This is a genomic window from Terrisporobacter petrolearius, from assembly GCF_020748185.1.
GTDB lineage: Bacteria > Bacillota > Clostridia > Peptostreptococcales > Peptostreptococcaceae > Terrisporobacter > Terrisporobacter petrolearius.
The window spans coordinates 1-98,519 of record NZ_JAHZMO010000012.1; the positions used below are offsets into that span (position 1 = coordinate 1).

The following is a 98,519-nucleotide window of genomic DNA, read 5'->3' on the forward strand; positions in this document are numbered from 1 at the left end:
GGTGTACTTGACATGCAATTAAATTGGAATTACATTCAAATTAAGGCATGGATACATAATTTTCATATCCATGCCTTAATAAACTTATCATAGAAAGCTATTTACAGAAAAAACTTCACAGTCTCGAATTATTCCTCTATACCATTAATATATTCTATGAAATAATGTACTAAAGTAGGATCAAATTGTGTTTCAGCACACCTTTGCAGTTCTTTTATAGCCTCATTTTTACTCCTTGTATTTTTATAAGGTCTATTGTTAGTCATCACATCAAAAGAATCAGCAATATTAATTATTCTAAATACTAAAGGTATTTCATCACCTTTAGACCGAGAGGATACCCCTTGCATCCCATCTTTCATGATGTGTAAGAATACACTTTGCAACAGTATAAAGTTCGCTAGAGGCATTTATAATGCGATATCCTTTTTCCGTATGAGTTTTCATTATTTCGAATTCTTCATTAGTAAGGGAACTTGGTTTTGGTAATATATCTTCAGAAATCCCTATTTTACCAATATCATGTAGTCTAGCTACGAGAATTAGTTCATCTAATTCTGAAATTTTAAAGTTTAACTTTTGTCCTAAAACTAAAGCATATTTAGTTACTCTTTTAGCATGTTCATTAGTTTCTAAGTTTTTTTCTTCTAAGTTTTTTAGTAAAGAATCCATAATAGAGCTTTCAATGCTTTTATTATCTAATAATTTATGACGATAAACCTTTTCTTCAGCCTTATTTATGCAATCATAGATATTATCATCAACCTCATGCTTAACTACAGCTGCCAAAGAAATGCTAAGTTGCATATATTTGTAATCATTTAAAATTTGTTTTATTAATTTATCACATTTTAATCCATCAGCATTAGGAACAAGAATTATAAACTCATCTCCACCCTATCTAAAAACATATCCGCTTTCGCTACAAGAGGATTTTAAAATATTACATAAGCCCCTTTTGAGTATGTTTTGGAAAATTATAACAATGAATATTTTACAATTATTTTATAGTTATGTCTACAAATACTATATAAAAAGGAACTACTAAAATTTATATAGAGTAGTTCCTTTTAAAATTATCTTTCTTCTAGTATGAATTTATTTATAACATGAGCAACCCCATCTTCATCATTTGAAAGAGTAATATAATCTGCTAAGTCTTTTATTTCTTCTGTAGCATTTCCCATGGCAACTCCAAGTCCTGCATATTCTATCATATGTTTATCATTTTCTGCATCTCCAACACAGATGATTTCATCTTTCTTTATACCAAGCTCTTGGGCAAGAAGTGAAATACCATTACCTTTATTGGCATTTGGATTTAAGAATTCTAAAAATGAAGGGGTGCTTCTTACTATAGTATATTTTTCGTAATATTCTTTAGGAATTTTTTTTATACATTCATCTAATATTTCTGGATGATCTATCATCATAAACTTAGACATGGCAATATCTTTTGGAACTTCATCTAATGTAGCAACATTTAAATGAACTCCAGTAAGATGGCATTCAAGTACCGTATAATCACTGATATCTTTATTAAAAGTATAAATAGTTTTAGTGTCATAAAAATGGCTTCTAGACCCAACTCCAAGGCTTAGATTGTATAAATCTATTAAGTCTTCATATTTTAGTGTTAAGTGAGATACTGGATTTTCAGTAAAAGTATCTTGAACTAAAGCCCCATTGAAAGTAGTAACATAATCGCCCTCATCCTTAAGGCTTAATTCATCTATGAATTTTTCAACACCTTTTAGCGGTCTGCCAGTGCATAAAACTACTTTAACGCCTTTTTCTTTTGCTTTTTTTATAGACTTTTTTACACCTTCTGTAAGTTGGTGTGAACTATTGATTAAAGTTCCATCAATATCTAATGCAATTAATTTGTAATTCATAAATCCTCCTGTTGCATATTAAAAATGTAAATTATTTTTAAATACCTATATTAATAAACTTACATATTAATAATTTTTGATAATATTAATTATTGAAATTTATTAGTAGTAATTTTCAAGTACAATATATAGTTTAAAAGTTTTTATAAGTAAATTCAATAAAAATTCATTGGAATAAAATTGATTGTTAAAAAATAAACTATATAAAAGATTAATCTTGTAATATGATTTATTTTTGCTTATAAAAAAGATTAATTAAAAAATTAGTATATAAGCCATTTTAAAGGGCGTTATATGTATGGATTTAATTATATATATTAATTTGATAAAAATTTAACAAATATATTGACAGATGAAACGAGATGATTTAATATAAATAGTATAAAAAATTGTTAAAAATATAACGAGCATTATTAACATTATAATTATACAGGGGGAGTTTTCAAATGAGTAAAGAAACAAAAAAAGTTAAAGTTGTAAACCAAGAGGTAAATGTTGAAAGTATGATTAATCAATTAGTGGAAAAAGCAACTATAGCTAAAGAAGCTATGTTAAAATTAGATCAAGAAGCAGTAGATAAGATAGTAGCAGCTATGGCAAAAGCTGGACTTGATAAACATATAGAACTTGCTCAATTTGCAGTAAACGAAACAGGAAGAGGAATATTTGAAGATAAGGTAACAAAAAATATTTTTGCTACAGAATATATATATAACAGTATAAAATACAAAAAAACAGTTGGAGTAATAGAAGAAAATGATGAAGAAGGATATATGATGGTGGCTGAACCAATAGGTGTAGTAGCTGGGGTAACTCCTGTTACAAATCCAACTTCAACAACAATGTTTAAAACTTTAATATCTATGAAAGGGAGAAATCCAATAATATTTAGTTTTCATCCGTCAGCTCAAAAATGTTCTGCTGAAGCAGCTAGAATATTAAGAGATGCAGCTATAGAAGCAGGAGCTCCAGAAAACTGCGTGCAATGGATAGAGGTACCATCATTAGAAGCATCAAGTGCATTAATGAAGCATAATGGAGTATCATTAATACTTGCAACAGGTGGACCTGGAATGGTTAAGTCTGCTTACTCTGCAGGAAAACCAGCACTTGGAGTTGGAGCCGGAAACGTACCTTGTTTCATAGAAAAATCTGCTGATATAAAACAAGCAGTAAATGATTTAATACTATCTAAATCATTTGATAACGGAATGATATGTGCTTCTGAGCAAGCAGTTATAATAGAAGAATGTATATACGATGAAGTAGTTGCTTTACTTAAGCATTACAACTGTCACTTCGTATATGGAAAAGAAAAAGAATTATTAGAAAAAACAGTTATAAACCCAGAAACTAAAACATTAAATCCAAATATAGTTGGACAAAGTCCATATGCAATAGCTAATATGGCAGGGTTTGAAGTTCCAAAAGATGCTAAAATATTAGTTGCTGAAATAGAAGGTGTTGGAATGGATTATCCATTATCAAAAGAAAAATTATCTCCAGTTTTAGCTTGTATAAAAGTAAAAAATGCTGAAGAAGGTGTACAAAAATGTGTTGAAATGACAGAGTTTGGTGGACTTGGACACTCAGCAGTTATTCACTCAAACAACGATGATGTAATATTAGAATTCTCAAATAGAGTAAGAACAGGAAGACTTTTAGTAAATGCACCATCTACTCATGGAGCAATAGGAGATATATATAATGTAAATACTCCATCATTAACTTTAGGATGCGGATCAATGGGTAATAACTCAACTACAGATAACGTATCTGCTGTAAACTTAATAAATGTTAAGAAAGTTACTAAAAGGAGAGTTAATATGCAATGGTTTAAAGTTCCTGAAAGAATATATCATGAAGTAGGTTCAATACAATATTTAGAAAAACTACCAAATGTTGAAAGAGTAATGATTGTAACTGATAGAATGATGGTTCAACTTGGATATGCTGATAAATTAGAATATCAATTAAGAAAAAGAAGAAATCCAGTAATGGTAGAGGTATTCGCTGACGTAGAACCAGATCCATCAGTAGACACTGTACTAAATGGTGCTGAAGCAATGAGAAAGTTCCAGCCAGACACAATAATAGCTTTAGGTGGAGGATCTGCAATGGATGCTGCTAAAGGTATGTGGTTATTCTATGAAAATCCTGAAGCAGACTTTGAAGATTTAAGACTTAAATTTGCGGATATAAGAAAAAGAGTTTATAAGTTCCCTAAATTAGGAAGAAAAGCTAAAATGGTGGCTATACCAACTACTTCAGGAACAGGTTCAGAAGTAACTTCATTTGCAGTTATAACTGATAAAGTAAATAATATTAAATATCCATTAGCTGATTATGAGTTAACTCCAGATGTAGCTATAATAGACCCACAATTTGTAATGTCTGTACCAGCTGCTGTTACTGCAGACACAGGACTTGACGTATTGACTCATGCTATAGAAGCATATGTATCTATAATGGCAACTGATTATACAGATGCTCTTGCAATGAAAGCTATACAAATGGTATTTGAATATTTACCATTATCATATAAAGGTGGACATACTGCTGAAGGTAGAGAAGCTAGAGAAAAAATGCATAATGCTTCTTGTATGGCAGGTATGGCATTTGCCAATGCTTTCTTAGGTGTAAACCACTCATTAGCTCATAAGTTAGGATCTGAGTTCCATATACCACATGGTAGAGCTAATGCAATATTATTACCACATGTAATAGAGTACAATGCACAAATGCCGACTAAATTTGCTGCATTCCCTAAATATAAATCTTTCGTAGCAGATAAGAAATATGTGGAAATAGCAAAAGTTCTTGGATTAAAAGCTAATACAACTGAAGAAGGTGTTAAGAGCTTAGCTGAGTCTATTAGAAATTTAATGAAAGAATTAAATATGCCAATGTCTATAGAAGAATGTGGTATAGAGAAAGAAACTTACTTTGGTTCAATTGAAAAATTAGCTTTAGATGCATTTGACGATCAATGTACTCCAGCTAATCCAAGATTACCATTAGTAACTGAACTACATGAGATATATAAGAATATATATCCAGCTAAAAAAGTATTAAAAGAATCTAAAAAAGAAGAAAAACATTAGTATAAAAATGGTTAATTAGTGATTCCTTAAAAATATAATCTTAAAATTGATATTTTGTGCAAAACAAGAGACCTTCTATAAAAAATAGAGGGTTTTTTGTATATAAAATTACGAAAGTTGACAATAAAAGATATTTAAAGTTAAAATTAAGTTAAAACTAAGTTAAAAATAAGTTAAAGTTAAATTGATAAACTATTAACTTATAATTTTTATATTATAATTGTGTATAATAATATAAAAAAATTATATGTAAAGGAGTGATAAGATGATAAATTTGATGGTTATAAGTGCCCTTGTAATATTAATATGCATTACATCTAGTAAAGCATTGTATAAATTCGGGGTGCCCACACTTTTGATCTTTATAGTACTTGGAATGTTATTTGGAGCAGATGGAATAGTTGGAATTGATTATAATGATCTTGAATTAACAAAGAGTATCTGCACCTTAGCTCTTATTTTTATAATGTTCTTTGGTGGTTTTGGTACAAATTGGGGAATGGCAAAGCCAGTTGCAATCCCGTCTATATTAATGGCAACTTTAGGAGTAGGTATTACAGCAGGACTTACAGGGATATTTTGTCATTTAATCTTAAAGACCACATTGTTAGAAGGTCTTCTTATAGGTTCTGTGGTTGCATCTACAGATGCAGCATCAGTATTTTCTATACTTCGTTCACGAAAATTAAATTTAAAAGGTTCAATTGCATCTCTATTAGAAGTTGAAAGTGGAAGTAATGACCCTTTTGCCTATATGCTAACTATAATTGTACTTTCGTTAATGTCTAATCAAGGAACTTCAGGTATACTGCCAATGTTATTTACTCAAATTGTAGTAGCAATTATATCTGCTGCCATATTATCTAAATTAACTGTATATTTATTAAGACACATAGATTTTGAAATAGAAGGGTTTTATCCTGTACTTGTAACAGCTATTGCAGTTTTATCTTATGGATTAAGTGAATTACTTGGTGGAAATGGTTACTTAAGTGTATATATAACGGGAATAGTAATTGGGAATAGTAAGATTCCTCATAAAAAAAGTTTATTTGAATTTTTTGACAGTATATCATGGCTTATGCAAATAATATTATTCTTCTTATTAGGATTACTTTCTTATCCATCTAAAATGTCTGATGTAATTTTAAATGGAACTTTAGTATCTATATTCATGATATTTATAGCAAGACCTCTAGCAACATTTAGTATTTTAAGTTGGTTTAAAATACCTTTTAAACAGCAAGTTTTTATATCCTGGGTAGGACTTAGAGGAGCTGCATCCATTGTTTTTGCCATATTTGCTCTAACTTATGGAGTTCCAATTTATAGTGATATATATCATATTATATTTTTTATAGCACTATTCTCAGTTGCCATTCAAGGGACTCTTATACCAAAAGTTGCATCAAAATTAGATTTAATAGATGATGAATCTTCAGTTTTCAAAACTTTTAATGACTATAAAGAAAACAAAAGCACAAAGCTAATTGAAATATCAATTACGGAAGATAGTAATTTGGCAAACAAAACTATTATGGATAGTAATATACCAGAAGATATTCTTATAGTAATGATAAAACGAGAAGGTGATGTATTTGTTCCAAATGGTTCTACAAAAATACTTTCTGGAGATATACTAGTTGTAACAGGAAACAATTTTGATAATTTGAGAATGTATCAAGAAGGAAAGAGTACAAAACTTATGGAAATATGTGTGGTAGCTAAAAGTAATTTTGCAAATAAAACAATTGGAGAGGCGGATATACCAGATGAAATTCTTGTAGTAATGATAAAGAGAAAAGGAGAAATAATTATTCCAAATGGTTCTACAGAAATACTTCCTAATGATATATTAGTAATAACAGGAACTGATATTAGTGATATAGATAAACTAGATATGGTCAATCATTAAGTATAAATTGATAAGTCTGAAAATTAAAATTAATGAATAAATGAGGAAATTTTAAACTATGACAAAAAATATAAACATACAAGAAGAACTTGAAGAAGTGCTATTAACATATGAAAAACCATCTATATATTTTATAAGTTTAAAAGAAGATAATAATTTGGATATAAAATTTCCTGAAATAGGTGAATTGGTAGGGGTAATTCAATCTCCTGTACATCATCCAGAAGGTGATGTATTTAATCACACTATGATGGTTGTAGATGAGGCTGCAAAGTTAAAGAATAAAGCTAAGAATCCAATTGAATTTATGTATTCAGCTTTATGTCATGATTTTGGAAAAGTGATTACAACTACAACTAAAGAAGATGGAAAAATAATTTCTTATAATCATGAAAGAGCCGGCTTAAAATTAGTTAGGAAATTTTTAAATAGAACAATTAGAAAAGAAGATAATGAATTTAAGGATTATGTACTAAACATGGTAGAACTTCACATGCAACCCAATCAATTAGCAAATCAAAATAGCAGGTTGAAAAGTACTCGAAAGTTATTTAATAAGTCAGTTTGTCCACAAGATTTGATACTATTGGCAAAGGCAGACGCCCTTGGAAGGTCAGTAAATGAAGATTACTCACTTAAAGAAGCTTATCTAAAAAATGCATTAAAAGATTTTCAGGAACTAGAATAATTATAATATTAAAAAAGAAAAAAATTACAAATTAATATAAATTTATCTTAAAAGTCTGTTTTATAAAAAATATAACAGACTTTTTTGTTTATAGAAAATTGTAAACTCAAAAAATACGTCAAAAGTGTTTAACCAGATTTAAAATATTAAAATATAATTGACAAAATTGAAATGAGACACTACTATTTAATTAATACAATTTAACTAATTAAAAATAATTAAACATGGTTGGATATACTTAGAATAAAAATAGTTTAATTGCTTTTTCAGATATTAAAAATATTTTAAGGGGGAAATGATTATGTTAAAAACAACAAAAGTAACTGACCCACAATTATATTCAATAGTAGAAAAAGAATTAGAAAGACAAAAATACAATATAGAAATGATAGCGTCTGAAAGTTCTGCACCAACAGAAATATTGGAGCTTATGGGAAGTGTATTTGTGAATAAAACAGAAGAAGGCCTTCCAGGTAAAAGATATCAAGCGGGATCACAATATGCTGATGAAGTAGAAAACTTATGTATTGAGAGGGCTAAAGAAGCCTTTGGTTGTGAATACGTAAATGTTCAAGCTTATTCAGGAGCAACTGCAAACTATACAGTATTTAATGCTGTACTTGACCCAGGAGACAAAATACTTGCCATGAGGTTAGATCATGGTGGACATTTAACTCATGGTTCACCAGCAAACTTTGTAAGCAAAATATTTAACTATGAGCACTATGGTGTAGACTTAGAAAGCGAAACAATAAATTATGAAGAAGTTGAAGAGAAGGCATTAGCATTTAAACCTAAAATGATAATAGCCGGAGCTAGTGCTTATCCAAGACTTATAGATTACAAAAGAATGAGGGAAATTGCTGATAAAGTTGGCGCATACTTAATGGTAGACATGGCTCATATATCAGGACTTATAGGAGCTGGCGTAATTCCTTCACCCATACCTTATGCAGATTTCTGTACATCTTCTTGCTCAAAAACAATTTGTGGCCCTAGAGGCGGATTTGTAATGTGTAAAGAAAAGTATGCAAAAGCGTTAAATAGATCAACTTTCCCTGGAACACTTGGTTCTATACAAATAAATGGTATTGCAGCAAAAGCAAATATGTTTAAGAGAGTAAGAGAACCAGAGTTTATTGCTACAATGAAAAGAGTTTTAGATAATGCTAAATATTTAGCAAAAGAATTGGAAGGAAGGGGATTTAGAATAGTAAGTGGCGGAACTGATAACCATACAGTACTTGTCGACTTAAGAGGTAAAAAAATAACGGGTAAACAGTTCGACCAAGCACTAGAATCTATAGGTATAACAGTAAATAAAAATACTATTCCAAATGACCAAGAAAGTCCATTTGTTACAAGTGGTGTACGTATAGGACTTACAGCAGTATCAGAACGTGGGTTTGGCCATATTGAAATCGCTGAAATTGCCGAGATAATGGAAAAAGTTGCGAATAATATAGATAATGAAGATGTTTTAAGAGAATGTAGAGTTCAAGCAAGAAACTTGATTTCAAAATTTCCTCTATATCCAGAAGGGTATTTTGAAGATTAAAAAAAGCCTCTCACAGTGAAGGTATATTTTTGCAAATAGACTTCTTACTTAAATTATTAATATATAACATAAAAAAGGTGAGCTTAATGTATATGCTCACCTTTTTACATTTAAAGCAATGTTTAATAAATTAAAAATATTGCTTTAAAATAAGACTGAGTTAAATTTGATTTAATAAAATGAATTGTATTTTATGAGAAGCTAGGAGGTTATAGAATTATGGTATAATAAAAAAAAAATAAAATTAAGAAATTATCATATAAATTTTTAAGGAGAATATAAATGAGTGATTTAAATATAGGGGAAAAAATAGCGCAATACAGAAAAAGTAAAGATTTAAGTATAAGAGAGTTAGCAAAAATGGCAGAAGTCACACCGTCACTACTAAGCCAGATAGAAAGAGGTTTGGCAAATCCATCAGTTAACTCTCTAAAGTCCATAGCAAATGCATTGAATGCACCTTTGTTTACATTTTTTACTTCAGAGGTAATAAAAGAAGATTTAATTGTGAGAGGTAATAATAGAAAAAAAGTAATACTACCTGGAGCTGAAAACGTCGTATATGAAATGTTAGCACCTGGTGTAAACGATAATTTAGAATTTGCCATTATGGATTTATCTCCGAAATCATCATCTTGTACTGATTATATTCATCATAATGGATATGAAATTGCATATATATTAGAAGGAGAGGTTACTTTACATTTAGATGGTGAAAAATTTGAACTAAGGAAAGAAGATAGTGTGAAAATTCCTGTTGGAATGAAACATAGATGGGAAAATAATATTGATTTAGAATCAAAAATTATATTTGCTGTTTTATTATAAAAATAAAAAATTAAGGAATTAAAAGGCCTGGTTATCATTAATAGTGATATTAGGCCTTAAACTATTTATAGACTTTATACTTATATTAAAAGAGTATGCGTGTCAATTTTTAATTATAAATTAGATTTGAAAGATGTGGAAGTGAATATAAGGTATAAATATGCCAATAATCATCAAAATATAACAAGATTAAATAAAATAATTATATTTGGTGAGGATTAACATAATGAATAAAGAGATAAAAAATACTGAAAATCCAAAAGAAAAAAAGAACATAGAAAATATGATTGATGAATTAGTTAAAAGAGCTAATGTAGCCATGGAAGAAATGTTAAATTTGGACCAAGAAAAAATAGATAAAATAGTTCAAGCTATGGCAAAAGCAGGACTTGATAAGCATATTGAATTGGCTAAAATGGCTGTGGATGAAACTAAAATGGGAATTTTTGAAGATAAAGTAATAAAAAATATTTTTGCGACAGAATATATTTATAACAGTATAAAATATAAAAAGACTGTTGGAATTGTAGAAGAAAATGATGAAGAAGGATATATGATGGTAGCAGAACCTATAGGAGTAGTTGCTGGGGTAACGCCCGTTACTAATCCTACATCAACAACTATGTTTAAAGCATTAATATCTATAAAATCAAGAAATCCAATAATATTTAGTTTTCATCCATCTGCACAAAAATGCTCATCTGAAGCAGCTAGAATATTAAGAGATGCAGCCATAAAAGAAGGAGCACCAAAAGACTGCATACAATGGATAGAGAAACCATCATTAGAGGCATCTAGTGAACTTATGAAACATAAGGGTACATCAATAATTTTAGCAACTGGTGGACCTGGAATGGTTAAATCAGCATATTCTTCTGGCAAGCCAGCTCTAGGAGTTGGAGCAGGAAACGTCCCTTGTTTTATTGAAAAATCTGCAGATATTAATCAAGCAGTTAATGATTTAATAATGTCTAAATCCTTTGATAATGGTGTTATATGTGCTTCTGAACAGGCTGCAATAATAGAAGATGAAATATACAAAGATGTTGTTTCTTTAATGAAAAATAATAAATGTTATTTCGTTAATGATGAAGAAAAACAATTGCTAGAAAATACTGTTATAATTAGTGAAACTAAATCATTAAATCCTAAAATAGTAGGTCAAAGTGCTTATACAATAGCACAGATGTCAGGATTTGAAGTTCCTAAAGACACTAAAATATTGGTGGCAGAAATTAGTGGAGTAGGAGAAAATTATCTTTTATCAAGAGAAAAGCTTAGTCCAGTATTGGCTTGTATAAAAGTGAAAGATGCAGATGAAGGTATAGATAAGTGTGTTGAAATGACCATATTTGGTGGTCTTGGACACTCGGCATGTATACATTCAAATGATGATAATATAATTTTGAAGTTTAGTAATAAAGTAAAAACAGGAAGGCTTTTAATAAACACTCCATCAAGTCAAGGTGCTATAGGTGGTATATATAATTCAAATATACCATCATTAACTTTAGGTTGTGGATCTATGGGTAATAACTCTACTACAGACAATATATCTGCACTTAATTTAATCAACCTTAAAAAAGTGGCAAAAAGAACTACAAATATGCAGTGGTTTAAAGTTCCAGATAGAATTTATCATGAAATGGGATCTATTCAATATTTGGAAAAATTACCAAATGCAGAAAGAATCATAATAATTACGGATAGAACTATGGAAGATATAGGATATGTAAAGAAGATAGAATATCAATTGAGAAAAAGAAAAAATCCAGTTATGATAGAAAAATTTACAGCAGTTGAAGTAGACCCATCAGTAGATACAGTATTAAATGGAGCTAAGGAAATGGTTAAATTTAAACCGGATACAATTATAGCATTAGGTGGAGGTTCAGTAATAGATGCAGCAAAAGGAATGTGGCTATTTTATGAAAATCCACATGTGAATTTTGAAGATTTAAGACTTAAATTTATGGATATAAGAAAAAGAGTTTATAAGTTCCCTAAATTAGGGAAAAAGGCACAATTAGTGGCAGTACCAACTACATCAGGAACTGGGTCAGAAGTTACTTCTTTTGCAGTTATAACAGACAAAGAAAATAATATAAAATATCCTCTAGCTGACTATGAATTAACACCAGATGTAGCCATAGTGGACCCTCAATTTGTTATGAGCTTACCAAAATCAGTTATTGCAGATACAGGACTAGATGTATTAACTCATGCAATAGAAGCATATGTTTCTGTAATGGCAACAGACTACACAGATGCACTGGCTTTAAAAGCTATACAAATGGTATTTAAATATTTACCAATATCATATAAAGGTGAAGACACATGTGAATGTAGAGAAGCTAGAGAAAAAATGCACAATGCTTCTTGTATTGCTGGAATGGCATTTGCAAACGCTTTTTTAGGTATAAATCACTCCTTAGCTCATAAACTTGGAGCACAGTTTCATATACCTCATGGAAAAGCAAATGCAATTTTATTGCCTTATGTAATAGAATATAATTCGCAAGTGCCAAATAAATTTACCACATTTTCTAAATATAAATATTTTATAGCTAATAAAAAATATTGTGAAATTTCAAAAACACTAGGGCTAAAAGCAGATAGTATTGAAGAGGGTGTTAAAAATTTAATCGAAGAAATAAGAACATTAATGAGTAAATTAAATGAACCAACGAGTATTAAAGAGTGTGGTATAGGAAAAGATGAGTACTTTTCTGTTATAGAAAAATTATCTTTAGAGGCTTTTGATGACCAATGTACCTCTGCCAATCCAAGATCCCCATTAGTTAGTGAATTAAAAGAAATATACAATAAAATATATTAGAAATAAGAATAATTTTTTTATAATGAGATATAATATTTTTAAAAATATTTATTGACAAATACTATTTATTAGTATAAGATTACTATTAATTAGTTAAAAAAAGAATAAAAGCAATGAAGGGAAGAGTAATTATAATGCTGAGTTAAAGCGAGCTGGTTATGGTGTGAGTCCAGTACAAAGTATATAATGAAGAACCTCCCAGAGCCACTAACCGAAATCTAATAGAGAGTAGACTTAGTCGGAACCAAGCCGTTATCTACTTGGCAATGTATTATTTAGTACGTTGAATAAGTTGAACTTTTATTAAAGTTAAATTAGGTGGTACCGCGGAAGTCTAGCCTTTCGTCCTATTTATTATAGGATGAAAGGCTTTTTTTATTGGAAAAATCACAATAATAAATCAAAAGGAGTGAAGTAATATGTGTTTAGTAATACCAGAAAGATATGAAACAAATTTAGGGGTTATAGAAACTCAACAGGCAATAAAGGATTTAAAGGATTTTTTTGAAAATAGATTAGGAGAAATGCTAAAATTGACAAGAGTATCTTCTCCATTGTTTGTTTTACCAGAAACAGGTACAAACGATAACTTAAATGGTGTGGAAAAACCAGTGAGTTTCCAAGTCCCTTACTTAAGAAAAGATGCAGAAATAGTACATTCTTTAGCTAAGTGGAAGAGAATGGCTCTTAAAAAATATGGATTCCCTGTAGGTAGAGGTTTATATACTGATATGAACGCTATTAGAAAAGATGAAGAACTAGATAACTTACATTCTTTATATGTTGACCAATGGGATTGGGAACTTATAATAAATAAAGAAGATAGAACTATGGAAACACTAAAAAAAGTTGTAAGAGATTTATATGAGGTTTTTAAGGAAACTGAGGAACATGTTCATAGTATATATCCTGAGGTAGAATGTATATTACCAGAGGAAATAACTTTCATAACTTCCCAGGAACTACTAGATATGTACCCTGACTTAAGTCCAAAAGAAAGAGAAAATGCTATTGCAAAAGATAAAAAAGCAGTTTTCTTAATGCAAATAGGAAAAGTATTAAGCAGTGGACAAAAGCATGATGGAAGAAGTCCTGACTATGATGACTGGGATTTAAATGGAGACATATTATTCTATAACCCAGTACTAGATAGTGCTATAGAACTTTCTTCTATGGGAATAAGAGTAGATGAAGAGGCATTAGAAAGACAATTAAAAGCAGCTAAATGTGAAGATAGAAAAGAATTAGATTATCATAAAGAATTGTTAGATGGAAAATTACCATATACAATAGGTGGAGGTATAGGTCAATCTAGAATATGCATGTTCTTTTTAAATAAAGCTCATATAGGTGAAGTGCAAGTAGGAATATGGCCTCAAGAAATGATTGAAGAATGTAGTCAAGCGGGAATAACTTTACTATAATTTATAAATTTTTAATAAAAAATATTACTAAATTTTAATAAAAACTCATATTATACAGCAAAAGCTTTGCTTACATTAAAATGTGAAAATATGATGAGATAAGCTCAAAACAAGTAGTTTTGATAACGTAAAATCAGTTGTCAAAACTACTTTTTTGTAGGTAAAATATTAAATTTAATTTGAAATATGAGAAAGGATATAATGTTTAAAACTGATGATTGTTTAATATATAGAACTGCAGGAGAATGTAAGGTGATAGATATATCAAAAAATATAATAAATAAAGTAGTCAACTATATTGAAAATCATATTTAATAAATTTTGTAATACATTTTTCTATACATTTGTATATAATTTAGATAAGAAAGTAATATAAAAGTAGTAAATTCTTACTACTGAGGGGGAGAAATGTATAAAAAAATTTTACCAATTATAGATTTAGATATAATTGTGGTTATTTTTTTGGTAGTTATGCTGCATAAATATAAAACAAAATTTAAAATGAATGAAAAAATAAATAAAACTTATGTTTATATAATAACTACCACTATAATAATTATAATATTAGAAATATTAGATAAAATTTTATTATTACATCATAATACTATTCTTGTGCCTATTACAAAAACAATTAATATTATTGGGTTTGGATTATCTCCCATGGTATCATTTTTATGGATGATATATTTATTGCAATATTTTAACGTGGAGCTAAGGTCAAAACTTACGATGATACCATTAATAATAAATTTTTCAATAAGTATATTGAGCTATAAATATGGTTTAATATTTGAAGTTAACAATATAAACGTATATAGCAGAGGTACTTTTTTTATTACATCCATTCTTATAACATATTTTTACTTTATGATAAGTTTAATAATTATATTTATGAATAAAGAAAAAACAGAAGATAAAGAATATATAAATTTGATTATGTTTGAAGCTATACCTTTTATTGCAGCTATTATTCAAATATTTTTAAATAATCTATTACTTATTTGGGGATCTGTAGGAATCTCTTTAGTAATACATTACATATATCTTCAAGAAAAACTTTTAAGATATGATAATTTAACAGGTGTATGGAATAGGATGACGAGTGAACTATATATATATAATAATTTTATGAATAAAAATAGACCATTTTCACTTGTTTATGTGGATGTTAATGACTTTAAGCTTATTAATGACACTTATGGTCATAATGAAGGGGATAAAGCTTTAATTAATATTGCTAATTTTCTAAAGGATTATTTTAAAGGTATAGGTAAGATAGGTAGAATGGGTGGAGATGAGTTTATTATAATTATTTACAAAGAAAATGAAATTCAAATAAATAATATAATTAAAGATGTGAATCTTCAGCTGTTTAAATACAATGTTAAATTAAATAAATCATACAACTTAACTATAAGTACGGGCTATAAAAAATTTTATAATAATTATTCGCAAATTGATGATTATATTAAAGATATTGATGAATTAATGTATATAAACAAAGAAAAAATAAAGAAAAAATTACATTAGTCGATTGTTAGAAATACAGAGGGGGAGAATATGTATGAAGGAATGTATAAAAAAAAATAAAATATTATTATTTATTACAATAATATTTAGTGTTATATCATCCATAACAATGGTAGGTGTATCATTATTACTACAATCAACCATAGACAAGGTAATGAATGGAGATATGGAAGGATTTAAAAAAATCTTAATTTTTACTTTAGTATATTGTGCAATTATGGGATTATTATATTTTATCTATGATATCCTTAGCAAAATGTTCATTAGGAATGTAACGAGAGAACTTAGAAGTAAAATTTTTTCAGGTATAATAAATCACAATTATAAAGATTTTAATTCTAAAAATACAGCAGACTATATATCAGCACTGACTAATGACATTAAATTAGTGGAAGAAAACTACATTACATCTTTATTATTGGTTTTACAGTTTTCAGTGGCGTTTATAGCAACGATAGGTATATTGCTATACTTAAGCCCCTTGGTGACAGGTTGCTTATTTGTAAGCATGTTATTAATTTTTATAGTACCAAGTATTTTTGGGAAAAAACTAGAAAGTAAACAGATGAACCTTTCTAATAAACTTACATCATTTACTACTGTAATTAAAGATATGCTTAGTGGGTATGATGTTATAAAATCTTATAATTTAAAGAAAGATGCATTTGAAGAATTTGAAAGAGAAAATAAAGATTTAGCTAAGACGAAGTTTGAAGCAGATAAATTACTAGTAATAAACGAAACTTTATCTCAGTTACTTGGTATGGGAACTCAATTTGTTGCAGTATTTTTATCAGCATACCTGGTTTTAAAAGGCAATATTACAATGGGGACATTGATAGCAATTGTTCAATTGTCAGGAAGCTTTATTCAACCTGTTATTATGATAATGAGCTATGCTCCAAAGATTACGTCTATGACTTCTGTAATAAAAAGGCTAGATGATATGTCTAATTATAAAGATAGTAGCTTTACAGGAAGTGAAAACCCTTCATTTGACAGATCTATAGAAATAAGTAATGTAAATTTTGCATATGAAGAGAATAAAAGTATTCTTGAAAATGTAGATTTAAAAATAAAGAAAAATAAAAAATATGCTATTGTAGGTCCTAGTGGCTGTGGAAAGTCAACTTTAGCAAAGTTAATTCTTGGATATTATGCAGACTACAATGGAGAAATCAAATATGATGACAAAGAAATTAGAAATGTAAACATAGAAAAAATTAATAAGATGATTTCTGTTATTCATCAAAATGTATATATGTTTGATAAAAACATAAAAGATAATATTTGTTTATATAAGGAATTTTCAAATGAGAATATAAGCAATATATTAGAATTAAGTGGTGCAGATAAATTTATTAATGAATTGGAAGAGGGATTGGATTATTTTGTAGGTGAGAATGGAAATAACTTATCTGGAGGACAAAGACAAAGAATAGCCATAGCAAGAGCTTTAATTCAGCAGACGCCAATCCTTGTATTAGATGAAGGGACTTCAGCAATAGATATGCAAACTGGATATGATATTGAAAGCAGATTATTAAATTTAGACAATCTTACACTAATAACGATTACGCACAAAATGAGTCAGGAATTATTGAGTTTATATGACGAGATAATTTTTATGGAAGGTGGCAAAATAATTGAGCAAGGTAGTTTTAATGATTTAATAAAAAAAGAAGAAAAATTCTATGATTTTTATAAGCTGGAAACAGCATAATTAATTGTAAATAAAAAGTGATGAATTATAAGATAATTCATCACTTTTGTTTTTAAGATAGTCCATTTACTGCTTTTAAGGTTTTTGTTGGGCAACAAGTTTCATATATAATACTTCCATCTTCTCCAATGTAAGAATTATAAACTGTTAAATTTTTAATCAATTCACTGTAATGATATGCAAGTAAGCCTGCGTTATTAGGGGTTGATATTCTTACTACTTTTGTTTCATCAAATTTAAATCTATTTTGTTTTAATATACTTCTTGTAATATTTACATCCCTTGAAGACTGAACATCATTTTCGCCTACTATAAATACAAATTTTAGTTGTTTGTTATTTTCTGATATATAATATGCAGAAATATTTAAGTTATTTTCTCCAAGATCATTTAACAAGGCAGATAGGTATTCTTCGCTAGTATAAACAGTAAATTGAACTATAATAGAAGCATTAGAATTATTTACGCTTGAAGGGTTAACTTTATTTATTAAATTTTTATCTTTATTCATAATTCACTGTCCTCCCTTGTAATAATATTAAGACATATTTCTTTAATGTCTATATCCTATAATATGACACAATGGACTTGGATGTTACATAAAATTACATTTATTAATAAGTTAATAAATTTGTGCTAGTTTTAAATTTATAGTAAATTTGTATATAATAAGATAAAACATAGGTATTTATAAAAATAGGAATAAGGAAGTTGTTATGAAAAAGATAAAAATATCAGTTAGAAGCTTAGTTGAGTTTATTATGAAAAAGGGAAGCATAGACAATAGATTTGTAGGAAATATTAAAGCGATTGAAGGAATTAGAGGTCATCAAAGAGTACAAAAATCCTATGGAGATGAATATACCTCAGAAGTATCTATAAAACATAAATTTGCTTTTGATGAAGTAGAGATAGAAGTAGAAGGAAGAATAGATGGACTCTTAATTGAAAATGATAAAATTATAATTGATGAAATAAAAACTACCACAAAAGATCTGCTATTAATAGATGAAGATAGCAATCCCCTTCATTGGGCTCAGGTAAAATGCTATGGATATATGTATTGTATTCAAAATAATTTGGATAATATAGATTTGCAAGTAACTTACTATAATATAGAAAATAAATCTACAAGAATATTGAGAAAAAACTTTCAACTAAGTGAATTAAAAGAGTTTTTCTTTAAGTTAATTAATGAATATAAATTATGGGCGAATATGGAGAAACAATGGATGGAAACAAGAAATGAATCTATTAAAAATTTAGAGTTTCCATTTTCAAAATATAGACCAGGACAACGAGAATTCGCAGTGCGAGTTTATAAAAGTATAGCAGATAGCAAAAAATGTTTTGCCATGGCACCAACAGGTACTGGAAAAACTATATCAACACTTTTTCCAGCTATAAAAGCAATGGGAGAAGAGAAAACTTCAAAAATTTTTTATCTTACATCAAAAAACATAACACGAGAAGTAGCTAATGACACTATAAGCTTGATGAAAAAACAAAATTTAATTTTGAGAAGTGTGACAATAACTGCCAAGGAAAAAATATGTAAGATGGAAGAGACTAATTGTAATCCAGATTATTGTCCTTATGCCAGTGGGTATTATGATAAAATAAACAGAGTTCTTAAGGAAATTTTAAGTAAATATAATGATTTTAGCAGAAAAAATATTGATGAAATAAGTGAAATTTATAAATTGTGTCCCTTTGAATTATGTCTTGATTTAACAATGTTTAGTGATGTAATTATTTGTGACTATAATTATATATTTGATCCTAGAGTTTATTTAAAAAGGTATTTTGATGTGAAAAAAACAGATTTTACATTTCTTGTAGATGAGGCACATAATTTATTAGACAGAAGTAGAAGTATGTACTCTGGAGAAATAAATCAAAATATTTTTATAAAAATGAAAAAAATAATAGGGAAAAAAGATAAAAGAATATTAAATACAACAAAAGAAATAGAAAAATATTTTATAGATAAATCAAAGGTATTAAATTTAATAAAAGAAAAACATGTTATTGAAGAGGAACTGCCTAAATCTCTTATAGGGCTACTTAATATCTTAATGAAATTTATGGATGAATATTTATCAAGAAGCAATGAAGAAAACTCTGAACTACTGGATTTGTATTTTGAAGTTAATAAATTTTTATTTATTTCAATTTTTTACAATAATAATTATAAAACTATATATAGTGATGAATTGCTTGGTACTAATGTGAAATTATTTTGCGCGAATCCTTCAGACTTAATTATTGAAAAAATGAATAAATCCAAATCTACAACAATTTTTTCTGCAACTTTAACACCTTTAAATTATTATAAGGATATTTACGGCAGTGAAGAGGGAGATTTTGTAATAAGTTTAAAAAGTCCTTTTGATGTAAAAAATAGGCTGATAATAATAGGAGATGACATTTCTACTAAATATAATAAAAGAGAAGATACAATAGAAGATTTAGTAGAATATATTAAAGTTTGTGTGGAAAGCAAAATTGGAAATTATATGGTGTTCTTTCCATCCTATAAATATATGGAATTGGCTTATGAAAAAATTAAAGATAAATATAGAAAACTGAATGTAATCATACAAAAAAATAATATGAGTGAGGAAGAAAAAGAAGAGTTTTTAAATTTATTCAATAATAATAAAGAGACTCATGTGGGATTTTGTGTCCTAGGGGGACATTTTTCAGAAGGTATAGATTTAACAGAAGATAAGCTTATAGGAGTTATTGTTGTTGGGGTTGGAATGCCACAAATAAACATTGAAAGAGATATAATAAAGAACCAGTTAAATGAAAATAATAAAGGATTTGATTATGCATATGTTTATCCTGGAATGGCAAAAGTACTTCAAGCTGTGGGTAGATGCATAAGGACTGATAAGGATAGAGGGGTAATTTTACTCCTAGATAATAGATATTCAAATTATAGATATAAAAGCCTTTTTCCACAAGAATGGAGTCCTTATATGAGGATAAAAAGGCCTAATGATATTAAGGGTTTATGTAAGAAATTTTGGAGTGATGAGTAAAGTAGCATAAGAAAAACACTACAGATTAGTAGTGTTTTTCTTATATAAAAAATTAAAATTGTAGTTTGTTTAATATGCCATTAGTTATAATTTTTTTATTTTCACTAAAGTAAACAATCAATCCAGTATAGAACTTATTAGAAATATTTAACATATCTTTCATTTCTATTAAATTACCTAAAAATTCTTCTTTATCCATAGTACCTATAATATATCCTATAAAACACTCTAAGTAAGAAGTTGCTTTTTCTTGCCAGTTAGCTTCTTTTGATAAAGTAGATTGGATAAAAGGTGTTATACACATATATGTAGCTAATTCTCCAAGATCTCTTTCGTCATAGCTCATGAGATTTTCTTTTGACTTTATTTTAAAATCGTCACCTAAAAATACTCCATTTAACAAATCAGATGTAACATTAATTATGTAAGTTAGTATCTCATCATCAGTACTTTTTGTTAAAGAGTGAAATATAATATTATCAGAATCAAAATCTTTATAATGAATTAAATTTTTTAATTTCATTTCATACCTCCAAGTTATTATAGTAATAATTATATAATGATTACCATATTTTGAGTATAAATATTATTGGTAATTTTTATTCAATTGCAAAAAATTATTTATCATATAAACACAATGAATTAATCTAATTATAGAATATATACAAAGCCTCTATTAATAAATTTATATAATGTATGTTTAAGTATTATATTTATGATATAATCCATAAATATAATACTTAGTAAAACAGAAAGGATTGAAGTTTAATGGAATTTATACCAACAAAAACAATTATATCATCTTATAATGAAAATCCACATTGGTTTGGAATTAATTACAATATGAATATATATAAAGGTTGTTGTCATGGATGTATTTATTGTGATTCTAGGAGCAACTGTTATCAAATTTTAGATTTTGATAGAGTAAGAATAAAAGAAAACTCAATAGAAACAATAAAAAAAGAACTTCAATCTAAAAGAAAAAAAGGAGTGGTTGGAACGGGAGCAATGAGCGATCCTTATAATCCATTTGAAAAAGAATATAAACTTACTAGAGAAGCTTTAAGAATAATCGATGAATACAGGTTTGGAATAGGAATTGCTACAAAGAGCAATTTGATAACCAGAGATATAGATATACTGAAAAAAATACAAAGCCATTCTCCGGTTATAATTAAAATGACAATCACAACCTTTGATAATGAACTATGCAAAAAAATTGAAAGAAAAGTATGTACGTCAGAGGAAAGATTTAAGGCTATAAAAGAGTTAAGTGATAATAACATATATACGGGTGTATTGCTTATGCCATTATTACCTTTCATTAATGATAATGAGGATAATATAAAAAATATTATAAAAAAAGTACATGAATGTGGTGGAAAATTTATTTTTACATATGGCATGGGAGTAACACTTAGAAATAATCAAAGAGAATACTACTTTCAACAATTGAGAAAAATATTCCCAGGAGAAAACTTAGATAAAATATATATGAATACATTTGGAGATGTATATGAAAATACCTCACCAAATGCAACTTATTTATGGAAAATTTTTAAATCAGAATGTGAAAAATATAATATTTTATATAAAATGGAAGATATTATAAAGGACTATAAGCATAATTATGAAAGAACTCAGATAACTTGGTTTTAATTATTGTTATATATATTTTTTATGATATATTACAAATACAAATCTAGAAGGGAAGAAATATTAATGACAAACATAAAAGAATTTAATATAAGTGAAGAAGAACTTGCTGAAATAGAAGAGATTAAAGATTTAGCACAAGGGTGCACAAATTATTTATTAGAATCTATAATAAATAGGGAAACAGGAGAGCAAATTGAATTAGAAGAAGAGAATAAAAAAACTATTTTTAAGTTAGTTTTAAATAAAACAATGGAGTTTATAGAAGAATACTCTTTTCCAAGTAATGAAGAAGATTTTGCAAAATATGTTGAAACTATGGTTACATATATGCAAGAAAAATTATAGGTACAAAAGGAATGGTTGAAAACCATTCCTTTTATTTTGTATAAAATTAAAATAGAAATGGAATAAGGTTTTTACAAGGAGTTGCATGAAATAATAAAATGATTTAAAAAATACTATTTAAAATGAAGATTGAACTAGTTATAATATTGGTATACTAAGTGCTTAATTAATTATTGTTTGATAATGTATCTTTAAATAAAATTTAAAATACTTGTATAATTATATGCTTGTAAAATTTTTTTTACAAGAAATAAGCTTTTTTCTTGAAAACGTTGTCGAATGATGGTATTATAAATTCAAGAAAAAAACTTGGGGGAGAAAAAATGAAAAAACTAGTCAACAAATGGAATAACATTAGCTTAGTAAAAAGGATCATTATTGGTTTAATAGTTGGGATAACGTTTGCCTTAACTATGCCAACACAATTAGCACCCGTAGGAATTTTAGGATCATTATTCGTAGGAGCTTTAAAAGCTGTGGCTCCAATATTAGTATTTTTTTTAGTTATGGCGGCCATATGTCAGCATAAAGAAGGACAAAAAACAAATATAAAATCTATAATAACTTTATATCTTGTGGGCACATTAATAGCCGGTATAGTAGCTGTTGTGGGAAGTTTCTTATTCCCGGTAACATTAACACTTACTGCAGGAGCTGAAGGAGTGACACCTCCAGGAGGTGTAGGCGAAGTACTAAAAGCTTTATTAATGAATGTTGTTGACAATCCAGTAAATGCAATAGCAAATGCAAACTATATAGGGGTGTTAACTTGGGCTGTTGTTCTTGGACTTGCACTTAAAAATTCATCAGATTCAACTAAGCAAGTAATTGTAAATGTATCTGACGCCATATCTCAAGCTGTTAGATGGGTAATTAATTTAGCACCATTTGGTATAATGGGATTAGTATTTGATACAATAGCAACATCGGGAATAGAATCATTATTAAGTTATGGGCAATTAATAGCTGTATTATTAGGAAGTATGGCAGTCTTTGCTTTAATAGTTAACCCAATAATAACTTTTATATCAATAAGAAAAAATCCATATCCATTAGTATTAAGATGTTTAAGAGAATCTGGAATTACGGCATTCTTTACAAGAAGTTCAGCTGCAAATATACCAGTAAACATGAAACTTTGTAAAGATTTAGGATTAGATAGTGATACTTATTCAGTATCAATACCTTTAGGAGCGACTATAAACATGGGTGGCGCTGCAATAACAATATCCGTTCTTGCTTTAGCAGCGGCTCATACTTTAGGAATAAAAGTTGATATAGGAACAGCGATAATATTATCAGTATTATCAGCAGTGTCTGCTTGTGGGGCATCAGGAGTAGCTGGAGGATCATTGCTTTTAGTACCGCTGGCTTGTTCATTATTTGGAATACCAAATGAAATAGCAATGCAAGTAGTTGGTGTTGGATTTATAGTTGGAGTTATACAAGACTCTGCTGAAACTGCATTAAACTCTTCAACTGATGTTCTTTACACTGCAGTGGCAGAGTTTGGCAAGAGAAGGAAAGAATCTGAAAATAAAGCTGCTTAATAATTTTAAGTTTAGATTAATATAAATAATAGGAAATATACTTAAAACCATATTGATATTTAAATCAATATGGTTTTGTTTTTACAATAAGGTTATTGCGTTTTTATCTGACCATAATTAGATAAAATTATTATTATCATACAAATATGAAGAAATATATCTAAATATTTTATTGAAGAGGTTAATAAAAAATATTTAAATATCTATATAAAAAAATCTATAATGTTGAAGTAAATATAGTATAGTGTTAGAATGAAATTAAAATAAAATATCTAGGGGAGCTATTGCTGAGATTGAATTTTTAAATTCTAAACCCGTTGAACCTGTTTGGATAATGCCGACGTAGGGAGATTAAATATTGTATATATTTTGTTTTAACATTTTATTGTTAATTACATTATTTATTAATTTTGATTAGAGGTCGTACATTTATTGTATGACTTTTTATATTAAGAAAATCTTTCTTATTTGGTGCAATTTTTGCCAAGTTAAGAAAGATTTTTTTATTAAAAATTTTATAAAGATAAAATGAAAGGGGAAATGAAATGAGTTATACAACACAGATGGATGCAGCAAGAAAGGGAATAATAACACAAGAGTTAAAAAAAGTAGCAACATATGAAAATATGGATGTTAAAGAATTACTCAATTTAGTAGGAGAAGGTAAGGTTGTAATCCCAGCTAATAAAAACCATACCTCTTTAAAGCCTTATGGTATAGGTAAAAAATTAAAAACAAAAATTAATGTAAACTTGGGTACTTCTAAAGATTGTCTCGATACGAATGTAGAAATGGAAAAGGTTATGAACGCAGTAAACTTAGGTGCAGAAGCTATAATGGATTTAAGTTCTTTTGGAGATACTCAAACATTTAGAAAAAAATTAATAGATGAGTGTCCTGCCATAATAGGTACGGTGCCTATATATGATGCAGTAGTATATTATAATAAGCCATTAAAGAAAATAACTGCAAAAGAATGGTTAGATATTGTTAGAATGCATGCAGAAGATGGTGTGGATTTTTTAACTCTTCATTGTGGAGTTAACAAACATACAGCGAAAAGATTTAAAAAATCTAATAGACTTACTAATATAGTTTCTAGGGGAGGATCTATTATATTTGCATGGATGGAGTTAACAGGCAATGAAAATCCTTTCTATGAACATTATGATGAAATATTAGATATTTGTGCAAAACATGATGTTACTATAAGTTTAGGAGATGCTTGTAGACCTGGAAGTATTGCAGATGCAGGTGATGTATCTCAAATTGAGGAGTTAGTTACACTTGGAGAATTGACTACTCGAGCTTGGGAGAAAAATGTTCAGGTTATGATAGAAGGTCCTGGTCACATGCCATTAAATCAAATAAAAGCTAATATGGAAATAGAAGAAACTGTTTGTAAAGGAGCGCCTTTTTATGTTTTAGGTCCACTAGTTACTGACGTGGCACCAGGTTATGATCATATAACAGCTGCTATAGGCGGAGCTATTGCAGCTACTTATGGAGCGTCATTCTTATGTTATGTAACTCCGGCGGAACATTTAAGATTACCAACTGTAGAAGATGTAAAAGAAGGAATAATTGCATCTAAAATAGCAGCTCATGCAGCGGATATAGCAAAAGGGGTTAAAGGTGCAACTGATTGGGATGACGAAATAAGCGAAGCTAGAAGAAATTTAGATTGGGAGAAAATGTTTGATTTAGCTATAGATAGTGAAAAAGCAAGAAGATACAGAACAGATTCTAAACCAGAAAATGAAGACACTTGTACAATGTGCGGGAAGATGTGCGCAGTTAGAAATATAAATAAGATATTAAAAGGTGAAGATGTAGACATTATGGACTAATTAAAAAACACCTTAGAATAGGTTATAAAAGTCTATTCTAAGGTATTTTCATTTTTTATGTTGTTAGTTTTGTATAATATTGCTTAAAGATTCTTCTTGTTTGTTGTAAATATATCTTTTAAAGTAAATTAAAAGAACTCCAGTGACTGGTACGGCTAATAAAATACCTAAAAATCCTGTATATTTTCCAGCAAATGTTACAGCGAATATTGTTAATATTGGTGGTACACCAACTTGTTTTCCAACAAAATGAGGTTCTAATATGGCACTTTCTAATTGTTGAACTACTATCATAACTACTAAAACTAAAATAGCTTTATTGATAGAGAAGAATAAGTTGGTAACAACAGCTATTATAGTACCTAAAATAGGACCAAAGAAAGGAATCATATTAGTTACACCGGTAATTATTCCTATAAATAATGCATATTTAGAACCTGTTAATGCAAGTACTACAGTACAAATAATACCATAAATTGTAGAATCCATAGCTTTTTCTACTATATATACACCAACATTATTATCTAAAATATTAAGAAATTCTTTTACTTTAAAATAATGTTGTTTTAATATTTTTGGGAAAAATAAACTTACAACTTTAATATATTTCTCCTTTGATAAAAGTAGATAAACTGAGATAACTAATCCCAGTACAATGTTTATAGTATAAGATACAATGGTACTCATTAAATTAATAATAAAGCTACTAACAGTAGATGCTGTAAAACTTGATATTGGAATTAGAACCTTAGTAATAAAATCACTAATTTGAGATTTTATATATTGGTTAGTAATATCAAATTTAAATTGTGATGAAATATTGTTAATCAAATCTTGTACCTGATATATACCGCTTGGAACAGAAAGAGCAAGCTAATTAATATTAGATTTTATGACTGGCACAATAAATAACCATGAAAAGATTAATATAACCAAAGTTATTCCATAAATTATTAAAACGGAAACTCCTCTCTTTAATTTAAACTTATCCTCTAATTTTTTCATAGGTTGGTTAAGCATATATGCTATTATAAAACCTATATTAACTTTTCAAACTAGAATACAAGAAAAGATATTATAAGGGAAAAACTACAATTTTACAACTTTGAAACAAAAATAAAACCTTAGTTTAATTAATATTAGGAAGTCGAAAGTTATTAGTAGTGAACATGGATCATTCTTATAGTAATTGCTGTCATAAATTACACCCTGAAATGTATTTGGAAATAGATGATTTCAAAGTTGATTATGAAAATAGCAACAAATTATTAAAGTCTATATTAGGGGGATAGTTTCTCAACAATAGTTATAATATATACGAGTAGATATAAGCCACGGAAAGGTATGAGGTAATTAGATAAATAAATAGATAAAAATATTAGTTGTTGAAGATGAAGCAACAAGTATTGCGCTACGCATTGTAAATGCAGAATACAACACTAATATGAATGATGCGCTTGAAATTACTACTTTAATAAGTGATATTGCGAAGATAATAAATGATTTTTATGGAATTAAATTAGATGAAGAAAGCTTACATTATTCAAGATTAATAACGCATTTAAAATTTTTATCTCAAAGATTATTTTTGAATGAAACAATAAAAGATACAGATGATATTTTAGTAGATATGAAAAAAATAAATATTAAAGATATTTAAAAAATTAGTTAAAGAAGAAAAAAGTGTTACTGTTGTAACGCATTCGTCAATTGTATGTGAAAAAGCAGATTTGATTTACCAATTTAATTTTGGTAAAAAAGAAGCTATATAAATGTATATTAAACCATAGAATAATCTTTTCATTGGAAATTCTATGGTTATTTTTGATTTTGAAGAAAAAATAGAAAATGAATTCAAATTAAAAAGAAAATTGAATATTTGAATAATTGAAATTAAAAGTTCGTAAGTTGATTTATATGAATAAAATGAATCTGGATATGCAAAAAAATACTTATTAAATATAAAACATAATAAATAAACAATAAAAATGCTTTAAAAATTAAGGTTTTAGTAGGTTTGAAAATATTACAAATATTATTAATTAAAAATAATTGCAAGGGTTAAAAAAAATATTGCAAAAATAAAAACTTTAATATACAATTTATATTAAAATGAATAGGGTTGATATAAACTTATTTTGAAAGTAGAATTTGGAATTTAATCATGATGGAGGTGTATTAATGAAATGTTTACCAGTTGGAGACTCAGCTCTAACTTTAGAATTTGGCGATGAAATTAATTATGAAATTAATAATATAATTAGAGTTTTTAATAAAAAAATTAAGTCATTAAATATAGATGGAATAGTAGAAGCAGTACCATCTTTTAAAGCGCTATTAATTTATTATAATCCGGAAACATTATTTTTTAGTGAAGCAAAAGAGATTGTAACTGATTTATTAGAAACCATAGATGTTAAGGATAACAAAGTAAGAAAAGTTATAGAAATTCCAGTTTGTTATGATGAAGAATTTGGAAAAGATTTAGACTTTGTGAGTCAATATACAAAATTGTCTAAAGAAGAAATTATAAAACTACACAGTTCAAAAGAATATTTAATATATATGCTAGGTTTTTTACCAGGTTTTGCATACTTAGGAGGGATGGATGAAAAGTTAGTCACACCAAGATTAAAAAATCCAAGATTAAAATTAGAAGCAGGAGCAGTAGGAATTGGTGGGGAGCAGACAGGAATTTATCCTTTAGCATCTCCTGGTGGGTGGAGGATCATAGGAAGAACACCTATTAAGCCATATGACTCAAATAGAAACAGAGCAATTTTATATGAAGCTGGAGATTATATAAAATTTAAGCCCATAAGCAAAAAAGATTATTATAAAATAAAAGACTTAGTAGAAAATGGAATTTATGAATGTAATGTGGTTGAAGGGAGTGCATAGGGTTGGGAATTGAAATACTACAATCTGGACTATATACCTCTGTACAGGATTTTGGGAGAATTGGTTATCAAGATTCGGGTTTTTCTGTATGTGGAGCAATGGATAAAAAATCTTTAGCAATTGGAAATATTCTAGTTGATAATCGAGAAGATGAAGCGGGTCTAGAAATAACTTTGATTGGACCTAAAATAAAATTTACAGAAGAAAACTTTATAGCTATAACTGGTGGTGATTTAAAACCAAAAATAAATGGAGAAAATATCCCTATGTATAAAGCTTTGTTTATTAAAAAAGATGATATTTTATCTTTTGAAAACGCTCAAACAGGAGCTAGGGCATATATAGCTTTTTGTGGAGGATTAAAAATTGATAAAGTAATGGGGAGTAAATCAACAAATGTAAAATGTTCTTTAGGTGGATATAAAGGAAGAACGTTGAAAGAGGGAGATTTTATTAAATTTTCTTCGCCAAAGGTATATTTAGAAAATTACTTATCTAGAAAATTAGTTTTTAAGTTAGAAGAAGAAAAAGAAGTTGTGGTGAGAGTAATATTAGGACCTCAAGACGATGCTTTCACACAAAAAGGAATTTATACATTTTTAAATGAAAAATATGAGGTAACAAAGGAGTTTGATAGGATGGGATGTAGATTAGATGGACCTATTATAGAACATGAAACATGTGCAGATATTATATCTGATGGAATTGTCCTAGGATCAATACAAGTACCCTCCCATGGCAAACCAATTATAATGTTAAGCGATAGACAGACAACAGGCGGGTATACAAAAATTGCAACCGTTATCTCTGTAGATATTGGAAAACTAGCTCAAAGAAAAACTGGAGACAAAATAAAATTTGAAAAAATATCTGTAGAAAAAGCACAAAAGCTTTATAGAGATGAAATAAAAAAAATTAAAGAACTTAAGAAACAAATTAATAAGCCGTGTATTGAAGTACTAAATCCAAGAAATACATCTAAGAAAATTGAAATATTGTTAAATAATAAATAGCAAGTTTGCAAAAGGGGGGCACTAACATGGACTTCAAAGAAATATTAAAATTAATTGAAGCAATAGATAAATCTGCACTTACTAAATTTTCTTTTAAAGAGGGAGATACAAAAATAAAAATAGAAAAGAATGTGGAAGGTACTATATGTACAAAACCAGTCACACAAAATGAAGTTTTGCAAATAAAAGAAGAAGTTGAAAAAGTAGAGTCGGATAATTTTGAGTATATCAAATCTCCACTTATAGGTACTTTTTACAATTCGCCATCGCCTGAGGAAGAACCTTATATTGCTGTAGGAGATAAAGTATCTAAAGATCAAGTAGTAGGTATAATTGAAGTTATGAAAGTAATGAATGAAGTGAAATGTAATTACGATGGAATAGTTGAAGACATTTTAATTAATAACAATGATACAGTTGAATATGGTCAGAGTCTAATAAAAATAAAGGTACTTTAATTATGGGAGATTAGTTATGTTTAATAAAATATTAATTGCAAATAGGGGAGAGATAGCAGTTCGTATAATTAGAGCTTGTAAAACTTTAGGGATAAAAACAGTGGCAGTATATTCTAAAGTAGATGAAAATTCACTTCATACGGTTTTGGCAGATGAAAAGATTTGTATTGGAGAGGCAAATCCAAAGGAAAGCTATTTAGATATGAGTAAAATTGTAAGTGCAGCTATAGTAACAAAATCAGATGCAATTCACCCAGGATTTGGTTTTTTGTCAGAAAAAAGCGAGTTTGTAGAGTTATGTAAATCACAAAACATTAAATTTATAGGTCCAGATAGTAAAATAATTGATGCTATGGGAAATAAATCAAAAGCAAGAAACACAATGATTCAAGCCGGCGTTCCTGTTGTTCTAGGAAGTAAGGCGCCTATATATACAAGTGAAGAAGGTAAAAAAATTGCAGATGAAATAGGATACCCTGTAATAGTTAAGGCATCTTCTGGTGGTGGAGGAAAGGGCATGAGAATAGTAGAAAGTGAAGAAGATTTTCAAACACTATTTAATTTGGCTCAGGTAGAATCAGTAAATGCATTTAATGACAATACTATGTATGTTGAAAAATACATTAAAAATCCTAAACATATAGAAGTTCAAATCTTAGGGGATGGTTATGGAAATGTAATTCATCTAGGTGAAAGAGATTGCTCTATACAAAGAAACCATCAAAAAATGATAGAAGAGTCACCTTCTCCTGTTATTGATCAAGTAACTAGAAAAAAAATAGGAAGTATGGCTGTTAAAGCTGCAAAGGCAGTAAATTATAAAAATGCAGGTACGATTGAATTTTTAATGGATGAGAATTTTAATTTTTATTTTATTGAAATGAATACAAGAATTCAAGTGGAACATGCAGTAACGGAAATGGTCACAGGTTTGGATTTAATTAAAGAACAAATAAAAATTGCTTATGGTGAAAAATTATCTTTGAAACAAGAGGATGTTAATATAAAGGGACATGCCATAGAGTGTAGAATAAATGCAGAAAATCCAGCAAATAACTTTTTGCCATGTCCAGGGAAAATAACCTCATTAAATCTTCCAGGAGGAAATGGAGTTAGAGTTGATACCTTTGTATATTGTGGATATAACATACCAATTAATTATGATTCTATGATAGGAAAAATAATCGTTCATGGTTGTGATAGAAAAGAAGCCATTGAAAAGATGAAAATTGCTCTAGATGAATTAGTAGTAGGTGGGATTGAAACTAATGCAAATTTTCAATATTCTCTTATGAATAACCCAGTTTATGTGAATGGGAAAGTAGATACAGGATTTATAGAAGAATTACTACGATAAAAATGGGGGTGTAAAAATGGATTACTCAAAAGAGTCACCAGTTAAAGTTAGAAAAATGATTAGAGAAGGCAAGTACTTAAAACCAACTTCTGGTATATGTAGTGGTTATGCTCAGGCTAATTTAGTAATTTTACCTAAAGATTTAGCTTATGACTTTCTTTTATTTACACAAAGAAATCCGAAATCATGCCCTATTTTAGAAGTGTCAGATGAGGGGAGTAGAAGTTTAAAATATATTGCAAAAGACGTGGATATTGCAAAAGATATTCCAAAGTATCGAGTATATGAAAATGGAATATTAAGGGGAGAATATGAGGACGTAGAAGAATTTTGGCAAAAAGATTTTGTTAGTTTTTTAATAGGATGTAGCTTTTCTTTTGAATCAGAACTAATAAAAAATCATATTGAAGTAAGGCATATTGCTGAAGGGTGTAATGTGCCAATGTATAAAACTAACATTGAATGTATAGAAGCAGGCATATTTAAAGGGAATATGGTAGTAAGTATGAGGCCTATTCCTTATAATCAGGTAATAAAAGCAGTTACAGTAACTGAACAGTTTCCAAAGGTTCATGGTACACCCATTCATATTGGAGATCCTAAAATAATTGGAATTGAAGATATTAATAGTCCTGAATTTGGAGATAGTGTAACAATTAAAAAAGGGGAAGTCCCAATATTTTGGCCTTGCGGGGTAACACCTCAATCGGTAGTTATGAATGTAAAACCTAGTATAGTAATAACTCATTCACCAGGTCATATGCTAATTACTGACATTAAAAATGAAGAATTAAAAGACTAAATAAGTTTTGGGGGAAGAAGTTATGTATAGAGTAGACTTAAATTGTGATTTAGGGGAAAGTTTTGGAAGATATAAATTAGGATTAGATGAGGAAGTCATTAAATATGTTTCTTCTGTTAATATAGCTTGTGGCTTTCATGCTTCAGATCCAGTTGTAATGGAAAAAACTGTTAAATTAGCTAAAGATAATAATATATCTATAGGAGCTCATCCGGGATTTTTAGATTTGATGGGATTTGGAAGAAGGAATATGGATATTTCTTTGGAGGAAGCTAAAGCATATATAAAATATCAAATAGGAGCATTATATGGATTTTGTAAAAGTGAAAATGTGAAACTTAATCATGTAAAACCTCATGGAGCACTGTATAATATGGCAGCAAAAGATTATAACTTATCAAAAGCCATATGTGAAGCTATATGTGAATTTGATGAAGAAATTATACTTGTAGGATTAAGTAAAAGTGAGTTAATTCGCGCAGGAGAAGATGTTGGACTTAAATGCGCCAATGAAGTTTTTGCAGACAGAGCTTATGAAGAAGATGGAACTTTAGTAAGCAGAAAAAAAGATGGAGCAATAATAACTAATGAGGACGAGGCAATAGACAGAGTAATAGGTATGATAGTAAATGAAAAAGTAGAATCCATAAATGGAAAGTATATAGATATAAAAGCTGACTCTATTTGTGTCCATGGTGATGGAATAAAAGCTTTGGAGTTTGTAAAAAAAATAAATAAAAAGTTAAAAGAAGATAATATAGAAATAAAACCATTATTTTAGAGATTGTAATCATATTTAGAAAATTTAAAGGGGGAATGGGTATGGAAGTTTTAAAGGAGAATTCAATTGAAGAAATAGTAAAAAAAGAAAATAAATTTAAAGAAAAATTAAAAAATATAGGTCCGGGAGCCTTAATAGCAGCTGGATTTATAGGTCCGGGGACAATAACAACTTGTACAAAATCAGGAGCAAGCAGTGGATATACTCTTCTTTGGGCAATGTTATTTTCAACAGTTGCAACAATAATATTTCAAGAAATGGCGGCAAGGTTAGGTATAGTTACTCAAAAAGGTTTAGGTGAAAACATTAGAGAAAAAATTTCTAATAAAATATTAAAAGGCATAGCAGTAGGAATAGTAATAGTTGCCATATTTATAGGAAATATAGCTTATGAAACAGGCAATTTAGTTGGTGGTTCTATGGGACTTTCAATATTAATACCACAAGTTCCGAATACTATATGGGCACCATTGTTAGGCGTAGTGGCATTTGCGTTACTTTGGTCAGGAAATTATAAAAAAATAGAAAAAATATTAATAGGATTAGTTTTAGTTATGAGTGTTACATTTTTTACTACTGCCATAGTCTCAAAACCGGATTTTGGAGCAATTATAAAAGGAATGTTTATACCAAGAGCGGGAGCAAATGATTGGTTAACTATAGTAGGATTAATAGGAACAACAGTAGTTCCTTATAACTTATTTTTACATGCATCTTCAGTATCTGAGAGATGGACTAGTAAAGAAGATTTAAAAAATGCAAGAATAGATACAGTTATATCTATAGGACTTGGAGGTCTTATTTCTATGGCTGTAATTATTTCAGCATCAGCATCTTTTCATGGAGGCCAAACAGTTATAGATAGTGGAGCAGTAATGGCTGAGCAATTAGAACCATTACTTGGGTCATGGGCAAAATGGTTCTTTGGTATAGGATTATTTGCTGCAGGTTTTACTTCTGCAATAACAGCACCACTTTCAGCAGCATTTGCTACAACAGGTGCTCTTGGATATAAAAAGGATATGAAAAGTATGAAGTTTAAAATAATTTGGATGATAGTTTTAGGAGTAGGTATAGTGCTTAGCGCTCTTGGAATGTCATCAAGCCCAACAGAACTCATACTCGTAGCTCAAGCAGCAAATGCTATAATATTACCAATTATTGCAATATTCTTAATATATGTGCTTAATCATAAGGATTTGGGTGAGCATAAAAATAAGCTTTGGAATAATGTATTGGGTCTATGTATATTAAGTGTAACTTTAGTTATAAGTTATCGTTCATTATTATCATTTGCTGAAGCTGTAAAGGGATTGTTTATGTAAATTTAATATAATTATATAAAGGATAAGGTTTTATAATAAAACCTTATCCTTTATATTTTACTATGACTTTTTTAACTAAACAAATATATAGTTGTGCTATAATTTATTCTAAATATAGAAAAAGGGGGAAAATAAATGCCTATAAAAATACCATCACAGTTACCTGCATACAATGTACTATCAAGTGAAAATATCTTTGTAATGAATATAGAAAGAGCAAATCATCAAGATATTAGATCGCTTAAGATAGGGATATTAAATTTAATGCCTATAAAAATACAAGCTGAAAATCAACTGCTTAGATATCTTTCAAATACACCACTTCAGGTTGAAATTACATTACTTCAAACTAAATCATATAGGGGAAACCATACACCGCTTGAACATTTGGAAAAATTCTATAGATATGTGGATGACGTTAAAGATGAAAAGTTTGATGGACTTATTATTACTGGGGCACCAGTAGAACAAATGGAATTTGAGGATGTGGCTTATTGGGATGAATTGAAAAATATAATGGATTGGACTAAAAATCATGTTTATTCAACAGTTCATATATGTTGGGGAGCACAAGCAGCTCTTTATCATCATTACAATGTGCCTAAATATCAATTAGATAAAAAATTATTTGGCGTATTTAAACATAGGAATAATTTTGAACATGACAATTTAACGAGAGGTCTGAATGACTTGTTCTATGCTCCTCATTCTAGGCATACAGAAGTAAGAAAAGAAGATATAGAGAAAGTTGATGACTTAGAAATTTTATCACAATCAGATGAAGCAGGGATATTTATTGTAGCTAATAAAAGTAGAAGACAAATATTTATAACTGGTCACTTAGAATATGATAGAGATACTTTAAAAGGAGAATACTTAAGAGATTTAAGTAAGGGATTATCTATAGAAATACCTAAACATTATTTTGAAAATGATGATGACAAAACTACTCCTTTCGTTACTTGGAGAGAAAGTGCCAATATAGTTTTTGGAAATTGGTTAAACTACTGTGTATACCAAAATACACCTTATAATATAGAAGAAATAAATTGATTGATATAATCAGGGATATATTTATTTAGCAAATAGAATTATTAATAAATTTTCCTGGGAAATAATTGATATAAATTCAATATGAAAATATAGAGAGGAATAAGGTTATTCCTCTCCTAATAATGTTAAATTATAAGAAAATAAGAGGTCATTAATACGAAGGATATTTAAGTTTTTATTTAGACCGAAGATTATAATACTATCTTTTGTAATTTTGGGATAAAGTTCACCGCAATTACCTATTTTTAAAGCCTTATTAGTTTCATCTAAAGTGAAATTACTACCTATACATAGTTGTAATATTTTGTCTCTGCTAGGTTTTTTATCTCCTCTTAAAATTTCATATGCATAAGTTCTATCTAAGTCTGCATTTTTAATAACGGCGCTTTTACTCATGCCTTTTTCTTTGAATATTTTTTCGAAATATTCACAAAGTTTTATATTTCTTGAGTTATCTAAAGTGTTTGATATAAAATCATCTAAATTAGATTCATCATCTATATTATTTAATAAACTCATAAGCTTTATTGTTTCTAGATTTTTCATATATTTCACCTCTTTATGTAATATGATATAATTTTAGCGTTAGAAAATCAATAATATGAGGTGCTAAATTTGAATATAAATATGGAATTTAAATTATCATTGTATGAGGAACTGAAATCTATTCATAAAAGTAGAAAAGTTGAAATTTTTATAGTTCAAAATATACAAGATGAAAAAATATATATAAAGAAAGTAATAAAAGAGTATACAAAGGAAATATATGAAGTTATAAAAAATATAAATTGTAAAAATATACCTAAAATATATGAAATATTAGAAAAAGAGGATCAACTTATAATAATTGAAGAGTTTATAAATGGAAATACTTTGCAGGAGATTCTAGAAAAAGAAAATAAGCTAAGAGAGAAAGAAGTAATTGAATATATGATTTCTTTGTGTGATGCTTTATATGAAATTCATAGTTTAAATCCTCCTATAATTCATAGAGATATCAAACCAGCTAATATAATTATAAGTAATGATAATATATTAAAATTAATTGATTTTGATATTTCAAGAATTTATAAAGAAGGTGAAAGTTTAGATACAACACTTCTTGGAACAAAAGGATATGCCTCTCCAGAACAGTTTGGATTTGATCAAACAGACTGTAGAAGTGATATATATGCAATGGGTATTATGATGAATGTATTAACTACGGGAAAACATATAAAAGAAGAATTTAATAATACTTTGCTAAAAGACATAATAAAAAAATGTACTAATATATCTGCAGAAAAAAGATATGCTAATGTCCTTGATTTAAAAGAAGAATTAAAAAGTAAACTTTATGATAAAAAATATACTAACATGGATAAAAAAGCAGATAGTAAATATCATATTAAAGAAGATATAAAAACAGAACATTATTATTCAAAAGCCTTGCCAGGTTTTAGAACTAAAAATCCAATATATATGATTGGTGCTAGTCTTTGGTACTTGTTTTTAACAATGGGTCTATTTATTGCAAAAAGTTTTAATGAATTTTTAGAGAATATTATACTTGTTATAGTGATGTTATCAACTTATTTCATATTTACAAATTATTTAGGAATAAAAAACAAGTTACCATTGATAAAAAGCAAAAAAGTAGCAATCAGGTTGGTAGGATATTTTATTTATGTTACATGTATCTTTTTAATTGGCGGTGTATTATTAAGTTTAACTATGAATTAAAAATTCAATTTTGTATGCTGACAGCGTACCAACACCCATGAGTAAATTTATATAATTAATTTATAATTAGACAATTACTTATGGAGGTAAAATATGAAGAAGATATTATTAGGTATTATTATTGGATTTGTAGTTATTGTTGGAGGTTGTGTAGCATTAGTTGGAGCAGGAATGTCTAGTGTAGATAATGCAGTAAAAGAAGTGGAAAAAGAAACAGTTAAAAATGATAATAAGCTACAAGAAATGGCTAAAGATATAAAATGGAAAGTAAAAAGAGGTGATTATAGTACTGAGATAGTTGGTATCTTTGAAAATACCAGCAAAAAAGTCATAGACTATGTTGAATTTGAATATAAATTAATGAACTCTGACGGAACAGTTATAGAAAAATCATTTACTAATGAAACAGAAATTGAGCCTGGAGAAAAGAGAAAAATTGAAATATTCTGCTCAGAAAATGATTTTGATAAATATGATATTAAAGTAAAATCCAGTGCTTTTTAAATAATTAAAAAAGTTTAAATAGGGGTATTTAAATTATATATATTAAGTGTGCATTTTGGGGGAAATGCATACTTTTTTTGTTATGAAATTTGTGAAATTTCTCATAAATATAAAAGGTGTAATGTGAGATAATCTGTTTTTATTCACACTACACCTTGTTAATTTATTTTATCTAGTGCAAATTTTTGCAGAAATATTTGTGCATGTAATTTTTAGCAAAAAAATTTTATTTAAAGCTTCATTTTTAAACTCACTGGTACTATTTTTAGAAGTATAATTTCCTGTTATTTTATTTAGACCATGGATTTTATCATAAATATTATGGACAAATCCAACCCTACCTGCAGACATTATACTATAGTATTCAAAATCATGGTCGCAAGAAGTATCATTTTCGATAATATGTTTTTTATTGTCAATTTCTATGAATACATTTGGGTTTTCCTCTAAAATATCAAGTTTTTTACCTATGGTAGAACAGTTACAGTAGAGAATAAGCTCCCCTTTGTCACTAAATTCATAACCATAATTTAAAGGAACTAAATAAGGTACATTATTTTTACACATGGCGACTCTAACCACTTGACATTTAGAAACAATCTCTTTGATTGTATTAATATCCTTAATAGTTCTATCTTTTCTTCTCAAAATCCCCATCCCCTTAGTATATAATATATAATTGTAATAATTATAGCACTATTATATGTAAAAAAATGTATTTGAAAAATATACAGAATATTAAAATTTTTATTTATATAAAGAAAACAAAAAGCCAATAAAGACATTTGTCTATAATTGGCTTAATTATTTATATTTGTTTTATACGTTGAATCTCCAGTTAACTACGTCGCCATCTTGCATTACGTATTCTTTACCTTCAAGTCTAACTTTACCTTTTTCTCTTGCATTAGCTATAGAACCACATTCAACTAAATCTTTATAGTTTACTATTTCACCTCTAATGAATCCTTTTTCCATATCAGAGTGTATTTTACCAGCAGCTTGTGGAGCTTTAGTTCCTATTGTTATAGTCCAAGCCCTGACTTCTTGAACACCAGCAGTTAAGTAAGACATAAGCCCAAGTAAAGAGTAAGAAGATTTTATTAATTTATCAAGACCTGATTGCTCAAGACCTAAAGATTCTAAGAATTCTTGTTTTTCTTCTTCAGATTCTAATTCTGCTATTTCTGCTTCTATTTGAGCGCAAACAACAACAACTTCAGCGCTTTCATCAGCAGCAAATTCTCTAACTTTGTGAACATATTCATTATTTTCGCCTTCATCAGCTAAATCATCTTCACAAACATTTGTAGCATATATTACTGGTTTAGAAGTTAATAAATTTAAAGTTTCAACAAATTCTCTTTGATCATCGTTTAAATCCATAGTTCTAACTGATTTATTTTCTTCTAGAACAGCTAGTATCTCTTTTAAGAATTGTACTTCAGCAGCGATAGATTTATCAGCTTTAGCAGCTTTGCCACTTTTTAATATTCTTCTTTCTAATATTTCTATATCAGAGAATATTAATTCTAAGTTTATAGTTTCTATATCTCTAAGTGGATCAACACTTCCATCAACGTGAACGACGTTTGGATCATCAAAACATCTAACAACGTGAACTATAGCATCAACTTCTCTTATGTGAGATAAGAATTTATTTCCTAAACCTTCACCTTTTGAAGCGCCTCTAACTAAACCTGCTATATCACAGAATTCTATAGCTGTTGGAACAACTTTTTTACAATCATACATTTCTCTAAGTACTTCTAATCTTTCATCTGGAACAGAAACAACACCAACGTTTGGTTCTATTGTACAGAAAGGGTAGTTTGCAGATTCAGCTCCTGCTTGAGTTATAGCATTAAATAGTGTACTTTTACCAACGTTTGGTAATCCTACTATACCTAATTTCATATTAATAATCTTCCTTTCTTATATGAATTTACATATTTGTCAATTTTATTTATACATAAATTATAAACACTTCTTAGTATTTTCTAGACATACATATTGATTATACATCATAATCTTAATATGTGTAAACACGTTTGAAATAAGTTATTATTTGTAAAATACATTATTTTTGTAAGAATTTATATTATTAATAGGATTTTAACTTGAAATTTGGCATATCCTAATAAAAATGTGCAAACGAAATAAAAATAAGTATTTTAGAAAATAATAAAAGATATATAATTAAGTAGAAGGAAAAATTTTGAATATATAAATCATTTATTGTATATACAAGTTAATACTCATAAGAGGAGGTAAAAATGAAAAATAATAAAACAATAAATCTAGGTAAAGGAATTAATTTAACTTTAATACCAGAAGAAAAATTCAAAACTAATTTAGTAAGTATTTATATCCAAAGATTATTAAATAGAGATGAAGTAACTATGAATGCACTACTTCCTTCTATAATAAAAAGTGGGAGTGAAAAATATCCAAGCGCTAGAGAAATGTCCAAGCATCAGGATGATTTATATGGAGTTTCTATAGGCGCTGATAGTAGTAAAAGAGGAGAAACTCAAGTAATTACTTTTAAAATTATTAGTACAGATGAAAAATACTTAGACGAAAAAATATTTAAACCTGTTGTGGAATTTTTAGACGAAGTAGTAAATCATCCATTAGTTATAGATGGGGGATTTAAAGAAGAATATGTAAAAATAGAAAAAGAAAACCTTAAAAATAGAATAGAGTCAGTTATAAATGATAAAGGTAGATATGCTATTGAGCGTGCACGTGAAGAAATGTTTAAAGATGAAAAATATGGAATTAGTGATTTGGGTTACTTAGAAGACATAGATAAAATAACTTCAAAAGGGCTTTATGAACATTATATGGAAATTATGAGGACTTCACCAATTGATATAGTAGTAGAAGGAAATTTTGATGAAGAAGAAATAGTAAAGATTATATCTAGCGGATTTAACTTCCATAGAGAGAACATAGTAGAAATACCTAGAGCAGATTTCAAAAAAAATGTGGATGAAGTTAAGATAATAAAAGAAAAGATGGATATAACACAAGGAAAGCTTGTTATGGGATTTAGATGCAATATTGACTATAAAGACGAATATAAATACTATTCTTTATTTGTAGGTTCTAATGTTCTTGGTGGAGGACCTCATTCAAAGTTATTCGTAAATGTTAGAGAAAAAGAAAGTTTATGCTATTATATATACTCTTCACTAGAAAAATATAAAACATCCATGTTTATAGCTTCTGGAATAGAAGATGTAAATTACGATAAAACAATTAAGCTAATAAAAGAACAATTAGGATGCTTAAAAGAAGGCCAAATTTCTAAGGAAGAATTATTAAATAGTAAAAGTGCTTTAGTAAGTTCATTAAAAACAATAAAAGACTCTATAGGAGGAGCATCAGATTTTTACTTCTCTCAAACAATGGGCCAAACAAACTCAACTGTGGAAAAAATTATAGAAATTATAGAAAAGGTTACAGTGAAAGATATAGTTGATGCATTTAAAAATATTCAGTTAGATACTATATACTTCTTAAGTAATAACATGGAGGCATAAAAATGGAAAAAATAGTTAATGAATTATTAAAAGAAGAATTATGTTATGAAAAATTAGAAAATGGTTTAGATGTTTATTTTATGCCTAAAAAAGGGTTTACTAAAAAATATGCTGTTCTTGCAACTAATTATGGTTCAAATGATTTAGAATTTATTCCTATAAATGAAAAAAATAAAATGATTGTAAATGCTGGAATTGCCCATTTCTTAGAGCATAAAATGTTTGAGCAACCAGATGGAGGAAATGCATTTGATAAGTTTTCAAAATATGGAGCAAATGCCAACGCGTTTACTAATTTTACTATGACAGCTTATTTATTCTCAGCTACAGAATATTTTTATGAATGTTTAGAGCACTTAATAGATTATGTCCAAACACCTTATTTTACAGATGAAAATGTGGAAAAAGAAAAGGGAATAATTGAACAAGAAATAAAAATGTACAATGATGATCCAGAGTGGAACGTATTTTTTAATGCATTAAAAGCTATGTATGTAGATCATCCAACTAGAATAGATATTGCAGGTACTGTGGACAGTATATATAAGATAACTAAAGAAGAATTATATAAATGCTATAATACATTCTACAATCCAGGAAATATGATTTTATTTGTTGTAGGCGATTTGGATAAAGAAGAAGTATTTGAACATGTAAAAAAAGCTAATCATAAAGATATACAAAAACTTCAAGAAGAGATTGTGAGATTTTATCCACAAGAACCTAAGGAAGTTAAGAAAAAAGAGATTGTTGCCAAATTTCCTATATCTATGCCAATGTTTTCAATTTGCTTTAAAGATGACAAAGTAGGAATGAAAGGTGAAGAATTACTAAGATATGAGGTAATGACAGATATCATTACAGATATGTTATTCAAAAAAGGTAGTATTATATATGAAGATTTATACATGCAAGGCCTTATAACGCCAAACTTTGGTGCGGGGTTCTCTTCACAAGTAGATTATGCATATACATCTATAGGAGGAGAATCAAAAGATCCTCATAAAGTAAAAGAAGTTATAATGTCTTATATTGAAAAATTTAAATTAGAAGGTTTAGACAAAGAAGGCTTTGAAAGAACAAAGAAAAAAAATATAGGTAACTTTATTAAATATTTTGACTCAGTTACTTTTATTGCTAATAATTTTATAACTTACAAATTTAAAGGTATAAACTTACTTGATTATGTTGAAGTAATGAAGGAAGTCACATTTGAAGAGGTAAGTGAAAGACTAAATAATCATTTTAAAGAAGAAAATTGTGTTATATCTATTGCAGAGCCTAGATAATGCTTATATAAAAATAAAAATGCAATAAAATAAAGGATAGTTAGTTGATTTTGATTAAAGAAATAATTTTAGTTAAAATTAAGGATAATTATCCTTTTTTCATTGTAAAATATTTATTAATTAATTATAATTAAGGCATTCTGTTTTTTTATTATTAAGAAACTGATATAATAAAAAATGAAAAGGATAATTGTTTAGGGTAGAAGGAGGCTATGTTTTATGATTGATATACATTGCCACATTTTGCCTGAAGTAGATGATGGTTCTAGAAGCTTAAATGAGTCTATAGAAATGGCTTTAATAGCTAGAGAACAAGGTATAAAAAAAATTGTTAATACATCACATTATCATCCAGATTTCAGGTACAAAAAAGGCGAAGAACTATTAAAAGAGCTAAAAGATTTTAATAATGTTTTAAGAGAAAATATGATAGATATTGAAGTGTTAATTGGGAATGAAATTTACTATACTAATGATTTAATAAAACAAATTGATGAATTAGATTTTTATACTTTAAATAATAGTAGATACATACTTATCGAACTTCCTCCTACAAATTTTCCAAATGACTTATGCAATATAGTATATGAATTAAAAGAAAAAAACTACATACCAGTTTTTGCACATGTGGAAAGATATAGAGAAGTTCAAGAAAATCCTGAGTTAATATATGAGGTTATTGAAGCTGGAGCTATAATACAAATAAACTCTCATAGTATTTTAGGCAAAAGTGGAAAAGAATTACAAAGGACTTGTAATACACTAATAAGCCGAAATATGGTTCATATTGTAGGAACAGATGCTCATCGTAGCAAAAGAAGAACACCAATATTTTTAGATGCATACAAATACGTGTGTGAAAAATATTCAAAAGAAATGGCAGATAATTTATTTATTAAAAATAATAATGCAATAATAAATAATGAAGATTTATATTTGTCAAAACCTTATAAAGAAGAAGTAAAGAAAAAAGGATTTTTTAAAAGACTATTTAAATTATAAGAGGTGAAATAATGGATAGAGTGGCATTCACAATATTTGGTTTAGATGTAATGTGGTATGGGGTATTAATGGCAATAGCTATGATAATATGTGTATTTATAGCGCTAAAGGAAGGAAAAAGAGTAAACATAAGTGAAGATGATTTGCTAAACTTAGCCATAATAGCAATACCTTGTGGTTTAATTGGTGCTAGACTTTATTATGTTGCTTTTAATTGGTCTTGGTATTCTAATAACTTATCTGAAATATTAAATTTCAGAGGTGGAGGGATGGCCATACATGGAGCTTTAATTGGTGGTATATTAGCTGGATTCATATATACTAAAATTAAAAAAATTAATTTCTTTAAGATGGCTGATACTGTAATGATTGGTATACCTTTAGGGCAAGCTATAGGAAGATGGGGGAACTTTATAAATGGAGAAGCACATGGAGAACCAACGTCTTTACCTTGGGGAATAATTGTTGATGGCATTAGAGTTCATCCTACGTTTTTATATGAATCTATCTGGGATTTAGGTATATTCATATTTTTGTGGTGCTTTAGAAAGAAGAAAAAATATGAGGGTCAATTAGCTATATTCTATTTAATTTTATATTCATTAGGAAGATTTTTTATAGAAGGACTTAGAACAGATTCACTTATGATTGGTCCGCTTAGAATGGCTCAAGTAATAAGTTTAGGAACGATTATAGTTTGTGTTATTTTACATAAAATATTATCAAAGAAGAAAAAATAGAGGCTAACTAGTAACTCTTAAGGAGAAGAAAAAATGGAATTTAATCATGTATCAGTACTACTAGATGAATGTATTGAAAATTTAGACATAAAAGAAGATGGAGTTTATGTGGACTGTACCATGGGTGGAGCAGGTCATTCAAAAGAAATAGTAAAGAGATTATCTGATAAAGGTTTATTTATTGGGTTTGATCAAGATAAAAATGCCATAGCAACGGCAAAAGAAAGACTATCTGAGTATTCAGATAGAGTGAAGTTTGTACACAGTAATTTTGAAAATATTAAATCAGAATTAGAAAAAATAGGTGTTTATAAAATAGATGGAGTACTTGCTGACTTAGGCGTATCTTCTCATCAACTTGATGAGGCTGATAGAGGTTTTTCTTATATGCATGATGCACCACTAGATATGAGAATGGACGTTAGAAAAGATTTTTCTGCTTATGATGTGGTAAACACTTATAGTGAAGAACAATTAGCTAAGATAATCAGAGATTATGGCGAGGATAATTGGGCCAAGAGAATTGCTAAATTTATAGTGGAAGAAAGAGAAGCAAATGGCCCAATAGAAAAAACAGGTGAGCTTGTTGATGTTATCAAAAAAGCAATACCTAAAAAAGCTAGAATAGATGGACCACATCCAGCAAAGAGAACTTTCCAAGCTATAAGAATTGAAGTAAATAACGAACTTGGTGTAATAAACAAAATGATTGAAGATGCTGTTTCTATAATGAATAAAGGAGGAAGGGTTTGTATAATTACCTTCCATTCATTAGAAGATAGGATAGTAAAAAATGAATTTAAAGATTTAGCTTTAAGTTGTGTCTGTCCACCAGAGCTTCCAATTTGTCAATGTGATAAAAAGTCAGAAGTTAAGATTATAACAAGAAAACCAATAATTCCTAGTGATGAAGAAATTGAAAGAAATCCAAGGTCGAGAAGTGCAAAACTTAGAGTAGCCCAAAAAAAATAATTTTCTTGTTGCATATGAATAAAAACATATATACAATTAACTTATTAAATTAATAATAAAAAATCTTATCAAGAGCGATGGAGGGAATAGGCCCGAAGAAGTCCAGCAACCTATATTAGATAGGTGCTAAATCCTACTTATGGAAACATAAGAAAGATAAGAGAGAAATCTTAGATTATTAAGGTTCTTTTATCTTCAAGATAAAAGAACCTTTTTTATTTGATAAGATACAATTTGTAAGGTTTTTTATATATTGTTTAATATTATTTATATTAAATAACAAGGGGGATATAAACAATGAGTGAAAGAAAGTTAGGTTTTTCCACACTACAAATTCATGGAGGACAACAAGTGGATTCTACAACAGGAGCTAGAGCAGTTCCAATTTATCAAACAACTTCTTATTGCTTTCAAAGTGTGGAACATGGAGCAGATTTATTTGCACTAAAAACAAAAGGACATATTTATTCAAGGATATCAAATCCAACTGTGGCAGTATTTGAGGAGAGAATGGCTTTACTTGAGGGGGGAGTAGGCGCTGTAGCCTTTGCTTCTGGAATGGGAGCTATTAATGCTGCTATATTAAATATACTTCAAGCTGGTGATGAAATAGTTGCTGCACCAACAATATATGGTGGAACATTTAATTTATTAGCGAATATGCTACCTAAATTAGGTATTAAAACTCGTTTTGTAAATCCTGATGATCCAGAAAGTTTTAAAGGTGCAATAAATGATAAAACAAGATTAGTTTATGCAGAAACTATAGGCAACCCAGGTATAAATATTATTGATATAGAAAAAATTGCACAAATATCTCATGAGGCCAAAATTCCATTTATGTTAGATAATACTTTTGGAACACCTTACTTAATAAACGTATTTGATTATGGAGTTGATATTGTTGTTCATTCAGCTACAAAATTTATTGGGGGACATGGGACGACTTTAGGTGGAGTAGTTGTTGATAGTGGGAATTTTGATTGGATAAAAAGTGGGAAATTCCCATGTTTAACAGAACCAGATTTATCTTATAATGCTAAAGATTGTGGAAAAGTAGCTTATACTACAAAGCTTCTGGCTCAATATTTAAGAGATACAGGAGCTTGTCTAAGTGCACAAAGTGCATTCCAATTATTATTGGGGCTGGAAACTTTATCCTTAAGAGTTGAAAAACATGTGGAAAATACTAAGAAAATCACAGAATTTTTAAATGATCATCCTCAAGTAGCATGGGTAAACTATCCAGGTTTAAAAGAAAATAAATATTATGATTTAGGTCAAAAGTATTTACCAAAAGGGCCAGGATCTATATTTACTTTTGGAATAAAAGGAGGACTAGATGCAGGCATTAAGTTTATAGAATCTCTTCAAATTTTTTCTCATCTTGCTAATGTAGCAGATGCCAAATCACTTGTAATTCATCCAGCTAGTACAACTCATGCTCAATTAAATGAAGAAGAACAAAAACTTGCGGGAGTTACGCCAGATATGATAAGAGTTTCTGTAGGAATTGAAGATATAGATGACTTAATTTGGGATTTAAATCAAGCTTTAGAAAAAGCATCAAAATAGAAAAATAAAAAAGAAAGATGACCAACATCATCTTTCTTTTTTATAATGTAAAATCATTATTTTCAACTTCTGAATATAAATTAAATATCTGTTATAATTATTGATGAATGTCATAAGGGGGGACTTACATGGAAATTACTCAAAAAACACGGGAATATTTATTCTCAGATAAAAATTTATATAAACTTATTTTTCCCTTGATAATAGAGCAATTTTTACTAGTAACTGTAGGGTTAGTAGATTCAATAATGATAGCCAGTATAGGGGAAGCTGCAGTATCGGCAGTATCTTTAGTGGATAGTATAAATATCCTTATAATAAATATATTTACAGCTCTTGCTACAGGAGGTGCAGTTGTAGCAGGCCAATATTTAGGACAGAAAAATGAAGACAATGCATGCAAGAGTGCTGATCAACTCATTCTTTTTCTTTTTTTAAGCTCTATAACTACAATGGTAATCGGGTATTTATGCAAGTATTTTATTCTTAATATAGTATTTGGAAATATAGAACAAGATGTTATGAACTACTCTAATACTTATTTGACTATAGTATTTATGTCAATTCCTTTCATAGCAATATACAATGGTGGGGCAGCTTTATTTCGAACTATGGGAAATTCAAAAATCACAATGAAAATATCAATTATGATGAATTTGATAAACTTAATAGGGAACTATTTTCTAATTTATGTTTTTAAAATGGGAATTGCGGGTGCAGCCATACCTACAGTGTTTTCTAGGGCTGTATCAGCTGTAGTAATTTTTATATTAATAAAAAATGATAATTTGCAAATTCATTTATCAAAAAAAATGTGTATGAAATTTGATAGAATATTAATTAGAAAAATACTTCATATTGGTATTCCAAATGGTTTGGAAAATGGAATGTTTCAACTTGGAAAAATTATTGTATTAAATTTAATTGCAACTTTTGGAACAGCAGCTATTGCAGCAAATGCTGTGGCAAATGCTGTTGGACTTTTTCAGATAATACCTGGTATGGCAATTAGCCAAGCTACTCTTTCTGTAACATCTCAATGTATAGGTGCAGGAGATTACAATCAAACAAAACATTATACAAAAAAATTAGTTAAGATAAGCACTTTATGCATATCCTTAGCTGTAATGCTTACATTTATAAGCATGCCATTAATTCTAAATGCATATAATTTATCTGATTATACAGCAACAATTTCAAAAGATATTATTTTATATCATGGAATAATATCAATTATAATATGGACAATTTCTTTTGTTCTTCCAAATACTCTTCGTGCAGCAAATGATGTTAAATTCTGTATGACAGTATCTATTTTATCCATGTGGATTTTTAGAATTGGCTTTAGTTATGTATTGGGAAGATATATGAATATGGGAGTTTTTGGTGTATGGGTAGCCATGAGTATAGATTGGATATTTAGAGTGGTGTGCTTTATTACTAGATATAAGGGAAACAAGTGGAAATTACATGAAATATAAAAAGCTCATTATATAATGAGCTTTTTTAGATAATAGAAATTCATAATTAATCACTTTCATTATAAAAGATATACCGAATTAAATGGAATTTCTTTATTATTTATTTTTAGCATTATTGTATCGAAAAATATATTCTTATCTCTTGATGAAGTTGAACCTTTTTCTTTTATAACATACAGTTTTCTTGTTTCTTCTGAAGAGGAAGTAGTATTACAATTTATTATAAGCATTTTATCTTCAAGGTGTAATCCTACATCAATATATTCATTTTCGACACCTTTAAAAAATATATAACTATTATTTTTTGTTGTTATCTGATAAACGCCCTCCTCTAAATTACTGCCATATATTACATCTAATATTTCTTTATTATTCAATGAATTTATATCTACAGAAGGCAAAGAAATAGGGATGTCTTCATTTGAATTTTTATTACAACCATAAAAAATAATAGCAGTTGATATTAGTATTATCAATAATAATATCTTTTTCATATATTCCTCCCTTTATTAAAGCATAAAAAAATTTATTTATATATTTCTTATCTTATAATTCTTTAACCTGTTCTTAGAATTTTTATATGAAAACTAAGAACTTAATTCTTCTCAGGCTTTAATTAATTTAAGTATAGATTAATTTATTAAAAATATAAAGGAAATGAACATATTTAATTCTATTTAATACTTCAAAAAAATAAAAGAAAGTATAAATTTTTTGAAAAAATGTTCTACATATAAAAATTCATAATATTTTATGTATGAATTTTTGTATAAGTCATTAAAGGAAGGCAGACACAAAAAAACTAAATATGTATATACAACACAAGGCGGAGGTGATTTTTTGAATAAAAAGGAAAGAGTAAAGAACATAAATGAATATAAAAAGAGAAAAAAGAATAGATATAGAAAGAGAAAAATAAAAAGAGTAGCTAAGCCTATTTTGTTTGCATTTCCTGTAGTGTCAATAATCATCATAAACTTATGTGGTAATGCTATTGTATCGAATTACAAGTATGAAATTAATACATTGAAAAAACAATTAAGAAAAGAAGAGATAGCTTTAGATGGATTAAAAATGGATAAATTAGAGAATTCTAGCATTACTAATATAGAAGAAAATGCAAAAGAAAAGTTAAAAATGGATTACCCTAATGAAAGTCAAATGAGATATATTGACTTAAAGGATTAGAAAGGGAGGTTGTTAATGAAAATAAAAATAAACAGCAGAAAAAGATTAGTTATAGTAATGGTGTTGGCTTGTTCTCTATTTTTAGCATTGGTATTTAGAATAGGATATTTACAACTAATTAAAGGAGAGTGGCTTAGTACAAAGGCATCAGAACAGCAAACAAGGGAGATACCTATAGAGGCTAAAAGGGGAACCATATATGATACAAATATGAAAGAATTGGCAGTAAGTGTTACAAAATATACAGTGTGGTGTAAGCCGGTTGAAGTAAAAGATGCAAAAAAAACCTCTGAAGAATTGGCAAAAATATTGGATGAAAAATATGATGATGTATACAAAAAAGTTAGCAAGAAAAACATGGCTCTAGTCAAAGTAAAAAGATGGATAGATGATGATATAGCAGATAAAATTACTAAAGCAGGATTATCGGGGATATGGGTTGCTGAAGACAATCAAAGATACTATCCATATGGAAACTTTGCATCTTACGTTCTTGGTCATACCTCTTCAGATTCATCAGGTGTAGCAGGAATAGAATTAAAGTATGATAATGTGCTTAAAGGAACAGCAGGAAAGCTAATCGTAAGCACTGATGCAGCGGGAAAAGAAATACCTCAAGGTTCTGAACAATATTATGAGCCAACAACAGGAAATGGATTAGTGCTAACTGTGGATGAAGTAATACAACATTATTGTGAAAAAGCGGCTCAAAAGGCTTATGAAGAAAACAACGCAAGTAAAGTAACTATAATTGCTATGGATCCTAAAACAGGAGAGTTAAAAGCAATGGTAAAAAAACCAGATTATGATCCGAACACTCCTACAAAAGCAATTTACCCTGCATATGAAGAGCTACTAGAACAATGTAAAAATGATAATGAAAAAATAAAAGCATATTCAACTATGTGGAGAAATACAGCTATAAGTGATACATATGAACCAGGCTCAACATTTAAACTTATAACTTCTTCTGCAGGACTAGAAGAAGGTGTCGTTAAGCAAGATGATAAATTTACTTGTAGCGGAAATGTCATGGTTGAAGGACAAAAAATAAAATGTTGGAGATCTTATAGGCCTCATGGCTCAGAAACCTTTAAACAAGGTGTTCAAAACTCTTGTAACCCAGTTTTTGTTGAAGTGGGTAGAAGACTTGGCGTTTCAAAAATGTATAATTACATAGACGCATTTGGTTTAAATAAAAAAACAGGAATAGACTTACCGGGTGAAGCAGGAAGTATAATGTACAATGAAAAGGATGTTGGGCCTGTTGAACTGGCAACTATATCATTTGGTCAGTCTATATCTTTAACACCTATACAACTTATTACAGCAGTATGTTCTATAGTAAATGATGGAAATAGAATGGAACCAAGATTAGTAAAGGCATATACAGATAATAAAGGAAATATAACGAAGAAAGTAGATCCAGTACAAGTAAAACAAGTTATTTCAAAAGAAACATCTGAACAAATGAGAGAAATAATGGAATCTGTTGTAACAGAAGGTGGTGGTAAAATAGCGTATTTACCAGGATATAGATTAGGTGGAAAAACTGGAACTGCACAAAAGGTTATAGATGGGTCTTACGCTCAAGGGCATTATGTATGTTCTTTTATTGGAATGGCACCAGCTGACGATCCGCAAATTGTAGTACTTGCTATAGTTGACGAACCTACAAATGTTATGCAATTTGGATCAACAACAGCAGGACCAATTATAAAAGAAGTAATGGGCAATACACTAAAATATCTTGGTGTAGAGCCAAAGTATACTGAAGAAGAAAAAAACGAAAATATAAAAAATAAAGTGAAAGTGCCTGATGTTAGAGGTCTAAGTATAGAAGATGCTACAAAAGCCTTAGAAGAGTCTAAATTAGAAGCTAATATTGATAATGATATAGATATAAAGGAAGGAACTATTATTAAAGATATGTTCCCAAAACCTGGAGTTAGTGTAAATGAAGGCTCTTTGATATCCATTTATTTTGATAATTAATATTACAGAAACTTATAAATATCTTCAAAAAAAAGTTAATATGGTATATAATTATTAAGATAAATATATAAAAGGCAATGTATGTAATGCATTGCCTTTTATAAAGATAAGTATTAAATTAAAAATGAATAAGGAGGTTAAAATGGAATATTTAACTATAAAAGAGTTAATACTTGCTAGTGAAGGACAGCTAGTTTCTAAGTGTAGCGAAGAAATTTTAGTAAATGATATAGTAATAGACAGTAGAAAAGCAAGTAAAGAAAATGCTTTTGTTGCTATAGTTGGAGAAAACTTAGATGGGCATGATTTCATTAATTTAGCTATAAATCAAGGCTGTAAAACTATTATAAAAAATAAAGATAACAACGTTGACATAGAGAATAAAGAAATTAATGTAATAGAAGTAAACAACACGGAAGTAGCTTTTGGTGATATTGCTAGACTTTATAAGAAAAAATTTGAAATACCGTTCATAGCCGTTACGGGTAGTGTGGGAAAAACAACTACTAGAGATATGGTATATTCTACTATTAGTGCAAAATATAACTCACTAAAAAATGTAGGAAACTTAAACAACCAATTTGGAGTGCCTTTAACTTTATTTAATTTAAATAAAGAACATGAATGTGCAGTAATAGAAATGGGAATGAGTGGGTTTAATGAAATTGAATACCTGGTAAATATCGTTAATCCGCAAATAGGTATAATTTCTAATATTGGATATTCTCATGTGGAACATCTAGGAAGTAGAGATGGTATTTTTAAAGCAAAAATGGAAATAACAACAAACTTTGATAAGGATTCTTTATTAATAGTTAATGGAGATGATGATTGTTTAAAAACTTTAAAGGATAAACATTTATTTTATAAACTAAAAACTTTTGGATTTGAAAAAGATAACGATATATACTGTGAATCTTTTGAAATGGATGAAGACAACATAAATTTCGTAGCAGTTATTGATGGGAAAAGAGAAGAGTTTTTCATTCCAACAGTTGGAAAACATAATATATATAATGCTATGGCAGCAATATTAGTAGGAATTAATCTGAATATGACATTAGAGGAAATAAAAGATGGTTTAAAAAATTTCCAATGCACAAAAAATAGGTTAGACATAATAAAAAGTAATAATTTAACTATAATTGACTCAGTTTATAATGCAAGCATAGATTCTATGACGGCTGCATTAAATATTCTTGGAAGATATAAAAGCAGAAGAGTAGCAATACTTGGAGATATGTTTGAAATGGGTGAATTTGCAGAATTTGGGCATAGACAAGTAGGAAAAGCAGCTTTAAACAATGTGGATATATTAATATCAATAGGAAAGGATTCAGAGTTTATAGTAAAAGAATTAAAAGAAAATAATATGAACCCTGACAATCTTTATCATTTTGAAACAAAAGAAGAAGCAATTAAAAAGCTAGATGATATCATAAAAGAAAATGACACTATTTTAGTTAAGGCATCAAGAGGAATGCATCTAGAAAAGGTTGTTGAACATCTTAATAAATAGACAAAATAATTAGCGAACTAGGGAGAGGAGTTTTATATTATGTTAGGAATAACACAGCTTACGTATACAGCGATAATCGCATTTTTAATAGTAGTTATATTAGGACCAATATTTATACCAATGTTAGCAAAATTTAAATTTGGTCAAACGGTTAGGGATGATGGACCACAAACTCATTTACTAAAAAATGGAACACCAACTATGGGTGGAGTAATAATGATAATAGCTATTCTTATTACTGGACTAACAAGAGCAAAAATAGATAGGGACTTATTAGTAGGACTAATATGTATAACAGGATTTGGATTTGTAGGATTCTTAGACGATTTTATTAAAATTAAAATGAAAAGATCTTTAGGACTAAAAGCATATCAAAAAATTGTATTACAATTTGCTCTTGCATTATTTGTTGCTTATTATCAATACAGTGCATCACCAAGTGCAACTCAAATAATGGTTCCATTTACTGATTATGTAATAAACTTAGGACCTTTGTATGTACCAATAATGATGTTTATTATAATAGGAACAGTAAATGCTGTAAACTTAACTGATGGTTTAGATGGTCTAGCATCAGGAGTGACTTTAATAGTATCAGCATTCTTTATGATGTTGGCAACAACAATAGGTAACAGTGATGTTGCAATACTTGCAGCAGCTACTGGGGGAGCTTGTTTAGGGTTCTTAGGATTCAATTCATATCCTGCTAAAGTATTTATGGGGGATACTGGTTCTATGGCCTTAGGAGGAGCGGTAGTAGCTTTTGCAGTATTAACAAACTCAGTACTTTTAATACCAATAGTAGGAGGTATTTATTTTGCAGAGGCTATATCAGTAATATTACAAGTTGTATCATTTAAATTAACTGGTAAAAGAATATTTAAAATGGCGCCAATACATCACCATTTTGAACAATGTGGATGGCCAGAAACTAGAGTTGTATTTATATTTTGGATAACTACAGTAGTATTAGCATGGATAGGAATAATTGCAGTATTCTAATCACTAGGGGGGAAAACAATGAACCTAAAAAATAAAAATATTTTACTTGTTGGGTTAGCTAAAACAGGTGTTTCAACAATTAAATTATTAAACAAACTAGAAGCAAATATAATAGTTAATGATATAAAAGATGAAGAAAAATTAAAAGATATTTTACTAGAATTAAAAGATATAAAAAATGCTCAGTATATTCTTGGATATCATCCAGAAAACGTAGACCATATAGACTTAGCAGTTGTGTCTCCTGGAGTACCTTTAGACTTGCCTTTTATATTAAAACTAAAAGAAAATAATATAGAGATAATAGGAGAAGTAGAGCTTGCTTATAGACTCTCTAAAAATCCTGTATTTGTAGGTATAACTGGAACAAATGGAAAAACGACTACAACATCTTTAGTAGGGGAAATATTTAAATCAGACAATAAGGACACATATATAGTGGGAAACATTGGAAATCCTGTTGTAGACACAGTAGAAACTACAACTGAAGATTCATATTTAATAACAGAGCTAAGCTCATTCCAGTTGGAAAGTATTGTTGACTTTAAACCTAAAGTTGCATCAATATTGAATTTTTCTCCAGATCACTTAAATAGACATCATACTATGGAAAATTATATAGCTGCTAAAGCTAATATATTTAAAAACCAAGATAAAAGTGATTTCGCAATATTAAATTATGACGATAAAGAAGTTAGAAGTCTAGAGTCTAATTGTAATGGCCAAGTAATATTTTTCTCAAGAAAAGAAAAACTTGATAAAGGTGTATATTTAGACGAAAACAACAATATAGTTATTCATATAGATAAAAAAATTGTTTTATTAAATAAAAAAGAGCTTAGTTTACCAGGAGGACATAACCTAGAAAATTGCATGGCTGCTATTGCTATGTCTTACGTATGCAATGTGGATTTAGAAACTTTAAAGCATGTATTAAAAACATTTAAAGCTGTAGAACATAGATTAGAATATGTTAGAACATTAAATGATATTATATTTGTAAATGACTCTAAGGGAACTAATCCAGATTCAACTGTTAAGGCAATAACTTCTTATGAAAATCCAATCATACTAATAGCTGGTGGATACAATAAAGAAAGTGATTTTAGTGAGCTTTTAGAAGTAGGAAAAGAAAATATTAAAGCCCTAGTCTTAATGGGTGAAACTTCTAGTACAATTGAAAAATGTGCTAAAGAAAAAGATTATAAAACTATAATTAAAGTTAATAATATGAAAGAAGCTGTAGAAGCTTCTTATAACCTAGCTGAAAGTGGAGATGTTGTTCTTTTATCTCCTGCTTGTGCAAGTTGGGATATGTACAAAAGTTTTGAAGTGAGAGGACGCGACTTCAAAGATAATGTTAACAACTTAAAATAACTCCTTCAAAGCAATTTACTGCGAAATGGAGGGTAGTCTATCAGATGCCTAGTAAAATTTTAAAAAAGCAAATTGACAGGGGGATGAAGACTGATTTTGATTCAGTAGTATTTTATACTACCATGATTTTAGTATTTTTTGGGATCATCATGGTGTTTAGTGCAAGTTATATTCAATCTTCATTTAAACATAATGATCCCTATTTCTTTTTAAAAAGAGATTTAATTTATGCAACACTGGGATTTATAGGAATGATGGTTCTTTCCAATGTTGATTATAAACTTTGGAAAAAATATGCAACACCTATTTGTATAGTTGCCATTATATTTTTACTTTTAGTTTTAACACCTCTTGGTATTGAAGCTAATGGTGCTAAGAGATGGCTAGGTGTTGGAGGAGCAACTTTCCAGCCATCAGATATAGCTAAATTTGCTTGTGTTGTGTTTACAGCAAAACTAATAGAAAAACGATACGATAAAATAAAATCTTTGACAAAAGGTGTTTTACCGCTTTTGTTTATGCCTATGCTAATATTTGTATTAATAATGCTTGAACCTAACATGTCTACAGCTGGTACAGTAATACTTGTAACCTTTGTTATGCTGTTTGTAGCAGGAATGAATATGAAATTTGTTGGCGTTATGGGCTTATCAGGAGTGGCGCTATTTGGTCTTCTAGTAATGATAGAACCTTATAGATTAAAACGTATTACTTCCTTTTTAGATCCGTTTCAAGATCCACTAGGAGCTGGGTATCAGGTCATACAAAGCTTATATGCATTAGGATCAGGAGGATTATTTGGCCTAGGTCTAGGGAAAAGTAAACAAAAATATTTTTACATACCAGAACCACAAAATGATTTTATATTTGCCATAATAGGTGAAGAATTGGGCTTAATAGGATGTATCTTAGTAATTATGTTATTTATATTACTAGTTTATAGATGTGTTCGTATAGCTCTAAAATGTGAAGACATATTTGCTTGTATGTTAGTAATAGGTATAGGAGCTTTAATAGGTATTCAAGCAGCATTGAATATTGCTGTTGCCACATCTACTATGCCAAACACAGGGGTAGCCCTGCCATTTATAAGTTATGGAGGAACCTCGCTGACCATGCTTATGGGGGAAATAGGAATAGTGTTAAACATCTCAAAACATGTCAAGATTAAATAACAGGAGATGATACAATGAAGGTATTACTATCAGGCGGAGGAACGGGAGGACACGTTTATCCAGCAATAGCAATCGCTAACAAAATAAAAGAAGAAAATCCTGATTGTGAGATATTATTTGTAGGAACAGAAAAAGGTATAGAATCAGAAATAGTTCCAAAATACGGATATGAGTTAAAAACTGTAACAGTACAAGGATTTAGAAGAAAAATAGATTTTGAAAATGTAAAACGAGTATTTAAACTATGTAAGGGGTTAGAACAATCTAGAAGAATAGTTAAAAAATATAAACCAGATATAGTAATAGGAACTGGTGGATATGTTAGTGGACCAGTTTTATTTAACTCAGCTTTAAATAAAACTGTAACAATAGTTCATGAGCAAAACTCATTCCCTGGAGTAACAAATAAAATACTTTCTAAAGTAGTTACAAGAGTTCTTACAAGTTTTGAAGATTCTCATGAAAGATTTCCAGAAGAAAGTAGAAATAAGCTAGTTCTTACAGGAAATCCAGTAAGAAAAGAAATATTACAATCAAGAAAATCAACTTCAAGAAAAAAACTTGGAATAAGTGAAGATAAAAAAATGGTTCTTTGCTATGGTGGTAGTGGTGGATCAGAAGAAATTAATGATGCAATGAGACTTGTAATAAAAAATATGGTAAAAGAAGACATTGCATTTATATTTGCAACTGGAAAACTATATTATGATGAATTTATGGAGTCTTTAGGAGACGTTTCTTTAAAACCTTATCAAAGAGTAATGCCTTATTTGGATAATATGGCAGATGGACTATCTGCAAGTGATATTGTAATAGGAAGTGCTGGTGCAATATCTTTAGCAGAGATAACGGCCCTTGGAAAACCATCTATTATAATACCGAAGGCTTATACTGCTGAAAATCATCAAGAATATAATGCTAAGAGTATAGAATCTCAAGGTGCAGGAATTGCTATATTAGAAAAAGATTTAACTCCTGAAAAATTAAATGAAGTAGTATTTAAATTACTAGGAGATAGAGAATTACTTATAGATATGGCAAATGCAAGTAAATCTATTGGTAAACCTCAAGCAATAGATTTAATATATGATGAAATTATGAAAGCATATAATGAAAAGCAACAAAATAATATTTCAAAAAAAGAAAAGAAAGAATCAAAAGAAGTAGCTAAAGAAATAAAGGCTAGTGAGGAAGTAAAGGAAATAAAAACAATAGGAATAAAGAAAAAGTAACATATACCCCCTCTAACTCATAATATTTAATAATAAGGGATTTAATATTATGATTAGGGGGGTTCATTTTGTCTAAATATCTAATAACTGGTGGAAACAAAATACACGGAACCTTAAGTATAAAAGGGGCGAAAAACTCCATTTTACCATTAATGGCTGCATCCTTATTGAATGGAAATGTTAATATTATTCATAACGCTCCATTGATAGCTGACGTATATACAATGATAGATATATTGAAAAGCATAGGGTGTAAAATTGATTTTAATGACCATGTATTAGTAATAGATAGCTCTAATCTGACATCCAACGAAATAGATGAGGCATATGTCAAGAAAATGAGATCATCTATTATTGTACTTGGAGCTATGATTAGTAGATTAGAACATGTTAAAATATATGAGCCAGGGGGTTGCGCAATAGGGAAAAGACCCATAGACTTACATCTAAACTCTTTGAGAAAATTAGGAGTGAAAATAGAAGAAGGCTCTATTATAAACTGTGAAAGAAAAGAAATTATAGGACACGATATAATACTTGAAAGTCCTAGCGTTGGTGCTACTGAGAATATTATTTTGGCAGCGGTTAAAGCAAAAGGAACAACTAGAATATATAATGCAGCAAAGGAACCGGAGATAGAAGACCTTCAAGATTACGTGAATAAAATGGGAGGCAAGGTTAGTGGAGCAGGAAGTGATTTCATAGAAATACAAGGCGTGGATAAATTAGGTAAAGTTGAACATTCTGTTATTCCTGATAGGATTGCCATAGGGACTTATATGGTAGCGAGTGCAATTACGGGAGGTTGTTTAGAAGTAGACAAAATAGTAAGAAGACATATGGAACCTATAAATAATACGCTAATAAAGGCAGGATGTAATATTGAATATACTAAGGAAGGCCTCATTTTAACTTCACCAAAGAAAATTAAAGCTATAAACTTTTTAAAAACAGATATCCATCCTAATTTCCCAACGGATATGCAAGCACAAATGATGGCTCTTATGACATTGAGTGATAAAAATAATATTTTTTATGAGACGATTTTTGAAAATCGTTTTATGCATTGCAGTGAACTTAATAAAATGGGGGCAAACACTGAGATAATAAGTACTCATTTATGCAAAGTAAATGGAGTCAATAAATTATATGGTGCTAAAACTAAATCGCCGGATTTAAGAGGTGGAGCAGCTTTAATTTTAGCAGCACTTGCTGCTGAGGGAGAAAGCGAAATTAGTAATATATATCATGTGGAAAGAGGATATGAAAATATAGAAGGCATATTAAACAACTTAGGAGGAGAAATTAGGAAAATATAAAGGGTCTTTTGGACCTTTTATATTTTTTTGTAATAATTTGCTAATTAAAATGAAAAACTTTTGTAGGAGTTTTAAGAGCAAAAGAAGTATTTTATATATAATAAAAAATTAAGGAGGGATGTGTTTGAGAAAAAGAAGAAAGATAAATACTAATAAACTTATGGGAATTTTATTTTTTTCTTTGCTATTAACATTAGGAACATGTTTCTTCTTAAAGAGTGACTTCTTTTTTTTAAAACAAGTGGTGATAAATAACAATAAGTATTTATCAAAAGAGGATGTTAATAACCTATTAAATTTAGAGGAAAATAAGAATATTTTTTTCTATGATTTAAAAAATTTAGAGAATCGAGTTAAAAAAAGTACCTATGTTAAAGATTGTGAGATTAAAAGAAAGATACCGAACAAGCTTATAGTGAATGTAAAAGAAAAGAATATTATTGGGCCCTTGTATAACGGCAAGTCTTATTGTTATATAGATGATCAGGGAAAACTTGTAGATGAATTAAAAGAAATAAAAAATGATGACTTAATTTTTACTATTTCTTATACATTAAATAACAAAATGTTGAAATTTGACAATGAAAATGATAAGAATAAACTTATAAGACTGTATAAAAATCTAGATGAAGAAAACATATTATTACAAATTAAAACCGTTAATTTTACAAAAGGAAAAGAAATTATTATGAAGGGTAAAACAGGGCTCACTATATGCCTTAATAAGGATAATAATATAGAAAAAAACATAGTAAAGCTTAGTAAAGTAATGATAGATTTGCAAAATAGAAAAGAACTTTATGGCAAGGTGGATTTTACTTATGACAATTATTTACTGTATAGTCCCTATTCAAATTAATAAAATTATTAAAAAAATAGAAAAAAAGCATTAATATTATGAAAAATCACTTGAATATTAATGCAGTTTCACAGTAAAATTTAAAGTAGATAAATGTTGCAAACTAACGACAAAAAATGTTTTCACAGTCATAATAGATAAATATTTGAAATTTTTCATAAAATTAGGAAATATCTATTTTCAAATCATTGCTATTAAGAGTATAATAATATAGAGAATAAGACGCTTTTATATTATATTATTTTAAAGAATATTTATACATATTATTTGACAATATACAGAAATACAGAACATATTGTTAAAAATCTATTATACACGTTTAATAAAAAGAGTAAAAATTGGTATTTTTATGGAATAAGATAGTAATTTAACAAAAAATACAAGTAAAATGGTATAATCATAATACATGACTGTTTAATTCAGAAGATAGGGAGGTTAAAAAATAATGAATAATAATAGAATTGATATAGAAACTGACAACAATGATGCTGTTATAAAAGTTATTGGTGTTGGTGGCGGTGGAAACAACGCTGTTAACCGAATGATAAGAGAAGAAGTAAAAGGAGTAGAATTTATTTCTATAAATACAGATAAGCAAGCACTATTATCGTCTATGGCAGAAAACCAAATTCAAATCGGAGAAAAATTGACTAGAGGATTAGGTGCGGGGGCTAAGCCAGAAGTAGGAAAAAAAGCTGCTGAAGAAAGCAGAGAACAAATAGTAGGATTACTTGACGGAACAGATATGGTATTTGTTACTGCAGGTATGGGTGGAGGAACTGGAACAGGTGCCGCGCCAATAGTTGCAAAATTAGCTAAGGAAATGGGGATACTTACTGTAGGTGTTGTAACGAAGCCTTTTGGATTTGAAGGTAAAATAAGAATGAAAAATGCTGAAGAAGGTATAAAAGATTTAAAAGCTAATGTTGACACATTAATAACTATACCTAATGATAGACTTTTACAAATAGTACAAAAGAATACATCAATGGTAGATGCGTTTTCTATAGCAGATAACGTATTAAAGCAAGGTATACAATCTATATCTGACTTAATAAAAATGCCAGGACTTATAAACTTAGACTTTGCCGATGTCACTTCTATAATGAAGGACAAAGGATTAGCTCACATGGGTATAGGAACTGCTAGTGGGGAAAATAGAGCTATAGACGCAGCAAAAGAAGCTATTCAATCTCCATTACTAGAAACTTCTATAAAAGGCGCTAAAGGGGTATTACTTAATGTTGCTGGTGGTGCAAACTTAACATTATTTGAAGCTAATGCAGCATCGAGTTTAGTTACTGAATCATGTGATGCAGAAGCAAATATAATATTTGGTACATCTATAAGAGAAGATTTAGGAGAAGATATTACTATAACTGTAATAGCTACAGGATTTGAAACTAATCCATCTCAAGGGTTTGAGGATTCATTTAAAAATAGAGGTACTAATAGACCTTCAGAAATAGCAACTAAGAAAGTTGCAGTAGAGGAAGTTGCAGCAACAAAAGAAGAAAAAGTAGAGGAAAAAGTGGAAGCTAAAAAGCCAACTCATGATATGGATGATGATTTACCACCAATTCCAGTTTTCTTAAGAAGAAATAGAAAATAATTTATATACATAATCAAATAAGGAGCCTAGGCTTCTTATTTTTGTTATAATATTTATTCATGTTGCATATTATTAACTATAAAGAAAGTTATTAATTATAACAAATTATGAACAATATATGTTTTTTTATACTAATTAAAAAGAAGTAAAATATTATTTTAAAAAGGAAAAAGAAGAATTTTTCCTTTTTTTGTGTTTTTTTATATTAAAGTAATTGAGTTTCGACTGTTAAAAGTGACATATTATTTTTTTATACTAGCTTATAATATAAACATAAAAAGGGGGAGTAATTAATGTATTTAGATATTTACATTATTGAAAACCTATTAATAAATTATATTATTATAAGTTGTACTTCTATACTTACAAAAAATACAAATTCCTATAAAAGAAAAATAATAGGAGCAATAGTTGGAGCTATTTATTCTGTAATTTATTTACTTCCAAGGTTTTATTTATTATATATATTACCCTCAAAAGCAGTATTTATTGTAATTATAGGATTAATTTCATTTGTTTATACAGATAAAAATGAATTTTTAAGAGTATTTACTATATTTTTTTTAGTGAATTTTTTTATCTGTGGAAGTACATATTTTATAATTTATTTTACAGGTATAGAACATATAAAAATTTCATTTGTAATAGCCTCAGTATATATTAGTTGTCTTATATTAAAAAAAATATATTCGGATATTACGTTAATAAATCATATTAAAGAATTTACTAAAGAAGTAACAATTTCGCTTCTTGGAGAAGAACTTAAGTGTATTGCCCTACTAGATAGTGGAAATTTGCTAAAAGATCCTTTAAGTAAAAGTGATGTAATTATGGTGAATTCTTCTTTGTTAGAAAAGTATTTGCCTGAAGATTATAATTATGAATATGTTGATGTGTTTTTGGCAGAAGAGATCATCAATAATTTAAGTGAAGATATATCATCTAGGATAAGGCTAATTCCTTATAACCACGCTACTAGCAATAAGACTAGCATGATACTAGGATTTAAAGCTGACTATTTACGAATTGATAATAAAAAGATAGGGAATATTGTACTTGGTATATCTAATTTTAAAGACGACAATTATAATGCCATACTAAATCCAAGTATACTTTCTTAGATCTAAAAATGGGGAGGGTTATAATTGAAATTAACATTAATGAAAATGAAGTGGAAAATAAACTCTTGGGTAGTAAAGATAGGATCTAAATTAGGTATAATTAAACCTAATGGCATGTATTACATGGGCGGTGTAAATATATTGCCTCCACCTTTAAAACCAGATGAAGAAAGATTACTAATAGACAGACTTGAAAATGATGATAATGTAAAAACTATCTTAATAGAAAGAAATCTTCGATTAGTAGTTTATATCTCTAGAAAATTTGAAAATACTGGTATAGATGTTGAGGATTTAATATCAATAGGAACTATTGGGCTTATAAAAGCTGTTAATACATTTAAATCTAATAAAAATATTAAATTAGCAACTTATGCATCTAGATGTATAGAAAATGAAATATTAATGTATCTTAGAAAAAATAATAAGAAAAAGGCTGAAGTTTCATTTGATGAACCTTTAAATACTGACTTAGATGGTAATGAATTATTGCTATCAGATGTACTTGGAACAGAAAATGATGAAATATATAAAATTATTGAAGAGGAAATAGATAAGAACTTATTATTTATGGCTTTGGATAAATTATCAGATAGAGAAAAGCAAATTATGGAATTAAGATTTGGTCTAAGTACAAGAGGAAATGAAAAAACTCAAAAAGAAGTAGCTAATATCCTTGGTATATCTCAATCCTATATTTCTAGACTTGAAAAGAAAATTATCAGTAGGTTAAAAAAGGAAATGAAAAAATTTGTATAAATTAAATAAAATCTCGATAAAAGTATAAAAATATATGATATGTAAATAATTTCATATAAAGAATCTTTTAAGAGAGGACTGAAACTTATGCAAATAAATAAGGTTGAAATCTGTGGTGTGAATACATCTGAATTGCCAGTTCTTAAAAATGCTCAAATGATGGACCTTCTAGTTAAAATTAAGGCAGGCGATGAAGAAGCTAGACAACAGTTTGTTAGGGGTAATTTAAGGCTAGTTCTAAGTATCATTCAAAAGTTTAACAATAGAGGAGAAAATATTGACGACTTATTTCAAATTGGTTGTATCGGTCTCATAAAAGCTATAGATAATTTTGATTTAAGTCAAAATGTTAGGTTTTCAACTTATGCGGTTCCAATGATAATAGGTGAAATAAGAAGATATTTAAGAGATAACAATCCTATAAGAGTTAGTAGGTCATTAAAGGATATTGCTTATAAAGCCCTTCAAGTTAGAGAAAAATTGATTAGAAGTAACTCAAAGGAACCAACAGTTTCAGAGATAGCAAAGGAGCTAGAGTTAGATGTTGAATCTGTTGTTATGGCATTAGATGCTATACAAGATCCAATATCTTTATTTGACCCTGTATACCAAGACAATGGTGATGCCATATTCGTAATGGATCAAGTTCAGGATAAAAAAGATACTGATGAGCACTGGCTTCAAGAAATAGCACTGAAAGAAGCAATAAAAAAACTTAATAACAGAGAAAAACTTGTATTGGATTTGAGATTTTATAAAGGCCGTACTCAAATTGAAGTGGCAGATGAAATAGGAATATCTCAGGCACAAGTTTCAAGAATTGAAAAAAATGCACTGAAAAATATGAGAAAGTACATTTAATTATAATTAATAAGAACAAAAAATCCTTAGTAGAAGAATACTAAGGATTTTTTTGCATAAAAATTATTTAAGAGAGAAATATATTTTTTTTGTATTTTTAAGGAGGATGTTATAATATGTTAAGAGTATCTGATATAATGGATAAAGAAATTATCAATGTAAAAAATGGAAAGAAGATGGGATTTATTACAGACATAGATGTAGATGTTAATGAAGGAAAAGTTGTATCTTTTTCAACTACAGGAGAAGGTAGTGGAGGATTTTTTTCTAGAGGAATGGATGTAGATGTAATATTTTGGAATGATATATTAAAAATAGGATGTGACACAATAATAGTAAATATAGGATCAGAAAGAAAATTAGACATTGATGAAATAAAAATTTAAACTAACTTGATTAAGGAGGAAGATTATGCAATGTCCTTATTGTAACTATAAGGAGTCTAAAGTTGTAGACTCAAGACATACAGATAGTAATTCTATTAGAAGAAGAAGAGAGTGTGAATCTTGTAAAAAAAGATACACAACTTACGAGACTATTGAAACAACACCTGTTATGGTGGTAAAAAAAGATAATACAAGAGAATATTTTGATAGAGAAAAAATAAAAAATGGTCTGATAAAATCCTGTGAAAAAAGACCAGTTTCAATTGATCAAATTGAAGGTGTAGTATCTTACATAGAAAATGAAATAAATAAAAATTATATGACTGAAATAGAAACAAAAATAATTGGAGAAATGATTATGGACAAACTAAAAGACATAGATGAAGTATCTTACGTTAGATTTGCGTCTGTGTATAGACAATTTAAAGATATAAACACTTTTGTTAATGAATTAAAAACCATATTAATGGAGAAGGATAAATAATATGAAAAACTATATAACTGTAGATAGAATAGAAAAAGAACTGGATTTTGTTAACTTAGTTATAACAACTACTAATATAGACGCAAAAAACGAAGCTGATTTGTTTAAGACATTTTCACAAGACGAGTTTAAGTTAATAAATTTAACGAGAAATTCTCAGATTCATTCTAGCATAGTTAATAAAATTGATGAAAATAATATAGGACAGAAAATAGATGGAGATGCTTTAATTACCAATGTTCCTAAAGTTCCATTATTAATATTAACAGCGGATTGTGTGCCCGTTGTGATTGTTGATCCAGTTAACAAAGCTATAGGGTTAGCCCATGCAGGATGGAGAGGTACTTATGATAATATAAGTGAAAATACCATAAAAGCAATGAGTAAGAATTATAATTCTAATCCAAAAGACTTAATATGTGTAATAGGGCCATCAATAGGGCCATGCTGTTATGAAGTTTCAAAAGATTTAGTTGAAAAATTTAACACAAATTTAGCAAATTATGCGGGAAAATTCGATATAATAAAAGATGATAAATATTATTTGGATTTATGGAAAATTAATGAACTTATGTTAAGAGATTGTAAGGTTCAAGAAGAAAATATAATAAATCTTCAAATATGTACTAATTGTAATCATGACAAATTCTATTCTTACAGAAAACATAATAAAACACCAAAGAGAATAGGAACAATGATTCAAATTAGATAGGGAGGAATAATAATGAGTACTAAGATTCTTGTAATTGATGATGAAGAGCATATAGTAGAGCTATTACAATTTAATTTGGAGACCTCAGATTATACTGTAGATTATTCTTATGATGGGTTTGATGGTTTTTTAAAAGCAAAAGAAAATAAACCAGACTTAATACTACTAGATTGGATGTTACCAAATATAAATGGTATAGACGTATTGAAGAAAATAAGAGGGGATAAGGATCTTAAGAATATACCTGTTATTATGCTTACAGCCAAAAACATGGAAAGTGATAAAGTTGAGGGCTTAGTAGGTGGTGCAGATGATTATATTACAAAACCTTTTAGCATTAAAGAATTACTTGCTAGAATAAGTTCTGTTTTAAGAAGATATAATATGCATTCGCCAAGAGAAGAAGAGATATTAACAGTAAAAGATATAAAGCTAGATTTAATTAAACATGAAGCAACTAAAAATGGAGAAAAACTTGATTTAACTCTTAAGGAATTTGATTTATTAAAAATTTTACTTCAAAACAAAGGAAAAGTTTTATCTAGAAACTTTTTATTAGATAAAATTTGGGGTTATGAGTTTTACGGTGAAACTAGAACAGTAGATGTTCATATTAGATATTTAAGAAAAAAAATAGAGAGCTCAGATTGTAATGAAAAATATATTGAAACTATTAGAGGAATAGGATATAAAATAGAGTAAGAAATGGAGAAAATATATGGAACCTATTAGCGGTATTTACTTTTTTATTATGTTACTAGCTTGTAGTGTGGCAATACTTTTATATAGATACACAATAACTATAAGAAGATTTTTAAAAAGTTTCATCAAATTATCTAAGAAAGTAAGTAATAAAGAATTTCATTCAAGATTACAAACTTCGGCTAGAGGAGAATTAGGAGAGCTTACTAGAAACTTTAATTTTATGATGGAGACAATGGAAAATACAATTGAAGAAGTTGAATATAAACATCTTCAACTTACATCAGTGCTAAAAAGTATTTCTCATGGAATCATAGTTATAGATATTGACGGGAATATTATTTTAATTAATGATGAAGCTCGTAGGATGATAAAAAGTAAATGTAATGGAAAAGAAGACGGGAAAAATTTAAAACAAGTTATTAATATAGATGATATTTTAAGAGGTGTAGAACGATATATCGGAAGTAAAGAAAATCATAGCAATAATGTAACTTTGGATGATGAAACGGTTTATAGAATAAAAATTGATCCTGTATATCTGCAAAACTCTAAAAATGCTATTATAGGTTCTATAATTAATATAGAAGACATAACAGAAATTGTAAAATTAGAAAACATGCGTAGAGATTTTGTGGCCAATGTTAGCCATGAACTAAAAACCCCCCTAACATCAATAAATGGATTTGTAGAGACTTTAATAATGAATGAAGACTTGCCGGTAAATAAAAGAAATAGATTTTTAACAATAATCCAAAAAGAATCAGATCGATTGAAAAGGTTAATCGAGGACATCCTTTTATTGTCATCTATAGAAAGTAAAAATAATTTAGTAATGGAAAATATAATTCTTTATGATGTATTTAAAGAAGTATATGAGATGATAAATTATATAGCTAATTCAAAAAAAATTGATTTACAATATAATTTTGAGGATAAAGAAGTCGTAGCTCAGGCCTATGGCGATTACCTTAAACAGTTACTTCTTAACTTAATAGACAATGCTATAAAATATACTCCAGAAGGAGGTAGGGTAACTGTAAACCAATTTACAAAAAATGATGAAATAGTAATAGAAGTTATAGATAACGGTGTAGGTATTCCAAAAGAAGACCAAAGTAAAATATTCCAAAGATTTTATAGGGTAGACAAGGCTAGAAGCAGATCAGTAGGAGGTACTGGTTTAGGTCTTGCTATAACAAAACATATTGTTCACTCACTAAAGGGGAGCATTGGCTTAGAAAGCGAGCTTGGAGAGGGTAGCAAATTTATAGTAAAATTACCGAAAAAAATTTCCTAGATTAGTAGGGAATTTTTTTTATTTTTTGCACAAACTAAATTTATAGATTTTTAGTAAATAACTTTAAATCTACTCTAAAAGTATTAAATTATTAGGAGGATTTAGTTTTATGAATGATAGTCAAATAAATGATGCTCTATTTAGACATGCTTTTATTACAGCCATGGTAATAGGTACTTTATGTAGATTTTTTGTATTAAGAGTTAAAGATAAACAATATCCATCAAGACCACAGGATTATATAGAACAAATAATAGTGGCTGCTTTAGCCGCATCTCTTGGTTCTGTAGCTTTACCGGCATTAATTGATAAAGAGTATTCAGCACTAACTTTTTTAGCAGTAGGGATACAACAATTTCAAGGTTTATCACAACAAGAACAAATCACTTTAGAAAATATTGATAATGATGATTTGATAGATAAAGGACAACCATATATTGACGAAATCTCATCTACTTATGAAGTAAGAAGTTATGTAAGTTTATTCTCAGCTTTGATAGCATCTCTAATATACATATTTACTTCTAGAATATATAACGATAGTGTATTAGTTTGTACAGTTACTTCAACTGTAGGAGCAGTAGCGTTGGCGCTTATATTTAGAATATTATTAAGAAGAAAAAGTGTTAATGATTTAGCAGATATATATTTAGGGAAAATAACATTTGATGGTCCTCTTTTGAAGGTTAATGATGTAATAATGGGTAATATAGGTCTAAAAGACAGTAGGAAAAAATACTTGGAAAAAGGTATTGCTATAGAAATAGTACCTAAAGATATGGGAAGCTTTGGAACAATAAATGATATAGGTCAACAAAAGGCTATAATGCATAATATTTATATTCAACTTGGTATGGACAAAGATGTAGATGACAGAGATTTACTAGCAATTGGAGAGACAGACTTAAAAAAGAAATCTGTAGTGATGGTTATGATACCGTTACTAAAAGATGAAATAACACTTATGAAAGCAGCAGGAAGTACACCTATTATAGGTACATCAAAAGGCAAACAAAGTGCTTATAAGAAAAAAACGTTACTTTTTAAATAGAAGTAATAAAAAGAGGTGAGTAAATGAACAACATATTTTTTATAGGATTAACAATAGGTATTATTTCAAGATTAATCATGTTGAATCTTGATAACAAACAATATCCAGCCCAACCAAATGTACTAACATCACAAATAGTACTAGCTTTTGTGGCATCATCATTAGGATCATTATTAATTCCAGCATTAATAAATAGGTCTTATACATCAATTACATTTTTATCCTTAGCAGCTGAACAATTTAGACAAGTAAGAAGTAGTAGAAGAAATACTTTGCAAGATTTGGAACCTACTCAGCTAGTTCCTAGAGGGAATTCCTTTATTGAGGAAATAGCAAGAACTTATGAAATTAGAAATTACATGTGTATTGTAACATCATTTATAACTGTAGCATGTTTTTATGGTCTAAGTAATGAAACTAATATTAGTGATAATTCAGCCACAATAATAAGTACAGTAATTGGTTTATCAATAGCTTTTCTACTTAGAAAAGCATTATCAAGACAATGTATTGATGATATAGCTGAAGTATCTATTGTAGATATTAGTTTTGTAGATGGCACTTTGTTAAAAGTTGGAAACCTAAAGGGAATAACAAATGTTGGTTTAAAAAGGGATAGAGATAGGTATTTAAAAGATGGTATAGGAATTGAAATAAAGCCTAAAAATAGTAGTTATACTAATGCAGGGATTTTAAGTTATCCAGGGCAAAGACAGGCAATATGTTACAATCTATATTCTAGGCTGGGAGTACTTAAAGAAAGTGATGAACCTGCTTTCACCCCAATACCTAGAAAAGATCCAGTTAGTCAAGCTCTATATATAGCATTTATACCCATGGAAAAAGACGAAAGAAAAGTAATAGAGGCAGTTAAATCTTGCCCTATACTAGATAGTGCGAGAGGTAAACACTTAGCATTAAGAAATCTAAGAATTGAAGGAAAGGAAAGTAAATAAATGGGAAATGATATAGGTATTAATTCATATACAATGGCAGTAATAACTACAGATAAAAATATGAGCATATCAGGAGGGTGTCCTTTGTTTTATGCAAATGACGATGATGATATGCAAAAGAAAGCCTTACTAGTAGCCAAATGTGTGGATGGTATGGTTCATGAAATAACTAAGGAAATTCTTATAGTAGTAAGACATTAAGGTACCTTAGGGGTACCTTTTGTTAATTTATAGTGGTGAAAGATAGATACAAGTTGACTAATTTTTTTAAATCATGTATGATTAAATGATGTATTTACATCTAAAATTAGAGAATACATTTATGTGGAAAAGTGGTGATATGCAAAATGGAAGTAAACGTAAAAAATATTAATAATATAATAAGTAAAGTTTATAAAAATAGTATAGCTGATGAAATGGGAATCGAAGTTGGCGACATACTTTTATCTGTAAACAAAGAGAGAGTTGAAGATATAATTCAATATAGATTTTTAATAAGTGAAGAATATATTGAGCTAGAAATTCAAAAACAAAAAAATGGGAAGATATATTTATATGAAATTGAAAAAGATTATGATGAAGAATTGGGCATAGAATTTACCAACCCTATAATAGATAAGGCCAAAAGTTGTAGAAATAAATGTGTATTTTGCTTTATAGATCAGTTACCAAAAGGTATGAGGGATACACTTTATTTCAAAGATGATGACTCAAGACTATCTTTCTTACAAGGAAACTTCGTTACTTTAACTAATATGAGTGAGGATGATATTAATAATATAATAAGATATAGAATTAGTCCAATAAATATTTCGGTACATACTACAAATCCTGAATTAAGAAGAAGAATGATAAACAATAAATTTGCAGGCAACCTAATAGATATAATGAGGAGACTTGCACAAGCAGGAATTGAAATGAACGCCCAAATAGTACTTTGCCCAGGATATAATGATAAAGAAGAATTAGAAAGAACATTAGAAGATTTATCAAGTTTACATCCATATGTAAAAAGTGCGGCTATAGTTCCAGTTGGAATTACTAGATATAGAGATAATCTTGCTAGACTTGATATATTTGATGAAAAAAGCGCGGGATGTACAATTGACCAAATTAGCAAGTTACAAGAAAAATATTTGGATAAATTAAATACCAGATTTGCATTTTTATCAGATGAGTTTTATATTCTTGCAAAAAGGCCATTATTAAAATATGATGAGTATGAGGGATTTGACCAATTTGAAGATGGTGTTGGAATGATAACAAAAATGGGAACAGAAATTGTACAGTATTTAGATACAATATCTGGTTCAAGATTAGATAAATCAAAAAAAGTATCCATTGCTACAGGGAAATCTGCCTATGAATTTATGTGCCATATGGCTAATAAAATAATGAAAAAATTTAATAATATAGAAATTAACGTATATAGAATAAAAAATAATTTCTTTGGAGAGACAATAACAGTTAGCGGACTTTTAACAGCTACTGATTTAATCAATCAATTGAAAAGTGAAGACCTAGGTGAAACATTGTATATTACTAGGTCTATGATGAAAGCTGATGAAGAAATTTTCTTAGATAATATAACTTTAAAAGAATTAGAGGAAAAATTGAATTTAGAAGTAGTACCATGCGAAAATAAAGGTACTGATGTAGTAGACAAGATAACTAAATAGGAAGGAGAATAAATATGGATAATAGACCCATAGTTGCAGTAGTAGGTAGACCCAATGTTGGAAAATCTACATTGTTTAATAAATTAGCAGGAAAGAGAATATCAATAGTAGAAGATACACCAGGTGTTACAAGAGATAGAATATTTACAGAGGTAGAGTGGTTGAATAAGTACTTTACTTTAATAGATACAGGAGGAATAGAGCCTGAAAATGATGATATAATATTAACTCAAATGAGAAACCAAGCTATGCTTGCTATGGACATGGCTCATGTAATAGTATTTGTTGTTGATGGAAAAGGTGGAATAACTTCTGCAGATAGAGAAGTAGGTTTAATGTTAAGAAAAACAAATAAACCAGTTATCTTAGCTGTAAATAAAATAGATAATATAAACTTAGAAGATAATATATATGACTTCTATGAGTTAGGACTTGGGCAGCCACATCCAATATCAAGTGCAAATGCCATGGGACTTGGAGATTTATTAGATGAAATAGTGGAAAACTTCCCAGAAGGATTAAACACTGAGTACAACGAAGATATAATAAGAGTTGCTATAACAGGTAAACCGAATGCAGGTAAATCATCTATCCTTAACAAAATATTAGGAGAAGATAGAGTTATAGTAAGTCCAATTGCAGGAACGACAAGAGATGCAGTTGATACATACTTTGAAAAAGGTGATCAACAGTATTTATTAATAGATACAGCTGGTATAAGAAGAAAAAGTAAAGTATATGAAAGAGTTGAAAAATTCTCAGTACTTAGAGCTATGTCTGCAGTATCTAGAGCTGATGTAGTATTAATAGTTATAGATGCTACAGAAGGTGTTACAGAACAGGATACAAAAGTTGCAGGTATTGCTCATGATGAAGGAAAAGCTTGCATATTTGTAGTAAACAAATGGGATTTGATAGAAAAAGACAATAAGACACTTGGAAACTATACAAACGATATAAGAGATATGTTCCCATTTATGAAGTATGCTCCAATAATATTTGTATCAGCAGTAACTAACCAAAGAATGAGTAAAATATTAGACACAGTTGATAAAGTTGCTGAAGAACACTCTAAGCGTGTAAGTACTTCTCAATTGAATGATGTAATTGGTGAAGCTGTAATGCTTAATCAGCCACCATCAGATAAAGGTAAGAGACTTAAAATATACTATGGTGCTCAAACGGGTACAAAGCCACCAAAGATTACTTTATATATAAATAGTAAAGATTTAACTCATTTCTCATACCAAAGATACTTAGAAAACAAAATAAGAGAAAACTTTGGATTTGAAGGAACATCAATGCAATTTGAATACAAAGAAAAGGATAGAAAAAGATAGAAACTTTAGGGGGTTAATATGTTAATTTATTTAATTATAATTATAATTGCCTACCTTCTTGGGAATATATCAACTTCTTATATAGTAGCAAAGAGACTTGCTGGAGTTGATATAAGAACTCAGGGTTCTGGTAATGCAGGCTCTACAAATGTACTTAGAACATTGGGTAAAAAAGCAGGAGCGTTAACTTTTATAGGAGATGTTTTGAAAGGATTAATTGCAGTATTACTAGCAAGGTTAATTGCTCATGGCGTTCATATGGACCAAAGTATTTGTGCCTATTTTGCTGTAGTTGCTGTTGTTCTTGGGCATAATTACCCTGTTTTTCTTGGATTTAAAGGAGGTAAAGGAGTAGCCACTTCTTTAGGTTCTATGTTAGGAATGAATCCGCTAGTTGCGATAATATGTTTAGGATTTTTTATAATAGTAGTAGCTATAACTAAGTATGTTTCTTTAGGTTCTATACTAGGTATAGGCTTATCTCCTATAATCATGCTTATAAACCATAATACTAAAGGTGTTTTAGTTGCATTATTTTTAACTATATCAGTAGCGATAACCCATAAAGAAAATATTAAACGATTGATAAATGGTACAGAACGAAAAATAGGAGAAAAGAAAAAATAAATTACTATATTAGGTGGTGTTTATTATGGAGAAGATGTGTGTTATAGGTGCTGGGAGCTGGGGTAGTGCATTAGCTCTTAGCTTACATAAAAATAATCATAAAGTTTTCATGTGGACAAGAGATGAAGAGCAAGTTAAAGAAATGAATGATACGAGAAAAAACAGTAGGTTTTTACCAGGTATTGTTTTTCCTAAGGACTTAATAGTTTCCAATGATTTAGAGGAAGTTATAAAAGATAGTGAAATTGTTGTACTTGCAGTACCATCTCAAGCTGTAAGAAGTGTATGTAATCAAATTAGACCTTTCCTTAGGGATGGACAGATTTTAGTTGATGTGGCCAAAGGTTTAGAAAAAGGAACTGGACTTAGACTTTCTGATGTGGTAAAAGAAGAGTTGCCTAATAATCCTTATGTAGCACTATCGGGACCTTCCCATGCAGAGGAAGTTTCCAAATACATGCCAACAACTTTAGTAGCAGCTTGTGAAGAAATAGAATGTGCTCAAAGAGTACAAGATGCTTTTATGAGCCCATCTCTTAGAGTTTATACCAATCCTGATATAATAGGGGTAGAGCTTGGTGGAGCATTAAAAAATATTATAGCTTTTGGTGCAGGAATGTGTGATGGTTTAGGTTATGGTGATAATACAAAGGCAGCTTTAATGACAAGAGGAATTGCAGAAATCGGGAGACTTGGAGTTGCTATGGGAGCCAACGTAAATACTTTTACAGGACTTGCAGGTATTGGTGATTTAATTGTTACTTGTACAAGTATGCATAGTAGAAATAGAAGAGCTGGTATACTTATGGGTCAAGGTAAATCATTACAAGAAACATTAGACGAAGTTCAAATGGTAGTTGAAGGAATAACTGCTACAGAAGTAGCATATAAAGTTTCTAGAGATCTAAATATTGATATGCCAATAACTGAAGCTATATATTCAGTTTTGTATGAAGGAGCTAATCCTAATGAAGCTGTGTTAGAGTTAATGACTAGATCAAAAAAACATGAAATGGAAGAAGTCGTTAATAACGGATTATTTAAATAACAAATATTTATTGAATAAGGTATAAATATATATGTAATAAAAAATTCCCTCTTGAAATATAATTAACTAAGAAATTATATGCAGGAGGGAATTATTATGAACAATATATATGAAGACATTGCTAAAAGAACTCAAGGCGACATATATATAGGTGTTGTTGGACCTGTTAGAACAGGTAAATCAACGTTTATTAGAAGATTTATGGAAACCCTTGTGTTACCTAACATAGAAAATGACTTCAAAAGAGAAAGAACTAAAGATGAGATACCTCAAAGTGGTTCAGGTAAAACAATAATGACAGTTGAACCTAAATTTGTTCCAGCTGATGGAGTTGAAATAAAAATTAAAGACACTGTATCTTTAAAAGTAAGAATGGTAGACTGCGTAGGATACATAGTTGATGGAGCTTTAGGTCATGAAGAAGACGGAAAGCAAAGACTAGTATCTACACCATGGTCAAAAGAAGCTATAACTTTTGAAAAAGCTGCAGAAATAGGAACAAAAAAGGTTATCAAAGATCACTCTACAATTGGAATTGTAATAATAACAGATGGTTCTGTTACAGGAATTGATAGAAGTAACTATATAATTCCTGAAGAAAGAGTTATAAAAGAATTAAAGGTATTAAAGAAACCATTTGCTATAGTATTAAATACTAAATATCCAGGTAGTGAAGAAACAGGATTTTTAAGACGTGATTTGGAAGAAAAATATGCAGTTCCTGTAGTACCAATGGATGTGGATCAAATGGATGAGAAAGATATAGAGGAAGTTATGGAAACTGTTTTATATGATTTCCCATTAGCTGAAATAAGAATTAACTTACCTGATTGGGTAGAAGGATTACCTAATAATCACTGGATAAAGACTAATATAATTAATACTTTAAAGCAATCAATAGAATCTATTGATAAAATAAGAGATATTGACTCTGTAGTGCATGGATTTAATGAATTACCTTTCTTAGAAGATTGTGAAGTTGATGACGTAAGCCTTGGAGAAGGTGTAATAAATATTGATATATGCACAAAACAAGAATTATTCTACGAAATATTAGAAGAACAAAGTGGATTTAAAATTGAAGGAAATTGTCAATTACTTAATTTAATTACAAAATTATCTAAGGTTAAAGTTGAGTATGACAAAATAGAAAGTGCTTTATGTGATGCAAAAACTTTAGGATATGGTGTTGTTGCACCATCTCTTGATGAACTTAGTTTAGAAGAACCAGAAATTACAAAACAAGGAAAGCAATACGGAATTAAATTAAAAGCTAATGCACCATCCCTTCATATAATAAAAGCAGATATTTCAACAGAAGTCTCTCCTATAGTTGGAAATCAAAATCAAGGAGAAGAAATGATTAAATATCTACTTGAAGAATTTGAACAAAACCCAGCTGAAATTTGGGAATCAAATATGTTTGGTAAATCATTAAACGATCTAGTAAAAGAACAATTACAAAGTAAATTATATACTATGCCAGAAGAGATAAGATGTAAGATACAAAAAACATTACAAAAAATTATTAACGAAGGTAGTAGTAATATAATAACTATTTTGCTATAAAAAAAATTAATACTAAAATTAAATATTTATATAATAAAAAAGAGCTAAATTTGAAATGTGATAAATTTAGCTCTTTTTTATTATTTATTCCTATTTAGAATGTGCAGTTAAATCAGAATAATCAAACTGTAAAAAAAATTCAGAAAATTGAAAATAAAAAGAGGAAATTTGGAGCAAACATAGAATTAATCTAAATACGAGTATAAAGGTATGTGTTTTTGCATTCTTTTTAGTTATAAAACGGTATGGCAAAAATATAATTAAATAAATATATCTTTTACTCGCAGGTATATTAATTTTTTAGGTATAAATTTTATTATTAGGAGGGGTTTTATGAAGGACATAGTTACGGCGGTTAATAATGTAGTATGGAGTAATTGGCTAGTATATTTATGCTTAGGTGCAGGTATTTATTTTTCTCTTAGAACAAGATTCTCTCAAATTAGAAATATCAAAGAAATGGTACATTTATTATTCTCAGGTGAAAAATCTGAACAAGGTATTTCATCTTTCCAAGGTTTCTGTACTGCACTAGCAGGACGTATAGGAACAGGAAATATAGCAGGTGTTGCTACTGCTATTGCTTGGGGTGGTCCAGGGGCATTATTTTGGATGTGGGTAATAGCATTCTTAGGGGCAGGCTCAGCATTTGCAGAATCTACATTAGGTCAGCTATATAAAGAAGATCATGAAGGTCAATACTGCGGTGGTCCAGCTTACTATATAGAAAAAGGTTTTGGTCAAAAAGGATGGTCAAAAGTTTATGGTATGGTATTTGCAATAGTTACAGTTATAGCAATAGGTATGTTACTTCCAGGAGTACAATCTAACTCAATAGCTGCTGCTGTAGAAAATGCTTTTGGTGTTAATGTTACAATAACAGGTATTGCACTAGTTATATTAGTTGGAGTAGTTATATTTGGTGGAATCAAGAGAATAGGTTCTGCTGCAGAATTTATAGTTCCATTTATGGGTGGAGCATATATATTAATGTCTGTAATAATAATAATAGTAAATATTGGGTACTTACCACATGTAATAGGTTTAATATTTAAATCAGCATTTGGTGCAGAAGCTACGTTTGGTGGTATACTTGGGTCTACTATAGCTTGGGGTGTTAAGCGTGGAGTTTACTCAAATGAAGCTGGTCAAGGTACAGGACCACAAGCATCTTCAGCAGCTGAAGTATCTCACCCTGCGAAACAAGGTTTTGTTCAAGCTTTTTCTGTTTATGTAGATACATTATTTGTTTGTTCAGCTACTGGATTTATGATATTAATGACTGATAACTATACTACTTTCAATGCTGATGGAAGTATTTTATTCAATGCAGGAACAGAATATACTGTTAAACAAATAGGGCCTGCTTATACTCAAGGTGCAGTTAATACTTTAATACCTGGATTTGGTGCAGCATTCGTCGCTATAGCATTATTCTTCTTTGCGTTTACTACTCTGATGGCTTATTACTATATAGCAGAAGTTAATGTTAACTATATAGTTAAAAGACTGACTGGGAAAGGAAGTGTAATGGCTACACATGCTTTAAAATTAGTATTACTTGGTATGACATATTATGGAGCTATAAAAACATCAGATCTTGCATGGGCAATGGGTGATATAGGTGTTGGACTTATGGCATGGCTAAACATAGTAGCTATTTTACTATTATCTAATATAGTTATGAAGTGTTTTAAAGACTATGAAAGTCAAAAGAAATCTGGTAAAACTAGTGAAGATATTACCTTTGACCCAGTACCGCTAGGAATTAAAAATGCTGATTTCTGGGAAAATAAAAACAAGCAAAAAGTTGACTAATAGAAATTGAATTTTATTAATTATAGATGTAAATAAATAATAAAAAAAGATGGTTCTTTGTTTATAAAGAGCCATTTTTTTATATTAATACAAATTTTTTTTATTTTTTAGAATAATATGTGAAATAATTAATATTATTGGTTATAATCTTATATATAATAAAGTAAAAATATGAAATTCATTATATAGAAGTTAAATTATTTGACAATATAATTTATAATGCTTAAAATATAGTTAAAATGGATTTATTATACTTTATGTTTTATATTTCTCAGGGAATATACATAATTCAATTTGTACATAAAATGTAGGAGGAAAGAAAATGTTAGATATCAAAAGGATAAGAGAAAATCTAGAAGATATTAAAAAAGCAATGGACAGAAGAGGAGAAAAAGAATTTGACCTTGATGCTGTTGTTGAACTAGATGATCAAAGAAGAGAATTATTAAAAGAAGTTGAGACGTTAAAAAGCGAAATGAACGTTGAACAAAAGAAAATACCTCAACTAATGAAAGAAGGAAAAAAAGAAGAAGCTGAAGCGGAAAAAGTTAAGCTTAAAGAATTATCTGAAAACATAAAGGTTTTAGATGAAAAAGTTAAAAAAGTTCAAGATGAATTACAATATAGATTACTTAGAATACCAAATGTTCCAAATGAAAACGTTCCTCAAGGGGACACTGATGATGATAACGTAGAAGTTAGAAAATGGGGAGAACCAAAACAATTTGACTTTGATTTTAAAGCTCATTGGGATGTAGGAACTGACTTAGAAATATTAAACTTCGAAACTGCAGGAAAAATAACAGGTTCAAGGTTTACTTTATATAAAGGTTTAGGAGCTAGACTTGAAAGATCATTAGTAAACTTCTTCCTAAATACTCATACAGAGAAAAATGGATATACAGAAGTTTTACCACCATTTATGGCCAATAGAACAAGTTTTATAGGAACAGGACAACTTCCAAAATTTGAAGAAGATATGTTCAAAATAGAAGGACTAGATTATTTTCTAATACCAACAGCAGAAGTGCCTGTAACAAACATACATAGAGATGAAATAGTAAGTGCAGATGAATTGCCAGTGAAATATTGTGCATATACTCCTTGCTTTAGATCAGAAGCTGGATCAGCAGGTAGGGATACTAGAGGGCTAGTTAGACAACATCAATTCAATAAAGTTGAATTAGTTAAATTCACAAAACCAGAAGAATCTTATGAAGAACTAGAAAAATTAACAAATGATGCTGAAATGATGTTACAAATGTTAGGATTGCCATATAGAGTTGTGAGAATATGTACAGGAGATTTAGGATTTACAGCTGCATTTAAATATGATTTAGAAGTATGGATGCCTTCTTACAACAGATATGTAGAAATATCTTCTTGTTCAAACTTCGAAGATTTCCAAGCTAGAAGAGCAGGAATAAGATTTAAAAGAGATAAAAACTCTAAAGCTGAATACTGTCATACATTAAATGGTTCAGGTCTTGCTGTAGGTAGAACTGTTGCAGCTATACTTGAAAACTATCAGCAAGCTGATGGTTCAGTAGTAGTACCAGAAGTATTAAGACCATATATGGGCGTAGATGTTATAAAATAATTTTATTTAAATAACAAAAAAGAGAGATTAAGATCTCTCTTTTTTTATTATTTACATTTAAATGTTTCGCATGATGAAAAATGAGAATTAATCATAACGCTATCTGCACTGCAACGTGTTTTATTATTGTAAATGCAACTATAAGCTTCACAAATGATATTCTCTGGTGTTGTATATCCACCTACTTCTATTGCGCTAGTAAAATACCCCACACTATCTGCAAAATATGTTGAACAAGTAGTTTCAGATGTTTTTGCTGCAGAATTGCCTCTTACATTTATGTAACCAGCACGACAATATTCATCGTAATTATGAGCACAGTTAGTAGCTTTACAATATAGTTTTTTTTCAGACATATTATTTCCTCCTAATAAACACTTCATTACTTTATTTTTATCCAAAGAAAAAAAAGTATGTATTAAAATATATCGTTTTACTTGAAATATATTTTAATATTATTGTTTAAAAGTGATCTTATTGTATTAGTATAGTAAGAAAAGATAAGTCAGATAAATGCGTTATCATTACGTTTTGTGCATGTAATAAGAATAAAGTTAACATCATTAAATAAAAACGTGTATAAGTTTGTAATGAACAAATTACAACAAAACTTGCTATAGGATTTGTTTTTGTTTCTAGTATAGTTATGATTTGTGAAACAAAATTTAGTTTTTGAAAGAAAAAGGAAGAAATTTGCATAGAAGATAAAGATTAAAAAGTAAATCTATTTATATATTAAGAAGGATTTAAATAATATTTAAAGAAATTATAAATTAATTACTTTTTAAAAAAGAATATTATTTAAATACTGAGGTGAATCCATTGAAAAAAATAAAATATTCTAGACTTTTTATACTGGGAGTATTTATATATTTAATATTTAAAGGAATATCTTTAATAATAGGATTAAATACATCTGTACTAGTATTAAAAGATGATTTTTATACTATGAAAACAAAGGAAAAAGGGATTGTAATAAGAGATGAATATTTAATAAAAAGTGATACTAATGGAACTTTATCTTTGTTGGTAAATCGTAATGAAAAAGTTCAGAAATCTCAGAATATAGCTACTGTATATAATAATAATATAGATGAAGGTATCAATGAAGAATTAAAAAAATTAAAAGATGAAATAAAAGATTTGGAAAGTGAAAACAATTCATTAAAAGTTGGGATATTATCTGTAAAGATAGAACAACTGAACATATTAGAAGAAAAAATTAGATCTAATTCTACTAAATGTTCTGCAAGTGAATCAGGGGTTATATCTTACAAATATGATAATAATGAAAATAAATATGGAAGCGATTCTTTGTCTAATATTACTAAAGAAGATATAGATAACGCAAGTAACAATTATATACCAACTTCAGCCGACGGTGAAAAAGTAAAACAAGGTAATATTATAGCTAGAGTAGTGAATAATAATGATTGTTATATGGCGTTTGTAAGAGAAGATAATAAGTTGTTTAATGAAGGTGATAGTGTTAAAATTGAAATTAAGGATAATAAAATAAATGGTGAAATATATAAAATATGTAAGAAGGATAATTATTCTATTGTAATAGTTAAATTTACGCAACAAAATATTGGAATTTATGATACAAGAGTGGAAGAATTTGATATAATATATAAACAAATGGAAGCTTTAAGAATACCAAAAAAATCTTTAGTGAAAAAAGATAATAAAAAAGGTGTATATGTAATAAATGAAGAAAATAATAAGCCTGAATTTATAGAAATTAAAGGAATTTCTTTTGAAGACGATATTTATATCTATATAGACTTTAGAAGCAATGAAGCTAATGGAATGAATACGGTTAAATTACATGATAGAATCATTTTAAAGCCAAATTTTATTAATAAAAGAATTGCAAAGATTAACTAGTAAAATTAATAAGAAGGTGGTAATTATGTCAATTAAAGATAATATAATATCCATTAAACGAAATATTGATAATATAAGAAAAGAAAGTAATAGACAAGAAGACGTGAATTTAATGGCGGTTACTAAAACTGTGGATGTAGATAAGGTTTTAGAGGCTATAGATGCAGGAATTACAGATATAGGTGAAAATAAACCGCAAGAACTAGCTAGAAAATATGAAATTATTGGTGATAAGGTTAGGTACCATTTAATAGGAACTCTACAAACTAATAAAGTAAAGTATATAATTGATAAAGCTTATATGATTCACTCCTTAGACAGAATAGCTTTATGTGAAGAAATTCAAAAAAGAGCTGAAAAAATAGACAAAAATATTAATTGCTTGGTTCAAGTTAACATATCAAAAGAAGAAAGCAAACATGGACTTGAAGAGGAATCTGTAATAGATTTTGTTAAGAATGTATCGGCTAATTATAAAAATATACATACTAAAGGTTTAATGACAATGGCACCTTTTATAGATGATGATGAAGAAATAAGAAAAGTATTTAAAAGTTTAAAGAATTTATCATTGAAAATTAATGACTTAAATTTACCAAACGTAGAAATGGATACTTTGTCTATGGGGATGAGCCATGACTATAAAATAGCCATAGAAGAAGGAGCTACAATTATAAGAGTAGGAACTTCAATATTTGGTCAAAAAAATTATAATAAATAGAAAATATTAGGGAGGAATATAAAATGAGTGAAGGATTTATAAAGAAGTTTAAAGATTGGATGTCAATTGATGAAGAAGAATACGATGGAGACGATGAAGGATACGATGGTATTCAAGAAGAACAAGATCAAGAAGAACCTAAATTAGAAGCTGCTAACTCTCATGTAACAAGAAGCAGCAAAGTAGTTAATATACATACTAATAGTCAAATGAAAGTGGTTATTGCCGAACCTAAAAAATATGACGATGTAACGATAATTGCTGATCATCTAAGACAAAGAAGAGCGGTAATTGTTAACTTAGAAAGTGTAGAAGAAGAGCCAGAACTTAAAAAATCTATATACTATTTTATAAGTGGGGCAGTTTATATATTGGATGGAAGTATGCAAAAGGTTTCTAAGTCAATATTTATATTAGCACCAAACAACGTGGATATAGATGCAAATATAAAAAAAGAATTAGAAAGTAAAGCATTTTTTCCGTGGCAAAAATAATACATAAAGGAGAAAAACCATGCAAATGATAGCCGTATTGCTTATTAAGCTTTTAAACATACTAACTTGGCTTATTATAATACAATGTTTAATGTCTTGGTTTCCAGGAGCTAGATATTCAAAAGCATATGAAATATTAAGTATGTTTACTGAGCCTTTAGTAGGTCCTATTAGAGAAGTTTTATTTAGATACATAGATATTCCAATTGATTTTTCCCCAATCATAGCTTTCTTTGTAATATCAATGGTTAAAAATCTAATATATAGTTTGGTTTGGTAGAATAGATAATAAAATGGACAAGTTAAAATTAACAGCTCATATTAAAGATATAGACTTAAAAAATAAGATGTTTAGGATAATTGATAAAGCGAATGGCTGTTTAAAAAATTATGATGTAAGATTTAGTGATTTTCTAAATCCATTTGAAGTGGAAAGTGCTAAAGCTATTTTAAATGTCAATGATGACCTAAAATACACAGTTGATGGTGGATATGATGAAAGTGAACGAAAAATAGTATTTATTTATCCGTTTTATATGGATTATGAAGATATAAATGAAACCTTGCGATTTATACAAATTGAAGGAAATTTCAAGTTTAAATCAATCAGTCATAAAGATTATCTGGGTTCTTTGTTAAGTCTAGGTATAAAGAGAGAAAAAATTGGAGATATAATTATACATGAGAACTTTTGTCAGGTAATAGTTACATTTGATATATGTGATTTTATTTTAATGAACTTAGAAAAGGTTGCTAGGAATAATGTGAAATTGAAAGAAATTTCTAGGAAAGAGGTTGTTTACAATCCACCTAATTATAAAGAAATCAACTTTACGGTTTCTTCTAGTAGAATAGATTGTATAATAAGTGGTTTATATAATATATCAAGGCAAGAAAGTGCTAAGTTAATAAGTAATGAAAAAGTTCAGGTAAATTATGAAAAGATCACATCTTGTTCAAAAGAAATAAAATCAGAGTCTTTAATCTCTGTCAGGGGAAAAGGGAGATCACAAATAAATAATATTGGTGGTTTAACAAAAAAAGGAAAAATAAAAGTTCAAGGAAAATTATTATTGTAGGAGGAAAATATATGATAACTCCAATGGACATAGAAAATAAAGAGTTTAAAAAGGGATTTAGGGGATACCATGAAGATGAGGTTGATGAATTCTTAGATAAAGTAAAAGAAGATTTTGAAAATCTATATAGAGAAAATTTAGATTTAAAAGAAAAAATTAAATTATATCAAGAACAAGTGAGCAGATATAAAACTATAGAGAAAACTTTAAACGATACTTTAATTACTGCTCAAACGGCAGCTAAGGATACTTGTGATGCTGCAAACAAGAAGGCAAAAATAATAGTAGAAGATGCTGAACTAAAATCTAAACAAATTATTGAAAATTGTAAAGAAAGAATAGTAGTCTTAACAAAAGAATATGATGATTTAGTTAAAGAGTTTAAAATTTTTAGAAATAAATTTAAGTCTTTAATTCAAGATGAAATGACAAACATAGATGAGATTTTCTTTAATGTAGATGAGCACTGTAATGAATCATTCAATATGATTGATTTGCCTGAAGATGATAATAGCATTTTAGCAGAGGATGAAGTGGCCTCATCAATGGAATAATAAAAATGTTTAAATAATAATTATGTTGACTGAAAAGATAAGTTATTGTATACTTTAAGAATATAATTATATATTAAAAAAAGCAATGATGGAGAGAGTAAACTTTTGGATATTTTACAGAGAGTTGGATAAGCTGAGAACCAATGTATTGAATAAAGTTGAAGATCACTCTGGAGCTGCAGGCTGAAAGATTTTAATTAATTAAGCTGTGCCGGTTAGTGCCGTTAAACTATAGAGTGTTATATATATTTTTAAGTATATGTAGAACTAGGGTGGTAACGCGATTTCAACTCGTCCCTTTTATTAGGGGACGGGTTTTTTTATATTCAAAATATCATATTTTTAATTAAATTAACCGAAGTTATAAATATTCGAATTGGCATTTAAGTCAATAAAAATGGGAATAATTAAATTTTATACTAATAAATAATCAAGAAAGGGTGAACTTAACATGGCAAAATTTAAGCCACTAGTGGATTCTTCAGTAAAAGATGCTGAGGGTCAAGTGTCAGAATATTGGAAAGAAATAGGTATACTAGAAAGAACATTAGAAAAAGGACAAAATGATCCTAGCTTTGTATTCTATGAAGGACCTCCAACAGCAAATGGTAACCCAGGTATACACCATGTTGTTGCTAGAACTTTAAAAGACTGGGTTTGTAGATATAAAACGATGAGTGGATATCAAGTTAAAAGAAAAGCTGGATGGGATACTCATGGATTACCAGTAGAGCTTCAAGTTGAAAAACAATTAGGTTTAACTAATAAGCAACAAATAGAAGAGTATGGTATAGCTGAATTTAACCAAAAATGTAGAGAGTCAGTATTTTCTTACGAAAGTAAATGGAGAAATATGACAGAAAGAATGGCTTATGAGGTTGATTTAGATAATCCATACATAACATTAGATAATAACTATATAGAATCAGTTTGGTGGATATTAGATAAATTCAATAAAGAAGGATACATATATGAAGGACATAAGATACTTCCATACTGTCCAAGATGTGGAACAGGTCTTGCTTCCCATGAGGTTGCTCAAGGATATAAAGAAGTAAAAACTAATACAGTTGTAGCTAAGTTCAAAAGAAAAGATGTTGAAAATGAGTACTTCTTAGCTTGGACAACTACTCCTTGGACTCTACCTTCAAATGTTGCATTAACAGTAAACGGAGAAGTAGATTATTTAAAAGTTAAAAAAGATGATGAAATATACTATGTTTCAAAACCTTTAGCTAATAAAGTTTTAGGAGAAGGGACTTATGAAATATTAGAAGAGATGAAAGGTGCTGACTTAGAAAGTGTTGAATATGAACAATTAATGCCATTTGTAACTACTGATGAAAAAGCATTCTTCATAACCTTAGGAGATTATGTAACAACTGAAGATGGTACAGGCATAGTTCATACTGCTCCGGCTTTTGGAGAAGATGACTACAACTTAGGAAGAAAGTACAATTTACCAGTATTACAACCTGTTGATGAAAGTGGTAAATTTACAGCTACTCCATGGGAAGGCAAATTTGTTATGGAAGATGGTTTAGACGTTGAAATAATAAAATGGTTAGCAAAAGAAAATAAATTATTCTCAAAAATAAAAGTAGAACATAATTACCCACACTGCTGGAGATGTCAAACTCCACTTGTATACTACGCAAAACCAAGCTGGTATATAGAAATGACAAAACTAAAAGATAAATTAATAGAAAATAATAATGGTGTTAACTGGTATCCAAAATTCGTTGGTGAAGGAAGATTTGGTAACTGGTTAGAAAACTTAAATGACTGGGCAGTATCAAGAACAAGATACTGGGGTACTCCACTTAATGTATGGAGATGTGAATGCGGTCATAAACAGTCAGTAGGATCTAGAGAAGAATTAGCTGCTAAAGCAATAGAAAATATAGATCCAAAAACTGTAGAGCTTCATAGACCTTATGTTGATGATATACATTTAAAATGTGAATGTTGTGGTAAACCAATGACAAGAGTGACAGAAGTTATAGATTGTTGGTTTGATAGTGGTGCAATGCCATTTGCTCAACATCACTACCCATTTGAAAATAAAGAAAACTTTGATCAATTATTCCCTGCAGATTATATATGTGAAGGGATAGATCAAACTAGAGGATGGTTCTATTCTTTACTTGCCATATCTACGTTTGTAACAGGGAAGGCTCCTTACAAGAATGTACTTGTTAATGACCTTGTTCTTGATAAAGATGGTAAGAAAATGAGTAAATCTAGAGGAAATACAGTAGATCCGTTTGAGTTATTCGATAAATACGGAGCAGATGCTCTTAGATGGTATTTATTATACGTATCTCCACCATGGACACCAATAAGATTTGACGAATCAGGTCTTAGGGAAGTGCAAAGCAAGTTCATAGGAACTGTTAAAAACGTATATAATTTCTTTGCTTTATATGCAAATACAGATAACGTAAATCCTAATGATTTCTTTGTTGACTACAAAGATAGACCAGAACTTGATAGATGGATATTATCAAGATTCAATCATTTAAAGAAAGAAACTGAAGAAAATTTAGAAATATTCGAAGTTAACAAAACGATAAGAAGTATACAAGCTTTCATAAATGACGATTTATCAAACTGGTATATTAGACGTTCTAGAAGAAGATTCTGGGCTACTGAGTTAACAGAAGATAAAAAAGCAGTATACAATACTACTTATGAATTATTAACTGAACTTTGTAGAATGATAGCTCCATTTGCTCCACATCTTTCTGAAGAAATATACAGAGATTTAACTAATGAAGAATCAGTTCACTTAGCGTCATACCCAAGAGCTAATGAAGAATTAATAGATTTAGAATTAGAAGAAAAAATGGAAATAACTAAAGCTTTAGTTGCTTTAGGTAGGGCATCTAGAGAAGAAAGTAAAATAAAAGTTCGTCAACCAATCCAAAAAGTTTTAGTTGATGGAAAATATGAAGCTCAAATAAGTGATGTTGTAGACTTGATAAAAGAAGAACTTAACGTTAAAGAAGTTGTGTTTGCAGCTGATTTAAGTGAATATATGAACTACAGCTTAAAACCAAACTTCAAAGCTTTAGGACCTGTTTTAGGTAAAAAAATGGGAATGTTTGCTGGAGTTTTAGGAAAATTAAATGCTAATGAAGTAGTACCTAAGTTAGAATCTGGGGAAAAAGTAGCAGTTGATTTAGTTGGAGAAACATTTGAATTTGGCAAAGATGAAGTACTAATAAATATATCTTCTAAAGAAGGATTCGATGTATGTATGGAAAATAACATATTTGTAATTCTAGATACAAACTTAACTCCAGAATTAATAGAAGAAGGATATGCAAGAGAGTTCATATCAAAAGTTCAACAATTAAGAAAATCTAATGACTTTGAAGTACTAGATAATATTGATATAAAATTCTGTGGTGATGATGAAATATCTAAGGCTATAAGTAATTTTGATGAATATATCAAAAACGAAACTTTAGCAATAGATATAGAAAGAGTAGAAGATAATACTTTAGAAGTGTTTGACTTAAATGGACATGATACAGGAATAAAGGTTATTAGAAAATAATAACTTAATAGAATAAAAGAACTACCTCTTAGTTAATAACTATAAAGAGGTAGTTCTATTTTTATTTGAATAATCTATTAAGAATTTAGCTATTTCTACGTAAGGTATTTTTTCACTTTTTAAAAGGGCTTGTATTACTAGTCCATCTACTATAGACATTAATAAAAATGAAGCGCCTTTTGCATGTGATTTGTTGCTTATAATTTGCGTCATTTGATTTTCTAAAGTAGTTCTCCACTCAACATATTTAAGACCGATTCTATCTCTTAATGCATTATTACCCATTATTGCTTCGCAAATTAAATACATATGAATTCTACCGGTACTTTCAATGTTTGAAATATTTTTAAGAACTACTAATACAAATTCTTCTGTAGTAAAATGAAAATTTATTTCTTTTAAACAATCCAGTAATGCTTCTGATATTATACTTAAATGATTATCTGCTATGTCGAATATAATATCGTCTTTTGATGAATAATGATAGTATAATGTGCCCTTGCTTATGTTAACTTCTCTTGCAATATCTGCTAAAGAAGTATTGTTTATGCCATTTTTAGTCATTAAATCAATAGAAGTTAATAAAATCTTTTCCTTCATGTTGTGATTTTGTTTGGTTCCTCTATCTAATTTCATATTATAAACCTTCCTAACTTTACTTATCTACACCTATTATAATGTCACAAAAAAATATTGTCAAACTACAAAAAACATTTTCATTCTATAAATATTGACAAAAATCTTTATAAAAGATAAAATATACTTATTGTTCGGTCAGTTGACCGATTTGATGTACTATATTTAAGGAGAGGTATTTTTGAATGAAAAATATTAAATTAATAACAGATGGTAGTTGTGATCTTTCTAAGGAAATTATAGAGAGTAGTAAAGTTGAAATAGTAGATGTAATGGTTTCTTTTGGAGATAAAAGTTATTCAACAAGAACAGATATAACTATACCTGAGTTTTATGAAATGATGAAAGATTATAGTGAATTACCAAAAACATCATGTCCATCTCCTAATCAATTCTTAGATGCATTTGATTGTGAGGAAGACAACATTATAGTATTATGTTTAACAAGCAAATTATCAGGCATCTATAATAGTGCAGTACTTGCTAAAAATATGTATGAAGAAGAAAACAAAAGCAAAAAGAGAATAGAAATAATAGATTCTACTACAGGCTCAATCGGTCAAGCATTATTAGTATCAAAAATTGCAAATATGATAGATGAAGACAAAAGTATGGATGAAATAGTAAAGTCTATTGAAAAACTAAAACATGAGTTAGTATTTTATGGTGCTTTACACACTTTAGAAAATGCAATAAAGGGTGGAAGAATAAATGCTTTAGCAGGAAAAATAATAGGTGCTTTAAACTTGAAAGCCATTGTTCATATTGCTGATGGTTTAGTTAAGCCTATAGATAAAGCTAGAGGAGATAAAAACTCAATAAATAAAGTCATAGATTATATAAAAAATAATGTAAATAAAACAAGTGGAACTAAATTAGCTATAGGACATGCAAATTGCCCAGAAAGAGCTATGAAAGTAAAAGAAGTATTGGAAAACTATCATGACTTCAAAGAAGTTTATGTTACGGAAATAGGTCCATCTATGGGTGTTTATACATCAGAAGGCGCAGTATTGGTGGCAGTTATATAGATTTGGCTTCTTGACAAATTTATATATAAAACATATCATTAAATATATTGAAAATATCCGTTCTAATTTATTAGAACGGTTTTTTAATAATAACTATGTTATTATTAAAAATGAACGTAAACTAGGAGGAAAAATGAAAAAAGTAGGAATAATCGGAGCCATGGAATTAGAGGTCACTACTCTAAGAAGCTTAATGAACATAGAAAAAACTGTTAAAAAAGCAAGTTTAACATTCTATGAAGGAAAATTAGAAGATAAAGAAATAGTATTAGTGCAATGTGGAATAGGAAAAGTAAACTCTGCATTATGTGCTCAAATATTAATAAGTGAATTTAATGTAAATGCCATAGTTAACACAGGTGTGGCAGGAGCTATACACTCATCACTAGATGTAAATGATATAGTAATATCAACAGAAGCAATACAATATGACGTGGATGCTAGAGCTTTTGGTTATAAAAAAGGTCAAATACCACAAATGGACAATTCTATATTTATAGCAGATGAGAGACTTATAAATGCTGCATATGAATCTTCTCTTGCTCAAGTAAAAGGTAAGGAGTTTAAAATCGTTAAAGGTAGAGTAGCAACAGGAGATATATTTATATCTTCTAAAGAATTAAAAGAAGAGTTAGAAAATGATTTTAATGCTTATTGCGGAGAAATGGAAGGTGCGGCAATTGCTCATGCTTGCTATTTGAATAATATTCCATTTGTAATAATAAGGGCTATGTCAGATAAAGCTGATGGAAGTGCTAATGTAACATATGATGAATTTGTTATAGAAGCTGCTGAAAATTCAAAAGATATAGTACTAAAAATGCTAAGAGCATTATAGTAGATAAGGAAGCTAATTTGGCTTCCTTTTTTGTGTGCTCATAGATAAATTAAATAATTAATAATAAAAAGGGAAAGACTAAGAAAATGAAAATTACTTAGTCTTTATTTTGTATTTTTAAAAGTTTTCTTCATATACTAAATTTGATGTTATGAAAATATAAAAGGATGTGGAATAATGAAGTTTAAAACTCGTATATCTGCAGAAAATCTTAAAAAATTTAAAAATAAAAAAGAAAATTTCAATGTTGAAGATAAAAACTATCTAGATATAGATGAGGCCGTAGAGGTCTCCTATACAGAAAAATGTAAAAAGAATACTGAAGAATATGTAAGTATTGAAGATATTGATAGACTTATTAATGGAATGTATTTAAGTGATAATTCACAAAAAGAATTAGGTATTATTAAACGATATTTAGAAAAGCTAATAATAATAATCGAAAGAAGTAGAATTAGAGATTATATGTATTTGACAGATAGTAAAAGGCGATTATTTATTATTAATTTTATTGCTGGTGTGGGAAAGGGGTTTGGCCAAGCAATTGGATTTACAGTTCTTACAGCCATAGTGATTGGAATGCTATTTAGTTGGGTAGACCTGCCTATTATTGGCAGGTACATAGCGAAATTATTAAACATAGTACAAGAATATAGATAAAAAATGAGGTGATATTATGGACTACAGAAAAAAACTAGAAAATGAAAAAACTCAAGTAAAAAAGACCATAAAGGAAATGGAAGATAATACTTTATTTGGTAACACAACTAAGCATACTAGCGAAAAATATAGTAGTGGAGAATTATCTAGTGTAGATAATCATATAGGAGATATAGGTACAGATGTATATATGAACGATATGGATAATAGTTTAATAAATCATGAAAAATATGTTTTAAATGAAATAAATGAAGCTTTAGACAAGATTTCTGATGGTAGCTATGGTATTTGCACAAATTGTCACCAAAAAATAGAACAAGAAAGATTAGATATAATACCAGAAACTACACTTTGTTCCTCTTGTGCAAAAGAAATTATTACGCCACTGGATGAAAATGAACATTTTGATAAAAACCCACTTAATTCATATGACAATATGTATTATAGTGAGTATATTAAAGATTTAACCGACTTAAATAAAAATGATTTAGATGGAGAAACTGAATAAAATAATTAAGGAGTGCTTTACGTGAGAAAGGCTATTTATGCATTAATATTGGGTGCAATAGTTTTAATAGGTATAAGTATTAAGAACATATCTAATAAAGATATAGAAGTCGATGTACTTGAAAAAACATCAAAAAATGATTATGAAGATTTAATAATTAAATGTGGCAATACAGATGAGAAACTTATTGCATTAACATTTGACGATGGACCTGATGAAGACTTCACACCACAAATACTAGACATTTTAAAAAAATACAATGTTAAAGCAACATTCTATGTTATAGGAGAAAAAGTTCAATACAATAAAAAAATAATAAAAAGACAATATGAAGAAGGTCATGAAATAGGAAACCATACCTATACACATATAAATGTATCAAAAAATGGATACAACAAAATAAAAAAAGAAATTGGAGACACTCAAAGTGCAGTCAAGTCTGTAACGGGAGTATATCCAAAAACTTTTAGACCACCATATAGAGCCATAAGTAAAGATATGTGTAACATAATAAAAGAAAAGGATATGAATATAGTACTTTGGTCATATGTAGATACTAAGGATTGGGAAAGTCCAGGAGTATGTTCTATTGTTAAATCTATAGAAAGTGGAATACAAAATGGGTGTATAATATTGTTGCATGATTATAATAAAATAAGAGCTCCTAAGTCTCAAACTATAGAAGCTCTAGATATAATAATTCCAAACTTATTAGAAAAAGGATATAAATTTGTAACAATTTCAGAGTTAATAGAGCATTTAGAAAAGAATACAAACAATGAAAAGGCTCCTAATTAAATAATATACAAGACAAAAAAGTATCTTTTAGAAATTTGTTTCTTTAAAGATACTTTTTTTGTATAATAATAAGATGAGACTTGTTTAGGAGGATTTGAAAATGTATGAATTTATTGTAGCTATATTAATTGGATTAGATCAAATAATAAAGTATTGGGTACTAAATTATTTAAAAGGAGTAGAAAGCATCCCTGTTATAAATAATATTTTTAATTTGACTTACGTAGAAAATAGGGGAGCAGCCTTTGGTATGCTTCAAAATAATCAAACTATTTTTGTAGTAGTTGCAGCAATTGCCTCTTGCTATGGTCTTTACTATTTACATACTAAAAAGGTGAATGATCTTGGTAAAATTGGGATATTGTTAGTAATATCAGGTGCTATAGGAAATTTAATTGACAGAGTTATATTAGGATATGTAATTGATTACTTGGATTTTCATATAATATGGAACTATGTATTTAATTTAGCAGATTGTTTTGTAGTAGTAGGTACAATACTACTATGTATATATATAATTACAAGTGAAGAAGATAAGAAGCAGGTGAAGTAATGGATGAAATAAGAGAATTCTTAGTTCTTGAAGAAGAAGGAGAACGATTAGACGTATATTTATCAGGACAACTAGGAGATATGTCTAGAAGTTATATACAAAAAATTATTAAAGATAAAAAAGTTAAAGTTAATGATAAGATAGAAAAAGCGAAATACTTGGTTAAAGAAGAAGACAAAATAGTAATTGAAATTCCTACTCCAAAATTATTGGAAGTTATGCCACAAAATATTCCTCTAAATATAGTCTATGAAGATGATGATTTATTAATAGTAAATAAGACACAAAATATGGTTGTTCATCCTGCTCCAGGCAACTACGACAATACTTTAGTAAATGCAATTTTATATCACTGTAAAGATAATTTATCATCTATAAATGGCGTAATTAGGCCAGGCATAGTGCATAGAATTGACAAAGATACTTCTGGACTTTTGATGATCGCCAAAAATAATAAGGCACATAGCTCCTTAGCAGATCAATTGAAAGATCACTCAATAACTAGAGAGTATGAATTTATTTGTCATGGTGTATTTAAAGAAGATAAAATAACGGTAGATAAGCCTCTTGGAAGAAATCCAAAGGATAGATTAAAAATGGCCATAGTTAAAGATGGTAGAAGAGCGGTGACTCATTTTAAAGTAATTGAAAGATTTGAAAATTATACTCTAGTAAAAGCTACATTGGAAACAGGACGAACTCATCAAATTAGAGTTCATGCAGCATCTTTAAATCATCCCATTTTAGGAGATCCTTTATATGGTCCTAAAAATAACAAATTAAAAGTTGATGGACAAACTCTTCATGCTAAGAAATTAGGATTTATTCATCCTAACAAAAATGAATACGTGGAGTTTGATTCAGAGTTACCAGAATACTTCAAAAAAATACTTAATAGAATAAAGTAATTAAATGTACAAAATATACTTGAAAAACACTTGTTAATTATATATAATAAGGATAGTAATTAAATACCTTTAAAATGATACAGAGAGATCATAAGGCATGTAACAATAGAATTTTTTTATGTGGAAAAATGCTAACTTCTTGTCTTAAGATAAGAAGTTTTTTTATGTACAATAATATTTCTTTGGAATTTACATGGTATTTAATAAAATTATTTAAATACGAAAATTTTAGGAGGATTCTTATGCAAAAGGCAAAAATAATGGATGAAAAAGCAATAGGAAGAGCAATAACAAGAATAAGTCACGAAATTATTGAAAGAAACAAAGGAATAGAAAATGTAGTACTAATAGGAATTAAGACGAGAGGCGTACCAGTTGCAAGTAGAATAGCAGATAAAATTGAAAATATAGAAGGACAAAGAGTAGAAATAGGTGAAATGGATATAACCCTTTATAGAGATGATTTAAGCAAGAAACAAATTGACCCAGTTGTTAACTCAACAAAAATAGATTTTGATATTACAGATAAAACAGTAGTGTTAGTTGATGATGTACTATATACGGGAAGAACCGTAAGATCAGCTTTAAATGCACTTATGGATGTAGGAAGACCTAAAGCTATACAATTAGCGGTATTAGTTGATAGAGGGCATAGAGAGCTACCTATTAGAGCAGATTATGTGGGTAAAAATGTGCCAACATCAAAAATAGAAATAATATCTGTTAAATTAAATGAGTGTGATGCAGAGGATTCAGTTAGCATAGAAGAATAAATCAACTATATAGTTAAAATCTTAGGGGGAAAATAAATGAAAAAAGCCATTTTATCAATACAACATTTGTTAGCGATGTTTGGAGCTACAGTATTAGTTCCGCTGCTTACTGGATTTGATCCATCAGTTGCAATATTTTGTGCAGGAGTTGGAACACTATTATTCCATAAATGTACAGATTTTAAAGTGCCAGTATTTTTAGGCTCAAGTTTTGCTTTTATATCAGTAATAAATCAAGTGACAGAGACTTTTAATGGAGACTTGTCTTATGCTCAAGGTGGCATAATTGTGGCAGGTCTTATATATGTAATTATGTCCATAATAGTAAGAGTTGTTGGGCCGGAAAAAGTTAAAAAGTTTTTCCCGCCACAAGTTACAGGAGCTATGATAATAGTAATAGGTTTAAATTTAATACCAACAGCTATAGATATGGCGATGAATAATTTACTAGTTGCACTTATAACTTTAGGGATGGCAGTAGGAATTAATAAATTTGCTAAAGGAAACATTAGACAATTTAGTGTGATAATAGCAATATTTGTTGGTATAGTAGCAAGTAAATTTGTTGGAATAACAGACTTTAGTGCAGTAGGTCAAGCAAGTTTCTTTTCTATCCCAAATTTCAGCGCACCAAAGTTTTCACTTGAAGCAGTAATAATTATAGCACCAGTAGTTTTAGCAGTATTTATGGAACATGTGGGGGATATAACTACTAACGGTGTAGTTGTTGGGAAGAACTTTTTAGAAGACCCAGGACTTCATAAAACTTTACTAGGAGATGGTATAGCAACTTTATTTGCAGGATTTATGGGTGGGCCAGCCAACACAACTTATGGTGAAAATACAGCATTACTTGCCATAACTAAAAATTATGATCCTAAATTATTGAGACTTACTGCAGTGTTTGCCATAGTAATATCTTGCGTAGGTAAATTTGGTGCATTCTTACAATCTATACCAACAGCAGTTATGGGTGGAATTAGTATTTACTTATTCTCAATGATTACTTTCATAGGAATAAAAACTATAAGAGATAGTAAATGTTATAAGGAAAATGGAAATCTTTCAGTAATGTTAATAATATTAGTTATTGGCCTTACTACATGTTATGTAAAACACTTTACAGGAGTGGAAATAGGTATAAATATAGCTAGTAATGCAAAGTTAACAGGGCTTAGTTTAGCTGCCTTAGTAGGTATAATTGTTAACAGATTAATAAATCATAATGACTTTAAGAAAGAAGATAGAAGTACAATAGAAGAGCTTACAGCATAAAATAATAAATTTTAATGTTAAATCACAAATTATATATATATAATTTGTGATTTTTTTTATACTTATATTAATATAATTTATAGAATATTAAATTGGGGCGTGAATTGTATGAGGATATCAAGCGTGATAATAAATAATTATAAATCAATAGGAACACAAAAAAATACATTATTGTTAGAAGATGATGTTACAGCATTAATAGGTAAAAATGATAGTGGTAAAAGTAATGTGCTTGAAATCCTAGGAGCAATTTCTTTTAGTCACTATATATTAGATGATTTTTATAAATTTAATAATGAAGAGTTATCTTTAGTTGTAGAACTTAAATTTACCCAAAATGAAATAGAACTATTAAAAGAATATAAGGATATTAAAAGTGATATTACTTATTTTTATTTTTCAAAGTATAGGGAAATTGAGTTCAAAGGAGGATATTCTAGATTATTTAATGAAGATATAGAGTTAATTAAATCAATCAATTATTTGAAAAGTGAGCTGATGTTGTATTTGCATGAAAATTATTATGATAGTATGGACAGTGAATTTTTAAGTGAAGTAGCTAAATATATTCATGTTATGGAAAATATTGATAATACTATTTGGGTTAAGTATAAGAAGACACTTAATAAGTTACTATATATTCTAAATTCTTATGGGGGAGACTACATTTGTGTTAGTGAAGAAGATGATTTTTCTGACAATATACAAATGGATGATAAGTCAAATATGATTTATGATGAAAAAAGATATACTCTTATAAGGCATTTAGAAATTATTAAAAGTAAAATAAGAAAAAAATATTCACTTTTACCCATACTTTATCATAGAAAAAATGAAGAGGAATTGCAAAGTGAATATCAATTGGAAGAGGTAAAAAAACAGATAAAAGATAGAAGGGGAGCTCTATATAAATTTTTATTAGCAAGTGAAATAAATACACAGGAATTTTTACTTGCCATGGAAAATGATGACGAGAATCAATTAGAACTATTTAGGAATAAAATAAAAGAAAAAGTTAAGTACAATATGCAAAAAAAATTTAATGAATTTTATTGTGAAGAAAATGTTCAAATTAAAATATCTTTCAAACATGATTTTATAAAAATACTTGTGAAAACAAATGAAGTTACAACTAATATTAGTGAAAGAAGTAATGGACTTAAATGGTATTTGAATTTATTTATAGATGTTTTAGCAAATAATATAAAAGATACAAATGTAATTTACTTACTAGATGAACCGGGAGTATATCTTCACGTAAATGCTCAAAGGGAACTACTAAGGTTATTTTATGATTTATGCAAAAATAATAATCAAGTAGTTTATTCCACTCATTCACCTTATATGATAGATTCCAATAATATTATAAATATAAGGGCAATAGAAAAAGATGAAAAAGGAAATACTAATATTTACAATACTGCTTATGATAATAAATTGAATAGTGTATCAAAAAGGGAAACGTTAAGCCCATTAGTTCAAGCTATAGGCGCAGATTTAAGATTTAACATTGGACCACAAGGAGAAAAATTGAATATTGTAACAGAAGGTATAACGGATTACATGTATTATACGGCAATGTTATATTATTTTAATGTACCTGAGGAAAAAATGCCCTATATTATTCCGGCAGTCGGAGCAGGAAATGTAAATGTAATTGTATCAATACTAATTGGTTGGGGATGTGATTTTAAGGTAATATTAGACTATGATAAGGCTGGATTTGTAGAGTGTGACAAATTAATAGAAAACTTAAATTTGAAAATAAACGAAGATATATTTTTTGTGAATTGTAATGATACTTACGATAACAAGGATAAAGATATTTATAAATATGCCCAGTTTGTAGAAACTCTTATTAGTGAGGAAGACAAGAATAAATTTAGTATAAATTATATTGACAATAAAACTATGGCAGCAAAAGAATTTTATGATAAAGTAAAATGTAAATCAGTAAATTTAAGTAATAAGACAGTTAGTAATTTTAGAAAATTATTTGAAATGATGGGAATTATATAATTTAACAATAAAAGGGCTTATTCTCTAAGCCCTTTTATTGTTATTTTGAGAATGTCTATAGATTTGTGTAATAATTTTGTTTTGTAATTTATATTACTGGAAATTCAAAATTCCAGTAATATTTTTTTATTTCTAAGAAATACTAATACTAGCATTCTTTTCACAATTATTATGTGTTTAATTTAGTTGTTTATACACTAAATTTCCCATAGTTTCAAAAAAATATATGATTTATATTGTGTAAGAGCTAGGGATTCTATCTCCAAACCTAATTGTGAGCTGGCCTAAAGTAGACGCCCAATTAGAGTTTGGAGATGTCCATTTCTCCATAATTTTCATAGTTGATAAGTATAGTGATTTTCTCAATGACTCATCTGTTGGAAATACAGTTCTTACTTTAGTATACTTTCTTAATTGTCTATTAAATCCTTCAAGTGCA

87 protein-coding genes, 3 pseudogenes, 2 riboswitches and 2 other annotated features are annotated in these 98,519 nt (G+C 28.6%); of the genes and pseudogenes, 78 read left to right on the forward strand and 12 right to left on the reverse strand.

Annotated elements, in window-relative coordinates; all coding sequences use genetic code 11:
• Positions 1–128: 128 nt before the first annotated feature.
• Both K0040_RS09095 and yidA read right to left on the reverse strand, forming a co-directional pair.
• A pseudogene (locus K0040_RS09095) lies at positions 129–807 on the reverse strand (HD-GYP domain-containing protein).
• 269 nt (positions 808–1,076) lie between these two features.
• Positions 1,077–1,895, reverse strand: a complete 819-nt coding sequence (gene yidA, locus K0040_RS09100) for a sugar-phosphatase (RefSeq protein ID WP_228108586.1) — start codon at positions 1,893–1,895, stop codon at positions 1,077–1,079.
• A 446-nt stretch (positions 1,896–2,341) separates the two neighbouring features.
• Here yidA and adhE (K0040_RS09105) point away from each other — a divergent pair, with 446 nt between their 5' ends.
• From adhE (K0040_RS09105) to K0040_RS09145, 10 genes are all read left to right on the forward strand, one after another.
• Complete coding sequence (gene adhE / locus K0040_RS09105; RefSeq protein WP_228108587.1) at positions 2,342–4,999, forward strand: bifunctional acetaldehyde-CoA/alcohol dehydrogenase; 2,658 nt, start codon at positions 2,342–2,344, stop codon at positions 4,997–4,999.
• A gap of 265 nt (positions 5,000–5,264) precedes the next feature.
• The gene (locus tag K0040_RS09110; RefSeq protein WP_228108588.1) at positions 5,265–6,914 is read left to right on the forward strand and encodes a potassium/proton antiporter; all 1,650 of its coding nucleotides are present in this window, start codon (positions 5,265–5,267) and stop codon (positions 6,912–6,914) included.
• A gap of 58 nt (positions 6,915–6,972) precedes the next feature.
• On the forward strand, positions 6,973–7,602 hold the full coding sequence (locus K0040_RS09115; RefSeq protein WP_228108589.1) for an HD domain-containing protein: 630 nt from the start codon (positions 6,973–6,975) through the stop codon (positions 7,600–7,602).
• A 301-nt stretch (positions 7,603–7,903) separates the two neighbouring features.
• On the forward strand, positions 7,904–9,160 hold the full coding sequence (gene glyA / locus K0040_RS09120; protein WP_228108590.1) for a serine hydroxymethyltransferase: 1,257 nt from the start codon (positions 7,904–7,906) through the stop codon (positions 9,158–9,160).
• A 282-nt stretch (positions 9,161–9,442) separates the two neighbouring features.
• The gene (locus K0040_RS09125) at positions 9,443–9,988 is read left to right on the forward strand and encodes a helix-turn-helix domain-containing protein (RefSeq protein ID WP_228108591.1); all 546 of its coding nucleotides are present in this window, start codon (positions 9,443–9,445) and stop codon (positions 9,986–9,988) included.
• Positions 9,989–10,214: 226 nt separating this feature from the next.
• Positions 10,215–12,827, forward strand: a complete 2,613-nt coding sequence (gene adhE, locus K0040_RS09130; protein ID WP_228108592.1) for a bifunctional acetaldehyde-CoA/alcohol dehydrogenase — start codon at positions 10,215–10,217, stop codon at positions 12,825–12,827.
• A gap of 104 nt (positions 12,828–12,931) precedes the next feature.
• Positions 12,932–13,180: a binding site (T-box leader), on the forward strand.
• 66 nt (positions 13,181–13,246) lie between these two features.
• Positions 13,247–14,251 carry an aspartate--ammonia ligase gene (gene asnA / locus K0040_RS09135; RefSeq protein ID WP_228108593.1) on the forward strand — a complete coding sequence of 335 codons (1,005 nt, stop codon included), beginning with the start codon at positions 13,247–13,249 and terminating at the stop codon, positions 14,249–14,251.
• A gap of 186 nt (positions 14,252–14,437) precedes the next feature.
• Positions 14,438–14,566 (forward strand): hypothetical protein, encoded by a 129-nt coding sequence (locus K0040_RS20695; protein WP_265588847.1) that lies wholly within the window; start codon positions 14,438–14,440, stop codon positions 14,564–14,566.
• Between the two features lie 93 nt (positions 14,567–14,659).
• Positions 14,660–15,781, forward strand: a complete 1,122-nt coding sequence (locus K0040_RS09140; RefSeq protein ID WP_228108594.1) for a GGDEF domain-containing protein — start codon at positions 14,660–14,662, stop codon at positions 15,779–15,781.
• A 34-nt stretch (positions 15,782–15,815) separates the two neighbouring features.
• The gene (locus K0040_RS09145) at positions 15,816–17,504 is read left to right on the forward strand and encodes an ABC transporter ATP-binding protein (RefSeq protein WP_228108595.1); all 1,689 of its coding nucleotides are present in this window, start codon (positions 15,816–15,818) and stop codon (positions 17,502–17,504) included.
• A gap of 52 nt (positions 17,505–17,556) precedes the next feature.
• On the opposite strand, the gene K0040_RS09150 is transcribed toward K0040_RS09145, so the two are convergent.
• Complete coding sequence (locus tag K0040_RS09150) at positions 17,557–18,015, reverse strand: hypothetical protein (protein ID WP_228108596.1); 459 nt, start codon at positions 18,013–18,015, stop codon at positions 17,557–17,559.
• A 205-nt stretch (positions 18,016–18,220) separates the two neighbouring features.
• Between K0040_RS09150 and K0040_RS09155 the strand changes: the two genes are divergently transcribed.
• Entirely contained in the window at positions 18,221–20,554 is a 2,334-nt protein-coding gene (locus K0040_RS09155; protein WP_228108597.1) for an ATP-dependent DNA helicase, read from the forward strand.
• A 52-nt stretch (positions 20,555–20,606) separates the two neighbouring features.
• Here K0040_RS09155 and K0040_RS09160 read toward each other — a convergent pair whose 3' ends face one another.
• The gene (locus tag K0040_RS09160; protein WP_228108598.1) at positions 20,607–21,077 is read right to left on the reverse strand and encodes a hypothetical protein; all 471 of its coding nucleotides are present in this window, start codon (positions 21,075–21,077) and stop codon (positions 20,607–20,609) included.
• Positions 21,078–21,322: 245 nt separating this feature from the next.
• Between K0040_RS09160 and K0040_RS09165 the strand changes: the two genes are divergently transcribed.
• The 4 genes from K0040_RS09165 (at position 21,323) to thiC (ending at position 25,961) form a co-directional block, all read left to right on the forward strand.
• Positions 21,323–22,216, forward strand: coding sequence for an SPL family radical SAM protein (locus tag K0040_RS09165; protein WP_228108599.1), 894 nt, complete (start codon positions 21,323–21,325; stop codon positions 22,214–22,216).
• Between the two features lie 63 nt (positions 22,217–22,279).
• Positions 22,280–22,561 carry a hypothetical protein gene (locus tag K0040_RS09170; RefSeq protein WP_228108600.1) on the forward strand — a complete coding sequence of 94 codons (282 nt, stop codon included), beginning with the start codon at positions 22,280–22,282 and terminating at the stop codon, positions 22,559–22,561.
• Between the two features lie 323 nt (positions 22,562–22,884).
• Entirely contained in the window at positions 22,885–24,111 is a 1,227-nt protein-coding gene (gene sstT, locus K0040_RS09175; RefSeq protein WP_228108601.1) for a serine/threonine transporter SstT, read from the forward strand.
• A gap of 264 nt (positions 24,112–24,375) precedes the next feature.
• Positions 24,376–24,477: riboswitch (TPP riboswitch) on the forward strand.
• 179 nt (positions 24,478–24,656) lie between these two features.
• On the forward strand, positions 24,657–25,961 hold the full coding sequence (thiC, locus tag K0040_RS09180) for a phosphomethylpyrimidine synthase ThiC (protein ID WP_228108602.1): 1,305 nt from the start codon (positions 24,657–24,659) through the stop codon (positions 25,959–25,961).
• Between the two features lie 63 nt (positions 25,962–26,024).
• Here thiC and K0040_RS09185 read toward each other — a convergent pair.
• A pseudogene (locus tag K0040_RS09185) lies at positions 26,025–26,813 on the reverse strand (AI-2E family transporter); the annotation flags it as partial.
• A 592-nt stretch (positions 26,814–27,405) separates the two neighbouring features.
• Between K0040_RS09185 and K0040_RS09190 the strand changes: the two are divergent.
• The 9 genes from K0040_RS09190 (at position 27,406) to metA (ending at position 35,651) form a co-directional block, all read left to right on the forward strand.
• Positions 27,406–27,621, forward strand: a complete 216-nt coding sequence (locus tag K0040_RS09190; protein WP_228108603.1) for a PRD domain-containing protein — start codon at positions 27,406–27,408, stop codon at positions 27,619–27,621.
• Between the two features lie 521 nt (positions 27,622–28,142).
• Positions 28,143–28,862: a 5-oxoprolinase subunit PxpB gene (pxpB, locus tag K0040_RS09195; RefSeq protein WP_228108604.1), complete on the forward strand. Its 720-nt coding sequence runs from the start codon at positions 28,143–28,145 to the stop codon at positions 28,860–28,862.
• A gap of 2 nt (positions 28,863–28,864) precedes the next feature.
• A complete protein-coding gene (locus K0040_RS09200; RefSeq protein WP_228108605.1) occupies positions 28,865–29,875 on the forward strand; it encodes a 5-oxoprolinase subunit C family protein in 1,011 nt (336 codons plus the stop codon).
• 26 nt (positions 29,876–29,901) lie between these two features.
• Entirely contained in the window at positions 29,902–30,333 is a 432-nt protein-coding gene (accB, locus tag K0040_RS09205; RefSeq protein ID WP_228108606.1) for an acetyl-CoA carboxylase biotin carboxyl carrier protein, read from the forward strand.
• A gap of 16 nt (positions 30,334–30,349) precedes the next feature.
• Positions 30,350–31,690, forward strand: a complete 1,341-nt coding sequence (locus tag K0040_RS09210) for an acetyl-CoA carboxylase biotin carboxylase subunit (RefSeq protein ID WP_228108607.1) — start codon at positions 30,350–30,352, stop codon at positions 31,688–31,690.
• Between the two features lie 16 nt (positions 31,691–31,706).
• Complete coding sequence (locus K0040_RS09215; protein WP_228108608.1) at positions 31,707–32,492, forward strand: putative hydro-lyase; 786 nt, start codon at positions 31,707–31,709, stop codon at positions 32,490–32,492.
• Positions 32,493–32,514: 22 nt separating this feature from the next.
• Positions 32,515–33,273 (forward strand): LamB/YcsF family protein, encoded by a 759-nt coding sequence (locus K0040_RS09220; protein WP_228108609.1) that lies wholly within the window; start codon positions 32,515–32,517, stop codon positions 33,271–33,273.
• A 41-nt stretch (positions 33,274–33,314) separates the two neighbouring features.
• Positions 33,315–34,598: an Nramp family divalent metal transporter gene (locus K0040_RS09225; protein WP_228108610.1), complete on the forward strand. Its 1,284-nt coding sequence runs from the start codon at positions 33,315–33,317 to the stop codon at positions 34,596–34,598.
• Positions 34,599–34,733: 135 nt separating this feature from the next.
• Positions 34,734–35,651 carry a homoserine O-acetyltransferase MetA gene (metA, locus tag K0040_RS09230; RefSeq protein ID WP_228108611.1) on the forward strand — a complete coding sequence of 306 codons (918 nt, stop codon included), beginning with the start codon at positions 34,734–34,736 and terminating at the stop codon, positions 35,649–35,651.
• Positions 35,652–35,756: 105 nt separating this feature from the next.
• On the opposite strand, the gene K0040_RS09235 is transcribed toward metA, so the two are convergent.
• Positions 35,757–36,197 carry a hypothetical protein gene (locus K0040_RS09235; RefSeq protein ID WP_228108612.1) on the reverse strand — a complete coding sequence of 147 codons (441 nt, stop codon included), beginning with the start codon at positions 36,195–36,197 and terminating at the stop codon, positions 35,757–35,759.
• Positions 36,198–36,266: 69 nt separating this feature from the next.
• Between K0040_RS09235 and K0040_RS09240 the strand changes: the two genes are divergently transcribed.
• Both K0040_RS09240 and K0040_RS09245 read left to right on the forward strand, forming a co-directional pair.
• Positions 36,267–37,373, forward strand: coding sequence for a serine/threonine-protein kinase (locus K0040_RS09240; protein ID WP_228108613.1), 1,107 nt, complete (start codon positions 36,267–36,269; stop codon positions 37,371–37,373).
• Positions 37,374–37,466: 93 nt separating this feature from the next.
• Positions 37,467–37,877 (forward strand): FxLYD domain-containing protein, encoded by a 411-nt coding sequence (locus K0040_RS09245; protein WP_228108614.1) that lies wholly within the window; start codon positions 37,467–37,469, stop codon positions 37,875–37,877.
• Positions 37,878–38,045: 168 nt separating this feature from the next.
• Here K0040_RS09245 and K0040_RS09250 read toward each other — a convergent pair whose 3' ends face one another.
• Both K0040_RS09250 and ychF read right to left on the reverse strand, forming a co-directional pair.
• Positions 38,046–38,525, reverse strand: coding sequence for a pyridoxamine 5'-phosphate oxidase family protein (locus K0040_RS09250; RefSeq protein WP_228108615.1), 480 nt, complete (start codon positions 38,523–38,525; stop codon positions 38,046–38,048).
• A 171-nt stretch (positions 38,526–38,696) separates the two neighbouring features.
• Positions 38,697–39,794 (reverse strand): redox-regulated ATPase YchF, encoded by a 1,098-nt coding sequence (gene ychF, locus K0040_RS09255; RefSeq protein ID WP_228108616.1) that lies wholly within the window; start codon positions 39,792–39,794, stop codon positions 38,697–38,699.
• 359 nt (positions 39,795–40,153) lie between these two features.
• Here ychF and yfmF point away from each other — a divergent pair, with 359 nt between their 5' ends.
• From yfmF to K0040_RS09290, 7 genes are all read left to right on the forward strand, one after another.
• Positions 40,154–41,428, forward strand: a complete 1,275-nt coding sequence (gene yfmF, locus K0040_RS09260; RefSeq protein ID WP_228108617.1) for an EF-P 5-aminopentanol modification-associated protein YfmF — start codon at positions 40,154–40,156, stop codon at positions 41,426–41,428.
• A 2-nt stretch (positions 41,429–41,430) separates the two neighbouring features.
• Entirely contained in the window at positions 41,431–42,717 is a 1,287-nt protein-coding gene (gene yfmH / locus K0040_RS09265; RefSeq protein ID WP_228108618.1) for an EF-P 5-aminopentanol modification-associated protein YfmH, read from the forward strand.
• Between the two features lie 219 nt (positions 42,718–42,936).
• Positions 42,937–43,719, forward strand: coding sequence for a tyrosine-protein phosphatase (locus tag K0040_RS09270; protein WP_228108619.1), 783 nt, complete (start codon positions 42,937–42,939; stop codon positions 43,717–43,719).
• 11 nt (positions 43,720–43,730) lie between these two features.
• The gene (lgt, locus tag K0040_RS09275; RefSeq protein WP_228108620.1) at positions 43,731–44,459 is read left to right on the forward strand and encodes a prolipoprotein diacylglyceryl transferase; all 729 of its coding nucleotides are present in this window, start codon (positions 43,731–43,733) and stop codon (positions 44,457–44,459) included.
• Between the two features lie 33 nt (positions 44,460–44,492).
• On the forward strand, positions 44,493–45,431 hold the full coding sequence (gene rsmH / locus K0040_RS09280) for a 16S rRNA (cytosine(1402)-N(4))-methyltransferase RsmH (RefSeq protein ID WP_206924096.1): 939 nt from the start codon (positions 44,493–44,495) through the stop codon (positions 45,429–45,431).
• A gap of 62 nt (positions 45,432–45,493) precedes the next feature.
• Positions 45,494–45,594, forward strand: a riboswitch (SAM riboswitch).
• Between the two features lie 134 nt (positions 45,595–45,728).
• Entirely contained in the window at positions 45,729–47,006 is a 1,278-nt protein-coding gene (locus K0040_RS09285) for an O-acetylhomoserine aminocarboxypropyltransferase/cysteine synthase family protein (protein ID WP_228108621.1), read from the forward strand.
• 128 nt (positions 47,007–47,134) lie between these two features.
• Positions 47,135–48,487 carry an MATE family efflux transporter gene (locus K0040_RS09290; RefSeq protein ID WP_228108622.1) on the forward strand — a complete coding sequence of 451 codons (1,353 nt, stop codon included), beginning with the start codon at positions 47,135–47,137 and terminating at the stop codon, positions 48,485–48,487.
• A gap of 59 nt (positions 48,488–48,546) precedes the next feature.
• On the opposite strand, the gene K0040_RS09295 is transcribed toward K0040_RS09290, so the two are convergent.
• Positions 48,547–48,981: a hypothetical protein gene (locus tag K0040_RS09295; protein WP_228108623.1), complete on the reverse strand. Its 435-nt coding sequence runs from the start codon at positions 48,979–48,981 to the stop codon at positions 48,547–48,549.
• Positions 48,982–49,327: 346 nt separating this feature from the next.
• Here K0040_RS09295 and K0040_RS09300 point away from each other — a divergent pair, with 346 nt between their 5' ends.
• From K0040_RS09300 to serS, 28 genes are all read left to right on the forward strand, one after another.
• Positions 49,328–49,675, forward strand: coding sequence for a hypothetical protein (locus tag K0040_RS09300; RefSeq protein WP_148556226.1), 348 nt, complete (start codon positions 49,328–49,330; stop codon positions 49,673–49,675).
• 15 nt (positions 49,676–49,690) lie between these two features.
• Positions 49,691–51,670, forward strand: coding sequence for a stage V sporulation protein D (locus tag K0040_RS09305; RefSeq protein WP_228108624.1), 1,980 nt, complete (start codon positions 49,691–49,693; stop codon positions 51,668–51,670).
• 142 nt (positions 51,671–51,812) lie between these two features.
• Positions 51,813–53,189: a UDP-N-acetylmuramoyl-tripeptide--D-alanyl-D-alanine ligase gene (locus K0040_RS09310; RefSeq protein ID WP_228108625.1), complete on the forward strand. Its 1,377-nt coding sequence runs from the start codon at positions 51,813–51,815 to the stop codon at positions 53,187–53,189.
• A 36-nt stretch (positions 53,190–53,225) separates the two neighbouring features.
• Positions 53,226–54,191: a phospho-N-acetylmuramoyl-pentapeptide-transferase gene (mraY, locus tag K0040_RS09315; protein WP_026255033.1), complete on the forward strand. Its 966-nt coding sequence runs from the start codon at positions 53,226–53,228 to the stop codon at positions 54,189–54,191.
• Positions 54,192–54,209: 18 nt separating this feature from the next.
• Positions 54,210–55,568, forward strand: coding sequence for a UDP-N-acetylmuramoyl-L-alanine--D-glutamate ligase (gene murD, locus K0040_RS09320; protein ID WP_074915175.1), 1,359 nt, complete (start codon positions 54,210–54,212; stop codon positions 55,566–55,568).
• Between the two features lie 44 nt (positions 55,569–55,612).
• Positions 55,613–56,743, forward strand: a complete 1,131-nt coding sequence (gene spoVE, locus K0040_RS09325) for a stage V sporulation protein E (RefSeq protein WP_083399237.1) — start codon at positions 55,613–55,615, stop codon at positions 56,741–56,743.
• 14 nt (positions 56,744–56,757) lie between these two features.
• Positions 56,758–57,975, forward strand: a complete 1,218-nt coding sequence (gene murG / locus K0040_RS09330) for an undecaprenyldiphospho-muramoylpentapeptide beta-N-acetylglucosaminyltransferase (RefSeq protein WP_074915177.1) — start codon at positions 56,758–56,760, stop codon at positions 57,973–57,975.
• A gap of 68 nt (positions 57,976–58,043) precedes the next feature.
• Complete coding sequence (gene murA / locus K0040_RS09335) at positions 58,044–59,294, forward strand: UDP-N-acetylglucosamine 1-carboxyvinyltransferase (protein ID WP_228108626.1); 1,251 nt, start codon at positions 58,044–58,046, stop codon at positions 59,292–59,294.
• Positions 59,295–59,418: 124 nt separating this feature from the next.
• Positions 59,419–60,153: a cell division protein FtsQ/DivIB gene (locus tag K0040_RS09340; RefSeq protein ID WP_228108627.1), complete on the forward strand. Its 735-nt coding sequence runs from the start codon at positions 59,419–59,421 to the stop codon at positions 60,151–60,153.
• Between the two features lie 445 nt (positions 60,154–60,598).
• Complete coding sequence (ftsZ, locus tag K0040_RS09345) at positions 60,599–61,765, forward strand: cell division protein FtsZ (protein WP_228108628.1); 1,167 nt, start codon at positions 60,599–60,601, stop codon at positions 61,763–61,765.
• Positions 61,766–62,058: 293 nt separating this feature from the next.
• Positions 62,059–62,886, forward strand: coding sequence for a sigma-E processing peptidase SpoIIGA (locus K0040_RS09350; protein WP_228108629.1), 828 nt, complete (start codon positions 62,059–62,061; stop codon positions 62,884–62,886).
• Positions 62,887–62,925: 39 nt separating this feature from the next.
• A complete protein-coding gene (sigE, locus tag K0040_RS09355; RefSeq protein WP_074918976.1) occupies positions 62,926–63,645 on the forward strand; it encodes an RNA polymerase sporulation sigma factor SigE in 720 nt (239 codons plus the stop codon).
• An 87-nt stretch (positions 63,646–63,732) separates the two neighbouring features.
• Positions 63,733–64,506, forward strand: a complete 774-nt coding sequence (sigG, locus tag K0040_RS09360) for an RNA polymerase sporulation sigma factor SigG (protein WP_074915187.1) — start codon at positions 63,733–63,735, stop codon at positions 64,504–64,506.
• Positions 64,507–64,622: 116 nt separating this feature from the next.
• Positions 64,623–64,892, forward strand: a complete 270-nt coding sequence (locus tag K0040_RS09365) for a YlmC/YmxH family sporulation protein (protein WP_228108630.1) — start codon at positions 64,623–64,625, stop codon at positions 64,890–64,892.
• A 25-nt stretch (positions 64,893–64,917) separates the two neighbouring features.
• The gene (gene nrdR, locus K0040_RS09370; protein WP_018589846.1) at positions 64,918–65,376 is read left to right on the forward strand and encodes a transcriptional regulator NrdR; all 459 of its coding nucleotides are present in this window, start codon (positions 64,918–64,920) and stop codon (positions 65,374–65,376) included.
• Position 65,377: 1 nt separating this feature from the next.
• Positions 65,378–66,088 (forward strand): peptidoglycan editing factor PgeF, encoded by a 711-nt coding sequence (gene pgeF, locus K0040_RS09375; protein ID WP_228108631.1) that lies wholly within the window; start codon positions 65,378–65,380, stop codon positions 66,086–66,088.
• 12 nt (positions 66,089–66,100) lie between these two features.
• Positions 66,101–66,790, forward strand: a complete 690-nt coding sequence (locus K0040_RS09380; protein WP_228108632.1) for a response regulator — start codon at positions 66,101–66,103, stop codon at positions 66,788–66,790.
• A 16-nt stretch (positions 66,791–66,806) separates the two neighbouring features.
• Positions 66,807–68,090: a HAMP domain-containing sensor histidine kinase gene (locus tag K0040_RS09385; protein WP_228108633.1), complete on the forward strand. Its 1,284-nt coding sequence runs from the start codon at positions 66,807–66,809 to the stop codon at positions 68,088–68,090.
• Between the two features lie 109 nt (positions 68,091–68,199).
• Positions 68,200–69,141: a YIEGIA domain-containing protein gene (locus tag K0040_RS09390; protein ID WP_228108634.1), complete on the forward strand. Its 942-nt coding sequence runs from the start codon at positions 68,200–68,202 to the stop codon at positions 69,139–69,141.
• 23 nt (positions 69,142–69,164) lie between these two features.
• The gene (locus K0040_RS09395) at positions 69,165–70,097 is read left to right on the forward strand and encodes a YIEGIA domain-containing protein (protein ID WP_228108635.1); all 933 of its coding nucleotides are present in this window, start codon (positions 69,165–69,167) and stop codon (positions 70,095–70,097) included.
• Positions 70,098–70,298 (forward strand): capping complex subunit for YIEGIA, encoded by a 201-nt coding sequence (locus K0040_RS09400; RefSeq protein ID WP_228108636.1) that lies wholly within the window; start codon positions 70,098–70,100, stop codon positions 70,296–70,298.
• 146 nt (positions 70,299–70,444) lie between these two features.
• Positions 70,445–71,776, forward strand: a complete 1,332-nt coding sequence (locus K0040_RS09405) for a DUF512 domain-containing protein (RefSeq protein ID WP_228108637.1) — start codon at positions 70,445–70,447, stop codon at positions 71,774–71,776.
• 14 nt (positions 71,777–71,790) lie between these two features.
• Entirely contained in the window at positions 71,791–73,116 is a 1,326-nt protein-coding gene (gene der, locus K0040_RS09410) for a ribosome biogenesis GTPase Der (RefSeq protein ID WP_228108638.1), read from the forward strand.
• An 18-nt stretch (positions 73,117–73,134) separates the two neighbouring features.
• A complete protein-coding gene (gene plsY, locus K0040_RS09415) occupies positions 73,135–73,743 on the forward strand; it encodes a glycerol-3-phosphate 1-O-acyltransferase PlsY (RefSeq protein ID WP_228108639.1) in 609 nt (202 codons plus the stop codon).
• 25 nt (positions 73,744–73,768) lie between these two features.
• Positions 73,769–74,791, forward strand: a complete 1,023-nt coding sequence (locus tag K0040_RS09420; RefSeq protein ID WP_228108640.1) for an NAD(P)H-dependent glycerol-3-phosphate dehydrogenase — start codon at positions 73,769–73,771, stop codon at positions 74,789–74,791.
• Positions 74,792–74,884: 93 nt separating this feature from the next.
• Positions 74,885–76,360, forward strand: coding sequence for a stage IV sporulation protein A (gene spoIVA, locus K0040_RS09425; protein WP_228108659.1), 1,476 nt, complete (start codon positions 74,885–74,887; stop codon positions 76,358–76,360).
• A 333-nt stretch (positions 76,361–76,693) separates the two neighbouring features.
• Positions 76,694–78,178 (forward strand): alanine/glycine:cation symporter family protein, encoded by a 1,485-nt coding sequence (locus K0040_RS09430; protein ID WP_228108641.1) that lies wholly within the window; start codon positions 76,694–76,696, stop codon positions 78,176–78,178.
• Between the two features lie 322 nt (positions 78,179–78,500).
• A complete protein-coding gene (serS, locus tag K0040_RS09435) occupies positions 78,501–79,778 on the forward strand; it encodes a serine--tRNA ligase (protein ID WP_148556238.1) in 1,278 nt (425 codons plus the stop codon).
• A 47-nt stretch (positions 79,779–79,825) separates the two neighbouring features.
• Here the strand turns inward: serS and K0040_RS09440 are convergent, their stop codons facing one another.
• Positions 79,826–80,134 carry a DUF1540 domain-containing protein gene (locus tag K0040_RS09440; RefSeq protein ID WP_074915216.1) on the reverse strand — a complete coding sequence of 103 codons (309 nt, stop codon included), beginning with the start codon at positions 80,132–80,134 and terminating at the stop codon, positions 79,826–79,828.
• A 466-nt stretch (positions 80,135–80,600) separates the two neighbouring features.
• On the opposite strand from K0040_RS09440, the gene K0040_RS09445 reads away from it, so the two are divergent.
• The 7 genes from K0040_RS09445 (at position 80,601) to ileS (ending at position 88,081) form a co-directional block, all read left to right on the forward strand.
• Positions 80,601–81,668 carry a biotin/lipoyl attachment domain-containing protein gene (locus tag K0040_RS09445; protein WP_228108642.1) on the forward strand — a complete coding sequence of 356 codons (1,068 nt, stop codon included), beginning with the start codon at positions 80,601–80,603 and terminating at the stop codon, positions 81,666–81,668.
• Between the two features lie 22 nt (positions 81,669–81,690).
• Positions 81,691–82,389, forward strand: a complete 699-nt coding sequence (locus tag K0040_RS09450) for a YggS family pyridoxal phosphate-dependent enzyme (protein ID WP_416390188.1) — start codon at positions 81,691–81,693, stop codon at positions 82,387–82,389.
• Between the two features lie 23 nt (positions 82,390–82,412).
• A complete protein-coding gene (locus K0040_RS09455; RefSeq protein ID WP_074915220.1) occupies positions 82,413–82,883 on the forward strand; it encodes a cell division protein SepF in 471 nt (156 codons plus the stop codon).
• A gap of 19 nt (positions 82,884–82,902) precedes the next feature.
• Positions 82,903–83,163, forward strand: a complete 261-nt coding sequence (locus K0040_RS09460) for a YggT family protein (RefSeq protein ID WP_228108644.1) — start codon at positions 82,903–82,905, stop codon at positions 83,161–83,163.
• A 13-nt stretch (positions 83,164–83,176) separates the two neighbouring features.
• Positions 83,177–83,962, forward strand: a complete 786-nt coding sequence (locus K0040_RS09465) for a YlmH family RNA-binding protein (protein WP_228108645.1) — start codon at positions 83,177–83,179, stop codon at positions 83,960–83,962.
• Between the two features lie 11 nt (positions 83,963–83,973).
• Positions 83,974–84,516, forward strand: a complete 543-nt coding sequence (locus K0040_RS09470) for a DivIVA domain-containing protein (RefSeq protein WP_074915228.1) — start codon at positions 83,974–83,976, stop codon at positions 84,514–84,516.
• A gap of 76 nt (positions 84,517–84,592) precedes the next feature.
• Positions 84,593–84,818 (forward strand) — a binding site (T-box leader).
• 149 nt (positions 84,819–84,967) lie between these two features.
• Positions 84,968–88,081 carry an isoleucine--tRNA ligase gene (gene ileS, locus K0040_RS09475; RefSeq protein ID WP_228108646.1) on the forward strand — a complete coding sequence of 1,038 codons (3,114 nt, stop codon included), beginning with the start codon at positions 84,968–84,970 and terminating at the stop codon, positions 88,079–88,081.
• Between the two features lie 39 nt (positions 88,082–88,120).
• Here ileS and K0040_RS09480 read toward each other — a convergent pair whose 3' ends face one another.
• Entirely contained in the window at positions 88,121–88,717 is a 597-nt protein-coding gene (locus tag K0040_RS09480; RefSeq protein ID WP_228108647.1) for a TetR/AcrR family transcriptional regulator, read from the reverse strand.
• 185 nt (positions 88,718–88,902) lie between these two features.
• On the opposite strand from K0040_RS09480, the gene K0040_RS09485 reads away from it, so the two are divergent.
• The 10 genes from K0040_RS09485 (at position 88,903) to K0040_RS09530 (ending at position 98,080) form a co-directional block, all read left to right on the forward strand.
• A complete protein-coding gene (locus K0040_RS09485) occupies positions 88,903–89,748 on the forward strand; it encodes a DegV family protein (RefSeq protein ID WP_228108648.1) in 846 nt (281 codons plus the stop codon).
• Positions 89,749–89,881: 133 nt separating this feature from the next.
• Positions 89,882–90,586 carry a 5'-methylthioadenosine/adenosylhomocysteine nucleosidase gene (locus K0040_RS09490; RefSeq protein WP_228108649.1) on the forward strand — a complete coding sequence of 235 codons (705 nt, stop codon included), beginning with the start codon at positions 89,882–89,884 and terminating at the stop codon, positions 90,584–90,586.
• 177 nt (positions 90,587–90,763) lie between these two features.
• Entirely contained in the window at positions 90,764–91,246 is a 483-nt protein-coding gene (locus K0040_RS09495; RefSeq protein WP_228108650.1) for a DUF5665 domain-containing protein, read from the forward strand.
• A gap of 16 nt (positions 91,247–91,262) precedes the next feature.
• A complete protein-coding gene (locus tag K0040_RS09500; protein WP_228108651.1) occupies positions 91,263–91,754 on the forward strand; it encodes a TraR/DksA C4-type zinc finger protein in 492 nt (163 codons plus the stop codon).
• A 21-nt stretch (positions 91,755–91,775) separates the two neighbouring features.
• The gene (locus K0040_RS09505) at positions 91,776–92,552 is read left to right on the forward strand and encodes a polysaccharide deacetylase family protein (protein WP_228108652.1); all 777 of its coding nucleotides are present in this window, start codon (positions 91,776–91,778) and stop codon (positions 92,550–92,552) included.
• 100 nt (positions 92,553–92,652) lie between these two features.
• Entirely contained in the window at positions 92,653–93,105 is a 453-nt protein-coding gene (lspA, locus tag K0040_RS09510) for a signal peptidase II (protein WP_228108653.1), read from the forward strand.
• Entirely contained in the window at positions 93,105–94,013 is a 909-nt protein-coding gene (locus K0040_RS09515; protein ID WP_228108654.1) for an RluA family pseudouridine synthase, read from the forward strand. The genes lspA and K0040_RS09515 overlap by 1 nt, the downstream gene beginning before the upstream one ends.
• Before the next feature lie 242 nt (positions 94,014–94,255).
• The gene (gene pyrR, locus K0040_RS09520) at positions 94,256–94,786 is read left to right on the forward strand and encodes a bifunctional pyr operon transcriptional regulator/uracil phosphoribosyltransferase PyrR (RefSeq protein ID WP_228108655.1); all 531 of its coding nucleotides are present in this window, start codon (positions 94,256–94,258) and stop codon (positions 94,784–94,786) included.
• Between the two features lie 36 nt (positions 94,787–94,822).
• Positions 94,823–96,061, forward strand: a complete 1,239-nt coding sequence (locus tag K0040_RS09525) for a uracil-xanthine permease family protein (RefSeq protein ID WP_228108656.1) — start codon at positions 94,823–94,825, stop codon at positions 96,059–96,061.
• 108 nt (positions 96,062–96,169) lie between these two features.
• Positions 96,170–98,080 (forward strand): AAA family ATPase, encoded by a 1,911-nt coding sequence (locus K0040_RS09530; protein WP_228108657.1) that lies wholly within the window; start codon positions 96,170–96,172, stop codon positions 98,078–98,080.
• 231 nt (positions 98,081–98,311) lie between these two features.
• On the opposite strand, the pseudogene K0040_RS09535 reads toward K0040_RS09530, so the two are convergent.
• Positions 98,312–98,519, reverse strand: a pseudogene (locus tag K0040_RS09535) (IS256 family transposase); the annotation flags it as partial.

What these genes read in the sequence shown, in the direction of transcription:
- yidA (WP_228108586.1), bottom strand. Translation starts at nt 1,895, where the DNA reads ATGAATTACAAATTAATTGCATTAGATATTGATGGAACTTTAATCAAT.
- adhE (WP_228108587.1), top strand. Translation starts at nt 2,342, where the DNA reads ATGAGTAAAGAAACAAAAAAAGTTAAAGTTGTAAACCAAGAGGTAAAT.
- K0040_RS09110 (WP_228108588.1), top strand. Translation starts at nt 5,265, where the DNA reads ATGATAAATTTGATGGTTATAAGTGCCCTTGTAATATTAATATGCATT.
- K0040_RS09115 (WP_228108589.1), top strand. Translation starts at nt 6,973, where the DNA reads ATGACAAAAAATATAAACATACAAGAAGAACTTGAAGAAGTGCTATTA.
- glyA (WP_228108590.1), top strand. Translation starts at nt 7,904, where the DNA reads ATGTTAAAAACAACAAAAGTAACTGACCCACAATTATATTCAATAGTA.
- K0040_RS09125 (WP_228108591.1), top strand. Translation starts at nt 9,443, where the DNA reads ATGAGTGATTTAAATATAGGGGAAAAAATAGCGCAATACAGAAAAAGT.
- adhE (WP_228108592.1), top strand. Translation starts at nt 10,215, where the DNA reads ATGAATAAAGAGATAAAAAATACTGAAAATCCAAAAGAAAAAAAGAAC.
- asnA (WP_228108593.1), top strand. Translation starts at nt 13,247, where the DNA reads ATGTGTTTAGTAATACCAGAAAGATATGAAACAAATTTAGGGGTTATA.
- K0040_RS20695 (WP_265588847.1), top strand. Translation starts at nt 14,438, where the DNA reads ATGAGAAAGGATATAATGTTTAAAACTGATGATTGTTTAATATATAGA.
- K0040_RS09140 (WP_228108594.1), top strand. Translation starts at nt 14,660, where the DNA reads ATGTATAAAAAAATTTTACCAATTATAGATTTAGATATAATTGTGGTT.
- K0040_RS09145 (WP_228108595.1), top strand. Translation starts at nt 15,816, where the DNA reads ATGAAGGAATGTATAAAAAAAAATAAAATATTATTATTTATTACAATA.
- K0040_RS09150 (WP_228108596.1), bottom strand. Translation starts at nt 18,015, where the DNA reads ATGAATAAAGATAAAAATTTAATAAATAAAGTTAACCCTTCAAGCGTA.
- K0040_RS09155 (WP_228108597.1), top strand. Translation starts at nt 18,221, where the DNA reads ATGAAAAAGATAAAAATATCAGTTAGAAGCTTAGTTGAGTTTATTATG.
- K0040_RS09160 (WP_228108598.1), bottom strand. Translation starts at nt 21,077, where the DNA reads ATGAAATTAAAAAATTTAATTCATTATAAAGATTTTGATTCTGATAAT.
- K0040_RS09165 (WP_228108599.1), top strand. Translation starts at nt 21,323, where the DNA reads ATGGAATTTATACCAACAAAAACAATTATATCATCTTATAATGAAAAT.
- K0040_RS09170 (WP_228108600.1), top strand. Translation starts at nt 22,280, where the DNA reads ATGACAAACATAAAAGAATTTAATATAAGTGAAGAAGAACTTGCTGAA.
- sstT (WP_228108601.1), top strand. Translation starts at nt 22,885, where the DNA reads ATGAAAAAACTAGTCAACAAATGGAATAACATTAGCTTAGTAAAAAGG.
- thiC (WP_228108602.1), top strand. Translation starts at nt 24,657, where the DNA reads ATGAGTTATACAACACAGATGGATGCAGCAAGAAAGGGAATAATAACA.
- K0040_RS09190 (WP_228108603.1), top strand. Translation starts at nt 27,406, where the DNA reads ATGAATGATGCGCTTGAAATTACTACTTTAATAAGTGATATTGCGAAG.
- pxpB (WP_228108604.1), top strand. Translation starts at nt 28,143, where the DNA reads ATGAAATGTTTACCAGTTGGAGACTCAGCTCTAACTTTAGAATTTGGC.
- accB (WP_228108606.1), top strand. Translation starts at nt 29,902, where the DNA reads ATGGACTTCAAAGAAATATTAAAATTAATTGAAGCAATAGATAAATCT.
- K0040_RS09210 (WP_228108607.1), top strand. Translation starts at nt 30,350, where the DNA reads ATGTTTAATAAAATATTAATTGCAAATAGGGGAGAGATAGCAGTTCGT.
- K0040_RS09215 (WP_228108608.1), top strand. Translation starts at nt 31,707, where the DNA reads ATGGATTACTCAAAAGAGTCACCAGTTAAAGTTAGAAAAATGATTAGA.
- K0040_RS09220 (WP_228108609.1), top strand. Translation starts at nt 32,515, where the DNA reads ATGTATAGAGTAGACTTAAATTGTGATTTAGGGGAAAGTTTTGGAAGA.
- K0040_RS09225 (WP_228108610.1), top strand. Translation starts at nt 33,315, where the DNA reads ATGGAAGTTTTAAAGGAGAATTCAATTGAAGAAATAGTAAAAAAAGAA.
- metA (WP_228108611.1), top strand. Translation starts at nt 34,734, where the DNA reads ATGCCTATAAAAATACCATCACAGTTACCTGCATACAATGTACTATCA.
- K0040_RS09235 (WP_228108612.1), bottom strand. Translation starts at nt 36,197, where the DNA reads ATGAAAAATCTAGAAACAATAAAGCTTATGAGTTTATTAAATAATATA.
- K0040_RS09245 (WP_228108614.1), top strand. Translation starts at nt 37,467, where the DNA reads ATGAAGAAGATATTATTAGGTATTATTATTGGATTTGTAGTTATTGTT.
- ychF (WP_228108616.1), bottom strand. Translation starts at nt 39,794, where the DNA reads ATGAAATTAGGTATAGTAGGATTACCAAACGTTGGTAAAAGTACACTA.
- yfmF (WP_228108617.1), top strand. Translation starts at nt 40,154, where the DNA reads ATGAAAAATAATAAAACAATAAATCTAGGTAAAGGAATTAATTTAACT.
- yfmH (WP_228108618.1), top strand. Translation starts at nt 41,431, where the DNA reads ATGGAAAAAATAGTTAATGAATTATTAAAAGAAGAATTATGTTATGAA.
- K0040_RS09270 (WP_228108619.1), top strand. Translation starts at nt 42,937, where the DNA reads ATGATTGATATACATTGCCACATTTTGCCTGAAGTAGATGATGGTTCT.
- lgt (WP_228108620.1), top strand. Translation starts at nt 43,731, where the DNA reads ATGGATAGAGTGGCATTCACAATATTTGGTTTAGATGTAATGTGGTAT.
- rsmH (WP_206924096.1), top strand. Translation starts at nt 44,493, where the DNA reads ATGGAATTTAATCATGTATCAGTACTACTAGATGAATGTATTGAAAAT.
- K0040_RS09285 (WP_228108621.1), top strand. Translation starts at nt 45,729, where the DNA reads ATGAGTGAAAGAAAGTTAGGTTTTTCCACACTACAAATTCATGGAGGA.
- K0040_RS09290 (WP_228108622.1), top strand. Translation starts at nt 47,135, where the DNA reads ATGGAAATTACTCAAAAAACACGGGAATATTTATTCTCAGATAAAAAT.
- K0040_RS09295 (WP_228108623.1), bottom strand. Translation starts at nt 48,981, where the DNA reads ATGAAAAAGATATTATTATTGATAATACTAATATCAACTGCTATTATT.
- K0040_RS09305 (WP_228108624.1), top strand. Translation starts at nt 49,691, where the DNA reads ATGAAAATAAAAATAAACAGCAGAAAAAGATTAGTTATAGTAATGGTG.
- K0040_RS09310 (WP_228108625.1), top strand. Translation starts at nt 51,813, where the DNA reads ATGGAATATTTAACTATAAAAGAGTTAATACTTGCTAGTGAAGGACAG.
- murD (WP_074915175.1), top strand. Translation starts at nt 54,210, where the DNA reads ATGAACCTAAAAAATAAAAATATTTTACTTGTTGGGTTAGCTAAAACA.
- spoVE (WP_083399237.1), top strand. Translation starts at nt 55,613, where the DNA reads ATGCCTAGTAAAATTTTAAAAAAGCAAATTGACAGGGGGATGAAGACT.
- murG (WP_074915177.1), top strand. Translation starts at nt 56,758, where the DNA reads ATGAAGGTATTACTATCAGGCGGAGGAACGGGAGGACACGTTTATCCA.
- ftsZ (WP_228108628.1), top strand. Translation starts at nt 60,599, where the DNA reads ATGAATAATAATAGAATTGATATAGAAACTGACAACAATGATGCTGTT.
- K0040_RS09350 (WP_228108629.1), top strand. Translation starts at nt 62,059, where the DNA reads ATGTATTTAGATATTTACATTATTGAAAACCTATTAATAAATTATATT.
- sigE (WP_074918976.1), top strand. Translation starts at nt 62,926, where the DNA reads ATGAAAATGAAGTGGAAAATAAACTCTTGGGTAGTAAAGATAGGATCT.
- sigG (WP_074915187.1), top strand. Translation starts at nt 63,733, where the DNA reads ATGCAAATAAATAAGGTTGAAATCTGTGGTGTGAATACATCTGAATTG.
- K0040_RS09365 (WP_228108630.1), top strand. Translation starts at nt 64,623, where the DNA reads ATGTTAAGAGTATCTGATATAATGGATAAAGAAATTATCAATGTAAAA.
- nrdR (WP_018589846.1), top strand. Translation starts at nt 64,918, where the DNA reads ATGCAATGTCCTTATTGTAACTATAAGGAGTCTAAAGTTGTAGACTCA.
- pgeF (WP_228108631.1), top strand. Translation starts at nt 65,378, where the DNA reads ATGAAAAACTATATAACTGTAGATAGAATAGAAAAAGAACTGGATTTT.
- K0040_RS09380 (WP_228108632.1), top strand. Translation starts at nt 66,101, where the DNA reads ATGAGTACTAAGATTCTTGTAATTGATGATGAAGAGCATATAGTAGAG.
- K0040_RS09385 (WP_228108633.1), top strand. Translation starts at nt 66,807, where the DNA reads ATGGAACCTATTAGCGGTATTTACTTTTTTATTATGTTACTAGCTTGT.
- K0040_RS09390 (WP_228108634.1), top strand. Translation starts at nt 68,200, where the DNA reads ATGAATGATAGTCAAATAAATGATGCTCTATTTAGACATGCTTTTATT.
- K0040_RS09395 (WP_228108635.1), top strand. Translation starts at nt 69,165, where the DNA reads ATGAACAACATATTTTTTATAGGATTAACAATAGGTATTATTTCAAGA.
- K0040_RS09400 (WP_228108636.1), top strand. Translation starts at nt 70,098, where the DNA reads ATGGGAAATGATATAGGTATTAATTCATATACAATGGCAGTAATAACT.
- K0040_RS09405 (WP_228108637.1), top strand. Translation starts at nt 70,445, where the DNA reads ATGGAAGTAAACGTAAAAAATATTAATAATATAATAAGTAAAGTTTAT.
- der (WP_228108638.1), top strand. Translation starts at nt 71,791, where the DNA reads ATGGATAATAGACCCATAGTTGCAGTAGTAGGTAGACCCAATGTTGGA.
- plsY (WP_228108639.1), top strand. Translation starts at nt 73,135, where the DNA reads ATGTTAATTTATTTAATTATAATTATAATTGCCTACCTTCTTGGGAAT.
- K0040_RS09420 (WP_228108640.1), top strand. Translation starts at nt 73,769, where the DNA reads ATGGAGAAGATGTGTGTTATAGGTGCTGGGAGCTGGGGTAGTGCATTA.
- K0040_RS09430 (WP_228108641.1), top strand. Translation starts at nt 76,694, where the DNA reads ATGAAGGACATAGTTACGGCGGTTAATAATGTAGTATGGAGTAATTGG.
- serS (WP_148556238.1), top strand. Translation starts at nt 78,501, where the DNA reads ATGTTAGATATCAAAAGGATAAGAGAAAATCTAGAAGATATTAAAAAA.
- K0040_RS09440 (WP_074915216.1), bottom strand. Translation starts at nt 80,134, where the DNA reads ATGTCTGAAAAAAAACTATATTGTAAAGCTACTAACTGTGCTCATAAT.
- K0040_RS09455 (WP_074915220.1), top strand. Translation starts at nt 82,413, where the DNA reads ATGAGTGAAGGATTTATAAAGAAGTTTAAAGATTGGATGTCAATTGAT.
- K0040_RS09460 (WP_228108644.1), top strand. Translation starts at nt 82,903, where the DNA reads ATGCAAATGATAGCCGTATTGCTTATTAAGCTTTTAAACATACTAACT.
- K0040_RS09465 (WP_228108645.1), top strand. Translation starts at nt 83,177, where the DNA reads ATGGACAAGTTAAAATTAACAGCTCATATTAAAGATATAGACTTAAAA.
- K0040_RS09470 (WP_074915228.1), top strand. Translation starts at nt 83,974, where the DNA reads ATGATAACTCCAATGGACATAGAAAATAAAGAGTTTAAAAAGGGATTT.
- ileS (WP_228108646.1), top strand. Translation starts at nt 84,968, where the DNA reads ATGGCAAAATTTAAGCCACTAGTGGATTCTTCAGTAAAAGATGCTGAG.
- K0040_RS09480 (WP_228108647.1), bottom strand. Translation starts at nt 88,717, where the DNA reads ATGAAATTAGATAGAGGAACCAAACAAAATCACAACATGAAGGAAAAG.
- K0040_RS09485 (WP_228108648.1), top strand. Translation starts at nt 88,903, where the DNA reads ATGAAAAATATTAAATTAATAACAGATGGTAGTTGTGATCTTTCTAAG.
- K0040_RS09490 (WP_228108649.1), top strand. Translation starts at nt 89,882, where the DNA reads ATGAAAAAAGTAGGAATAATCGGAGCCATGGAATTAGAGGTCACTACT.
- K0040_RS09495 (WP_228108650.1), top strand. Translation starts at nt 90,764, where the DNA reads ATGAAGTTTAAAACTCGTATATCTGCAGAAAATCTTAAAAAATTTAAA.
- K0040_RS09500 (WP_228108651.1), top strand. Translation starts at nt 91,263, where the DNA reads ATGGACTACAGAAAAAAACTAGAAAATGAAAAAACTCAAGTAAAAAAG.
- lspA (WP_228108653.1), top strand. Translation starts at nt 92,653, where the DNA reads ATGTATGAATTTATTGTAGCTATATTAATTGGATTAGATCAAATAATA.
- K0040_RS09515 (WP_228108654.1), top strand. Translation starts at nt 93,105, where the DNA reads ATGGATGAAATAAGAGAATTCTTAGTTCTTGAAGAAGAAGGAGAACGA.
- pyrR (WP_228108655.1), top strand. Translation starts at nt 94,256, where the DNA reads ATGCAAAAGGCAAAAATAATGGATGAAAAAGCAATAGGAAGAGCAATA.
- K0040_RS09525 (WP_228108656.1), top strand. Translation starts at nt 94,823, where the DNA reads ATGAAAAAAGCCATTTTATCAATACAACATTTGTTAGCGATGTTTGGA.
- K0040_RS09530 (WP_228108657.1), top strand. Translation starts at nt 96,170, where the DNA reads ATGAGGATATCAAGCGTGATAATAAATAATTATAAATCAATAGGAACA.